The organism is Proteus sp. TJ1640 (assembly GCF_003144445.1).
Lineage (GTDB): Bacteria > Pseudomonadota > Gammaproteobacteria > Enterobacterales > Enterobacteriaceae > Proteus > Proteus penneri.
The window spans coordinates 1-115343 of sequence record NZ_PENY01000021.1; the positions used below are offsets into that span (position 1 = coordinate 1).

The window sequence follows — 115343 nt, forward strand, 5'->3', positions numbered from 1 at the left end:
ACCGCCTTTGCCATAATAGCCATTAACCTTAAACCAATTTACCGAGGTGCCTTTGACATGGTTAAACCCGTGTAAATTTCCAGCAAGGTAGTCATCTTTTGGTTTTTTCTTGGGGAACAGCAGTGAGCTTACTGCGATAATGGCAAGAATAACGATAACCACCATGACTTTTTTACGGGTTAATTTTATAGGCATACTTAGATTTCTCTATTCCTTAATAATATGCATTGATCAATGCGGCAACTCATCACTAAAACTCAACGTAATACCTTCTTCTTCATTAAAGCCCAAAATGACATATTGCGATTTTTCAGTACTGGCTTGGCGCAAAAGAAGCTGTTGGCTAAGAATAGGCAGGATCTGTTGATTAAGTAGACTATCGATATTTCGTGCACCTGTGTCTGGTAATAGACAGGCATCAACAATGGTATCGTAGAGCGTTTCTTCGACAATACCTGTTAATCGATAATGGGTATAAAGTCGCTTGATCACATTTTTTAATTTCATCTCAACAATAATGCGTAGTGCTGTTGCATCGAGAGGGCGATAAATTAATGTTTGGAAGCGAGCCAGTAGTGCAGGTTGGAAATGTTCACGCAAAATGGGGCGAAGCGTTTCTTGTAAATCGCTATCGGTGCTTAATGGCGACTCTTCAAGTTGTTGCATTAAATAATCACTACCTAAATTTGCAGTCATTAAAATAACTGTATTACGAAAATCAATTTCACGACCTTCACCATCACGCATAAAGCCTCTATCAAATACTTGATAGAACAGATTTAAAACATCACGATGTGCTTTTTCAACTTCATCCAGTAACACAATACTGTAAGGGCGTTTTCTGACTGCTTCCGTTAATACGCCACCTTGACCGTATCCGACATAACCCGGAGGAGAACCTTTTAATTGACTGACGGTGTGAGCTTCTTGGTATTCAGACATGTTAATTGTGATTAACGATTTTTGGCCGCCAAATAGACATTCTGCCAATGCAAGTGCGGTTTCTGTTTTACCTATACCACTAGGACCCACTAATAAAAAGACACCTTGAGGCCCATTTTCAGAAACTAATCCGGTTCTTGATGCACGTAGACGCTGTGCCAACGCGAGTAGCGCGTTGTCTTGCCCTATAACGTATTTTGATAAGTTACTTTCTAACTCTAATAAGCCAATTTGTTCATCTTTAAGTAGGCTTGAAAGCGGAACACCTGTCCAATCAGCAATAACAGTTGCTACAGTACGAACATCAACATCGGGATTTAATAGCGGAGCGTCTTGTTGTAACTGAATAAGTTGTTGCTGAAGTTGTGCTGAAAGCTTTGCATTTTTAGGATCTTGTCTGCTTTCAATTAACTGACAGATAATCTCTTTTTCTTGTTCAAAGCGCTGTTCTAGTGTTTCGAGTTGAAGTGCTAATTGGGCATCTTGAGAAGATAAATCAGATAATTTTGTTTGATTGGTTAAATCACCGATAGTGATGTCATCTAGTATCGCTTTTTGTTCTAGTTCTAGCGCATAGCGTTTAGCTTTAATTAGGGTAAGCTCTTCAGGTAATGTATCTAAACTCATGCGAATTCTTGCACTTGCTGTATCAAGTAAATCCACTGCTTTATCAGGGAGTTGTCTACCTGTTAAATAACGACGTGATAACGTTACTGCGGCTTTTACGGCATCATCGGTAATATGTACACCATGATATTTGGCATAACGCGATTTAAGTCCCCGTAGCATTAAAAAGGCTTTTTCATCATCGGGTTCATCAACTTTTACGATTTGAAAACGGCGTTCTAATGCGGCATCACGTTCAAAAAATTGTTTGTATTCCGACCAAGTGGTTGCTGCGATTGTGCGTAATTCACCTCGTGCTAATGCAGGTTTTAATAAGTTAGCGGCATCTGCGCCACCGGCTTGGTTACCTGCACCAATAATGGTATGTGCTTCATCAATAAATAATAAAATAGGTGTAGGTGATTGCTGAACAGCATCAATTACATTTTTGAGTCGTTGTTCAAATTCGCCTTTTACTCCTGCTCCCGCTTGTAATAGGCCTAAATCCAGAGTGCGTAATGAAGTGGTTTGTAAACTGATAGGGACATTTTTCTCAGCAATTCGCAGTGCAAGCCCTTCGACTAATGCTGTTTTACCAACCCCTGGCTCACCAACAAGAATAGGGTTGTTTTTACGACGACGAGAGAGTATATCGACCATTTGACGGATTTCATCGTCACGACCAAATACAGGGTCAATCTCACCAAGACGCGCTTTTTCAGTGACATCAATCGTGAACTTATTTAATACAGCTAGTAGTGCTTCACTTAATGTATGACCAATAATGGTGTTGTCAGGGGAAGTTGAAGGGTGATCGCTATTTTCGTGGTCTAGGTTATTTTCAGCAGTATGATTATGCACCGCAATTTGTTGAACTTCAGGTCTTTCATCTGATTGGGCATCAAGTAAAGGTCTTAATCGTTGTAGCTGTGTTTCACCCAATGTCATTAAAGGCCAGAGTGCATCGAGTTGAACTAATGCGGGCTGTTTTGTCATGGTGTGTAAGAGGTGTACGCTGCGAATTTGTTCGATATCTTCATCAAGAGAAGCAATTACCCATGCATTTTTAATCAGTTCTAATAAGGGTTTGGATAATTGAGGTCGGCTACGTACTGAGCGAGGTAATTTATCAATTGCGTCAAGTAAGTCTTGCCAAAGTGCTGATAAATCCCATTCATAGCGACGAGCTAAAACAGTGATATCGCTTTCACCTAGCTCTAGAATTTTTAATAACCAGTGTTCAATAGTGACTTCTGCATGGGCGCGGGTTTGGCATAATGATGCCGCAGCTTCCAGCGCTTTTGCACAATAAGGATTTAATCGACGCAATAGCATAACAGATTGATTTTCCATGTTTTCTCCCAGTAATGAAGTCCCTATTGAGGGAATTTAGGTACGCTACCGCCCCTAGCCATAGACCGAGGCTCATAAGGTTATATTCTTCATATTTCAAGCTGTAGCGTTGTTGACTACATTCACTCGCATTAGTCACATTTATGTATGTTCCTAGCGACTCACTCATTTGTCGCCTAGCTACACCTTGAACTATTTAGAGTATTTACTCGTTGTGCTTTAAGTTATTTAAGATATAAATAAGTAATAGTGTTTGATTTCAATAGGTTTAAAAACAGGCGGTTAACCGCCTGTTTGTTTTGGTTTTACGCAGTGGCACGTTCATTCCATGAATCTGAATGAATGATATTTCCGTCTTTGTAAGTCCAAGTGATTTTTTCGTAACGCAATTCAATTTCTTCGAGGTGATTGTGTTTCTCTTTGGTTGGATCTTTGATGTTGTGCATCTTAGGCGCTACTTTGACTACTTTGACGTTTTCAAGTGTGGTATTGAAATATTCAACTTCTTGGCCTGCGTCATCGATGCGATACCACTTAAACTCTGCCTTTTTCAATGTTTGTCCAGTTGTCACTGCCTTGTATAGATACGGGCTGGAAGCATCAATTTCTTTGACAAAAATAAAGGGGGTATGGATACGTGTACCGGTTAATTTGCCAGTATTGTTATCTGTTGGAATATACAAGTTGTGATCTTGAGCAACGACTTCAATACTGCCTTCACGATCTTGAACATTCACAGAGCCTTTGATATCCGCATTACCGTCATCTTTTAACCAGAGGTATACAGGAATAGCCATTTTTACATCTCCTTTTTAAGGGTTAGTTGCCACCATCCTTCAGTGGCGTAAGGTCATCAGCTAATACCTGACAAGCGTCAGCTTGAGGTATCAGGCGAATTTCAACTCGACGATTACGAGCTCGTCCATCCAGTGTTGAGTTATCTGCAACGGGCTGATGTTGGCCATATCCTTGTACTGCAAAGCAAGAGGGGGCGATATCACTGGTTTTGATCATCCAGTCACGTACGGCTTCAGCTCGTTTAAGAGAAAGTTTTTGGTTTAAATTGGGATTACCGGTGTTGTCGGTGTATCCAGAAATAACAATTAACCAGCCAGGTTTGGCTTTTATATTGATAAGCGCATCAACAAGCACTTTGGTGGCTTCATTTTTTAATTTGTATTGACCTGAAGCGAAGAGAGCCAGACTATCTAGCGTCACCATTTCAGGAACTTCTTGTACGATGATAGGTGCTGGTGGTTGTGGGGGAGCCCATGAACTGAGCAAGGCATGCAAATAAGGTAAGATGTTATTTCCTTGATATAACGCTAAAGAATAGCGAGCAGGAATACCTTCTCGTTGCCAATGAGAGAGAAATGTCGCATCTGAAAGTAACTGTTGATAAGCCACTTTTTTAGGTTCTAAATTCTCATCGCTAATACTTTTAAAGTGATTGATATCATTACTATTATCGTAGATTAATTGCTTGTTATGGTGATAGCTACCAGAGAGCGCACCAATAAGAAATAATCCACAAATCATGCCAATAACACCAAAGGTAGTTTCTATTTTTAATAAATTGACATCGTAAGTGAGTTTATCAATCACAATGTCTGGTAAGGGTAATTCGTCATTATTATTTGATGTTTTGATGATCGTCGGAAATAACGTGGTTTTATGGTGAATAAATTGAGCCCAACTATTATTTGAAATGGTAGGAACAGTTGTAAATTGCATTGCCCAAGCAACAGGTATGAGACTCGGAGTACCTGACTGAGCAACTGTAAGCAGAGGAATAAATTCACTTTTTAACCAAGCGAGTAATTGATCAAGCCAGAGAGACATGGTGAGTTGGTTTTCAGTTTGCTCTCTATTTTGTGATAACCATGTTGAAATTGATTGAGTTGCCAGATTATCAGAGATAACAAGTAACTCTGGTTGGTCATTTAAATAGATAATCCACGGTGCTATGTCATCAAAATGTGAATTGAGATAATTAACTGGAGAGTTAAGATAAAGTGTCACCCAAAAAGGTAATGTTTTACCTGCTTTTTTATTGCTTTCATGAATAGCACGACGCCAATTAAGAGTTTCTTGAGTCACTTCTTCTTGCTGTAATTGTTGTTCAGGTAATAAAGCGTATAACAGTGATAATTGACGTAATTGTAAGGGGGCAATATCAACAATATGTTGAGTGATGTTGATCAAATCAATAGGAGAGGCAGCGCGAATATACCAACCTTTCGCTGTTTCCCGATAGGTTTGGTTATCATGAAAAAGCATTTGTGATTGACCACAAACAATAATAACAGCGCCTTGATAGTTATCAGGAGGGAGCAGATTTGTAAGCGTATTTTTAAGGTAGGGAGTACTTTTCTGCTGACGGAAAAACCAGACGCATAAAGTGAGTGTGACAATACAAATAAAGGCCGTCAGAAAAAGGGAGATCTCTTTACCAAAAGACCAAAATCCCCAAAGCAACCACAATAATAAGCTTGCTGAAAACAATGTAATACACTGTTTTATCCTATTTTTTTGCATCACTTTCCTTGAATTACCCATTGTTGAAGTAAATTTTCTAATGACACAGAAAAACCCCACCACAGCATGGCAAGCACCACAATTCCCCCAAACCAACCTAGCCAATAAATATGACGACGATTTATACGAGGCTTGGGTTTCATCACTAAAGGTAAATCATTTGATAGTGCATAGGCGGGAAGTTGAGTATTGAGTTGCTCAATAATTTTTTCACGTTCAGGGGCATTGGTTTGGCGATATTTACCAACAAAGCCCAGTGTAATCACACGGTGAAAACAGATAAGTACATCATGGTTAGGCGCTGGCTCATTTAATAAATTACGCAACCTATCCCATAGTTTGTCACCTGCTTCTAATGTATTGAAATACTTGGCTTGTAATGGGGATTGTATCCACTGAATGTAACCGTCATCACGCTCGGTACGATTCATCACGCTTTCATCAATTAATGCACATTGTGCATAAAGCATATTTTCGATGGCAGATTGGGAATAGCCTTTTTCTGTGAGTTGTCGGCGTGTTTTATCAATATGTTCACAGACGCGTTGATAGAAGGCTTTGCCATCAGTAATTTCAGCACCTTGACGTAGCTGACATACCATTAACCAAGTATCAGCAAAAAGCATATCAATCATGTTATTTTTAGCTGTTCTTGTATTCGTTATCATGAGCGAAGTACCGCAAAAAGTTCTAGCTGAATTTCACCTAATGTTCCTGGCACATAAAAAGCACAGTGACCTGAAGAGAGCATGGCTTGACCAGCTGAATTATTGAGTTCAAGTGCAAAATAGTGATTTTCTAAACGCAGTGGGATAGCGGCAGGAACATGTGTTAACGGCTGTAATGGAATACCATTAAGTGCGACGTTAACCACACTAGCAACATCGTCATTACTACCCGCTTTACAAAGCAATGGAAACTGAGTGATCAACAAATGAGCTGGCAATGCAGAACGTACTGAAAGATAGAAATCAGCATCTTCGCGTAGGCGAGGATCATGCAATTCGCCACGCCAGAATGGCCCTTCTTTATCAAGAGCAATACTAATCACACGTGAAGGTAAACTCGCTTCTAACAGAGTATTCAGTAAGCTAAATAACGGTGGAAAAACCTGTTCAGGAAATGAGTGTTGATAAAGCGGAATATCACCATTTTCATGGTCGAGTGAAAATGTCAGTAGTGCACCCGCTAGACGTACTAATTCACGATAAAGAAGCTCTGGATGACGCCCCATTGATGAGAGTAATTCACTTAATACAGGCTCAGCACTGTTTATCGCATTTAGTAGCCAAAAGAGCGAGACATCAGCGACAGCAAAATCAGCCATCTGCTCATTATTTTCACGGCGCATAGTCATTAGGCGGCGACGCTTGGCGACTAAACGATGCATGAATTCTGAGAATAATGTGGTTAATTCATCGCTTGCACTACAACTCAATAATGGGGGAATAAAGTGTTTATCTATTTCCCATGCACCTTGGGCATTACGGATTAATCGAGCGATGGGACAAGTCATGTATGCGCTATTTTCTTCATGAGCATAACGCAAAGTAATATTGTGCCTTAACACGGCGATATCCGTCTGTTCTTGACCAATTAAATCTTGTACTTTCATCCACTCTTGATAGAACGGTTGTGGCCTATCAGAGCGTCCTTCTTGCATAAGATTGCCACCATTAGCCAGTAATAGAGGTAATGCGAGAACGATATCAAGTGTTTGATGTTGTGAGTAATGGCTAAGCTCATTAACGGGCGGTAAGTTGTCAGCTAGCGTCGTATCAACTAGCGTGCCGTCAGGAAAACGCACAATTAATTTTTGTGCGCTAAGGCGTGAAATAGTTAAAGCACTTTCATCAAACTCAGCACAAATTACGCCCCATGTTGATGCAATCGTCATATTGGCAATAGTGCTAGTGAGATAGCTATCCCATCTTGCTTGTTGTTGAAATTGCTGAGGAGCCAAAAAGGCCCCATCACTCCAGAGGGGGCGGTATATTTTCATCCGTGTTTCACCTTATGCTTTCGCTTTTGGCATTTGAGATACTAACGAGAGATCGACATCCATTCCTTCCACTTGGAAGTGAGGAACGGCATACAGCTTCACTCTGAAAAAGCCAGGATTATCTTCAATATCTTCGACTACCACTTTAGCATCACGAAGCGGGTGAGATGCTTGCAAATCATCACTTGGATCAGTCATTTCGGTCACTAAACTACGAACCCAATTATTCAACTCAAGTTCTAATAAACGACGATCTTTTGTCGTACCAATATTTTCACGTTGAATTAATTTCAGATAATGGGCAATTCGGGAAAGGAGGAAAATATAAGGTAAACGCGCATTGATACGGCTATTCGCTGTTGCATCAGATGTTTCATAAATAGCAGGTTTTTGCGCAGAGTTTGCAGAGAAGAAACAAGAATAATCACGGTTTTTATAGTAAGACAATGGAATAAAACCGAGATTGGCAAATTCAAATTCTCGTGTTTCAGGGATCATCACTTCAGATGGAATTTTGACCTGACTCCCTGTTCCTAAATCAAAAAGATGAATAGGTAAATCTTTTACCGCACCACCTGCTTGAGGGCCACGAATTTGTACACACCAACCATTGTTAATAAAGCTTTTAACCATATTGGCAGCAAAAGCAAAGGTTGCATTTGTCCACAAATATTTTTCATGGTCTGGACCTTTTACTTCTTCAATATAATTAAAGCTACGTACAGGAATGGTGTCTGGTCCATAAGGAAGACGACCTAAAACGCGCGGCATCGTCAAGCCAATATAGCGGGCATCATCAGAGTCACGGAAAGATTTCCATTTGATGTATTCAGCACGGTCAAAGTAGTTACTGATGTCTTTAATGGCAGCAACTTCTTCCATGGATTCTTTACCAAAAAAGGCTGGACCAACAGAACCTATGAATGGCATATGTGCAGAAGCTGAAACTTTCGCAATATTACGTAGTAAAGCGATATCTTGAGGACCACGATCAAACTCATAGTTAGAGATAATAGCCGCAATAGGTTCGCCACCTGGAGTATCGTATTCTTCGATATAAGTATGGTGATATAGACCGCTTTGAATTGTTTCTGGGCAATCCTCAAAATCTTGGCGTAAATCATCTTTAGCTATATCGAGTAGCTCAATTCTAACGTTTTGACGAAAATCAGTGCGATCAACTAAGAATTTTAACCCACGCCATGCGGATTCAATTTTTTGAAATTCAGCGTGATGCATGACTTCATCAAGTTGTTGGCTAATTTGTCTATCTAGATCAGCAATATGGTGATCAAGTAAGTTTCGGTCTAAACGTTCGACTTTTTGACCTGAGGATTTTAGACGATCGAGAAAAACTTGAACGGCAATAGTAACGCGCTCATTTGCTGTTGTATCTGCCAAAGCACTGTTGTCTTGGAAGATATTAATATCACTTACCTGAGAAACAGGTGTGAGATTAATTTTTTCAAAGAGTGAGGCGTAAACACCGCTATTCGCGGACTCATCAAGTACTGTTGTTGTACTTTTTGAAATACTTTCGCTATTAACTGACATAAGCATAATCCTGTAATGATAAAACCTAATTAGTCTTTTTTCGGTGCGAGTTGAGATAATTCCTCGCGTAGTTCATCACTTAATGCAGGATCTTTAAGGATATTTTCGAGTTCACGGCGAAAAGTGATGTTATCAAGGAGGTTAGACTTTAAGTCACGTAAGAGATTACGCATTGCTAACATGGCGCGTAGTTGAGGTATCTGGCGAGCAACTTGTTCCGGTTCAAAGTCTGCCATCTCTTTAAATGACAGATTAATGTTTTCCTCGCTACCATCATTAGCTAATGTATTTTTTACAGTAAGATTGACGGAAGGGGAAAATTCAGTAAGTACATTGTTGAAGTTATTTTTATTAATGTTGACCTTTTCTCTTTCTGAAAGAACGCGTTTATCCTTTCCGTTGCTGTAGTCGCCGATAGACAATAGTTTTAAAGGCAACTCAACTTTTTTCTGTGCACCACCTGTATGTAAGTCAAGTTTTATATTTACCCGAGCTTTAGGCACTTCATTTTGAAAACTATCTGACATAATAAAATCCTTGTATTAAACGAATAAAGGATCTCTTGAGAGTGGGGGATATTAAGTAATTTCACTACCAAGAAATTTATTTTAAGGCATACCTTCTTATATTAAATAAAATTAAATAAATCAATTTATCTTAATATTTTTAAGAGGTATCTCTAAAATTAAAATGAAATAGAAAGAAAATACCTCATAAATAATTAGAGGCACATTCCAAATAAACATCATATATTGATGTTTATTCTATATATTATTTTATTTTTCAATTAAATATTTCTTGATTAAGTTGTTTATGTTGGCTTGACTAGTATATACACATAGTAGGCGTTCTTATTGGTAATCCGTTGTTATTATTACTATCGTTATTAAGTAATATACTGGATGATAAGAGAATAGAAATAAAGCAATGACACTCTTTAAATCTTAAACTTTAATACTTTTATTTCTAAATATTGATTATTAAGTAAAAAAGAGCTATTTAATTTCCTTTCTTTCATTCTTTTTTTGATTAATTAATGTGTGATTTTATAAATACTTTGATTAAATTAGAAGGAAATCAGATAAAACTATTTTCGAGATAAATCCCAATAATAGAGCTAGCAATTATTGAGGGTATTTGGGAGAAAAGGAATTATCGTTTTATGATGATAATTAAAATGAAAATATAAAGGGGCATAACCCCCTTTATATCGTTAATAATAATTAATTTAGCTACTTTAGGTAATCTAATGGCCAATGTTTGAAATAAATATGATTAGCTTGCCAGTCTACTTTTTCTGTATTGTCGTTTAATAAATGGCGAGCCACGGTAAAGGCAAATTCAAAACTTACACCTAATCCTTTTGCACTGATAAATTTTCCATCGACAACAACATCTTGATCAAGATAATTGCCATCATCATATTTATCTGCCAATTTATCACCTGTACTGTAATGACGACCTTCAAGAAGATGATGTGCCGCTAATACTTTTGCTCCTGAAGAGCATAGTGCACAAATATATTTATCTTCAGCAATATGGCGTTTAATAAATTGAATAACTTGCTCGTTAGCGCATAAACGATCGGTGCCTTTAGGACCTCCCGGCATCATTATTGCGTCATAGCTATGTGTCAGTTTTTCAGTTAATAAAAAATCAGCACTGATTTTAGTTTCAAAATAAGTATTTAATACCAAACTATCCATGCAAGAAAGTACATCAACATGAATATCAAGACGGCGCATGATATCAATAAAAACAACAGCTTCACCTTCTTCAAATCCATCAGCTAATAAAACGGCAACCTGTTTCATTTTATTTATCCCTTATCTGTTTTTAGTAATGAGTGGATATTTTGAATATGATTAACAATGGTTTGTTTATCTTGTTTATCAATCGTGTCTGCTGTGGCAATCCAGCTTCCTCCGCAAGCAACAACTTGTGGAATAGCAAGATAATCACTCACGTTATTTAAACTAATGCCACCCGTTGGCATAAATTGTACTTGTGCGTAAGGTGCCGCAAGTGCTTTTAGCATTTTTACACCGCCAGAGGCTTCTGCTGGGAAGAATTTAACTAAGGTTAGGCCTCTTTCAAGGGCAACTTCTATCTGGCTTGGGTTGTTAATTCCCGGCACAATGTTGATGCCATTATTCAGACAATAATCAACGGTACTTGGGTTATAGCCTGGAGAAATAACAAAGCTAGCCCCAGCTTCTTTTGCCATATCTGCTTGTTGTGCTGTCAGCACGGTTCCTGCGCATAAAATAAGCTCAGGAAAATGCTCATGCATTAGCTTAATAGCTTTAGCTGCCGCAGGTGTACGAAAGGTGATTTCAGCAACAGGTAATTGATTTTGGGTTAGAATTTCACCCAGCCAGATTGCATCTTCAGCGCGATTAATTTGGATCACGGGGATCACTTTCAGTGATGAAAGAGTATCAACAATTGACTGTGTCATGGTTGTCCTTGATTAGTGTGTAGAATGAATCCGTTATTTCATGAGGAATGATAGCGCCATGGTGTTGAATAACGAGTCCGGCTAAGGTGTTTCCCCATAAACAGCAAGTTGGTAAGCGATTATTTTGTAGCCAAGCAGCAATAAAGCCAGCATTAAACGAGTCACCTGCGGCAGTGGTATCAACAACAGAATCTATCGGTTTGGGAGAAATATAGCCCGAATTTTTACCATCAGACCAGAAAGCGCCATGAGCACCGAGTTTGACAATCACGTTTTGATTGCCCCATTGATGAAGGCGTTGTGCAATATCTTGTTCTGTCAAAATGGGTTGTTGCCAAAGCATTTGCTCATCATCCCCCGTAACTAAAGCGATATCGCTAAGTCTGTACAGTTTTTCAAACCACTCTTGTGCATGAGGTATTGAATCCCATAAACGAGGTCGATAATTTGAATCCACAATTAAAGTGAACCCTCGTTGTTTAAGGTGGGTTAATTGCGTGAGTAGAGCCTCTTTACCCTCCTGCGTTAAAATAGCAAGAGAAATTCCGCTGAGATAAATCACACTATTATCAGGTAGTGCATTGAGATTTGTTGTAAAACGGCTATCTGTTGCAATATAACGTGCTGCTGCATCATTACGCCAATAGTGGAAACTGCGCTCACCACAAGCATCAATTTCAATGGCATACAGACCGGGTAGTTTTTCGGGAATAGTAATAACAGATTGGCAGTTGATCCCCTCGTTTTCCCATGCTTTTTGCATTAAGGCACTGTAAGTATCAGTGCCTAAACCTGTCATATAGTACGGATGTAATGAAGGGATGAGTCGTGATAGATAGAGTGCTGTATTTAACGTATCACCACCAAAACGTTGTTGTTGCGGTAAAAAAGGCTGACCACTAAGCTCTATCATACATTCGCCAATAATGGCGACAGTTCTATTTGTTTTCACAGTTTCCCATCACTTTTACAGACACGAATTTTATCTGCAACCACTGCTTTCATTGCAGCTTTGCCCGGCACAAGATAATGACGAGGATCACTTGCATCAGGGTTATCCAAGAAGTACTGCTTGATTGCGTTAGAGAAGGCAATTTTCAGTTCGGTTGCGACGTTAACTTTGCAAATACCTAAATCAATACAACGGCGTACATCAGCATCAGGAATACCCGATGCACCATGAAGAACTAAAGGAATATCTGTTTTTTGGCGAATAATCTCTAAGCGTTCAAAATCGAGATGAGGTTCATGTTTGTACATACCATGTGCTGTACCGATTGCAACGGCTAATGAATCAATGCCAGTTGCTTTAATAAATTGTACTGCTGAATCAGGATCGGTGAATAGGGCATCTTTTGTATCAACGATAAGATCATCTTCCTGTCCACCAAGACGACCTAATTCAGCCTCTACAGTGCAATCCCAATGATGGCAGAAATTAACCACTTCTTTGACAATGCGAATGTTTTCTTCAAAATGAAAATGAGAGGCATCGATCATAGCGGATCGCACACCTGAAGTGACTTTATGACAAATATCAGGAATATCTTCATGGTGATCTAAATGTAGAGCAACTGGGATACGATATTGCTCTGCGGCCTGCTGGCAAATAGAGATCAAATAATCACTACCAGCATAAGCAAACGTGCTTGGTGTACCTGCTAAGATAACAGGTGATGCCATTTCAGCGGCTGTTTCCATCACGACTTGAATCGTTTCCAAGTTATGAATATTAAAAGCAGGCACAGCATAATTTTCACGCTGTGCTTTATTGAGCATATTACGAGTAGAAACCAGATACATGTTTGCCTCTCATCTTTCGTTTAATTACGAATTATAATAAACGAAAGAAATGGAAAGGTAAAAGATCTAAATCACATTTTATTGCCATTACACTGAAAGCAAATGAAAGATGATTAGAAAAAATGTGCCATTTTAGAGCTGTAACTGGTGATCCCTTTGCGTAATAAATTATTTTTCGGTCGTCTTGACTGTCCTATCACGGTTTCAGCGACTTTTTGTGCTAAGGTCTGTTTTTCTAAACGGCGGGTTAATGGCGTTTGCTGAGTGGTATAATCTTCGCAAAAAATGACGTTTACCTCTTGTGTCGCTTTCACTCCAGTCACTAAAGCTTGAATAGCAGGGATTTCGAAATGAAAGTTATCTCTTTCGATAGGTAAAGGAAGTGAAGGTGTTTGCCATAAATTGATACGATCAGCACAATAAAGCGCGATAATCACGGCGCGTAATGACCAAAAACTACTAGCAGGTCCACTGTAGTTATCAACCAAACGAGGATCGTGAGCAAATAAGCCTTGCGTTGGCGCACCATTTTTTAATGCACCTTGAGAAATAAAATAACGTAGACTACTTTCAAAAGCGCGTTTTGCCTCGCCTACTTTGACTGAAGGACAATGTAAATCGACACCCGCTAATAATGGAGCAGAAACGGCAAGGCGATAGCAGGCGCTACGACCAAAAAAAGGAATACCTTTTGGGGTCATAAAATAAAGGTAATGTTGATTAAAGGTGTTAAGTGATTGAGTAATAAATGTCGCATCGAATTGAGGGTCAATTTGTGCTAACCAATACAGTGAATAGTGAAAACCCCACGCATTGTAGTAATCATAATTACCTTTTGCACCATCACGAAACCACCCATCACCAACATAAAACTCTTTTAATCGTTCATAGCGCCAATGGGCAATCGTATCTTTTCCTGTGAGTGCTTTAATGACAAATTGAACGGTAAGAGGGAAGAAATGCCAATTATTATCAACAATTTCACAGTGATTAACTTGTTCGAACCAAGTAATAATTTGTTGTTGTGTTGCAGGTGCTAATGTATCCCACACCCATTCACGACTTATCCAAAGAGTGAGTGCTAAATCAGATGCTTCACAGATCCGTTGATCGTAATCTTCAAGTTTCCCCCAATAGCCTTTATGAAGTGGGTCAGTACCATGAATAAAGCTCTGTGTGATGATTAAAGGTAAGTTGAAAACTTGATGATTTAGTCCTAACAATGTACTTTTCTGGTTGCTAACTATCCATGCAGCAAGTAGAGGAAGTACTCTGCTTACACCTTCAAGAGCATCAGTTCTTGCCGTTTGTTGCCCTGGACTTCCGGGATAATAAGCATGAGAGTAACCCCAGACTTGGTAATGATGAAAAGCCTGTGTGACATACTGTGTCAACATTTCGCATAAAGAGAAAAGTGACTTGTTTTCATCATTAAAAAAGTCAGTGATCGTTTTATCATAGCGACGATAAGCTGATTTCCTGACTAAGCGTCGAATGATATTTTCCTTAAATAAGCGTTGGTAGATTTCTACGTTTGGGTGCTCATAAGGAAGCTTGGGACGTGCTGAAGATGCAATTTTAATAGCCATTTTCGTATCTCAGAAAAAAGACGCATCCTTGCGAAACAAAACGGAAGCTCCGTATTAAGGTTTTGCGGAATCCACTAATATTTGATAGTGGTCTTGTCCCCAAATAACCGGTTTCGGTTTATCTTTGATCCACTGGTAATACGCATTTTTTAGTTCAGCAACTTTTTGTGGATTTTGTTTAGATAAATCAATTGATTCAGCCGGATCTTTTTTATCGTTAAAAAGCTGAGGCTGATTTTTCCCATCATCATAAAAATAGAGCGCCCATTCACCGTCACGTACAGCCCAAGCACCTTTAGAGAGTTTTTCTAAATTAGGATTTGTAGGTGGTGTTTTACGTTGATAGGTTATCCATTGGTGATATCCATGCCAAAACTCTTGGTTTTCTTCACTATAATGTTTAGTGCCTGGGCCTGCCCAATAAAGATAGTTGTGAGGGGATTTTGTTGTTTCGCCTTTAAGTAAAGGCATGATGTTTTTCCCTTCAACGTTTAGATCGTCAGGAATAGTAATACCTGCTGTTTGTAGTGCAGTCGGTAAAATATCAAGTGCGGAAATCATCTCATCACTTTTTGTACCTGCTGGAATGGTACCAGGTTGATAAGCAATAAAAGGAACTCTAACCCCACCATTAAACATTTGTCCTTTAAAGCCTCTATCCATTGCATTCATTGGCATTGGTGATTCATTAACGGCACCATTGTCGGATAAGAAAAAGATAAGTGTATTTTCTAATTCACCATTTGCTTTTAATTTTGCAATTATTTGGCCAATACCTTCATCGGCTGCGTTTAAGGCAGCAAAGTATTTATCTGCTTCAACATTACCCGTATCAAATTTTTCCATATATTTAGCAGGTGACGCTTGTTCCAACGGAATATGAGGAACGCTATAGGAGAGATTAATAAAGAATGGTTTATCTTTATGTTGATCAATAAATTTTAAGGTCTCATCCGTTAATAAATGCGTGGTATAGCCCGGAGCTGGAACATTGACACCATTACGCCAAAATGCAGGCGAATTCCATAAAGCCACACCCGATGCGTAATAGCTAAAGTCATAATCAAAACCTCGTTCATGAGGTGCGTAACCCGCTTCTGGTGTTGAGATCATGTTGTCGTGATAATCGCGGGTTTGTTTACTTTCATTAATTTTCGGTTTGCGGATCACTTTTGCATTGTGCCATTTTCCAATACTGGCTGTGGCATAACCATTTTCTTGGAAAAGTGAAGGCAATAGTTTGATATCTTGGGGAATACCTAAAATGGCATCATCATTACTGTAAGTACCAAAGCTTGCAGGAGAACGCCCAGTAAAAATACCTGCTCGAGAAGGGCCACAAACAGGATGAGCAACAAATGCATTGGTCATTTTGGCACCATTTGTGGCCATTTCACTGACATTTGGCATTGCAATGCGTGCAGCTTCAACCATCTTATTGATATCGCCTTCATAACGTGGCGGTGTTGGTCTTTGTGCTAATTCATCAACATTTAAGGTATCCAGTACAAAATCAAGCTGCCCTGTTCCTAAATCATCCATCACTATCAGTAAAATATTCGGCTTTTCAGGTGTACCGCCTGCATTGGCAGAGATTGGAATGCTTAAACATGACGTAGCAATCAGCCCAGCGAGTAAGCTTTTTTTAACAGAAGGTAAGATCACGAATTGTCTCCAGAATAAACAAAATAAAAAGAGTTACTTTAAGTAATTTTTTTTCATCGCAGGGAGTGCATCACTAGCAAGCCCCCCACGTGAAATAGCTTGTTGCATTAATTGCATGCCTATCGCGGTATGGTGAAATATTTTTTTATAAGAGCGACATAGGTAGTTATGGCGATGTTTTTCGCCTTCAATAGCAATAATGCGATGTTTAGGGCAACCGCCGTAACATAAGCTTTGCACTTCACACTGTTTGCAAAGGCGAGTTTGTTTATCATATTTATTTTGGCCAAAGCGCTGTTGCTGTTTTGATGTGGCTAAATGAGCAAGACTATTTTGATGAATATTGCCCAAATTATTAGCGGGATAGACATAGTGATCGCAAGAGTAAACATCACCATTGGCTTCAATGATCAATGCCTGACCACAGGTTTTAGATTGAATACAAGTTGATGCGGGATATCCCATCCATGTGCCTAATAAACTATCAAATAAGCGGATATATATTTTCCCGATATCGCCTTGCCGTACCCATTCATCAAATACTTCAGCCATAAATTGCCCATAACCTTCAGCCGGAACAGAAAACGGCGCTAATTGTGCATTAGGACCCGGTGCATAATGTCCTCCGTGAGTATGAGGAAAGCGTCTATCGACTTCGACAATGGGAATAAATTGAAAGAAAGTGGAACCTAATTCTTTTAAGGCTTGATAAGTTTCTTTTCCTTTATTCCAGTTTTGGTCATTAACGACAGTGAGTGTGTTAAATTCAACACCATATTCATTGAGTAACTTAATTGCACGTTTTACTCGTTCAAAAGTAGGGCTTCCATTGACTGAAATACGATATTTATCGTGAACAGCTTCAATGCCATCAATTGAAACGCCTAATAGAAAGTGATTATCAGCAAAGAATTGTGCCCATTGGCGATTAATAGCAATTGCATTGGTTTGTACACTATTTGTAATTGTCTTGCCGTTAGCAAATTGCTTTTGATATTTGACGACTTGTTCAAAGAAAGCTAATCCTGCAAGCGTTGGCTCGCCACCTTGCCAAGAAAAATCAACCTGATCTCCACCGTGTGATTGAATATAGTCTTTAATATAACGACGAAGTACACCATCTGGCATCACGGTATGGCCTGTCTCTTTTGTTTTATCTTGAAAAATATTTTCTTTTTCCAGATAAAAGCAGTATTCACACTTAATATTACAGTGGTAGCTTGTCGGTTTTGCCATCATATGAAAATAAGCAGGTTGATTTAATGCCATTAGTTATTTCCTGAGTTTCTTTTTTATCCTGTTACATTACGTAAAATTTATCAAAACAAAAGAGATTAAAATCACAAATACGAGATATCGAAAGCAAATGAAAGATTTTTGCGAAAGATAAATACGATTATTTTCGATAAAAATACTTTCGATTCGATACTATTTCATATTCTATTGACTATTTGAGTTATTTATTATGATTTTTTTTCGAAAATAAATGAATGTAATGAAGTTTTAATCTTTATTTTGTGAGATAAGACGAGATAAAATCTATATTATTGTATTTTATCTAGCTATAGATGGTGTAATAACAAGTGTAGTGTTGCGTTATATCATTTTAATTATTGGAAACTGATGGCCTCAAGGCTATCATTGAAGCTACACGAAAATAATCGTAAGTAATCGATGATGATTCGAAACTTTGTGAAAGAGATCAAAAGTTTTGTTTTTTTGCATTGTCGGTAAAAATTGGCGTAGTAAACTATATTCGAAACCAATCGAAAGAAAGTCTTTTGGTTTCGTAAGGAGACGAAAGTGAAAGCGGCAGTTGAGAGGCGTATGGAAATCCTCGATATGGTAAACCAGCAAGGTAAAGCCAGAGTCGAAGATCTCGCTGAATTATTTAAAGTCTCAAGTGTCACTATCCGCAGCGATCTAAGCTTTCTTGAAAAAAATGGTTATATCGTTCGCTCTCATGGCGCAGCAATTCCTAACACAGGATTTATTGCCGAATTGAGTATCCACGAAAAACGTGGACAAAACGCGGGCATAAAAACATTAATCGGGAAAGCAGCCGCAACGCTGATAAAGGATGGAGACACCGTCATTCTTGACTCGGGGACAACTACTCGCGAAATCGCGACACATTTAAAGTCGCGCGAAAATGTAGTGGTCATGACTAACGGTCTGGATGTCGCAATGGAGTTAGCAAATACCTCAGGTGTGGAAGTATTAATGACCGGTGGTGTATTGCGAAAAAGTGCGTTGTCTTTTTCTGGCTCACAAGCTGAAAATAGCCTTAGAAATTACCGTTTTGATAAGGTTTTTCTAGGTGTTGACGGATTCGATTTACGTGTTGGTATTACTACACACAATGAACAGGAAGCCAGTCTTAACCGTTTAATGTGTGATATCTCAGAAACGATTATTGCGGTTGCCGATTCTACGAAATTCAGTAAACGCAGCTGTCATATGATCAGAGAATTTGGTGATATTGATATATTAGTGACCGATTCAGGTATTCCTGAAGAATATATTCAGGAACTGAAAGATCATAAAATCGAAGTGATTATCGTCGACGATAAGGCATCGTAATTTGCTAACTCCATTAGCAACACCGCCGGTGTTGATTATGGAGTTAGTATTAATGCATCCTTTAGAAAAGATTGTTCAGCAACATAAATCAGGCAAACAGAATGGTATTTATTCTGTTTGTTCTGCCCATCCTTTAGTAATAGAAGCAGCTCTATTACAAGCGCTGGATAATGATTCCTTTCTGCTAATTGAAGCCACCTCTAATCAGGTTGATCAGTTTGGTGGCTATACAGGAATGACCCCCGCTGACTTCTACCAATATGTTATTGAACAGGCGAAAAATGTTGGTTTTCCTATCGAGAAGCTTATTCTTGGTGGCGATCATTTAGGGCCTAATCGTTGGCAACACCTTAATGCTGAAGATGCGATGGCAAATGCAGATGTGTTGATTGCACATTATGTTGCTGCGGGTTTTAAGAAAATCCATCTTGATTGCAGTATGTCTTGTGCTGATGATCCTATTCCTTTGACGGATGAAATTGTGGCATCTCGTGCCGCTCGCCTCGCTGTAATTGCAGAAAATACGGCAAAAGAGACATTTGGTACAAGTGATATTGTTTATGTTGTTGGTACAGAAGTACCCGTTCCAGGCGGTGCTGCTGAAGAGCTTGATACTGTTGAAGTTACTTCACCTGATGCTGCGCGTAAAACCTTAGAATGCCATCGCCAAGCTTTTCATGATGTGGGTGTTGGTGATTGTTGGCAACGCGTTATTGGTTTAGTAGTTCAACCCGGCGTTGAATTTGATCATACGGGTATCATTGATTATCAACAAGAAGAAGCACAAGCATTAAGCCAAGTGGTAAATGATTATTCTCACCTTGTTTTTGAAGCCCACTCTACGGATTATCAAACTAAAGAAGCTTATAAACAGCTAGTTCATGATCACTTTGCCATTTTAAAAGTTGGACCCGCATTAACCTTTGCAATGCGTGAAGGTTTATACGCACTTTGCTCCATTGAAGAAACATTATTCCCTCAAGAACAGTGCTCTAAATTGCGCGAAAAAATGGAACAACTGATGTGCCGAGAGCCTGGATTTTGGCAAAAATATTATCACGGTGATGAGCGTCAACAAGCCTTTGCTCGAGTATATAGTTTTAGTGATCGTATTCGCTATTACTGGCCTGATGCTGAAATTAATGCCGCCATCGATACGCTAATGGATAACTTATCCGTTAAACCAATTCCACTGCCATTACTGAGTCAATATCTGCCTTATCAATTTACCCAATTTAGAGAAGGCATGATTGACGGATCGCCTGAATCTTTTGTTATTGCGAAAATTCGTGATGTGTTATCGGTGTATGCCGATGCGTGCTATGTCCATTAATTGAGGGAAACCATGGAATATTTAAGTTATCAGACCGCTAAATTAGAGCAACTGAATGCATTTTGGACTGCGAAAGAGATTGAGCAACAACCAGAATGTTGGAAGAAAACATGGCAATCAGTAAAAGAGAAACGTACTGATATTGAAGCTTTTTTAGATAAAGCCCTCGCAGTGCCTCATGCACGAATTATTTTAACAGGTGCTGGTACGTCCGCATTTGCTGGAAAAGCATTGGCGCCTATTTTAAGTGGCCATACAAAACGTCGAGTAGATGCGATTGCTACAACCGATTTAGTGGCTGATCCACAAGAATATTTAGCAGAAGATATCCCAACATTATTAATCTCTTTTGCTCGCTCGGGTAATAGCCCTGAAAGTGTGGCAGCGTTAGATGTTGCGACTGAATGTCTATCTCAGTGTCATCACTTAGTGCTGACATGTAATGCAAATGGCAAGCTTTATGAATATTGCCAAAATAACAGTAGTGCATTGGCATTGTTGATGCCTGAAGAATCCAATGACCGTTCTTTAGCAATGACCTCTAGCTTTTCATCCATGATGATGGCGGCAGTGACCATTTTTTTAGGGGATAACGTCTTTAGGGATTCTATCGCACCTTTTTTTAGTCACTATAAAGCACAGTTTAATAAAGCCAATCAAATTATTCGGGATAAATACGCGGGTAAGTTTAAACGAGTTATTTATCTAGGAAGCGGTGGATTGCAAGGTTTAGCGCAAGAAGCTGCGTTGAAAATGTTAGAGCTTACAGCGGGTAAAGTGGTTGCAAGCTTTGATACTCCATTAGGTTTTCGACATGGGCCTAAGTCTATCGTAAATAAAGAAACTTTAGTGGTGATGTTTTTCTCTAATGATCATTATACACGTCAATATGAGACAGACTTATTACGAGAGGTTATTCACGATAATGCATCAGGCAAGGTGATCGCGATCACCGCACGAAATGATAACGCTTTCTCACCAGAGAGTTTTGTTTATATTCCTGCGTTAGAGAACTGTTCTGATGTGGCGCTATTGTTCCCTTACTTGATGTTGGCGCAATCATTCGCATTTCACAGTTCCATTGCACTAGGGAATACGCCTGATAACCCGTCTCCGACAGGAGAAATCAACCGCGTTGTACAAGGCGTCACAATTTATCCGTTCTCACACAAAAAAGACGACACACAGTCTGCTTTAAATTAATAAAATATAATAAGAGAGCTAATTATGAACACACCTAATATTGTCTGGACTCGCATTGATGAACGTTTACTCCATGGTCAAATCCGCATTACATGGGGTAAACATACTGAAGCAAACCTGATTTTAGTGGCTAATGATGATGCAGCAGAAGGCCCTAATGCCGCATTTATGCAAGCAGGTATGAAAGCGTCAGCGGGTGGTGAGTATGCTGTTCGCTTCTTCTCTATTCAAAAAACTATTGATGTTATTAGTAAAGCATCTCCTCGTCAGAAAATTTTTGTTTTGTGTAATAACCCGAAAGATGTTGCCCGTTTAGTGGAAGGCGGTGTGCCCATTACTCACTGTAATGTTGGCAATATGCATTTTCATGAAGGGAAACGCCAAATTGCGAAAACCGTATCAGTCAATGATGCCGACATTGATGCGTTTAAACGCCTTGTCGCAAACGGCGTGACTTGCACAATCCAAAACACCCCCGATCAGACACCGGTTGACGTGTTAGCGCTAGCATCAGCCTGATAATTTCCTGAACAAAAAACCTGCATTAGCAGGTTTGAGGATTATTTATGATTTTTGAAGCTTCTTTAGTGGCTTTATGGGCCTTCTTTTGCGGTATAGATAAGTATGATGTTGCATTAAATATTCACAGACCATTAATTACAGGGCCTGTTGTTGGTCTGATTATGGGTGATATGCAGGTTGGATTGATTGCAGGTGCAACATTAGAACTTGCTTGGTTAGGACTTGTTCCTAACGCCGGTGCTCAGCCACCAGATGTAACATTAGGCACCATTGCTGCGGTTGCTTTTGCGGTAATGACAAATCAATCACCTGAAGTTGCTATGGGGATTGGTATGCCAATTGCTGTGTTAATGCAAATGTTGGTGATTGGCTTCTTTGCAATGACGGCATTCACTATGGGAAAAGCCGATAGATACGCAGAAAGAGCTGATGCTGGTGGTGTGTCACGGCTACTGATTATCACGATTATAGTACGTTCATTACTCTATGCTTTAGTTGCCTTCGTAACGGTCTATTTTGGTGAACATGCAGCTCAATGGATTGATGAGAATACCCCGAAAGTGTTGCTTGAAGGTTTAGGTATTGGTGCGAAGATGGTTCCTGCTATTGGTTTCGCCATGTTGCTGAAAATCATGTGGTCAAAAGAAGTTGCCGGTGTGTTCTTCATTGGTTTCGTTATGACAACCTATTTAAAACTGCCAATTATGGCGGTCGCTATTTTAGGCGCATCAGCCGCCGCGCTCTACTTCTTCTTTAGTGGTAACAACAAAAATACAAGTCAGCAGAATGAGGATTTCGAAGATGGTATCTGATAACAGCACCGCATTGAAAACGCAGGATAAAACAGAAACAGGTTCTTTGATTGATGGCATTGATGAGTATCAAGATACCACAGTCAGAAAAGTGATCACGAAAGGTGACCTTTGGAAGTGTGCGTTCCGAGGGTTATTTATGGAAGGTAACTTTAACTTTGAACGTATGCAAGGTGGTGGATTTGCCTTCTCAATTATTCCAGCATTAAAGAAGATCCACGGGAATAATAAACGCGATTATGCAACATCACTGAAAAACCATCTGCAATTTTTTAATGCCAGTCCTAAGCTGTTTACCTTTTTATTAGGTACGGCTGTTGCAATGGAAGAAAACAAAGAAAAACCATCAACTGTTAACGTGATGAAAGTAGCAGGAATGGGGCCAACAGGGGGCATTGGTGATGCTATTGACCACATGACCTTAATGCCACTGACATTAGCATTGGGCGCATCTATTGCTATGGAGGGGTCGATTGCGGGGCCTTTTGTTTTCTTCTTTTTATATCAAATTGTGCACTTTTTAGTGTATTTCGGGCTGATGTTTATGGGTTATCGCGCGGGAACCGCTGCGATGGTCAATATGAGTGATGCCACTGAAAAACTGGCTAAAGCCGCCAATATTATGGGGATCTTTGTCATTGGGGCACTCTCCGCGACCTTTATCAAGGTGCAAACCACCGCCTCGTTAGAGCTGGGAGGAAAGGTGGTCGAATTGCAAACCGCGCTCTTTGACAAAATCATGCCGAATTTACTGCCTTTGTGCTTAGTTTTCCTGATGTACAAAATGGTAAAAAGCACCGGTTTTTGGGGTAAACCTCCGGTATTGATTTTCTCAACTCTTGCATTTGGCGTTGTCGGCCATGTATTAGGATTCTTATAACAGAGAGCCTTTACCACAGTCGTTATTGTCAATCGAAATACATTATTAACTTGCTATAAACGGGCAGGAGAGGCTTCTGCTGCCCGCAAGGAGTCACTCATGATAGGTCTTATTGTTTCAGGACATCTTAATTTTGCTTCTGGTATGGCATCAGCCGTAAAAGCGATTGCTGGAGAACAGGAAAATATCGCGTTTATTGATTTTGTTGAGTCTATTTCCCCTGATGAATTAGAAGAAAAAATGCGTGAAGCGATTGACTCAATGTCATGTCAGCAATATTTGTTCTTAACAGATTTACCTGGTGGAACCCCTTGTAATCGAGCAATGGCCATTATGATGCAAAATCCCGATGTTGAGGTGTTAGCTGGGGTGAATTTACCGATGATTGTTAATGCCGCTTTTGAACGAGAAGGGGGTTCAACGTCAGAATTAGTGCAAACGTTACGCGAAATAGGTCAAGAGAGTATTCAGGATATTCGTGAGCAATTGGCACAAATAGACAGCAATGATGCTGATGAAGAAGACGGCTTATGAGTCAGCGATACGCCATTTTGGCAGATAGAACGTTTACACCTGAAGGGATTCGTTATCTCTGTTATGTCTGTGTTAGGGGCGATGTCATTGAATCGATCACCTCACAAGCACCAACTGATTGCCCCATTATTCGCCTAAAAGGGAAATCATTATTACCCGGTTTTGTGGATATCCATATTCATGGTCGTGAAGGTGCGGATGTTATGGATGCGACCGAGCAAGGGTTGCAAACCATCGCGGATGCTTTAGTGAAAACAGGCGTTGTAGCGTGGGTTGGTACAACGGTTACTGCGCCTATAGATGATATTCGTCTCGCATTATCACAAGTACGTGAGTTCTTATCAAAGCCACAAACGTCTGGTGCGTTGTTGCTTGGGAGCTTTTTAGAAGGGCCTTATTTTACCGAGCGCCATCGAGGCTCTCACCCGATGAAATATCTAAAAGCACCGACAATATCAGAGTTAGAAACACTACTTGAAAGTGCGGGTGACTCATTATTGCGTGTCGCTGTTGCGCCAGAAGCACAAGGTTCAATAGAAGCGATTGATTGGTTGGTCAATCGAGGCATTAAACCTAGTGTGGCACATACAGCGGCAACTTATGAACAAACGTCAGATGCATTTTTACATGGCGCTGATTGTGGCGTGCACTTGTATAACGGGATGACGGGACTTCATCACCGAGAGCCAGGATGTTGTGGCGCCGTGTTGTATCACGATGTATTGGCGGAATTGATTGCCGATGGCATTCATGTTCATCCCGTGATGATGCAATTAGCGTATCGCATGAAAGGTTACCAACAACTTGCGCTAATTACAGATTGTATGCGTGCGGGGGGATTACCTGATGGTGATTATACGCTAGGTGCTCAAACAGTTAGCGTCACCCAAGGTCAAGCAAAAACTGCCGATGGTTCTTTGGCTGGGAGTACTTGTAGCTTAGATAGTGCATTGCGAAATATGGTGCAACTTGCGCACATACCTGAGTGGGAAGCGGTACAAATGGCAACTGCGATCCCTGCAGAGTATCTCGGCATCGGCGATAAATTGGGTTATATCAAAGTGGGGCGACAAGCCAGCTTTGCTGTGGTGGATGAGTGCTTTCATCTCACCGATACATTCATCAGAGGAAATCATATTTACTCTGTATCCGGGGAAAATGCATAGCTTTTCTGTTATGCACCCATCAGTAAAAATGAGGTATTTATAATGGAAATTCGTCAGCCAATTCATAGTGAACATGCTAAAAGGCTTGATACAGAAGGACTTCGCAAGGAGTTCCTGATTGAAAACCTATTCTGTGAAGGGGAAATGAATCTCACTTATAGCCATATAGATCGCATTATTGTTGGCGGTATTGTTCCCACAACACAGCCTTTAGCGTTAATGGCAGGTAAAGCATTAGGCGTTGATTTCTTTTTAGAAAGACGTGAGTTAGGTGCCATTAATATTGGTGGTGCTGGTAAAGTAATTGTTGATGGTGAAGTGTTTGATATTGGTGCTCGTGAAGCAATTTATATCGGAATGGGCGCTAAAAGTGTTGAATTTACCAGTGATTGTGTAGAAACACCCGCGCGTTTTTATATGAATTGTGCGCCAGCTCATCATACCTACCCAACGCGCAAAATAACGCAACAGCAAGCATCGCCTGAAAAATTAGGTAATGCAGAAAACTGTAACGTTCGTACTATTTATAAATTCTTACACCCTTCAGTTCTGCCAACGTGCCAATTATCTATGGGGATGACAGTTCTTGAACCAGGTAGTTTATGGAATACCATGCCTTGTCATACCCATGAGCGTCGTATGGAAGTGTATCTCTATTTTGATATGAAAGATGACAATGTGGTTTTCCATTATATGGGGGAACCAACGGAAACTCGTCATTTAGTTGTTCGTAATGAGCAAGCAGTGATAAGCCCTAGCTGGTCAATTCATTCTGGTGTGGGCTCTGCATCTTATACCTTTATTTGGGGAATGGTTGGTGAGAATCAGGTCTTCCACGATATGGATCATGTGGCAATGAAAGATCTGAAGTAACTACGAATAGTTACATTTTCTTCTTACTCTACTTATAAAAAAGGTGTGGCAATGAAGCCACACCTGAGAGGTTACTGCTATGAATTTATTCGATTTAAATGGCAAAGTTGCTATTGTTACAGGTTGTAATACAGGTTTAGGTCAAGGCATGGCTATTGGTTTAGCCAAAGCGGGTGCAGATATTGTGGGAGTGGGTATTCAAGATGCACCAGAAACTCGCCAACAAGTAGAAGCATTGGGTCGTCGCTTTCATTACATTACGCAAAATTTAATGAAACAAGATGGATTACAAGCGCTGGTGGATGAAGCTGTTTCTGTGATGGGGCGTATTGATATTTTGGTGAATAATGCAGGGATTATTCGTCGAGAAGACCTTTTAGAATTTAGTGAAAAAGATTGGGATGATGTGATTGATATTAATCAGAAAACACTATTCTTTTTATCCCAAAAAGTCGCTCGCCAATTTGTAAAACAAGGAGAGGGTGGAAAGATAATTAACATTGCTTCTATGCTCTCTTATCAAGGTGGTATTCGTGTACCTTCTTACACCGCAAGTAAATCCGCAGTAATGGGATTAACTCGCGCATTGGCGACTGAACTCTCTCAATATAATATCAATGTAAATGCAATTGCTCCGGGTTATATGGCAACAGATAACACCGCAGCACTACGCGCAGATGACGTGCGTAATGCAGCTATCCTAGAACGTATTCCTGCAGGACGTTGGGGAACGCCAGAAGATGTTGCTGGTCCTGCGATTTTTTTAGCGTCTAAAGCCAGTGATTATGTTAATGGATACACTATTGCAGTTGATGGTGGTTGGTTAGCTCGTTAATTTCATGGAGAAGTAGGATGGAACACGCTAATACAGAGGCTTTGCAAAAGAATACCGTATTGCAAAATATGAAGCGAGTGTATCGTTATCAATCGGCTAATCAAGTTCGCAGTGTCTGCCGCCGTAGTGGAAAAACCCGTTTTATTAAAGACACAGATTGGGAACGCGGTGTTTTATGGAGTTGTGTCAGTGCAGCATGGCAAGCCACACAAGATGAAGAATATCTTAATGGTGTATTGAATTACACACTACATACTGGGTTTAGAACGGGTCCTAATCCTCGCTTTGCAGATGATCATGTGTGTGCACAAGCTTATCTGGCTATTAGTCCATTGTTTGAACAATCTGAAGTGGTTGAGCCAACAATCAAAGCATTTGATATTATGATTGATGAGCCAAAACCTGGTCGTGAAGACTGGTGGTGGTGTGATGCACTCTTTATGGCGCCTCCTGGTTTTGCTGCGTTAGCTGAAATCACCAATGAGCGACGTTATTTAGATTATATGCACACAGCTTATTGGGATGCGATTGACCATTTACGTGATCCTGAAACAGGGCTTATCTTTCGTGATCATCGCTATATTCCTGATGGTCAAGGCAATGAATTACGTGAAGCTAATGGTGAAAAAGTATTTTGGAGCCGTGGTATCGGTTGGGTTTTAGCTTCGATACCTCGCATCCTAAAATATATGCCTGATGATTATCATGGCCGTGAACGTTATATTGCATTGTTTAAAGAATTAGCGACATCCATCCTAGGTTATCAACATGAAGATGGTTTTTGGCGAACCAGTTTACTTGATCCTGATAATTTTCCTGCACCAGAAAGTTCAGCTACAGCACTATTTTGTTATGGACTAGCATGGGGAATTAATCAGGGAGTATTAGAGAAAGAAATATATTTTCCTGCTTTAAATAAAGCATGGTCGGCATTACAAACCTGTATTCATGACAACGGCATGATAGGTTGGGTTCAACTTCCAGCATTTAACCCTCGTGAAGTGAAGTTTGAACATAATATGGATTATGGTGCTGGTGCTTATTTATTAGCAGGAAGTGAAGTTTTAAATCTTTTGTAATATTGCTAGAGCTTTGATATTGACGCTTTGTTGTTTTTCTTGCGCTTTACATGCCTTCCGCGCAATATTTTCCTATCTAGGATGCCGACCAAAAATAGGGGTCGGCTTTTTTATTTTTAATATAATAAGAGGTAACGGTAATTTGTTACCTTTTATTATAAATTTGGGTGCTTAGATAAATACACAACTATTGAATAAGGAAACTGTGGGGGAGCACTCCCCCACAAGATTAATATAAAGTAAAAGCTATATTAACCTGAATAATTAAATATCCAGTAGTTGGTATGAATAAATAAGATATTTACTCTCTAATAATACGTGGTTCGATATTATCATCGTCACGATAACCAGTCCGATTAAAGAATATTTTTTCATTCCCTCTTGCACTCCGATAAAAATGGAGGCAGAATCAAGTTGTTGGGTAAGATTCGGCCTCGGTTAATGTTAAATAACATAATCGGGGCTTTTCTCTTTCTGGTGTTTGCAAAATGCTTGAACCAGATTGATCCAAGCACCCGCGCAGAGCATAGCAAACTATTAAAATGAGACAACACATTTATTATCAATAATAAATCATACGATTTTTTTTTATTATTTTAAATAAGTAATTAATTCGCTAACTGCGCGAGTAAATAAAATAAGAGGTAACGGTAATTTGTTACCTTTTATTATAAATTTGGGTGCTTAGATTAAACCGTAATAACTTAATTAGAAAACTGTGGGGGATGACTCCCCCACAAGGTTAGTGTTTATTACTGATAAACTTAACCTGAACATTTATATATTCACTATTAATTGTGAAATTTTCAATTGGATTGTTATAAAATAAAAATATCAGCAATACGGTGATATTTATACTAATAACAATCATACTAATAAGAGAATATTTGTTCATTTTCTTGACAGCTCCTCTATAAGGAGGCAGAATCAAGTTCTCAGGTTTGAGTCCGCCTCGGTTAATATAAATATATTTTCCGGGGCTTTTCTCTTTCTGGCATTTAGCAAATGCTTGAACCAGATTGATCCAAGCACCAGAATAAATTGAAAAAATAAATTTATATTTTATTCGAAATAGAATTAAAGTAACCATCCATTATTTTTCTATCTTTATCATTATCATAAATAAATATAACAGTTAAGTTTTTAATTGCACGAGAAAAAGAAACATAAAGTAAGTTTCTAATTTTTTTATACTTATCATCATTTTCCATTGATTCAATAAAATCCGTTATATATTTTTTACTTCTATTAAAATCATTTTGTAGAAAAACGATAACATGGTCGAATTCAAGTCCTTTTGAATTATGGCAAGTAAGATATTCTATTTTTTCCTTATCTGCATTTAGGTACTTAAACCATGCTTTGTATTGCTCAAATGATGTGTTAATTAAATTGTCAATACTCTCTTTAATTTTTTTTGATTTTTCCTCAGGAATGTTTTCTAATTTATTATAGTTATTGTAAAAAGAAAATATAGTATTAAAAACAATACCTTCTTTTTTTAAATTGTTTTTTATTGATTCTTTTATTATACGTAAATTATTTTTATCAAAGATGGATTCAAATTTTTTATTGAATATCGATGATGAATCTGAACTATAAATACATAATATTTTCATTAAATAATCACTTAATGTTTTCCCGTTGTAATTATAGATTGTCTGTAATTCTTTTATGTAAGTTATAGTGTTTTCTATATTTATTTCAATATTACCTGAAGGAAGAATGGCTGAAAGAACTTTGTTATCAAGTTCATATAATAAAATAAATTCCACTGTTTTCTTTAATAATAAAATTAATGGGTGTAATTTTAAATCCTCATTTCCTAATATGTTTTGGGATACTTCATTATAATTAATGCCAAAATTATATAATAGTTTACTTGTGTTTTTATATAAATCACCAAAGCCAGAGATATTAGCTAGTGTTTCATTTTTTAAAACTAAACTTGTTATTTTCTCTTCTTCTCTAAGTTTGTTTTCTTCTCTAAATTCTTTCTTTACAGTATCAATTATTTTAAAAATACCTTCTTCTGTTTTTTCTATTGATTTATAATAAAAGTTTCCATCTGGATTATTCATGTAAATAGATTTTTGAATTATAGAATCATCTCTAAGACAATTTGAAACTTTAATAACTTTATTATATGAACGCCGATTGTAATTTTTATTTACACTTTTAAAATCACCCAAGAAGTTTATATTTTCTACTTTTTTTTCTTCATCACTATATATTTCTTGCATTAGATCACCAAAGTAACCAATACAATTTTTTTGGTTTTTAATCTTTGATTGTTTATTAATTTTATTAAAAATAGATAAAGTATTAATATTGGTATCTTGGTATTCATCGATTAATATAAATGGATATTTATCGATAATAATATCTAGCATCAAAGGATAATTATCACAAATATATTCTGTATGTTCAATTAAGGTATCATGACTGATACGCATATTATGTAAACTATCACTATTTTTATTTGCATCATATTTTATTATAGTGTTGTTACTTAAATTTTTTAATCCATTTTCTAAATTTGTTTTTTTATATAAATAGCTGAATGCAGCTTCAAATTTACCTTTATTTCCATTTAAATCATAGTTGTATTTATTTAATATACCTCTTAATGATTCTGATCCTAGGGAATAATATTTTGATATATTTTCATTTTTTAATAATTCTTTTTTAAATTCATCGTGGTTGCAACTTGATTGATATAACCAGTCATAAGCTTTTTTGTTGTTTTTGAATTTTCTATCTAATTCTTTAATTTTATTTTCAATTTTTATTCTATGTGCTACTCTTAATGCGTTTTGTTGACTACTAATTAATTTCCAAAAGCATTCATGAATTGTTGATACATCCAATAATTCAGTATTACCAATGCGAGACTTTATTTCATTGGTCGCAGCATTTGTATAAGTAATACATAGAATTTTACGATTATACAGTGTAAGTTCATTACGATAACTATCTAAAATATAGTTTATACTTTCTTTTAATGCATGCGTTTTTCCTGCACCAGCACCTGCGTTAAAAATAAAACATTCATTATTTTTAATATGATTGTTTATTTTATTTTGAATGTTAATTTCTTCTGCTAAATATTCTTTTTTCTCAACTCTATTAGTCATCTTTAATATTCCATAATTATGGTTTTAGATTTTTTTTTATAAACTCTAAAGCATCTTTTATATATTTTGGTAAAGAGGGAGTGGGAGTTTTGGGATCTTTATTAATAATGTTAAAAAGTAATTTATTAGTAAATTCACTTTTATCCTTTTCTAATTTACATTGCCATTTAAATGAGTTTTCGATGTTTTTTGGCATGTTTTTTTTATTATCAGCTCCTATTATTTCTTTATATATCCTAGGTTTTAATTCTTTTAATGTTTTGTTTAAAATTTTATTTTTATAGTTTGTTAATATAAAGGCTTCTTCAAAACTAGATGCGAACTGATTTTCTATTGGATCTTTTTGAAAAATTAATTTAAATTTTTTATTTTCAAAATAATCTAATCCATTTTCTGGTAATTGAGATTTTTCTGATTTTTCTGATTTTTCTAAATTATCATTAATTAATAAGTTATTGTTGCAAATATATTTTCTTATTAGTGGATTAGTAGTTTCTTTTTTATTAAGAGATTGTATTTGAACATATTCTTTTTCTTTCCCTTCCCCTTTTTCTTCGGATTTTCTAAATAAATCTATGTCAGTTATAATGACAAAAGGAATTTCTAATCTTTCAAGTAATGGTTTATAAACATGGGCATAGGCACCGTTAATATTAAATATTGTAATATATTTAGTGTTTAGTTCTTCATCTAAAGATATATAATAATTTAACAGATGTTCTTCTGTTATTCCTTCAACAAAAATGACTGCATCTGAAAAAAACAAATTTGATACTTGGAATTTAAATCTTTTCTTTATGAAATTTAATTCATGAAAATTTTCTTTATTTTTATCTTTGGTATCAGGTTTTATAAACTTACTATCTGAAAGTATGATTGATTTTGTATAACCTTTCTCATCTGTTTTTAAATAATTAATATTATTAAAAGTATTTCCTGTGTGTATTTTACTATTTAAAATATGTGAAGAATGTGTCGTAATTACCATTTGGCTATTAATGGATTTTTTTGAATGATTAAATAATGTATTTATTGCATCATCAATATTTTTAATAAACAATTCTTGCATTTGAGGATGCATATAATTTTCTGGCTCTTCTACATAGATAATATTTACTTTGTTATGTAGATTTGTTTCATCATAATTATCGACATAGTTAATTAGTTCACTTATAATTCTCATTAAATTCTTATAACCTAAGCCAAACTGATTTTCTGGAATAAGAAGATCATTTTCTTTAAATTCATAATGGATGATTTTACTAAAAGCAGAATCAAAATTAACATCAGAAATAAGTTCCACCCCCATTTTATTTTTATCTATTATTTTATTTGTTATTTTATTGATACTTTCATTATTTTCTCTTGCTATTTCTTTTTTTATTGATTTATTTATATTTTCTAATTTTTCTTCTAAATGTTGTTTTTTATTTATATCTTTGTTTAATTTAAATTTGATAATTTTATTAAATGATTTTGAAAGAAGATTTTCATCACTATCTAAATTAGCTGCGATATTTGTTATTGAGAATATATTATTTAAATTTGATATTTTATTGCTTATTTCCAGTCCATTTATATTATATATTTTTTTAATAAAAGATGTCTCATTTATTAATTTTAAAAAATCTCTAAAAAGATCATCGTTGATAGCTGATTCATTTTCTTTATTAGCTTTGTTTTTGATTATTAATGGTTTTATATTTTTTATAAACTCTAATGTTTCTTTAATTTCAAATGCTATTTTAAACTTTATTTCAATTTCATTTTCTACATCTTCTTTTATTATGCTAACATCAATGATATCTACAAAATTTGTTAGTAATATATTCTTGTTTTTTGTTGGTGCTTTTATGATGATATCAAACTCTATTTTAGGTAATTCTATTCTCAGCTCTTCTATTTTTTCTTTTCTTTTCTTTTTATCTTTAGGCATATCATCATCTAGTTCTAATATATTTTTATTTGCTATATAAGATTGTAACAGTTGATGAAGTTTATTATAGTTAAAGGTATTTACATCTATATCATTTCTATTGATTGCATAATCTAATGCATTATATATCGTTGATTTTCCAGAATTGTTTTGGCCTATAATTAATGTGGTTGCACAAGCAATGGATTTATTGCATTCACTAGCCAATTCTACCTTCTTATTTTTTTCATTCAAAACATAGGGTGATGCAAATTCAATAATATTGTTATATTCACTAAATTTTCTAAAATTTTTTATAACTAGTCTTTGTAAATACATAGTGTCACATCCATTAATATTACTTAAGTTAGAATATGTTAATGGTTCTTATAATAAAAACGTAATGAAAATACTCGTTATGTGATCTGGGTTACTTTATTATTTTTATTTGCGAATAGTTAACAGCAGTTACTAATAAAAATGAGTGGGATTATTAAAATAAGAAGGGGGTATGATAAATAATGAGAATAAAGTTCTCCTTTTTTCAAGAAGAACTTCATTTATAAAGTAAAAAATCACTTAACTAAATTAATAACAATTGGTGTTGCTTGTATTGTCGTCGTAGTGATAAGTGTATTATTATCCTGATGCTTAATCATAATACCAGATTGAGGTGTCATTAATTTCCATCTTCCTTTTACAGTAATTGTACTATTTACTGGTTGCGAGTCTGCTGTGAGCCATTTACGAGAATAAACACTAACTTCAATTTGATTACCTTTATGATCAACTTGATCTGCTTCAATGCCCTGATATAAATTTAAATCAGGGTTAACAATACTTAATGTTAATTGCTGGTTTTGTGTTTTAGCCATAATCATAACAGGTGCATTACTGGATAATATTGTTGCCTCAGGTGAACTTACTTGAGAAGGTTCAAAGAAAGCATATCCCTCCTCTTGGGTTAATTTATCTTTTACCGCATGAAGTTGATTATTATGTTGTAATACTGTGTATTCGGGGGCTTTATTATCTTGAGATTCAATCGCTATCGCATACTCATAAGTTGCATCACTAGGTGCGTTACCATGAGAAATAACAGCTGTTGCAAATAATTGTTCTGTAGGTTTTGAATTTCTATCATCAAGTGAATGTTGTTTTTGATAACTAAATTCTACGGTTTGATCTTTAGCGAGCTTATATAAATTACCAGCAGGATCAATTAAGGTATCTGCATTATTTAAAGTTAATCGAGTACCTAATTGATTAACCTCTTTACCATTAATGCTCACTGATTGTAATTTAGGGACGGCAAACTGGAATAATGTTGTTTCTGTCGTATGTTGTTTATCGTTATTTTCAATACCAGAGCCTAAGGCGATAACTCTATTATCAAATAAGAAATAGGATTTATTAGCTCTTAAGCTTTGTTGTTGATATTTACTATGGCCATGTAATTTCATGGCAAACATACTGTTATTATTAAGTGTATTGGCACCAGAATAGCTTTCTGTTGAAAGCAACATTTCTTCAATACCGGCGGCTGGTAATTGATTAAGTTTTGCTTCAAGTTCGTGATAGGGAAGATGGATTGTGGTTGTTCCTGGATATCTATTCCAATCCCATCCTGCATGGCTAAATCCTGATTGAGTTAAATCAGCTGGAATAATTTCTAATTGTCCATATTGTAAATAACGACCATAACGATTGTTATTTTCATAACTTTCATTGCCAACAAGATAACGACTAAAACCACGAGCAATTGCAAGCCAGCTTTGCTGTGGTACTTGAATAGAAGCCCTACGCTGTATTGTCATTGAAGCATAGTTCATCGCCCATGCACCAGTAGGTTCATTTTCAGCTTTAATACCGTCAAAATTGTCTTTGTTATCTAATTTTGCATAGGCAGCAGCCAATGTGTTATCTAATTTTTGTTTGCCATCAGGTGTTCCTGCTAATGCCATCCATTTAAATGGAGCAATTCCTATTTTATGTAATCCTGTAGGATGACGGCCACTTAATACCACAGGGATTTGTGTCTCTTTGGTGTAGATTCGCATTTTTAATAACACATCTTTTAAACGCTCATGTGCTGAAGTCGATAAGCGAAAAGGCGAATCGCTCAATGCATAAACACTCGGTGCTAAACCACCAAATGCATCTTTAGCGTAAGCAGGGTAATGCTGTGAATGATGAAAAATAGAGCCATCAGGTTTAAAACCACCTGCAACACCTTTTGAACTTAGTATGGTTTTATTTAGCCAGTTTTGCAGTTGTACTAAGGCTTGTTGACGTTGTTGATAATCTGGCAACATCAGTAGGCTTTTTATCATCCACTGTAGTTGTGTGTTAAGAATATCAACGTTTGCATCAATGATTTCATCGTCTTTTTCAAAAATTCGTCCTGTGGCGTTGTACCACATCATCGCTTGTTGAGTCGGTGCTAAAAGGTTATTTTTTGCCAGAATGTGACGACCAATAAACCATGCATCAAAAAGCTCTCTAGTTTGATATCCAACATGAGTAATAATTTGATAACCACTACCACGTGTAAAACCTTGTTCAAGGACGTAACGAGTTCCTAATAAATAGCGTTCTTCTAATTTTTTTCTATCAGTTGCTGATAAGGAATTACTACGCAAGTAAATGGCAGTTTGAAGAAGCGTTTTGCCCACATCTCTTAACATATTGGTATCAAGTAATGTTTTTTTCGTTTCTTCACTAAATACGCCTTCAACCTTCATAAAGTTTTGTCGGTTAGGATGATCGAGTGCTTTTCCTGTTATTGAACCATCAGCGTGTTGCGTTAATCCTAATTTTTCCCAGAGTGCTAAATTTTTATTAAGCATGTCTGAGGTGATTTTTTTATCAGCATTAATTCCCTGATAATATTCAAAACGCTGATAAATTGATGCCATTTCAGTTTGATCATCATGAAACTCAGTATTGAAATTTAGAGTTGGATAATGAGCTTTAAACATCTGATCATACATCAGTAAAGCACTCCAGTTTTTACTGACCATCGTGTTTACTGCGTTATTGACGTAAGGAGTTTGATAATCAGGAACGGCCCACCGATTGTCTAAAGGTACACTCATCATAATTTGATCAAAAAAGAGAGTTCCTGCCTGATCTGGGGCAGTTATCACTAATTGTTCAAATTGACCTGTTGCAGAGCCTTGCATATCACGAAAAGGAACAGCAATACCTCGCCATCCCGTAAAATTAAGTTCAGCATTAAAACTTAGTGCAATTTTATTATTTTGTTTAAATGCGAACGTTAATGGGGAAGATTGAGGTTTTTCATTATAAATCCACATCATAAAAGTGAGTGGAGTTGCTGTATTTTTATTATCTTGGTAATTAACAATATTATTTAGCGTTAATGTTGCTTGTGGTTGATATTGCCATTTTAGTGATTGTTCACCATCTTTAGCATGCTGTTTACTCAGTGATAATTGATTATTATTTGAAGTAATAAGGGTATTAGGCAGTTCATTTTCAAAAAGATAAATATCGCCGAAAGTTTCATGAGATAGAGAGGAGAATGCTTGTGCGGGTAATGATAAACAGAGGCTTAATGTAACCGCGTGGGCTAAAGAGTTTTTTATTAGCATAATCAGATTTCCTGCAAATAAAAAAGGAACGCAAGAGCGTTCCTTTTAATTAAATCATGGGAGTGGTGAGAGTTTGATTTCTTGTGGAATACCAAAGTAGCTGGTAAAAGTTAGTTCAGTGTTATCACCTGAAAGGTTATATTTCACTTCACTATTTTTATCAGTAGGCTGCCATTTTCCGTTGACGACGACATTGATAGTAACAGCCGTTGCTGCTTTTTGGCGTGTCATATTTAAATCAGGTGTCACAGCACTGACAATAAGAGTGTCTTTTTGTCGATAAGTCATCACAATCGCGGGTTTATCAACTTTTTTGATCCACTTATCTTCAATTGAAGCAGGCTGATAAAAGGCATATCCCGTCACATTGCTGAGTTTATCGTAAATAATATGAACATCTTTATCTTTACGAATAACTTGATATAATCCATTGTTTTCACGGAATTTATTTGCCATCTCTCCCATTTTTTCAGGAGTCGCATCTAAAAAGACCATATACTCATAATTGGAATCTTTAGGTTGAACGCTGTGATCAATCCACGCTGAACTGAAGTTTCCTTCTGTTGGTTGGCGATTTTTATTTTCAGCCGAAGTCTGGTGTTGACGACTGACATTCACTTTTTCAGCTTGAGTAATTAAATAACCATTACCGTTGCTATCAATTAACCAATCACCTTGTTTAAGTGTTGTTTGGTAAGGAATGGCTTCGATTTTTTGTCCATTAATCCAAATGGTATTTAATGTTGGAGTAATGGCATGTTGGAATAAGGTGGTCTCCACATTTTTATTTTTATCACTACTATTTATATTACTACCAATAAAAATTAAGTGATTATCAGCGGCTAATACACTTTTTTTGGCAGTGAAGTTAGGATCAAAACGCTCAAGATTGGCGGGATAAATAAGATCGAATGCCATCATCCCATATTTACTTTCAAGGGCTGATGTTCCGCTAAATCCACGCTCTCCACGTTGCATTAACGTATGAGGTTTAGGGCTGTCTAATTCTTTAAGAGGAAGGTGGATCGTCGTCGCTCCTGGCATTCGATTCCAATCCCAACCTTCTTGCTGATAGCCCTGTGAAAGCTGCGAACCATTACTCACTATTTGAGCGACACCATGACTTTGATAACGACCATAACGGTTATCTTTGTTATAAATTTCAGATGACCAAACATTGGTGTTATAAGCTTTCAGTGTCACCATTTTATCTTGCCAACGATGAATACCAAAAGCCCCGCCATTAAAGGCATAGAAGCCTTGAGGTAAAGCCGCTGGCGCAATAGTTTCTCCAAAAATAGCACTCGATTCATTTTGTGTTTTATCACTTATTGCAAGATAAATAGACGCGAGTGTTTTATCTGGAGACGGTTTTGCAGACATGGCAAGCCAGTAGTAACCTTGAGCGATTGATTTTAACGAAGGTGAGTTAAAAGGATGCCTTCCAGCAAGAGGTAATCCAACTTCTGGGTTACTGTAAATCCACGCCGATACCATCGCTTTTTTCAAGTTATCCCAACCGCTTTCACCAACGGCAAATGGAGTACTACGTAGTAAATAAATAAGCTGAGAGGCATTTTTAAAGGCAGGGAAAGAGTAGCCCGGATAGTTGCCTTCATGTCGCCACGCCGTACCATCAGGGCGTAAACCATCTTTACTACCCGGCGGTACTTGAGTTAATGCGCCAGTAATGTAATGACTGAAGGTATTAACTAAGTTGATACGTTTTTGATCATCAGGTTCTAGCAGTAATAAGGCTAAGTGCTGACGAGATAAGGTGTTGAAATAGTCTAAATCTGAGCTGTTTGCTCCTACTTTCATATCAAAACTACTTTTAAACTCTCGTGAATACCACAATAATGAATCATAAACTTGAGTTTGTAGATTTGCTTCTTTTAAGGCATCAGACATTAATAGTGTAGAAATATACCACCAACGAGAACTGTATCCCCAATGATGGGTTGTGACTAATGCACTCCCCTTAACAAAGCCTTGGTCTAATAAGTGCTTTGTCATTAATAAGTACATCTGTTTTAATTGGGCTTTTTGTGTCGGATCTTTTTCAAGAACATAAGCACGGCTGATATTAAACATTAATGTTGTGTAGTTACCAAGAATGACATAATTATCAAAAAGTGGCTTATCTTGAGAATTAAGGTTTTCTGGCTGATAAATAATAGTTTGTTTATCCGTGATCAGATGCCGCCCTTGTGTTCCACCATCTGCTAGGGCGTGAATATTGAGTGCATCAAAATCACTTTTTAATTTACTAATATTTTCTTCTAGCGCGAGATTTGTCTCTTTTTCACCGCCAACAAATTCGTTAATCAGACGCTGGCGAATAAGATCAACCGCAGCTAAGTTTTCGGGCGTTGCTGGCAACTGAGGTTGTACGTTATGAAACTGAATTTCTGGTTCTGATAAGCGAGTTTTTACTTGATAATCAGACCATTGGTAGCGAGCATCATCGATAGAAAACATGATCCGATCGATATAGATTTCACCTTGTCCCACATTAGAAGGGGCTTTAAATCGTAGGCTATCAACATTAGCACCTAAAGATCGACCAATACTATATTGAGAGCCATCAGAGGAGGTATTGATTGCATTTAAAGTCATCTCTCGATTTTCAAGATCGTTATTTAAAGAGACACCCACAGCACGCCAGCCCGTGAAATTTAGTTTTACTTTAAATCCAGCCTGAGCTTCACTGATTGAATTAAGTTTTTCTCCTAGGTCGATAGTGAGATAGCCATCAATGGGTTTTTCGTTATAAAGCCAAAATGATAAAACAGGTGTAGATGCGCGTCCCCATGCTTTAGACGCTTCTTTATCTGTTGGTACAATAAGCTTTTTATGTAAAGTAAAGCTACTTCCACCTTTCCATTTCCACAAAAGGGATTGGCTTCCCATAATGCTACGCTTATCAGATAACGTCAGTGTTGAGTTTTTATCTGTTGTGAAATCAGCTAACGGGTTATTTTGGGCAAAATGATAGATTTCTGACTGCATCAGATTTTTAGGAGCAAATGCAGGATTACTGGTGGCTGCCATCGCGTTATAAGGAGCTGATAATAGCCCCAATGTTATAGCAAGTGCAGTAAAGCGAAATATCGGCATTATTTTTCTCCTTAGAAACGCTGGCTAACAGTGAAACCAATGCGTCCTTCATTAAATTTGTCATAACGCTGATAGCCCATTGTTGTACCTAAATTCAACGACTGGGTAATATCGAGATTGGCACCTAATTCAGCACTCATGATGTCACCACCAACACGATTGCCTTTAATATCAAAGGTACTTCCTCCAGTATTAAAATAGGTGAGGCTATGACGTTGATCGATATGATTATCACCTGCTATATCTTTGATATAACGCAGATTAAGAGAAGGGGTTAATTTGCCATAAGAGGTTTGATAGGTATTCCAAAATGCTACTGAACCACCGAGTTGATTGACAGCATAGCGTTGGCCATAAGTACGCATTGATAACGCCGAACCTGTTTCTTCCCAAGAATCAATATTGAGCCATTGATACTGGTAAGTCAGCATCGGTTTAATATGGATGAAATCAAAATCAAAATAGGTTCCAGCATTAATCTGATAACCCAATTGCACACCAGAATAATCACCTTTTGCTTTGGTATTTCCTTCCCATCCAGTGTTGCCACCGATATCTCGCTCACTATCGACAGTGTAATAACCAATATTTAAATTACCGTTTAGGAATAATGTGTCACTATACCAACCGGTGTAAGGCATAAATTCAAAATGGCTAATTTCTTTGCTTGCGTTACGTTGTTTTGCGTCAGCCTTTGCATAGTTATAAGCAAAAGAAACACCGATAAGAGCATCTTGATTAATTTCATAATCAGCACCGATTTGAATACCAGTACGATAAGTGTTGTAACCGTTAATGCCACCTTGATTACTTTGTGTGCCGTAACCGTACAACATATTAGCCCAACTATTCCAGCCAGCTTCTTTTTCTTCAATAGGTAATTGGTTATCATAGCGTAAATAACGATGTGCAATATTATTGCGCATATCTTCAACCATGATCAGTCCCGCTTGAATATCACTACCATCAGCGATAGGAGCTAAATCATTCGATAATGCAGCAATATTATTATCGTCATTTCCAGCCGCGACTAATAAACTCAAAGCCTCATCTGAAACTTGGCTACGTGTATTATTAAACTCATTTAAAACCGTTGGAATAACAAAATTAGCTGCTGCTAATCCATTTTCATTGACACCACCGCGTTCAGCTGCACTAATAAAATTATTGCCACCTTCATAGCTAATTCCATAACGTGCAACTAATTGATTACCACTAACACCACCACTAATATTAGGCGGTGTAGTTTCTAACCATGAATCTGTTTTTTCTAATAAAGGAGATACATCGGGTGCAATGGCATTGGCGTCAGTAACCGTAATTCCAGCTTCATCTTTAATCGCTGAATTGGATGAAACCAAAACAATATCTTTATTTATAATGTTATCGACACTGGTACCTTTAAAATCCAATTTGGCTTGGCTGCCTTTTTTAAAAGTGACATCACCGTCAACATGAAGAATAGTTTCATCAGTATTGGTATTATCATCAATACGGAAAATGAGCTGGCTATTTTCCTTATTCATGAAATTACCTTCCCAGTTAATCGTTCTGTCTTTTCCTTGGATAGTCAAGTTGCCGTGGTTTTCAATTAACGGAACACCGGTAATTTTATATCCATCAAATAGCGCATTTTGAGAACCACCTTGATAAGCAAAATTTATTTTAGTATCAGCATGCCCATTTCCTAAAATATCACCGTGGATCTCACCATTTACATCACTTCTAAAACCTGTTTTCAGTGTACTAAAATCAATAGCTGCAGTTTTTCCTCGAATAATGGCACCGTCTCTTACATAAACGCCAGTACCTCGTTTAGGGAAATCACCTTCAACCAATATGGCTGTACCATTTTCACTGGTCACATTAGCACCATTTAAGTTGATGTTACTGCTAAAAGAAGCTCCCTGATTTATCTTGATGGCACTTGCGCCATCACCAGTAACAGTAATGTTTTTTGTAATTGCTTGAGCTTTATATTCTGTTGATGAGCCATTAAAGACAACGCCATCACCTTGAGAAACCGTGACATCTTTATTTATTTGAACTGTATTACCGTCATTAACATTAACCGTTTCACAGATATTTAAAGTGGGATCACATTCTGTCGCCCATGCTGAACCATAAATAGCTGATAAAATAGCAGTGCTCAAAAATAACAATTTTTTATTTTTCACAATATAACTCCATGAACAATTATATGATTTTAATTATTAGAATGTTGCTCGGAATGAAACTTTGAAATAATCCTGAGTTGATTTACTACTATCATTTTTGTTTTCAACTCGTTCATTATAATATTCCGTCATGATCCGCCATTGAGGTGATATTTGATAAGCCATTTGTAGGGTATAACGTGTCATATCTTTTTCGATATAAACGCCTTTATTTGTTCTATCTTCTATTTTTCCAAAAATAGATTTACGCATTGATGGGGAAACAATTAATCCTATTGGTGTTGTCCAGTTCACATACATACGTAATTGTTGATTATGGTTTGTTTCTTTTGTGTCGTATTCTTCATGTCGTATTGCTTGCTTACCGCCATCAAAATAAGCAACAGTAGTATTAATATTAGGGGTGACAAAATAACGTAGACCAGGTTCAATTTCCCAGCCTAAGTAATCCGTATTTGTGACGCCATTACTACGTTTGTCTTCTTTCTTTTGTAAGCCAAATAAAACGCTACCAGTTAAAACCCAATCTTTATTAATTGGAAATTGGTAATTAGTTTTTGATTCATAAAAATCAATAGTTAATCGGCTACCATTATCATAATTCGTGAGATCTTGACGTATTTTTAAACCCGGTTGGATCCAACCATTATTTAATTTAAAACGATAACTACCCTGTAAATCATAACGCTGATAACGGTTCTTATTGTCATGCTCACGTTGACGAAAACCAACATCGAAATACCAGTTAGACTTATCTGGATTAATATTAAAATCTACACGATAACCAGAATAGTTATTTGGTGTGTCGTAATCGGCCGTTTCCCAAGAAAACATGGCGTTGACATTAGCTGCCTGAGAATGAAAAGAAGTTAAACCTAAGCCAAGAAGAGGTAAAAAAAGAGCAATACGAAGTTTGTTCATGGTATATATCCAATTCTTTATTCGCTTTTATTTGTGTCAATTTTTAGGTGTAGGACATCTTTCCTTTTATTTTATTAAAAGGATTTTTTATATCAGCGAATTGGGTTTATATATAGCGCCATAAAATTATGGCGCAGATATTTTTATTATTTTTCTTTACATGTAGATATTGTTTTATTTAATTTATTGGTTGTTGCCGTAATGAATTCAGTGGCACGCCAAGAATCTCCTGTTTTTTCCAACCAAGGGGTTAGTTCTTCTTTAATTAATTTTTCAATTAAAGGCATATTATCTTTGGCAATATTTTTCATTTGATATGGATCGTTCACATTGTCATATAAAGTATATTTTAATGGTTGTCCATCTTGTCTATCTATAACCAAAGTATGAGTTTTGGTTCTTACTCCTCGTTTACCGAATGAAGGTTCGCCATAAGGAATAAAAAGATAAAGCTGAGAGTTTGCTGTGTCGCCTTTGCCAGTAACTACTCTATCTGCAAGATCAGTACCTTCTACTGAATCAGGGATCCATTCAGATAAACCAAGTAGCCCTAAGATAGTTGGATAAATATCTGGTGCTGACATTAATGCATCATCAGTGCCTGGTTTAATTTTACCCGGTAAACGGAACATCATCGGAACACGCATGGATTCTTCATAAGGATTATTTTTGGTGGCTTGCCCATTAGCCCCCAAGCAACTGCCATGATCAGAGAAGAAAACAACAAGAGTATTATCTGCAAGGCCTTGTTTTTCTAATTCATCGACGATACGACCAAATTGCTCATCAACACCGTTGACCATAGCCATATATTCTTTGAAATATTGAGGTCCATAGCCTTCTTGATATTCAGTCTCCCACTGTACATTAGGGCGTGTATTTAGCTCTTTTGACGTTTTACCTTGATAAGCATCGAGGTATTTTTTCGGTACTTGATCATAAGGTGAATGAGGAGGGTTCATTGAAACCACTAATGCAAATGGTTTTGAATTATCTCTAAATTGATTGTTTTCATTTTTGAGGAACTTGATTGCCATATCCGCTTCATGTTCAGGTCCCCATTGATCAATGTAAATTGGTTTATCACGAGGGGTATCGTTTGCCCAATACATTGGTTTCAAATGTAAATCATAAGTGCCATAAGAATACCAGAAATCAAAACCATGGCGTCTATCTGGTGCAGCCCATTCATTCCAATAACGACCTTCCATTGGATTGTTGTAACTTTCAATAAACGGTTCGTAAGGTGCATCAAGGTGCCATTTACCAATATAGCCAGTGCTGTAATCGAGAGATTTTAAAACATCCGACCAACATTTTGCATAAGGCGATAAATCGATACCCACTTTGCCACCATAGTCATGTGCATTTCCTGTAATACCATTACGAACAGGGTATTGACCAGTCATAAACATGCCACGAAATGGAGAACAAAGAGGGTAGTTTGAAGCCATCTGCGTCATTACTTTGGATTGTTTCGCAAATTTATTCAAATTAGGTGTGATTGAAGGATCTTCCCCCATAAACTGTAATGCATGAGCACGCATTTCATCTGGGAAAACAATTAATAGGTTAGGGGCATTCTCTGGGCGCGAGCGCGGGTTAGAAGTTGAACTCTCTGAATTAGCAATAACAGGGGTAGAAACAGTCATTGCTGCACCGCTGGCTGCGAGTCCTTTGATAAAAGTTCTGCGGGAAACAGTCATTGCTTCCTCCTATTTTACGTTTACTTTCGAATTGGTGTATTTATCTTATTTATACTTTTGCATAATATCAAAAAGTAAGTTAACGAAAGATCAAGAATTGAAAGGGAGATCACAGAATGATGTCAAATTGTAAGCAAATTGACAGCTAAAATAGGAGTTGTAATATTGTTAAGAATAGATTAACTTTTCATTGTTTTATGTATCATGTTGATTTATATGTTTATTATTTATTTTGTGATGGTGATAACAAAAATACTTAAAAGCCTTCATTTTCAGCCTGAAAATTGTATATCAGAAAGTGTAAGTATTTTTCTTTCGTTTGTTTTCATTGTCCTTTAATGATCCACCAAGATGTGCTTTTAAATTCAAAGTTTTTAACGACCTTCATGCCTAATTTTTGATGTGCTTTTAGTGACCGAATATTTTCACTATTAACAAATGCGATAGGGTTTCCGCCATGTAAAGAACAGATTTGTTGGTAGAGATTTTTTAATAGTGATTTTCCTCGGTGCGATTTATCAATACAAACAGGGCCATAAAACCAATTGTTTTGTGTTATTTCTGGAAATTGTTGATTAATAGCTTGAGCAATTGGAGGGATCGAAAAAGAGGTGACAGGAAAGCTAAAAACAACAGCAACAATATTTTTTTGGTAAAGTGCAACAATGGCGTTAGTGCTACTTTGATACATTGTCTCAACTTTATTTAGAGGGTATTCACCATATAATCCACCTTGTTGAGATTCTGAATTTGCCTGTAATAGTCGTGCTACTGCACTTATATCTTTAGCAGTCATTTTTTGAAATATATAATTCATTTTTTATTCCTTTTGGCTCTAGCTTATAATCCTAGTATATAAAAAATGATATATATTACAAAAATATATTAAAAATACTAAAGTTAAACTTATCAATTCTTCTTTAGGTGATTTATTTATTACTAATTAAAATTCTTTTTATAAATAAGCAGTAATGTTGCTTAAATTATTACTGCTTTAATTATAAGGTTATTTTTTTATAATCTGATTATAGAGAATCAAAATTGTTTACCAGCCATAAGCTAATCCACCTCCAATAATAATTTCTTTTTCGCTATTAATGGAAGAGTTTAATCGAAATGCAATATCGTTATTGGGTTTATATTGCACACCTCCAGCAAATGCTGTACCTGTTCGATAATTACTAATACCAATTCCGCCACTTAGGGTATGATGAGCAAGATAAGGAATGCTAGTCATTGCAACTGATGATGCAATGCCCGCAAATACTTTTTTTTCTAACGCGATAATTTCTTTGTCTAAATTTGCAACTGAATCAGTAATTTCGGCCTGTCTTTTCCTGTAATAATGATCAAAATCATTAACATGGGTTTTGATATTACCGATATCTGTACTAACAGTTCTCTTTAGCTGATTGATAGTATTATTTGTTGCTATTCTATTTTTATCTACCATTTTTTTAGTCTGAATAAGATTAACGGCATCTGTATTATTTTTACCGTCACTAATATTAACTAATCGAGAAGTGTGTTGATTTTCAATGTTTCCAAATGATACTGTATTTTCTTCTGTTGCTAATGAATTAGTACCAATAGCAACTGAGTGTGCACTTTTAGCTTGGCTATTTGTTCCTATTGCAATTGAACCGTTACCAGATGCATTACTCTGATCACCAAATGAAACACTAGGAATATTAACAGTTATTGGCGGTTCTTTATTTTCTTTTATTGAATGTGTGTTTGAATAGGAGAAGTTTGGAAATAAAAAAACAATTAAAAATAATTTTTTAAATAACATTTAATTTAATCCTTTAATGATCTTAGGTGGTATAAATTAATGCTAAATGATTAATTTTTTCATCACAAACAAAAAAATCTGTATTCATTCTTAAAAATAGTTCTAAATAAAATACTAAGCTATTTAATATGTGTTTAATAGTTGTTGTTCATTAATAGTACTTAATAAATATTTATTTTATAAAAAAACTGTATCTTAATTAAGATACAGTTTAGGATAAAAAAGTTATTAATGTTTTTTTCTAAAGGCAAAAGCGACAGAGATTGCTTGTAGTAAACACATGGTTGACGTTTGAGAACGAAAGGTTTTTATTTGAGCTTCTTTAACAGTTAAACAAACATCGCTTAAACTCGCTAATGGGCTAATTGGACTATCAGTAACAATAATCTGTTTTGCTTCTTTGTAAGTTGCCATTTCACACATTTTTTGCATTTCATCTGAATACGGGTGGAAGTGAATACCAAAGAGTACATCACGATGCGTAATGTTTCTTAATTGCTCTTTGTACATTCCACCTAGACTGTTGACAAAAACAGTCTCACAAGAGATATGCGAGAGAGCATGAAAAAAATAACTTGCAGCACTGAATGAGTGATGAAAGCCACAAATATAAATTGTGTCAGCGTGTTCGAGCAATTGTAATGTTTTATTTAACATTTCTCTGTGAGTCTGATTTGCCAATTGTTGCAATGAATGGCTATTTGCTTGAGCAAATTCTTGCAAAATATAGGCAGGCTCATTCAGATTAGGAGGCTCCTCTTTATATTTTTGTTTATAAGTTAAATTTTCATTTTCATTTACCATTTCATTCATCAAGTGATTTTGAAATAACTGTTTCATTTCATTAAAGCCATTGAAATGAAATGCGTTGGCAAAACGAATTAATGTCGATGGAGGAACATTTGCTTTATCTGCAAGGATTGCAATTGTATCAAATGCCACACTGTTTTTATTATCAAGTAGATAATGTGCAACCTGCTGTAGCCTTTTACTTAATCCATTATAGCGGGAGCGAACTTGTTCCTGTAGTTCATTCAGATTTGTTGCAGTAGACATAGTGCCCTCAATAAAAATACTATTGTAATTGTAGTGTTTTTTGCATGGTATTTGAATGTTTTTAGCTAATAATATTTAAAATGAAATATAGAGTTAATTCCAAATAAATGAATAACCTAAAGGTAATTATTTGATGTTTAAAACTCTATTTTATTTATTGTTTACTGATTTCATAATAACTTTATGAAATTAATGTTCTTTATTTGGAGTTAAATGAAATTATTATTTCATTTAACTAAGGTGATATTAATAATGATATTGCTTTCATTGTGGCGTTTTGTTTTATTTCACCTTATTTGTTTTATCTTTTTGTAAGTTTGGCTTAAATTGTTATTTTTATTTATCAGTGTTTTCTTTATTTGAAATATGAAGTGTTTTAATATCTTTGTGCGCGATGATTGATATTTATAATATAACGCTTGTTTTATTTATTAATGATAGTAATTTATCTCTATCTTAATTAAAATTTATTTTTATTGGTTGAAATTCTCATATGCAAAACGATCACCCGTGGATTAATTTATTAATGCACTATTGTCATGATCATTACTCAGAAATGATGCCAGTTATATTTTTTATTTGTATTGTTGGTATTATTTTTGGCGTTATACGTGAAATGCGCTGGTTATCCGTTTTTTTTACGGTTCCTCTAATTATTATTGTATTTTTCTTAATAAGTTCTAATTTAGGATAAATGAAGGGAACAATTGTTTTTATAGTTAGGCAAATGTTGTATTAATCTTATTTCGTTTCTTATTTATACCTCTATATTTATTCTTTTTATTATGTATATAAACACCCACCAATATACCTACCTTATTTTGAAAAAAATTCAACTATGGCACTGATTAAATAATCAGCAGGGTGACTAATAAGAGCTCATTACTTATTGATTATTATTGATAATGATAAGCAAATTATTTGTTGAACTATGGGCTAACAATTTACTCTAGATATACTAGACTATGTAACATTATCTTAATGAATTGGAAACTATTGGGTTTTTATTATGCAATGGCGAAATAATGCGTCTCGCTATGGGCACTTGTCACTCCTTTTACATTGGGGGATGGCGCTTACTGTCTATGGTATGTTTGCTTTAGGGCTTTGGATGGTGACATTAGGGTATTATGATAGTTGGTATCATTCTGCACCTGAAATACATAAGAGCATTGGTATTCTTTTATTTATTGTTTTGATAGTGCGAGTGATATGGCGTTGGATTTCTCCACCTCCAAAAGCTTTATCAAGTTACAGTAAACTGACACGTATTAGTGCTCATATTGTACATATGCTTTTATATTTAATCTTATTTTCTATTCTGATTAGCGGTTATTTAATTTCGACTGCTGATGGACAAGCTATATCTGTATTTGATTGGTTTTCTGTACCTGCCATTTTTACTGGAGAAGCAAAACAAGCAGATTTAGCTGGTGATATTCATCTTTATTTAGCCTGGGCAGTGGTTTTATTATCGCTATTACATGCTGCTGGTGCTTTAAAACATCATTTTATTGATAAAGATGTCACGTTAAAACGCATGCTAGGAATGCGGACTAAATAATTAAACTTATAAAACGAGATTATGGAGATAATAATGTTTAAGAAAGCTTTATTAGGTTTAACTGCAGGTGCGTTGTTATTTAATGCAAGTACTGCTTTAGCAGCAGATTATGCTATTGATAAACAAGGTCAACACGCATTTGTACAGTTTCGTATCCAACATTTAGGCTATAGCTGGTTATATGGCACTTTTAAAGATTTCGATGGTACATTTAGCTATGATAAAGAAGATCCATCAAAAGACAAAGTTGATGTCGTAATTAAAACAGGAAGTTTAGATACTAATCACGCAGAACGCGATAAGCACTTACGTAGTGCTGATTTCTTTAATACAAGTAAATATCCTGAAGCTCGATTCGTTTCAACACAAGTGACTCGTGATGGCGAAAACTATGTCGTTACAGGAGATTTAACATTAAATGGTGTAACGAAACCTGTTTCATTAAATGCAAAATTAATTGGTGAAGGTACTGATCCTTGGAAAGGTTACCGTGCTGGTTTTGAAGCAACGGGTAAAGTGAATCTGAAAGAGTTTAATTTTAAATCAGACTTAGGGCCAAAATCACAAGAAGCAGAGTTAATTATCTCTATTGAAGGTGTAAAAAAAGCGTAATTAAATACTTTTTGTAAGGTAATAAACCCTTTTATTATCTAGATGATTTATAAACCGATACTTTAACGTATCGGTTTTTTTATGCACAATCATGATGAATGATCTTATACTTAAGTAATAATTTTTATTTTTTAATAGGACTAATATTTATTTTAAGGTTTTATCGATTTTTAGTCAGTGTAAAGATAGGTCATGATAAAGAAATCATCTATTTATTTAACGGGAAAGAGTCATAATGAAAAAATTACGTCATACTTTTTTGGGTACTCTACTTATATCTGGTCTTTTCACAGTAGGTATTACTGATGCTGATGCATGTACTCGGCTTGTTTATTTAGGAGACAATAATCAAATTATTACGGCTCGCTCAATGGACTGGAAATATGACATAGGAACAAATTTATGGATATTTCCACAGGGGATGCAACGTTCGGGAGAAGCTGGTGATAATTCGATAAAATGGACATCTAAATATGGAAGCGTAATTGCATCTGGTTATGATATTTCTACAACAGATGGCATGAATGAAAAAGGTTTAGTAGCTAATTTATTGTGGTTGGCTGAGTCTAATTATCCAGCATATACCAAAGAAAAACCAGCTATTTCAATTTCTGCATGGGCACAGTATGTGTTAGATAATTTTGCTTCGGTCGAAGAAGCCGTGAATGCATTAGACAGTGAGCCTTTTATTGTATTGACGGATAAAGTTCCTGGGCAAGATAGAATGGCTACACTACATCTTTCGCTTTCAGATGCAACGGGAGATAGCGCCATTATTGAATATATAAATGGAAGGCAAGTGATTCATCACAGTAAAGAGTATCAAGTGATGACGAACTCTCCTATTTTTTCAGAACAGCTAGCGTTGAATAGTTATTGGCAACAAATTGGTGGAACCGTGATGTTACCAGGGACTAATCGTGCTTCAGATCGTTTTGCCCGAGCTTCTTTTTATGTGAATGCCATTCCTAAAGCTCAATCGAGTAAAAAATCGCTCGCTAGCGTATTTGGTGTGATCAGAAATGTATCTGTACCTTATGGATTAAGTACAGTTGAATCACCAGAAATATCATCTACACGCTGGAGAACAGTGGCTGATCATAAAAACCAATTATATTTTTTCGAATCCGCATTATCGCCGAATATCTTTTGGGTTAATTTAAAAGAAATTGATTTTTCAAAAGAGAGTGGGAAAGTAATGACATTACCATTAGGTGAAGAGCAATCGATAATCTATTCAGCTGATGCTACAAGTCATTTTAAACCTGCAGAGCCTTTTAAATTTCAAGGATTAGATAATATACCTTTAAATAACTAGCTGAGTATTCACAATATCTAATATGAAATTATCCGCAATATTAAATATGATAGAGACATCTAAAGTGACAAGAAAAATGATGTCTTTATTACTTATCTTAAATGGTATTTTCATCATTTATTCCATTTTGCTGTCTCGTGGTGTTTATCTGGATTGGGAAATTCATGGTTTTTCAGCATGGCTAAAATCCTTAGGTGTATTAAAACTGCTCGATATACCTAAGGTAATGTTAGGTTGCGCATTAATTTTGCTTTCAATATTTATGTATCTTGGTGCCAGAATTGCGTGGTGTGTCTCTTTGATTTTATTAGCCACCATTGTTTTTCTCGATGTCGCTGTTTATCAGCAAATGGACTTTCAATCCTGTTTTTCTTTTATTTTAGCGATTGGGTTGTTAATAAGCTGGCGTGCATTTCCACATCATAGTTTAACTAGCGCAGGCTTTGTGGCCTTTATCTGCACTCTTTCTTTGCTGTTATTCTCAATGCTGGGAAGTCTTTATATTGGCGATGAATTTAAACCACATATTACAACATTAATGGATGCATTCTATTTTTCTATCGTCTGTATGACGACACTAGGATTTGGCGATATTGTGCCAATTAGCACGAATGCACGTATTTTTACTCTCACTGTTGTTATCTTGGGAATAACTGTTTTTACTACTTCCATTGTGTATGTCATGGGATTTCTTGCGCGCGGCACTCGCGATATTGTTAAGAAAAGGATCGCTAAAATGCATAATCATTTTATTATTATTGGTTCATCAGCATTGGCTTCTCAGTTAGAAAAAGGGCTAAGAGAACAAGGGAAACCCGTTATTGCGATTTGTGTTGATAAAAATAGAGCCTCCTATGATGTTCAAGCCAATATTATTGAAGGTGATCCTACTAATCTTAAAACATTGCTATCTGCCAATATCGCGAAAGCAAGTTGGGTTGTGACTTTATCTGAAAGTGATGCAGAAAATACCTTTATTTTGTTGACTATCCAAGAATGTTCTAATGTTGATGCCAAATTGATCACTATTATTAATCAAGATGAAAATAGAGATAAAATCAGTCGGTTACGCCCAGATATGTTATTTTCTTTAGCATCATTAGGTAAAGAAATTATGATGAAAGTTTTGTGTGGTGAATCTATTTCTTCCTCAGATGTGACTAATTTGCTGTTAAACAAATATTTAAAATCATAATCTTGATAAAACCTTCTTTACGAAAGATCGTGATTACAATAAGATGTATTTAAAATGCATCTTAAGTGAGGTTGAATGATGGAACTTGTAAATTATAAAACAATGCCAGAGTGGACTCGCACATCCATTCCTTTAGCGTTGTTAGAACGCCACAATACAAAGGAAGGTACTTATGCTCAAATGCGAGTCCTTCAAGGTAATATGACATTTGTTGTATTTAATGATGATGGTTCACAAATTTCGGTGGATTGTGATATAGAAAACCAACCACCTCTAATTCAGCCTCAACAGTGGCATAAAATTGATAAAGCGAGTGATGATGTACGTTGCCAGCTCTCTTTTTTATGTGCTCCAGAAGATAAGTTATTTAAAGAAAACGACTTATCATTACCCCATTCTGAAGTACGCTATATGGCAACGTTTACTCAGCCTTGTAAGGTGTTAGATTTAGGTGCTGGTCGTGGTCGAAACAGCTTTTATTTAGCGTCTCAAGGTTATGATGTAACAGCGTTAGATATTAATGCTTCACATATTGATGCTATTGAAACAGTTAAAACCAAAACAGGATTAGCGGTAAAAAGTGGCTTATATGATATTAATGAAGCTTCACTTACTGAGAAATACGATATTATTCTTTCAACCGTTGTATTGATGTTCTGCCAACGGGAGCGTATTGAAAGTATTATTAAAAATATGCAGGAATGTACCAACTCTAACGGTATCAATGTAATTGTTTGTCCTGTTGAATCGTCAAATAGTGATCCTGCAGAAATTCCTTTTAAGACCTTTTTACGTCAAGGCGAGTTAGCGGATTATTATAAAGACTGGGAAATCATCAAATATAATGAAAACCCAGGTCATTTACATAAAACAGATGCCAATGGTAATCGTATCGCCTTAAATTTTGCTACTTTAATCGCACGCAAAAAATAGTTAATAACTATTATCTCTTTTAAATACCCCAAATAATTGGGGTGTTTTTTTATCTGTTTAAGTGAATTTTATTGTTGCGGTGATTTATTGCTTTTAATATCTAGGGTTTGGTCTTTTGCTCTTTTGCCTCAGATTTTTGCAATATCCGCTCTAATAAAACCGTATAGATAGGGCGACCACCTAATAGTTGCGCCAACATAGTTGCACCTAAACAGGTAATGATCATAGGCAGGATCAGCTGATAATTATCCGTCATTTCTAATACGAGAACGATCCCTGTTAGAGGTGCTCTTACCGTTGCTGCGAATAACGCGCCCATCCCTGCAATAGCAAACGTACCAATTTGAATTTGATAATCAGGGAAAAGCAAGGTTGCAGTTAATCCGAATGCGCTACCAAATAGAGTACCAAGTGCTAGAGTAGGTGCGAATATACCGCCAGGAGCACCAGAGGCAAAACTGATAATAGATGTGATAGTTCGTAAAATAAAGAAAAGTAACAGTGCAATAAGAGAATATTGTCCGGTACTGAGTGCTGGAATAATGCTAAATCCACCGCCAGTAATTTCAGGAATAATTAGTGCCAATAGACCACAAAGCCCACCAATAATACCGCCGGTTAAAACAAAACGTGAGGTTTTATCTTGATAAAAATGTTGGAATTGTGTTTGGACATAGAAAAGTAATTTACTGAATATAACGCCAATAATGCCAAATAACATCCCCAAAACTAAATATAACCAGAGTGTATTTAGTGGTGCAGATGAAAATTTACCGATATGAATAACACCGCCTTCACCATTAAATAGGCGAAAAACAATGCAAGACATAATAACGCCAATAAAGACCGCTTTAATTGAAATAAGACTGTATTTAAATTGAGGTCGCATCTCCTCAATAATAAATAAAATACCAGCCAGAGGCGCATTAAAAGCAGCGGTTAATCCCGCGGCGGCTCCTGTAGCTAATAAAGTATGGCGTGACTCTTTATCATTTACCCGAGAAATATCGTTTACGAGCTGACCGATATTGGCGCCTAATTGAACTGTTGGGCCTTCTCGACCTAATACCATTCCTGAACCTAATGTTCCAATACTAGCAATAAATTTTACTGGTAATACTCGCCACCAACGAACTGGGCGAATATCTATCATTGCTCCTTCAATTTCAGGGATACCAGATCCCCCTGATTCCGGTGAGAATTTCTTGACTAAATAGTAACCTAGCATCGCTAAAATAGAGGAGAAGAGCAATGTACTAATTGCAAGAACATAAGGATTGGTGAAGGTTTTGACGAGCTCTTCTTGTCTAAAATTTATAACCCAACTCACGCTTTTTTCAAATAAAACACCCACTAATCCTGCAAGCGAACCGACTATAGCAGACAGTAGCAGGACTTTCAGTGGTGCAAGGTTGGTCTCTTGTGCTTTTCTGAATAAATTAAAACGTCGTTCATTTTGGCTATTTTGGATAGATTTACGGTTATGCATAACTTTGATTTATGTATTGTAACAATGAACGTAATGATAGCGTAATTTTGTATTGAAGTGATATTTCTCACATAACGTAATCAATTTTAGATTTAGTCGTTTTTTTTTCTAGCATATTTTCACTTTTTCATCTTTAGTGTAATTGATAACAAAAAAGACATATTTATATAACATTTGGACGAGAAAGGGTAAATTATGGATTTCATCACAAACATATTAAGCGCTATAAATGGCGTGGTATGGGGAGTTCCGATGCTTGTCGGTATTCTCGGTATCGGCCTTTTTATGCAGTTTCGACTTGGTTTTTTACCTATTAGGAAATTAGGTACAGGGTTTAAACTTTTATTTGAGAAAAATGATAAAAGAGGCGAAGGGCAAATATCGCCATTTAATGCGTTGATGACTGCACTATCTGCCACTATCGGAACTGGTAATATTGCCGGTGTTGCAACGGCGGTTGTCTTAGGTGGTCCTGGGGCATTGTTTTGGATGTGGATGACGGCATTAGTGGGAATGGCAACCAAATATTCAGAAGCCGTGCTTGCGGTACGTTTCCGTGAAGTTGATAAATACGGAAACTATGTTGGTGGGCCAATGTATTACATCAAAAATGGATTAGGTAAAAATTGGGTTTGGTTAGGTACTGTTTTTGCTGTCTTTGGTAGTTTTGCGGGGTTTGGTATTGGTAATACAGTACAAGCCAACTCTGTGGCTGATGTATTAGAAAGTAACTTTGGTATTTCGACCACAATCACCGCTATTGTTCTGGTTGTTTTAGTTGGTGCCGTATTAATTGGGGGCATTAAGCGTATTGCTGATGTTGCCGGTAAATTAGTTCCTATTATGACCGTTGGTTATTTTGGTGCAGGTATTGTTGTTTTAGCACTGAATGCCACTGCGATCCCAGATGCTATTGTCCTTATTGTTAAATCTGCATTTACGCCCGTTGCTGCTCAAGGTGGGTTTGCTGGTGCCGCTGTTTGGGCTGCGATCCGTTTTGGTGTAGCGCGTGGTGTTTTCTCAAATGAAGCGGGATTGGGTAGTGCGCCTATTGCTCATGCAACGGCAAAAACACAAAATCCTGTTCGCCAAGGTTTGATTGCGATGTTAGGGACTTTTATTGATACCATCATTGTCTGCTCTGTAACAGGATTAACTATTATTATCACAGGACAATGGCTAACAGGGCAAAGTGGAGCAACATTAACCGCTGCATCATTCTCTACCGCTATTCCGGGTGGTAACTATATTGTGGCAATTGCATTAGCCATTTTTGCATTTACCACGATTTTAGGTTGGAGCTTTTACGGTGAGAAATGTGTGCAATATCTTTTTGGACCTAAAGCGATTACACCATTTAGGGTTGCATGGTTAATTGCGTTACCAGTTGGTGCAACGCAATCATTAGAGTTTGTCTGGTTGTTAGCCGATACACTTAATGCAATGATGGCTATTCCTAACTTAATCGCATTAGCTTTATTAAGCCCAGTTGTTTATCGTTTAACAAGAGATCATATAAAAGATGTTAACGCTGATAATATTGGGTTAGATAAAGAAACTCATCCAGTGAACAAAAAAGAAGCCGAAGCAGAGTAACTCGTTCTTACTTATTGGCTAAAAAACACAACACAAAAACCGTATGCACTTAAAATTTGGCATACGGTTTTTTTATGGTGGTAACTTAAAGTGTGGGAAATTACAGATAATAAAAAGCCTTCTGGGGAGAAGGCGAAGAGATGAGTATAGATATTATATTTATAAGAATTTAGAAAAGAGAGATAATCTTATTCTTTCATACTGATGAAGATATTTTTCACTTGGCTATAAGCATCTAACATCATTTTATGCGTTTCACGTCCTAAACCTGATTTTTTGTAACCCCCAAATGGTGCATGAGCTGGGAGTTCGTGATAAGTGTTAACCCACATACGACCAGTTCTTACTGCTTTTGCAACACGTAAGGCTCGGTTAATATCTTGAGTCCAAACACCACCACCAAGACCATATTCAGAGTCATTCGCCATTTCGATCACTTCATCTTCATTATCGAATGGAATAACACACAATACAGGCCCAAAAATTTCTTCTCGGGCTACACGCATTTGGTTTGTTGCGTTGATGATGATAGTGGGACGAACAAAGAATCCGTCATCATAACCTTCACCCGTAATACGTTCACCACCTGTTAAAACAGTTGCACCTTCTTTTTTCGCGAGTTCAACGTAACCTAAGATGGTATCCATTTGATCTTGACTAACTTGTGTACCCATCTGTGTATTAGGATCAAGGGGATCACCGACACGAATACTCTCAAATTCAGTTTTTAATGCTTTCAAGAATTCATCATGAATATCTTTATGTAAGAACAGACGCGAACCTGATTCACAAGCTTGTCCTTGGTTCATCAATATAGCTAATGCTGAATATTTGACTGCTTTTTTCATATTTGCATCAGGGAACACAATATTGGCTGATTTACCGCCTAATTCTAATGTTGCTGGAACCATTTTTTTCGCTGCTGCTTCTGCTACGGTATAACCCACATTGGTAGAACCTGTAAACGCCAGTTTATCAATATCTTGATGCTCTAAAATAGCTTGTCCTACAACAGATCCACGTCCCGTAACAATATTAATTACACCAGCTGGTAATATTTCATTTAAAATACGACCTAGCTCTAATAATGAAAGGGAAGTCAGTGTTGCTGGGTTTATTACGACAGTATCACCCGCGGCAATTGCTGGCGCCAATTTCCATGCTGCCATCAATAATGGGAAATTCCATGGAATAATTTGTCCAACTACGCCAATGGGTTCACGAATAACAAGGCTAATAGTATTTTCGTCTAGGACGGCACTTTCATCGGTATGAGAGCGTATCACGCCTGCAAAATATCGAAAATGGTCAATAGAGGCAGGTAAATCTATGTTTTTCGACTCATTGAGTGGCTTACCATTATCTAATGATTCAATCCAAGCAAAGCGTTCTTGCTCTTGCTCTAAGCGATCTGCAATTTTTAATAAGAGGGCTTGACGCTCTGCTGGAGATGTTTTACTCCATGTTTTGAATGCATTACGTGCGGCAGTGACTGCGCGATCTACGTCTTCGGCACTTCCTGATTGGTATTCACTTAGTAATTCACCGGTTGCAGGGCTATAGGTTTTAGTTGTTTTTTGCGATGTGCTAGTTACCCATTCTCCTCCAATTAGCATTTTGTAGCTTTCTAGAGGACGAAATTCTGATGGAACATTATTTAATTTAATCATTTTTAATCTCCAATGTAGGGGTGAGCATCATTTAAACTTATAGTTTCATTTCGTAATACTCGTGCTAATAACATATATCAAATGAAATAATTTGATTAGCTATTGATGCAATAGGTGATATTAACTATAAAAAATAGTAATGAATATTACGGATTTAACAAAAATGAATTAACTTAATCGTTTCATCTATCAGTCTTTATATAATTAAATAAAAAATACCCATCCGTTATTCTTCAATATTCTTTCTTATTTACTTATTAAAGGTGTAATGCGATTAAGCAATCTGTTTAAAAAAGCAGGCTTTAGACTTATGTGAGATCAAAAGATAAAAAAAGAGATATTAAAAGATTCACTAGAAATTGCGTTAGATCAAACAACATTTAAATTGTTCAATATTGCACTTTCTCTCTGATAAAAATGGCGTATTCTTATGTTGCATATAGAATGCAACTTATAAAAATAAAGCGTTATCTTATAATTAGAAGGAATACGATATGTATTGTGTGCAATGTGAACAAACAATGAAAACGCCTGTAGGCAATGGTTGTGCCTATGCGCAAGGTATGTGTGGTAAAACAGCAGAAACTTCAGATCTCCAAGATTTACTGGTTGCTGTATTGGAAGGGCTTTCTGCTTGGGCATTAGCGGCACGTAGTGTTGATATTATTGATCATGATGTAGACAGTTTTGCGCCTCGCGCTTTTTTCTCTACATTAACTAACGTCAACTTTGATTCTGATCGTATTGTCGGCTATGCGAAAGAAGCTATCTATTTCCGTGAAAGTCTAAAATCTCGTACCTTAGCAAAAAATGCAGCGATTCAAGTCACTAATCCAAGAGCTGAAATTCAATTAGCTGGAAATGATTTAGATAGTTTACAAAAACAAGCCCAGCTTTTTGCCTTAAATGGTGATAAAGCACAGATTGGTGATGACCTTCATGGTTTACGTATGCTGTGTTTATATGGCTTAAAAGGCGCAGCGGCTTATATGGAACATGCGCATGTTTTAGGTCAATACGATAATGAAATTTATGCAGAGTATCACCGTTATATGGCGTGGTTAGGGACTGATCCTGCTGATATGAATGAATTGTTAGAAAATGCGATGGGCATTGGCCAAATGAATTTCCGCATTATGGCAATTTTGGATAAAGGTGAAACACAAGCTTATGGTAACCCAACGCCAGTTACGGTTAATGTGCGTCCTGTTGCGGGTAAAGCAATATTAATTTCGGGCCATGACCTGAAAGATTTACAAATGCTACTTGAGCAAACAGAAGGTAAAGGCATCAATATTTATACCCATGGTGAAATGTTACCTGCTCACGGTTACCCAGAACTTAAAAAATACAAACACTTAGTGGGTAACTATGGTAGTGGTTGGCAGAATCAGCAAATTGAATTTGCGAAATTCCCAGGCCCTGTGCTAATGACATCAAACTGCATTATTGATCCTAATGTGGGTAATTACGGTGATCGTATTTGGACGCGTAGTATTGTTGGCTGGCCGGGCGTAAAACATATTACTGGTGATGATTTCTCTGAAATGATAGACCAAGCACAATCACTAGAAGGTTTCCCATATAGCGAAATTGAGCATTTAATTACGGTTGGTTTTGGTCGTGAAACACTATTAAATGCGGCTGATACAGTGATTGATTTAGTTTCACAGAAAAAATTACGTCACGTTTTCTTAGTGGGTGGTTGTGATGGTAGCCGTGGTGAGCGTAGTTATTACACTGATTTAGCAAGAGAAATCCCACAAGATTGTTTAATTATGACATTGGCGTGTGGTAAATACCGCTTTAATAAATTAGATTTTGGTACTTTAGAAGGGTTACCACGCTTACTTGATGTGGGTCAGTGTAACGATGCTTACTCTGCGATTATGCTAGCAGTTAATCTAGCTGAAAAATTAGGCTGTGGTGTCAATGATTTACCACTGTCCTTAATTTTGTCTTGGTTTGAGCAAAAAGCGATTGTTATTTTATTAACTCTGCTTTCATTAGGCGTAAAAAACATTTATACCGGCCCTACAGCACCTGCGTTCTTAACAGACAATCTGCTGGCGGTCTTAAATGAGAAGTTCGGTATGCGCTCAATTACTACACCAGAACAAGATCTTAAAGAGATCCTTTCAGCTTAATCGTTTAATTCATCATCATTGCCGAGGCTTACGGGCTTCGGTAAGGAATAAATATCCATGACGATGCCAAGTTCCCTTTGTCCTAATCGTATGCAGGTTCACTCAATTGTTCAGGAAACCCCTGAAGTGTGGACACTAAATTTAATTAATCATGACTTTTATTCATACAAACCAGGCCAATTTGCATTGGTTAGTATCAATAATAGTGATGAAATAATGCGTGCTTATACCATTTCATCTTCTCCAGGATTAAGCCCTTTTGTCACTTTAACTGTTCGCCGTTTAGAAAATGGTATCGGTTCAGGTTGGTTAACATCACAAGTAAAACCGGGTGATTATCTTTGGTTATCTGATGCCCAAGGTGAATTTACTTGTGCAGGTAAAGAAGATGCGCGCTATTTAATGTTAGCCGCAGGGTGTGGTGTTACCCCTGTAATGTCGATGACACGTTGGTTGCTAAATAATCAGCCAAAAGCAGATATCACGGTTATTTTTAATATTCGTGAACAAAGCCAGTTTATCTTTGAGAAAGAGTGGATCGAATTAGCCAATGCGTATCCCTATAATCTCAATTTTATTATGATGTCTAAATTACCTGACAATAAAGGGTTATTTAGTGGACGCATTTCTCAAGAAAAACTAGCAGCGTTAGTACCTGATATTGCGAGTCGTACTGTTATGTGTTGTGGCCCAAATAGTTACATGGAAGATACAGGACGTTTTGCAAGAAATCTTGGTGTACCGGCTGAGAATATCTTTATGGAACGTTTTGGTGATGAACCTGTTTGTGTTGATGAAAATGAACAATTAACCATGACTATTCGTCATCCATTATCGCAAATTAAAGTTCCTGTTGGTGTCACTTTGTTAACGGCAATGGAAGAGAATAAAGTACCTGTTTTCGCTGCTTGTCGTGCAGGTGTTTGTGGTAGTTGTAAAACGCGAATTGTTAGTGGTGATTATGATGTTTCCAGCACTAGTACATTAACGGCTGAAGAGATAGCTCAAGGTTATGTCTTAGCATGTAGTTGTCGTTTAAAAGGAGATGTTGAGCTCGCTTAACCTCTTTTTTCCATTAAATATTTCCTTCTACTTTCCTGTTTTTTACCCTGTTAATTTATTAACAGGGTTTTTTATGTCTATTCTTCGCATTAAAAAAACGAATAATCTGGAAAATACTTCTCTTTATTTTTAATTAAAGAAGGTTTTTATTTATTCAGAATAATAAAAATATTGTCAACGATGACTAATTAAAAATATATTTTAGTTAGTGGGAGTTTCCTTATAAACATTCTGCTATTATTTAAACTATTGACTGGATAAGGGGGGATATATGAAAAAAATGTTAGTTATTTGTTTGTTTAGTGTCATGCTATCTGGTTGTGAAAAACCGCAACAAACCCTTGATGGTTCTAATGTAGAGTCGCTACGTATCTCAATTGTTGAAATGCGCAATTCACTTCCCCTTGATGAACAAGCGCGTTTTGATGAAGCAATAGAATTAGCGATCCTTAATGATATTAATTTTAATGATTTAGTGATCGCTGGTCGTCATAAAAATTCGGATATTATTACTCGTAAAATGTGCCAATCATTAGATGGTAAAACAGTAAAAGAAATATTTTCACAGGCAGAAGAAATAAGAGTACAAAAATTAGCATTTAAATAATCAATTAATAAACAGATTATCTTTTACTATATGATTTTTGATATTGTAGGAGAACTTCATTTCTTTTTTATATATCAGTTTCGAATGTAATTATATTATTTAATTGCATAATGAATATTACGGGCTGTTTTTCAATAGAACTTAAACAAAATCCTTATCGTGCTTTTCATTATAGTGTGAGTGGTTATAATGCGCGCGCATTCGCAAGAAAAGTGCAGTATCTCGTTAGGCGAGGCTCCTATACAAACACAGGTTACTGATCTGACGACGTCGAGAGACGCCCAAGATTAGGACAGGATATATCGACCGAAGGTATATCCCCATGTAACTTCCAGTATTCATCGGATACGTTGTATAGTGCTAAAACCGAGACGTGTAGATAGCTTTTGCATTCTCGCTTCTGGTTTCGCCCCTATGGAGAACTGATTTGCTAAACACAAACAGTAATAGGGAACCACAAAAATGACTTTCAATACTCAAAACAAAATGGATGCTGTCTTAGTTGCAGATGCATCCTTAAACACACCACAAAATCATTCAACACAAGATCAATACAATCGTTTAAAAGATGATTCAACGGTTAGCGCGTATATGAGCCAATCTTATATTGCGGTTTCTGTTGCCGATTCAGTTGAGAATGTAAAAGCTCAACTGGTTAATGATTTAAAAGATGAATTAATTCCAACCTATCTCTATGTTGTTGATAAAGATAATTATCTTAATGGGATTTTACCTGTTAAATCATTATTAACCGCGGCAAATGATCTATTTGTGTCTGATGTTATGCGTCAAACTTTTTTCTCTGTATCACCTGAACAGAATCGACATGATGTGTATCAATTGATTAGCCATAGCGGTTTAGACAGTGTACCTGTGATGCATTTTGGAAAATTAGTGGGTGTGTTACGTCCTCAAGATATTGCAGAATTGATTGAAGATGAAAATACCCTTGACGCCCAGATGCAAGGGGCAACGTCACCATTAGAGCAGCCTTATTTAGAAACCAGCCCAGTAACATTATGGCGTAAACGAGTTGTATGGTTATTGATGCTGTTCGTGGCAGAAGCGTATACCAGTACGGTATTACATGCTTTTGAAGATAGATTAGAAGCCGCTATTTCATTGGCATTCTTTATTCCATTATTGATTGGTACTGGCGGAAATAGCGGAACACAAATCACCTCAACGCTTGTTCGTGCGATGGCGTTAGGTGAAGTTAGCTTACGCAATGTATGGTCCGTTTTAAGAAAAGAGATAACAACATCTATTATGGTTGCGTTAACCATGGGGATTGCGGGCTTTGTTCGAGCTTGGTTCTTAGGCGTTGGTATGGAAGTGATGATTGTTGTTGGTTTAACGCTTATTTCAATCACGGTTTGGAGTGCAATTGTTTCGTCGGTTATTCCAATGGTATTAAAGCGTTTAGGTATTGATCCAGCCGTTGTGTCAGCACCGTTTATTGCAACGCTAATTGATGGTACAGGTCTTATTATTTACTTTGAAATCGCATCTCATGTGATGAGCGAGTTTGCCTAAGACAATCCTATATATTCATTTTCATTCTCAAGATAAAGCTGATGTGATTTAATTAACACATCGGCTTTATTTTTATCTATTTGTTTTAATTTCCTATAAATTTCAATATAGCCTGACAATGGCGGCAACGGTATTGTGTTTCTCCGCGTAATACTTTGTTATGACGACGAATAGTGAGCTGATGTTTCTCTTCACAATGGCAAGCATAACGAAAAGTTTTGGCTTTAACGGTACTAACATCAAAATGATGGGTACGTTTAGCCGAAACGCCTAATACTGTTTCCATCATCCATTTCCACTCTTTTCCATGAGGCGCTACACGACCAAAATGGCGATTAACTAATAAGTGTGCCAGTTCATGGGGAATAACTTCTTCAATAAAATTCTGTTTATTTTCAATCAATAATGTAGGATTAATACGGATTTCCCAATTTGCATAATAGGCACTGCCTGCAATAGTTCCTCTCTGATTATAATGTAGAGTAGGTTCTGGGTAATTTGTATTAAGATAAAGATTAGCCTGCTGCAATTTTTCACGCAGTGTTCGCATAACGCTTTGCACTAAGGCGATGGGGATTCTTACCGTTTTCATGTTACAGAGCATATAGCGCCTTATACAAACACGCAATAAAAAGAAAACTTGCACAATATATAAATTAACATATTATTAAAAAGTATATTGATTATGGAGTTTACCATGACACAACGAGTTCAACCTGATTTATTAGATGCAATGAAATTGGCGGCTAATGAAGCGTCTAGCATGCTTAAGACGCTAGGAAATGGCGATCGCCTCTTATTATTGTGTCAATTAAGTCAGGGCGAAAAAAGTGTGAGTGAATTAGAAGAAAGTTTAGGTATACGTCAACCAACACTTTCTCAACAACTGACTGTTTTACGCAATGAAGGATTAGTGAATACTCGTCGTGATGGGAAACGTATCTTCTATTCTATTGCTGATGAAAAAGTATTAGTGCTTCTTAATACGCTTTATCAGCTTTATTGCCCTATAGCAGGTTAAGTTATGAATATAGATTGGGTTCACTTTACGCCTTTAAGTGCGGCAATAGGTGGACTAATGATAGGTGCGGCTGCCGCTATTTTATTGTTATTTAATGGTCGCATCGCAGGAATAAGTGGAATTTTAGGTGGTATTTTATCAACAAAACAGCAGGGGAATGGCTGGCGTTGGGCATTCTTAATTGGCATGCTAATCGCACCTACACTGTTTTATTTTTTTGATAAACCTTTAGCGCCAGTGATTGAAACATCGCCTTGGATGTTGATCATTGCAGGTGTGCTGGTGGGAGCGGGTACACGTTTAGGTAATGGTTGCACCAGCGGTCACGGTATTTGTGGATTAGCTCGATTATCGCGTCGTTCTATCGTTGCTGTGATAGTGTTTATGGTGACGGCTTTTATCACTGTTTATATTCAGCGTCATGTAATAGGAGGCTAATAAAATGACAAAGTTCGTTGCTTTTCTTTGTGGTCTTCTATTTAGTGCAGGGTTGATCGTGGGGGGAATGAGCAATCCGCAAAAAATTCTAGGTTTTCTGGATATTACTGGAGATTGGGATCCCTCTTTATTGATAATCATGGGAGCTGGATTGGTTGTCAGTGTGATAGGTTACCAACTAACACGCCGTAGACAACAAAGTGTATTAGCATGCCCTTTGAATATTCCAACCAATAAGGTTATTGATAAACCTCTCGTGTTGGGGAGTGTGTTATTTGGTATTGGCTGGGGATTAGCGGGGATTTGCCCAGGCCCAGGTTTGGTATTAGCGGGTGCAGGGTTTTATCAAGGTATTTTATTTGTCCTTGCGATGATTGCGGGTTGGCTGTTAATTGGATTGGTGCGTAAGCCACAATAACAAACTATTTTATACTGATATTCTTAATGAATTAATTAAACGGGAAGCCAGTGCTTCCCGTTTGTGTATTTAATGCATTGAACATTTAGTTAATAGTGTGATGTTAATGGCAGAGGATTATTTTAAACCCGCAGCTTCACGTAAGATTTCTGCTTTATCTGTTGCTTCCCAAGGGAATTCAGAGCGACCAAAATGACCGTAAGCAGCCGTTTTTTGGTAGATTGGGTGCAGTAAATCTAGCATTTGAATTAATCCGTAAGGACGTAAGTCAAAGAATTCACGTACTAACAGAATAAGTTGTGCTGTTGGGACTTTTTCAGTACCAAATGTTTCTACCATAATTGATGTTGGCTCAGCCACACCGATTGCGTAAGAAACTTGAATTTCGCAACGATCAGCTAAACCAGCAGCAACAATATTCTTAGCAACGTAACGTGCTGCATAAGCGGCTGAACGGTCTACTTTCGATGGATCTTTACCAGAGAAAGCACCGCCACCGTGACGCGCCATACCGCCGTAAGTATCGACAATAATTTTACGGCCTGTTAAACCACAGTCGCCCATTGGGCCACCGATAACAAAACGACCTGTTGGATTGATGAAATATTTAGTTTGTTCATTTAACCATTCTACGGGTAGAACTGGTTTAATGATCTCTTCCATCACGGCTTCATGCAGATCTTTTTGTGAAATATCTTCAGAATGTTGAGTTGATAAAACAACTGCATCAATACCGACAACTTTATTATTGTCATATTGGAAGGTAATTTGGCTTTTCGCATCAGGGCGTAGCCAAGGTAAAGTACCACTTTTACGTACTTGTGCTTGACGATGAACTAAGCGGTGAGCATAAGTAATTGGAGCTGGCATTAATACGTCAGTTTCATTGGTTGCATAACCAAACATTAAACCTTGGTCGCCAGCGCCTTGTTCTAAAGGATCAGCTCGGTCAACACCTTGGTTGATATCTGGTGATTGTTTACCAATCGCACTGATAACTGCGCAGGAATTAGCATCAAAGCCCATATCGGAACTGGTATAACCGATTTCACGAACGGTATTACGTGTGATTTCTTCGATATCGACCCAAGCTTTGGTGGTAATTTCTCCGCCTACCATAACCATGCCTGTCTTAACGTAAGTTTCGCAGGCAACGCGTGCTTTTGGATCTTGTTCTAAAATCGCATCCAGAACAGCATCAGAAATCTGATCTGCAATTTTATCTGGATGACCTTCTGAGACTGATTCAGAAGTAAATAGGTGTGTAGTCATTATATCTCGTTACCTTAATACAAACGGTTTAAGGATGGATGTTTTAACATCTAGACGTCTATTTTACGACCCTTCTCTCCTTAATTCCAGCTTTTTTTAATCAAATATAGGGAGAAAGTAGAATCGAACAGTTGATCTTATTTTTTATTACTCGCTATTTTTGTATTGAGAAAATAGGAGATAAAGAAAAAAAAGTTTTTTGTATTTTTTGCTTTGCATTTTTAATTAACTAAAGGTATAACCTCGCGGTTACTGTGAAATCTGAACACAGTGTAAACCGCAGGATTTCTGATCCTGTTTCTCTGTTAGGGAAATGGCTTATAGGTTTAAGTCATGTGTGGAGTGAATGGGTAATGATCCATTGTCTACAGGTTAATCTTTTCAAAAACCAAAACAGTACTCGCCAATACTATACACGTAGTATATCTAGAGTAATCTCCTCTTTGAGCTCTTTCTCTTTGGAGCGAAGTTGTCTGTTGCTTGCCAATAGGTGATTGTGTTAACTCGTTATAGGTTAACTCAAGAACTTTCTACTATTATGTCCTGCGTATAGCTGGATAATCATATAAAAATATATAGTGAGTCATTACTTCTAACTGTTATTTATCAGTCGTTTCAGATTTTTGTCAGATAATTGACTACTATAGTGACAGGCAAGGTATAAACTCATACTCCCTAAGGAGAATGTCATGAATGATAACATCGCTCGCAAGATGCAGCACACCTATAACATCACATATTGGGGTGGTGGGTACTATTTAGCGAATAATCGGGGAAATATCAGTGTTTGCCCAAATCCTGATGTGCCTGAGGCAACGTTGGACTTAACAGAGTTAGTTAAGCAAGTGCAAGAAGAGTATTCACATTTGCGCCTTCCTGCGCTTTTTTGTTTTCCTCAGATTTTACAACATCGCTTGCGTTCTATTAATGCGGCGTTTCATCGTGCGCGTGAAGCTTATGGTTATAAAGGTGACTATTTTTTAGTCTATCCAATTAAAGTTAATCAACAACGCCGTGTTATTGAATCATTGATCAATGCAGGTGAACCTTTAGGTTTAGAAGCTGGATCTAAAGCAGAATTAATGGCTGTGCTTGCTCATGCCAATATGACAAGCTCTGTGATTGTGTGTAACGGTTATAAAGATCGTGAATATATTCGTTTAGCGCTCACGGGCGAAAAACTTGGACATAAAGTTTTCTTAGTGATAGAGAAAATGTCTGAGATAAAAATGGTATTGGAAGAAGCTGAGCGTTTAGAGGTTATTCCACGTTTAGGCGTTCGCGCTCGTCTTGCTTCTCAAGGATCAGGTAAATGGCAGGCAAGTGGTGGTGAAAAATCAAAATTTGGTTTAGCTGCGACACAAGTTCTGCAATTAATTGATATGTTACGCCAAGCTGGTCGCATTGATAGCTTACAGTTATTGCATTTCCATCTGGGATCTCAGATGGCAAATATTCGTGATATTGCAACCGGTGTTCGTGAATCTGCACGCTTCTATGTTGAATTGCATAAATTGGGTGTAAATATTCAGTATTTCGATGTGGGTGGTGGTTTAGGTGTGGATTATGAAGGGACTCGCTCACAATCTGATTGCTCGGTTAACTATGGCCTTAATGAGTATGCGAATAATGTTATTTGGGCGATTGGTGACGCTTGTGATGAAAATGATTTACCTCATCCAACGGTAATTACGGAATCAGGGCGCGCATTAACAGCACACCATACTGTACTGATTTCTAATGTGATTGGTGTTGAACGTAATGAATTTACAGCTATTACACCACCAGAGGAAGATGCTGCAAGACCTATTGCAAGCCTTTGGGAAACATGGGAAGAGATGCAAACTAAAGGGCATAGTCGTTCATTACGTGAATGGCTACATGATAGCCAATTAGACCTTCATGATGTGCATACTCAATATGTTCATGGCATGTTAAGCCTGACAGAGCGTGCTTGGGCAGAAGAGCTGTATTTGAATATTTGTCGTCGTATTCAATACGATCTCGATCCCAGTAATCGAGCTCATCGTCCTATTATTGATGAGTTACAAGAACGTATGTCAGATAAGTTCTATGTTAACTTCTCACTGTTCCAATCTTTACCTGATGCATGGGGAATAGATCAGCTTTTCCCTGTTTTACCAATAGAGGGTTTAGATAAACCATTAGATCGTCGTGCAGTGTTGTTGGATATTACCTGCGACTCTGATGGTATTATTGATCACTATGTTGATGGTGATGGTGTTGAAACAACCATGCCAATGCCTGCTTATGATCCTGAATATCCACCGATGATTGGCTTCTTTATGGTGGGGGCTTATCAAGAAATTTTAGGTAATATGCACAACTTATTTGGTGATACTGCAGCTGTAGACGTTTATCTTGATGAAAAAGGGAATCTGACTTATCAACTCAGTGAAGAGGGTGATACGGTTGCTGATATGCTTCAATACGTTAAGTTAAATCCTGCCGTGCTACTAGAACGTTTCCGCACTCAAGTAAAAAATGCACAGTTAGATGAAGCATTACAAGAGCAATTCCTGACTGAATTTGAAAGTGGTTTATACGGTTATACGTATCTGGAAGAAGAAGAGTAATTCTTCACTTTCCAATGCAAGAGTGATGTGTTTAAACATCACTCTTTATCTATCATATTGATTGTATGTTGCTTATTTTAAATAAGTAACAGAGGTAATAGCATGAAAAATAGTACGTTAGGTAATGAGACTGATAATTCATTGATCTCTAATGCATTTGGTTTTTTACGTTTTCCACTGAATTTTCAGCCTTACAGCAGTGATGCAGATTGGGTTATTACGGGTGTGCCTTTTGATATGGCAACATCGGGTCGAGCAGGAACTCGTCATGGACCAGGCGCGATTCGTCAAATCTCAACCAATTTAGCGTGGGAAGGTAACCGCTGGCCGTGGGATTTCGATATGCGTGAACGTTTAAATGTTGTTGATTGCGGTGACTTAGTTTTTAATTTCGGTGATGCACAAGATATGAGCGATAAATTACAAGCTCATACAGAGAAGTTATTAGCCGCAGGTAAAAAATGTTTGACGTTTGGTGGTGACCATTTTGTCACATTACCTTTATTACGTGCCCATGCAAAACACTTTGGCAAAATGGCATTAGTTCATTTTGATGCGCATACCGATACTTATGGTAATGGCAGTAAATTTGACCACGGTACAATGTTCTTCCATGCACCAAATGAAGGATTAATCGATCCTAACCACTCAGTACAAATTGGTATTCGTACTGATCATGACAGTGACAATGGTTTCACTGTATTGGATGCAGCACAAGTTAACGATCGTGGTGTAACTGATCTTGTTGATCAGATCAAAGGTATTGTTGGTGATTTACCTGTTTACCTGACTTTTGATATTGATTGTCTTGATCCGGCGTTTGCTCCAGGAACAGGAACACCAGTTGTTGGCGGTTTAACAACCGATAAAGCCCTGAAGATCTTACGTGCATTACAACCGTTGAATATTGTTGGTATGGATTTAGTTGAAGTTTCTCCAGCTTACGATCAATCAGATATAACCGCACTTGCAGGAGCGACTATTGCACTTGATATGCTCTATTTGCAGGCGGCTAAAAAATAACGTTGTTTGATGCTAATAAATTAGTTTGGTACGAAGACGCTTTTATGCAAGAACGTTATATCACTAATATATAAAAAATAAATTAGATTCAATTAAATAAAAGTAGCTTCATAATATGAAGCTACTTTTTTAATAAAATCATTATATTAATTCGCTTTATTATAATTATAAATCTTACTTTAATGTGTGTTATTTTTTATATTTGCATTAGTAAAATAATGTAATTATTTTTCAGATAAATAAATTATTTAAATGGAAAATATAAAATGAAAAAAAATAAATCATTAATAAGTAATGATGGATCATATAGCTTTACACTTATAAATAGAGAGAAAGATGCTTTAAAAAAAGTAAATAATGATAAAATAAATGCATATTATTCATTATATAATAAAAAAAAGAGTATTAACGGAAATGAAAATGTCATTATTCTTCTGAGTGAAACGGATGAAATAGAAAAGAACTATATTAGATATGTAGATGAATATCATGCAGCTGGATATGATTTATTTATTGTTGATGTGTCAAAAAATAAAAATGCAGGTTTTGATTTATTAGAACATCTTTGGTTACAGAATAGGGGGCAATTACCTCAAAATATTTTTATTCATGGAAATAACGATCAAAGGGAAAATGCACTTTTATTATCCAAAAATAATATTGCTAAAAATAATGAAATAAAAGGTGTTATATTAAGTAGTTATCTTCCAAAAAATGAATTTATTTTTCCATCAGATTTAGAAATAAATACAGCTATTTATTTCTCTTATGAAAATCCTAACGAGGATTATAATAATAATATCATCTACAATGAATTATTAAATAAAAATAAAAAAGTAAAAAAATTTAGTTTCACTCATAGAGAGGAATATAATAGTTTTTCAGAATTAAATAAAATAGAAAAAAAGAAAACACTAAAATCATTAGGTTATAACAATAATAAAAATGAGATAAATAAAATAAAGATAGGTATGCCAATTAAAGATCAAAAAATATTTTCTCAGATAGCAGAAAAAAAAGGGATTATTATTGGCGTAAGACCTATAGATGCTAATTCAACTTCATTAATTTCATCGGGAGAATATAGTAGTAAGAACTTAGCTATTAAGGCGAAAAGTTCTGATTGGGGGCCTATGGCTGGCTTTATTCCGGTCGATCAATCACTGGCTAAAGCATCGGCACAAAAAAATCTATTGAAATATAATAAAGCAGTAGAAGAAGCAATAAATTCTGGGGCTGCATCTGTGAGTGAGCTTTATATTTCAGCCGAAAGATTAAACGAATTGATAGATAATAAAGTGATCGATTATCTTTATGATAAAAATTCACCTATAAAATTTGAAGTTATATACAATAATAAAACGTATGAGTTTTTTTTAGAACCAAAAATAATAGAAAATAAACAGTATTATTTAGTTCAATACTATAATCATAGTGGAATAGAGCCTGTATTAGTAATGGCTGATCCTATATCAAATAAACCGATGATTGCAGATTACGATTTATTTACGGTGATTTATCCTTATAGTTATTTAGGAACAAATACACGAGTTAATAAGCCTGTATCTTGGGAGGAATGGAAACAAAGTGTGAATTATGCTGAGCTAACTGATAAGCAAAAAATACTGTATAATGATAAGTTATTATACGAAAAAAATGAAGGGCATCAATTAGGATTTATCAGTCAGCAAATAAAAGAACTAAAAAATGAATTAAATACAGCATTGGGAAGATCAACAGGGATGGAAATAGTTCATCATGGTGCCGATGATGCTAACCCCTTTGCGGTAATTCATGACAATTTTCCTGCTACTTTTTTTGTTCCTAAATCACTGTTGGATAAACCACTTAATTCAAAAAATCAAACATTAGATGATTTGTTTTATATTAATAATAATGGCACCGTTGTATTAAAATCACCAGATGAATTCTCAAAGTTTCAGCAATTTATGATTGATCTAGGTTATATTGCTCCTTTAAATGAAAAATGGAACGATGGAAGTAATAATTATTTTACAAAAAAACGAAAGCTTTCTACCACTTTTGTTGATACAAAAAAAGAAATAGGACGAAAATTTAGTATAGATAAAAAAGATAAATATACGTTAGAATATGAATCTTCACTTAATAAGTTTAATGAAGGTTCTTATGTTGAAAACAATTCACTTTTACCAGAAATAGAATTTTATAATAATGAAATAAATTTATTATCATCGGAATATAATCGTAAAAATGATCTTTCTAATAAGATGAATAATGTAAATTATCTTCTACCTAGAAAAGTACAAAGAGAATTTTATTCTAAAAAAAGAGATATACAGTGGTTTAAAAAAACGGGTTATAAATTACTTAAGTCATTGATTAATAAAGATGGGCTTTTTCTGAATAAAACGAATGAAAACAGATTAATTAGCTTTTTTTCTTTGTTATCTAAATATCCTAATATTAATACACCAATATACAAATCATTTAGTGTTGAAAACAGTAATGTTTTAAAAAATAATTATAAAAAAGGAAAATTACTCGCTTTTGATGGTGTTTTTCATGGTTTTAGTAATATTGAAAAAGTAAAAAAAACATCCTCTGATAATGTGTATGTTTCTATTATTGGAAAACATAATGCGAAACCATTAACAAGTCTTAACTCAGGTTCTTCAGAAAGAGCAATTATTGTACCAGGAACACACTTTCGTGTGATAAACAATAAAATTATCAATAATAAAAATTACGTTGTATTAGAAATTGCTAATGAAATACATTATCAAGAGCCTGTGTTTGATTTATATGACGGGGAATTAAAAGGTATTGGTATTGATAAACATAGAACGACATTTAGCGAAAAAATTGAAAGAAATCTAAATGTTTCCCAATTGAATAATATTTTTGAATCTTGTCGTGGTGAATCACTAGAATCGGTAACTATTAAAAATATAATAGATAAAGTTATCGAAGGAAAAATTTCAGTTGAATATGCAACACATAAATATTTTAAAGAAATTTCAAAAGTTTTTTCTAGTGATGATAGCATCTTATTATCTAATAAGTTATATATTGCTGTTAATGATCCATTAATAAGTAAATCGTTTAATCAGTATGTGAATAAAAAAATAACCTTAGATGAGTGGATAAATAGTTATAATGTTAGCTATTTAAACGATACTGTAACTAATAATATAGATAGAGTTAAAACACTAATAAATTGTATTCATGATGTGCCGGAATCGGTTCGTCATTTAAATGATGCATCAACCAATTTACTTTCTCATTATTTTAATAAATTTGATAAAAATAAATTGACAATTGATCTGCTGAAAATAGCCTTAAATAAAAATGAGTATAATGTTGCTATTAATGATATTGATTATTTAATCTCATTAAATAACGATAAAAACATTTTATCATCGGTTAAAATAAAAGAGTTGCGATCATTAATTAAGAAAGCATTACATGAGAAAAAATCAACTGATAATTTATTTGAATTAAGTTTAGGGCTTAATAATAATAAAATTGTAGTGAATAAAATAAAGATCTATGGCATCGAAGTGGAAAAAAGACTACTTATCAGTTTAGGGGCAAAAATTAATAACAAAAAAATAGAGGATATTGATGTTTTTGAAAAAAAACATGATTATTCTAATCTTACATTCGATGCAGATAAGATAAATGATTATTTTTTAAGTGCTTCAGGAACTGACGATGATAAAAAAGTTATTTTTATTATTAAAAAATTATTAAAAAATAAAGAGAGAAATATAAAAAAGTTAATTTCAATTAATGCTGAACGTATCGATTATCTTGCAAGCTATGAGCGATTGGTTAAAATTCTAGAATTAAAAAAAGCTCCATTTAATCAATATTATTGGGATAGCGTCAGAAAACCTTCATTAAAAATACCTAGACATATGAAAATATTGAGTAAGGTAGGCTATGCTAATATTGGGTATTCTATATGGCAATCCGTTAATAATACTTTTTCTTTGGCAGAACAACTCAATAATCCTAATATATCTTTACAGAAACGAAAAGAAATCATCACTAACTTGTCATTAATGTGGTCTGAAATGGCATTTAATGGAGCTTCTGAAATAATTGAAATTATAATAGCAAAAGGATTATTGCGATATCGACACAATCCTTTGGAATATGTAAGTAAGATAAGTACTCGAGTGGGGATTGCGCTTAATATTCTTTCCGTTGGATTTGATATTTATAATACTTATGATAATTTCAGCCATATTTCTGGCAAAACTGATGAAAAACAGAAAATTGATTATATCGTTAATGGTTCATTCGCTATTGTCTCAGGGCTTGTTACTGTAGGAATTTCTATTGCTATGCTTGCTGGTTCAACTATTGCAGGACCTATTGGTATTGTCGCGGGTACTTTAATTGCATTGGCAACTTCAATTTATAATGCTGTAAGATTAATCGAAGAAGCAAAAAATCAAGTCAGTTTTACGTTTATGGATGAATTAGATAATGGTTTTTATGCTTTTCTTATGGGGGATATTAAGCCAGATAAGAGAAATAAGATAATATATTTAGAAACTGAAAATCAACTTAAAGAGATGATTGATAAAAACGCGCTAATATATTTGGAAGAAATAAAAAAACAAAATTCAAGTGGTTTCTATTTTTATACAAATGAAAAACAGATTTATCAAGAACATTATTATTACAAAGTTATTCCTATATTAATAGGAGATACAGTTGATCCTATGTTAATGCCGTCAAGCAATTTTATTATACAGCATATGGCTAAAAATATGAGTCAACAAGAAGCCGAAAAAATTGCAGCACTTAATCCTCACCTATATGCGAAAAAAACAGAATATAAATATTATTTACCTAAAGAAGCGATTGCCACAGATGAAAAACTTATTTTTGATGTGGATTTTTATGCTAATGAGCTAAACCGATATACAATAAAAATTAATTCTGAGGATGAAAACGTTATTTTTGGCGAGATAGTGGATGAGGATTTTTTTAAGAATAGTAAAACAACTAAAGATTATGTGATTAATAAATTAGGAGAAAATAAATTAGAGGATGAATTAATAAAAGTCAATGATATTGAGAAATATTATACTTCAGGTTGGCATGAAAATTCAGTGCTTTATTTTAATACACATAATGGTAACGATATTATTTCAGCACCTTCAACAACTCAAAATACATTTGATATTTATAATGGTACTAAGCGATTAAGTGGCGGTTCAAAAGATGATGTATTTAATGTATTCACATCAGAGTCACCTCATTATGCGAGCCGATTTTATGGTAGAGAAGGAAATGACACACTTTGCCTGATAAAAAGCACGGGTAAATACACAGGTTATAAAGTCAATTTACAACATAATTACGTTAAATTTAAAGATTCAGAAGATAAAACGAATAGCCAAAACTTTCATTCAAAGCTTTATCTTTATCAAAATAAAGGGAATCTTTATTCTAAAAAACTTGTTGATACCATGCCAAATATTGAGTTACAAGATCAAAAAGTCATTGCTTATTTAGACAGTATTGAAAATGTTATTGGCAGTGAAATTGGGGATGATTATATTTTAGGGAATGAAGAAGCTAACTATTTAAATGGTGCTGGTGGTGTTGATCATTTATATGGTAAAGGCGGAAATGATACATTGGTATTAAATGAAGGTTATGCTGAAGGTGGTGAAGGTAATGATAGTTATATTATTTTACGATCTTATTTAGAACAAAGTTATAATAAATTATTTGAAACTATTATTAATGAAAATAATAAATTCGAATCTAGTGTTGTAAGATTTAATTATTATTTTGATGAAATTATTTCAATAAAACGCAATAAAAAAGATATTATTTTTGATTTTAAAATTGATAATGAAAGCCAAGAGGGAAAATATATTTATCATTCTGTAACATTAAAAAATGTTTATGATAATTCTGTAAAAAATACGCCCTCACATCATTATACACTAATTACTCAAGATGGTTTTGCACTCACTTTGGATGAAAACACTAAAGGTAAAGCATTATACAAATTTAGTTATTTAGAAAAATATAATGAATCAAATCTAGCTATTGAATATTTTTATATTAATGAGGATAGTAATTTAGTTATTACTGCTTTTAAAGATCAAAGTAGAAATATAAAATTATTACCAGAATTAAAATACAGTGGTTTATCATCTGGAACAAATTTACGATTTGGTATTCAAGGGAATAACCAAAATAATAGTTATTTTGGTATTGAGACTAATTCACAAATTAAATTAAGCCAGGGAAATGATAGTTATCAAATAAAAACATTTTTAACAAAAAATAAGAATGAAAGGGTGAATATTTCACTTTCTGATTATATTGATAAATTAACTAATGATGATGTGAACTATTTCTTTTTAACCGATATAAGTGGTTTTGACTTAACATTTAAAGATGGCCTTTTATCTCATCGTTATCTTCCAAATGATTATTTAACGCTATCTTTTGATCCAGAACTATTAAATAAAATTGTCGATATAAACGTGACTATTCGATTAATAGATAAAGATAATGTTGTTTTTACATTACCTACTCAAGATAGTCATTCAAACTTACTTATGCCTATGGTTAATTTGAATTTAAATATAAGTCAAGGTGATGATTTGTTGGTGATCCCTGAATCACTTATTTTAAATAAAGAAGCATTATCTACCTATGTGGTTAATTCGTCTTATTCAACACTATTGTCAGCAGCACTTGCAGATAAGCCCAAAGAACTTATTGATTTATTGCCCATTATTGAATTGAATGATGGTAATGACATTATTGCTAATAATAATAATAATGTGAGCTCAGTTATTGATGGTGGGAAAGGGGATGACAATATTCTTGTCAATACAGGGCATCATATTTTAATTGCAGGAGAAGGTAATGATCGCTTGATTGGCGGTGAAGGTAACGATTTGTTAATTTCTCAATTTGGTCATGATTATCTGAGTGGCGGTGAAGGTAACAATGTGTATGTAGTACAAAAACGGCAAAGTAGTGTGACGATTTATGATGGAGGAAAAAACAGCCATATTTTCGTAACAGGATTAGCGGAAAATGAAACTTTGATTTCGTCTCAAGTCGGAAATAATACACAATATCAAACTCAAGATAAGCAATTTACGTTAATTGTAGAAATGGCGGAAAATGAAGTTAATGAACAAGAACAAAAATCTGTTATTTCGATTACTAAAACATCCTCAGAGCTTTCATTACAAGGGGTGGCTAATATTATCCAAGAGATGGCAATATTCAATCAGCAACAACTTACTACTGTGAATAATCACGAAGCGATTTCGTTATCGACATGGTCACCTTTGGCAGTAGTGAAAAAACAATTGTGATTTTTTAATCATTAAGACTACATAACTTAAAAAAACAGCTCCAATTTGGATTTGGAGCTGTTTTACAGATAACAAATATATAAGATAATGTTAAAGCTGGAAATAACGAGCAAGCAGTGGTGCAGTAAAATTCTTTTTTAAATAAAAGCCTCTGGGTAATGTCATAATACGTTGTCCATGTTCACCAATAGCCTCTGTTAATGCTTTGCTATTTGCGGCTTTGGGTCGAATTTGTAACACTTGTCCGTGGCGGGCAGTAATACTTTCTACTTTTCCTAACACAATCATATCCATTAGTTCTTCCCAATCATGACGTAATAGTTCTTCTTCTGTACTGCTAGGGCTCCAAAGTAACGGAGAGGCGACACGGCGTTGCGCTAATGGTATTTCCCTTTCTCCTTCAACAGGCACCCATAACACTTTTGAGAGTTTACGTTTTACATGGCTATTTTCCCATGTAATACCACAGTTTCCGGTTAATGCTGCGACACAGACAAACGTAGTTTCTAAAGGCATACCTAATTTATCAATTGGAATTGTTTTGAGCTCAATACCCAATTCACTGAAGTCTTGCTCAGGTTTGCTACCTGCACTTGCACCTAAATAATATTCCAACAACATACCAACCCATCCTTTATCTCTTTTAAGATCAATTGGGATTGGAAGTTGTGCAAAAGCGGCTAGTTCACCAAAAGTATAACCCGCAAGCGCTTTTGCTCGCTCGAATAGAACTTGCTCATTTTCGGGGGCGACTGGTGGCGTAAACATAGTTATTATCTTCTTGTATAAATAATAGACAAAAAAAACAGGTTGTTGATAATGTATTTCGCTTTATTTTATTTAAATCATAATAGCATGATATATCATCATTTTTTTGAGTTAATTCGCCAATTAATATTTGTAATTCCAAGTTGTGCACGGTTATCCTGAAATCATAAACAGGCTTTTACACTAGGTTATCCACAGCTTTATGGGATAACTCACAGAAAGTGAGATCACTGTTCTGATTTACAGCCTTGACTTTTGCAGATATCTACCAAAATAACTCTGTTTTGTCTAACTAATCGGCATAACCTGTGGATAAAATGCTCTGTGGTTGTTTTTTGTACTATTTAAGCGAGGGGGGTCTTTAATTGTTTTATTTAATCGCTGAAATAGGCATTATAATGTTGCTATTAATTTGAATTATAAGTGATATTTTAAAATTTATATCAACAGCCTTTCTAACAATATAAAAACTATACCCTGATTATCTCTCTCTTTTTCACATGGATATCCACAGAAAAAGTGAATAAATCCCCTACGAGTTTATATAGGTGTTTATAACTTTCAAGGTTTCTGTGAATTAACGTAAACTATGGCTACTCTTAATACAGAAAAGAGGTGATAACTTATTTTATCCTAGGAGTATCAATATCAGGTGTAAACCATGCTGATTTAAAATCAAACCAACCAAAAGTATTCATTTTAACACCACGTATGGTTCTCTGCCCTTGTAGCTCTAGTAAATGGTGAAATAGAGGATAAAGCCAAATATCTTGTGTTAGTTTGCGGCACCACTCTTCAAGTGGCAAAGCTTTTTGGTGCCATAATGTGAGCTCTTGTGAAAATGATGCTCCCAAACACTGGTGAAAGAGTGGTAATTCATAAAGTGTAGCAAAAATTGAGAACTCTAAAGGCTTATAAAAATTTACTGTCGCTAACCAAACATCACTATTAGCTTCACCGTAATACCATTGTTCATAATCAAGTACTTGAATGGTTAGTTCAATATCATATTGAGATAAAATACTTTCTATTAAATCTGCAATAGTGCTGTATTCATGATGCTCTTTATAAAGAGTAACGGTTAGTTTTGTTAATGAAGTTGGTTTAGGATGGTGGCGTATTAATTTACTGTGATGCCAATGAAGTAATAATCCATAAGCAGGAGACCAATGGCGTTGATAGAAAGGATCACAATGCGCCAGCATATTAACAGGGGTTAATACACTGCTTAACCATTCCCTTATTTCAGACTGCTGGCACTGCTTTGAGCGACTGTCATAGAGTAGAAAATAACATCCTTCTTCTTTACGGCTTTCTAGTGAATCTTTGTTGGTATCATCATCTGTTAAATGAATAGTTGAACAAACCATCTTTTTATTCAGTTCAGGAACTACCCAAATATCAATTTCATCTAATAATGCTCGTAAGCCAAAGTAGCGATTAAAGGCTTTGATTTGTAACTTATGTTTATCATTAGCGATAACTTGATAAGCGCCAGTTCCAATAGGGCGTTGTGCAAAAGAAGGGAGTGAGGCCCATTCTTGTGGCAAAATAACAGCTTGTGGACTACCTAATAACGTTGCAAATTGTTTATCAGCCTCGCTTAAGAAAATATCGAGCACATATGGTTGAGGTGAAGAAATTTGTTCTATATGTGCATAAAGAGGATTGCAATGCTTCATTCTCATTAATGAAGTGCTGATATCTTCAAGAGTAAGCTCACGACCATGATGAAAATAGATAGAAGGACGTAAATAAAATCGCCAATGTTGCTCCGTGATCATTTGCCAATGATGAGCTAATTCGGCTTCGATTTCCCCATTTTCCTCTTTTAGGTGTACTAATGAGTTGAATATCTGACTCATTAAATGTAATTCAGAGCGTCTTAACGGTGTTCCAGGTAATAAATTTTTAAAGGGGCGATAGTAAATAATGCGTAGCAATTGTTGACCAGGATGAAAACTTTTTTCAATTTGAGAGAGCACCATTTGTCGTACAGAATCTTTATCACCCATTAGTGCGACAAGCTTTTCAATATCATTCTCTTCTATTAGTTTCTCTGCGCGATTTTGTTGGATTTCAAATGCATTAGAATGAAAAGTAAGCGTGGATTTTTTACCTCGACCGACTTCTGCTTGCCAATTTATCCAACCTATTTCTTGCATCTTATTTAATAAGGAGCGGACATGACGCCGTGTACAATGCAGGGTTTGTGCTAATTCTTGTAACGTTGTTTCGGTTGTTTTTCCCTGAAAGGCTTGCCATAAGCGAATAAATTGTAATTCTAAGCGGGGTGAAGTCATAAAAGAGGAAATCTCTTGATAAAGTGATCAATTTTAATTTCCTTATATTAGACCGATAATCTCTACGTTTAAAGTTAGCTCTCATGTTAGTTATCACAAATTAGGAATACTAACAGACTCCCCCATTTGAGCATTCGGTGATTACCGGCCGGTGATGATTAGTCACTGGCTTTTTTATTGGTGATTTATAGGAATAGTTTTGTTGGGATAAAAAAAGCCGTAAATGAATTTACGGCAAGAATAACAAAGTAAACATCACAGAAAGTAGAAGACGGTAAGAAATTATCTTTATTAGCGCATAAAGACCGGTTGTTTTGCCTCATAAGCGCTAATGTCATCTTGGTGTTGCAGCGTTAATCCAATGCTGTCTAATCCTTCAATCATGCAGTGGCGACGAAATGAGTCGATTTCAAAAGAGAAATGTAATTTACCCGCTCTGACCTCTTGTGCCACTAAATCTACGGTAATTGGTGTACCAGCATGTTCTTTTACCCAATCAAATAATTGTGAGACTTCATCATCACTTAATTTGATTGGTAATAATTGATTGTTAAATGAATTACCGTAAAAAATATCAGCAAAACTGGGCGCGATAACGGCGTGAAAACCATAATCTGTTAATGCCCAAGGTGCGTGTTCACGAGATGATCCACAACCAAAGTTTTCTCGTGCTAATAAAATTGAAGCACCTTGGTAAATTGGCTGATTTAAAATAAACGCAGGGTTAGGCTGAGTGCCTTCATCATCCAAAAAACGCCAATCATGAAACAGATGCTTACCAAAGCCTGTACGTGTTACTTTCTGCAAGAATTGCTTAGGAATAATGGCGTCGGTATCCACATTGGCTGCATCTAAAGGAACCGCAATACCCGTGTGTTGAGTAAATTTATTCATCATGTTCTCCTTTAGGATGCCACTGCAAATGTACGAACATCTGCAAAATGGCCATTAATCGCCGCGGCGGCTGCCATTGCAGGACTGACTAAGTGTGTTCGACCTCCACGACCTTGGCGGCCTTCAAAGTTACGGTTGCTGGTGGATGCACATCGTTCGCCCGGATTTAATCGGTCGTTATTCATGGCTAAACACATCGAACAACCCGGTAAGCGCCATTCAAAACCTGCTTCAATAAAGATTTTATCTAAGCCTTCAGCTTCTGCTTGGGCTTTAACGGGGCCTGATCCCGGAACGACAATGGCTTGAACATGAGACGCAACTTTATGACCTTTGGCAATTTCAGCGGCGGCTCGTAAATCTTCAATACGAGAGTTGGTACAAGAGCCAATAAAGACTTTATCAATAGCGACGTCTGTTAAGTTAACGCCTTCACTTAATCCCATATAAGCCAAAGCTTTTTCAGCAGAAGCGCGTTCAACGGGATCATTAAAACTATTTAATAACGGGACTATTTGATCAATAGCAATAACTTGCCCAGGGTTGGTACCCCATGTAACTTGCGGCGCAATGTCGGCCGCATTTATCGTGACTGTGGCATCGAAAGTTGCATCATCATCAGACTTTAAGGTTCTCCAATAAGCGATAGCCTCATCCCATGATTGGCCTTTAGGGGCAAATTGACGTCCTTTTAAGTAGTTAAAAGTAGTATCATCTGGCGCTACTAAGCCTGCTTTAGCTCCCATTTCAATTGCCATATTGCATAAAGTCATTCGACCTTCCATGCTTAAGGCTTCAATAGCCTCACCTGCAAATTCAACGATATAGCCCGTACCACCAGCGCTACCTAATTTGCCGATAATGGCTAATACGATATCTTTTGCGGTGATCCCAATGGCAGTCTTGCCTTGAACTTCAATTTTTAATGTTTTAGCGCGTGATTGTTTTAACGTCTGAGTTGCTAAAACATGTTCAACTTCAGAAGTACCAATCCCAAAAGCTAATGAACCAAAAGCGCCATGAGTTGCTGTATGTGAATCACCACAAACAATCGTCATTCCGGGCAAGGTTAAGCCTTGTTCAGGCCCCATTACGTGAACAATCCCTTGATATGGATGGTTTAAGTCATACAGCGTAACGCCAAATTCTTGGCAGTTTTTCATCAGCTCTTGCATTTGAATTCTCGCCATATCACCACAAGCATTAATATCTTTAGTCTGTGTTGATACGTTGTGATCCATCGTTGCAAAGGTTTTATTCGGTTGACGAACAGGACGACCTTTTGTTCTTAATCCATCAAAGGCTTGAGGTGATGTCACTTCATGCACTAAATGTCGATCGATATATAAAATGGGTGTTTCATCACTCACTTCCCTGACAACATGTGCATCATAAATTTTTTGATATAATGTTTTACCCATGTTATGCCCCTTCACGAATATACTGAGCGATACGATCACCCATTTCGGCAGTTGTGATTGCGTTACCATCCCCCGCTAAATCTGCGGTGCGATAGCCTTTTGCTAATACTTGTGTGATAGCATTTTCAATGGCTTGAGCTGCATTATCTTCATTAAAGCTATAACGTAATAACAGTGCGGCAGACAAAATTTGTGCAATAGGGTTTGCGATATTTTTACCTGCAATATCTGGTGCTGAACCACCAGCGGGTTCATATAAACCAAAGCGTTTTTCGTTAACACTAGCAGATGGCAACATTCCCATAGAGCCAGTGATCATTGCACATTCATCAGATAAGATATCGCCAAAAATATTGGAGCACAGCAACACATCAAACTGAGAAGGATCTTTAATTAACTGCATTGTTGCGTTATCAATATACATATGTTGAATTTCAACATCTGGGTATTCTTTTGCGATCCCTGTTACAACTTCACGCCATAAAATAGAGCTTTGTAATACGTTCGCTTTATCAATTGAAGTTACTTTATGGCGACGTTTACGCGCTGATTCAAACGCAAAGCGTGCGATACGTTCAATTTCATAACGATGATAAATTTCAGTATCAAAAGCACGCTCTTGAGCGCCTTCACCTTCACGCCCTTTAGGTTGACCGAAATAGATACCACCGGTTAATTCGCGTACACATAAAATATCAAAACCACGCTGTGCAATATCAGCACGTAATGGGCAGTAAGCTTCTAAACCTTCATATAATCGAGCAGGGCGTAAATTGCAGAACAATTTAAAATGTTTACGTAAAGGTAATAACGCACCTCGTTCTGGCTGTTCATTTGCAGGTAAATGTTCCCATTTAGGGCCGCCGACGGAACCAAATAAAATCGCATCAGCTTGTTCACAACCGACTAAGGTATCTGCGGGCAACGGAGTGCCATGATTATCAATGGCAATGCCACCAATATCGTATTCTTTTGTTGTGATATTGAGTGAGAAACGCTCGCTAACAGCCTTCATCACTTTTTGTGCTTGAGTCATGACTTCAGGGCCAATACCATCTCCGGGTAATACTGCAATATGATAATTTTTTGACATAATTAAACCGCTTCTTGTGTTGTATGTTGTTTGCGTTTTTCTATTTCGACTTGCTCTGAGCGCCAAATGCTATTAATAACGTGGATCATGGCATTTGCGGATGAACCTACGATGTCCGTTTCTAAGCCCATTCCATGAAACTTACGTCCCTGGTATTCAACGACGATATCAACTTGCCCTAAAGCGTCTCTACCTTCGCCTTTAGCTGTTAATTGGTAAGTGACTAATTTCAATGGATAACCTGTTGCACGAGAGATGGCTTGATAAACCGCATCGACAGGGCCATTACCCGTTGCCGCTTCAGTAATTTCTTTATTACCATGAGTAATACTGACACTTGCGGTAGCAACGGTTGATGAACCAGATTGAGTATTAAAATAATTCATTACAAACTCATCAGGTTCTTGCTGTTGTTGTCCCATAAATGCTAAAGCTTCCAAATCGTAATCAAAGACCTGGCCTTTTTTATCTGCCAAACGTAAGAAGGCAGAATATAAAGTATCCAAGTTATAATCAGTTTCGCGATAACCCATCTCTTCCATGCGATGTTTAACAGCTGCACGACCTGAGCGAGAAGTTAAATTCAATTGCACTTCTTTTAATCCGATAGATTCCGGAGTCATGATTTCGTAAGTTTCACGGTTCTTCAAAACACCATCTTGGTGAATACCTGATGAATGCGCGAATGCATTGGAGCCAACAACAGATTTATTAGCATGAATTGGCGTATTACATAATTGGCTGACTAATTGACTGGTACGATAAATTTCTTTGTGATTAATCCGTGTCTGAACATTCATCATTTGCTCACGGACTTTTATCGCCATAATGACTTCTTCTAATGCGCAGTTACCTGCACGTTCGCCTAAGCCATTAATCGTCCCTTCTACTTGTCTTGCACCTGCTTGTACCGCAGTAATCGAATTAGCAACAGCCATGCCCAAATCGTCATGACAGTGAACAGAAATAATGGCTTTATCAATATTGGGAACACGTTCAAATAAATTGGTGATAATGCCTCCAAACTGATAAGGCGTTGTATAGCCTACGGTATCTGGAATATTAATGGTGGTTGCGCCAGCATTAATTGCGCTTTCAACAATTCGACATAAATTATCGATATGAGTACGACCCGCATCTTCGCAAGAAAATTCCACATCATCGGTATAGCGACGAGCTCGTTTTATTGCGTTTACGCCCATTTCAATAATATCTTCGAACGATTTCTTCAATTTATGTTCAGCATGCAATGCCGAGGTTGCCAAGAATACGTGGATACGAAAAGCTTCTGCGACTTTTAAGGACTCTGCTGCAACATCAATATCGTTATCAACGCAGCGTGCTAATGCACAAATGCGACTGTTTTTGATTTCGCGCGCAATAGTTTGTACGGATTCAAAATCACCTGGAGAAGAAACAGGAAAGCCCGCTTCAATGATATCCACACCTAAGCGTTCTAAGGCGTAAGCAATTTGTAACTTCTCTTTTACGCTTAAGCTAGCCTGCAATGCTTGTTCGCCATCTCTTAATGTGGTATCAAAAATAATCACGTCATTGCTCATAATCTGTTCCTTTCTTTTTTTATTTGCTGTTTGCGCTCTCCCAGGTATAAAAAAACCCGCGATTAGCGCGGGTTTTCTCTCTAAGGGCAGGTGTGTTTCACTTTTTACCCATAAGCCGACCGCGCATAAAAGTTGCGAGTAGTAGTAGGCTTGATAGTAAAATTGCGTTCAACATGAAACATCCTTAGATAGGTTCTCAATAATCTGTATTTATTGATACATAATACCAATAAAGATGTCAAGCGTTGAAATTTTTAAAATCATTTAGCCGTGTTATTTATAAATTTTCCAAAGTGATTCTGACTAATATCTAAATTTTTACTAATGATTATGACTATCAGCAAATCATTGATTGGGTTAATGTTCCGTACATTGTTTAAAAAAGAGTGAAATGAAAAATTAAACGATTGTTTGCTTTTTTTTTAATCAGCTGGTTGATTGATAAAAAAGAGGGTGTTAGGGAGGGGATGATTGATAAATGTGAGCAACGTTTTGAATGTAAGAATAAAAATCATTGTATTATGATAAAAAATAGATATCGGATATCTATTTTAGGAATGAAGGTGCACTATTTTATTATGATTTTTATCATACTTTGTTTTATTATTTGCAAGGCAGAAAGTAAAACAGGTTGTAATATATATTGATATAATCATTTCCTAGATATGTAATTTCAATATCAATTTTATTTTTATATGAAATGTATTTTTTTATTGATATGAAATTTATGTGTTTAGTTGTATGCATGGATGATGAATAATAAATTTTAATAAATAGTTTAAGTAATAGTTAAAGCCTATCTATTATTAATGATTTCTTGGTTAATAATATTTGTTTGTCTATTATGATAACATAGTGGAGTAAGAAATGACGGATTACACATCAGCAACAGTTACCAGTAGAGAATCAGCAGATATGCATTTACGTAATGTTGATCTTAATTTATTAACGGTATTTGATGCTGTTATGCAAATGCAAAATGTTACCCGTGCTGCACAAGTACTGGGCATGTCACAACCCGCAGTAAGTAATGCTGTATCTCGCCTTAAAGTTATGTTTAATGATGAATTATTTGTTCGCTATGGACGAGGAATTCAACCTACATTAAGAGCTAAACAACTTTTTGGTCCAGTCAGACAAGCTTTACAATTGGTTCATAACGAACTTCCTGGCGCAGGATTTGAACCAGAACAAAGTGAACGTATATTTAATTTATCTATTTGTAGTCCTCTCGATATAAGACTAGCACCCAAAATAGTTGAACAAATTAAAAATGAAACGCCTAATATTAATGTTAATATTAAGTCTTATTTAAATAGTAATATAGAACATCAATTAAAATACCAAGAGATTGAATTCTTTATTAGCTATAAGGAATTTGAAAAGGCAGAGTTTCATTCACAACCACTATTTAATGACGAAGTTGTTTTGGTTGTTTCTAATAAACATCCTCGTATTAAAGAGAGTGTGACCAAAGAAATGTTATTAAATGAGCAACATTCGATTGTTTCTTTAGATGATATTGGTTCATTTAGTGCACCTTATTATAAAGATACTCAATTGGAAGATTTAATCACTTATCAAGGAACAGATTTAAATAGTGTATTAAATATTGTATCTAGAACTTATTTAGTTGCTATTGCACCAAGATGGTTAGTTGAGAATTATTCTGAACAATTAGATATTAAAGCCGTGTCGTTACCTTGGGAAAAAATAGCGAGTCCATGTTATTTGATTTGGCACGAGTCAACTGCGCGCGATAAAGGCCATTTATGGATGAAAAATTTACTAAGCGAAGTTTGTCAAAACTAGAGTTTTTTTGCTCATAATTAGTATTTATTACTAATTATGCAGAAATAGTGGCAGATAACATTAGTTATTCGGCTAATGATCAAAATGGCGTTTATACAGTTAAGTAAACCCAATTGGATTGCTGTCACTATTTTTGCCCTTTCTTTGTAATAATGACTCTTATTCGTATTATAACTAGGTTAGGCTTGTTTTTTTGCAATAATATCCCCCTCTTTATATTGTCATTGATTAAGTTATTATAATTACCTATTGTTATTTATCAGTTTTTCTTTTTAGCTTTCCATAAAAAATAAGAACACAATAATTCATTTTCTCACTATGATGGGATAGCCTTTTTTGACAAAACTTTTCATAACTCACAATTTTACAAATTTATGTAAAATTGAATTCCTTTATTTTGGCGGATCACTTAGACTTTTATTCGAGTCAGCGAACAAGTGTAAGCTGAAATTGTAAAAGAGACATTTTTTCTATTTCGGTTTCAGAACAGGGTCGCTTTTCCATAAATAGCAGGAAAATTATGATAAATAATAATAATCTTCATGATTATCATATAATTAGACGATTGCAAAAACAGTTTTTACACAGCGGGAATAAAATTGCTTATCGTCAGTGGGATGCTAAGCGCAATATCGAAATGTCATGGGCGTTGGTTGAAAAGAAAACACACGCGCTCTCAAATGCATTGTTAGAAATGGGTGTAGATGTTCAAGAAAATATTGGGATCTTTTCTCAAAATACCATTGATTGGTCTTTAGCTGATATTGCTTCTTTGCAACTACGCGCAGTAACCGTTCCTCTTTATGCAACAAGTAGTGTTGAACAAGCCACTTACATTTTAAATGATGCGAATATTCGCATTCTTTTTGTTGGTGACCAGAAGCAATATGATATTGCTTCTGAATTATTAGCGTTATGTCCTCAGCTTGAACATGTTATTGTGTTTAACTCCGATGTTGTGTTAAACGCAAATACACCTTCGTGCTATCTGGAAGATTTAATTAATCAGACGCATTTTCAGCATGATGACGTGTTAAAGCAACGTATTAATGAATGCAGTTTAGATGATCTGTTTACTCTGATTTATACATCAGGCACCACCGGTGAACCTAAAGGCGTGATGCTCGACTACACAAGCCTAGCATCACAGCTTTATCTACATGATGAGCGTCTCTCATTATCTGATAAAGATGTTTCGCTCTGTTTTTTACCTCTTTCTCATGTTTTTGAGCGCGCATGGAGCTTCTATGTCATGCATACAGGCGCGGTTAACGTCTATTTAACGGACACTCATGCTGTTAGAGAAGCAATGAGTGAGGTTAAACCTACTGTGATGTGTGCTGTTCCTCGCTTTTATGAAAAAGTGTATAGCGCTATTCAAGATAAAGTGTCTCAAGCTTCAGTATTTCGTCAACTTATCTTTAAATGGGCGATAAAGCAGGGTGAAAAAAGGCGTGAAGCACAACTGAATCAGCGCCAACAGGGCTTTATTTCCCGCTTATGTTATCGCTTTGCAGATAAAAAAGTGTTAAATCCATTGCGTCAAATCTTAGGTGGGCGAGTTCGCTTTTTACCTGCAGCTGGTGCTCGTTTAGATGATGCTGTTATCCGCTTTTTTTTGGCCACCGGTATTAATATTAAATATGGCTATGGTATGACAGAGACTTGTGCCACAGTTTCATGCTGGGAAGAGAATAAATATAAGTTAGGTTCTATTGGTACCCCATTGCCGGGCATTGAAGTGCGAATTGGTGCAGAAAACGAGATTCAAGTACGTGGCAGCATTGTCATGAAAGGATATTTTAATAAGCCGGAAGATACTGCAGCTGCCTTTACAGAAGATGGATGGTTACGCACTGGAGACGCAGGCGCACTTGATAGTGATGGTATGTTATTTATCACAGAACGTTTAAAAGATTTAATGAAAACGTCAAATGGTAAATACATTGCGCCACAAATGATCGAAGGAACATTAGGGCAAGATCGCTTTATTGAGCATATTGCGGTAATTGCTGATACGCGTAAATTTGTTTCTGCACTAATTGTGCCTTGTTTTGATGCTCTTGAAGAACATGCCCGAGCATTAAATCTGAAGTATCATGATCGCATCGAATTATTACGTCATACTAAAATTAAAGAGCTGTTTGATGAACGTTTACGTGAAATGCAAAAAAACTTTTCAAGTTTTCATCAAGTTAAGCGCTTTACATTGCTTGCTGAAGGTTTTTCGATGGAATCTGGTGAATTAACACCAACATTAAAACTTCGCCGTAAAATTATTTCTGAACGCTATCGAAACGAAATCGAATCAATGTATCAAGATTAGTTTTAATTGATGAGAAAGCACCTGATTGGTGCTTTTTTCTTTTAAAATTACATATTGATAGATAACGATGATTGAAATAATTGATAAAAGACATAAACGGAAACGTTGACGCATACGGTTTTATCAGTAAATTGTGTTAAAATGCAAACTCAGATCAGCATGATGACTGAAATTTATAGCAATATGTAATAAATAACACATTTAATAATTAAAAGAGGCTAATGTGAAACTGGATGAAATCGCCCGCTTGGCTGGTGTTTCACGAACAACAGCAAGTTATGTCATTAATGGTAAAGCGAAACAGTACCGTGTAAGTGACAAGACTGTCGAAAAAGTGATGGCGGTGGTCAGAGAGCATAATTACCACCCGAACGCTGTTGCCGCGGGATTACGTGCTGGTCGTACGCGTTCTATCGGTTTGGTTATTCCTGATTTGGAAAACACCAGTTATACCAGGATTGCAAATTACCTTGAACGGCAAGCGCGTCAACGCGGTTATCAATTATTGATTGCCTGTTCAGAAGACCAACCAGACAACGAAATTCGTTGTGTTGAGCACTTACTGCAACGTCAAGTTGATGCCATTATTGTTTCAACTGCGTTGCCACCAGAGCATCCTTTCTATCAGCGTTGGGCAAATCGTTCATTACCAATTATTGCGTTAGACCGAGCATTAGAAAGTGAACATTTTATCAGTGTTGTTGGCGATGACTTAGAAGATGCCAAAATGTTGGCAACAGAATTAAAAGCATTTCCTTCGCAATCTGTACTCTATTTAGGCGCACTTCCTGAACTCTCTGTGAGTTTTTTACGTGAACAAGGTTTCCGTAATGTATGGAAAGATGATCTTAGAGAAGTCACCTACTTATATGCAAATAGCTATGAACGAGAAGCTGCAGCGGCTGCTTTTTCTGAATGGTTAAATAACAATCCAATGCCTGATGCGCTATTCACTACCTCTTTTGCTTTATTACAAGGGGTTATGGATGTGACATTACAACGTAGTGGTCGTTTACCAACGCAATTGGTTATTGCGACTTTTGGTGATCATGAGTTATTGGATTTCCTTGAGTGTCCTGTTTTATCTGTTGCTCAGCGACATCGTGATATTGCTGAACGTGTATTAGAACTTGTGCTTGCGAGTCTTGAAGAAGAACAAAAACCACAAGCAGGAATTACACGTATTCGTCGTGATTTATGTCGTCGAGGTAGTTTAGGACGTACTCGTTAATTGCTCTCACTTTATTGGTAATTATCTACGTTTATACTCATACCCGTTTTATTAAATTAAAGCGGGGATGAGTTATTGGATTTAAGAATGTCGAATTGCCTAGAGAATATTAAATTTGAGATTAATCTTAAACATCTTTTTACTGTTTTTCGAAATTTGCTAGGTTAGTAGATTAATTTTTGACTTATCTATAAGTGGTATTGCTTAAATTTAATGAGTAATTAATTTTATTTTGAAAAATATAAAAAAAAATAAATAACTATCTTTATGATATTGAATTATTTTTTCTCGTCTTGCTATTATTGCTTATATAAAAGCGCCCCCAAATTATTATGTTGGCCAAAGGTAAATGAACTGCAATAAATTAGTTTTTTATCATAAAAATCATGATTTACTTATTATGATTTCTTTATCTGGTTTTCTTACTTGTAATCGCTATAAATAATTACTTTTCGTGATTGTTTATAGAATTTAAAAAATAACCTCTATTAATCATAGTGTTAATATTCCCCTTTTTCTTTTTGTCGATCATTTGAACATTTCTGTGTGCTTATCAATTTACTGTAAATATAAATAAAGCTTCCTATATCCGGCTTGACAACGTTTTCATACCATCCGTAAACTCTATTTGTGGGGATTTGTGGGATAATGTGGTGTAAATTATAACGCTGGGGTAATGAGGATGTTTCGTGGAGCAACTCTCGTTAATCTTGACAGCAAAGGGCGAATAACAGTTCCTTCCCGTTATCGAACAACGCTGGGTGAGATTTCTGAAGGTCAAATGGTTTGTACCATTGATCTCAACCAGCCATGTTTATTGCTATATACCCTTCCAGAATGGGAAAAGATTGAGTTAAAATTAGCGGCTTTGTCCTCCATGAACCCTGCGGAACGTCGAGTTCAACGTTTGTTATTAGGTCACGCCAGCGAATGCCAAATGGATAGCGCAGGACGTCTTTTGTTAGCTAGTACGCTAAGACAGCATGCGGGGTTAACAAAAGAGGTCATGTTAGTCGGTCAATTCAATAAATTTGAATTGTGGGATGAACAGATCTGGTACAAACAGATCGAAAAAGACATTGTAGCCGAGCAAACCTCACAGGAACCGTTATCGACACGACTATTGGATTTATCACTTTAAATAATGACAACAAATAATTTTAGTCATACCAGTGTATTACTGGATGAGGCAGTGAATGGGCTGAATATTAAGCCTTCAGGTATCTATATCGATGGAACATTTGGTCGTGGAGGTCACTCGCGCCTAATTTTATCGCAATTAGGGGAGCAAGGACGATTGATTGCGATAGACAGAGATCCTCAAGCCATAGCAGTTGCAAATGAAATTGATGATGTACGATTTTCTATTGTTCATGGGCCTTTTTCAAATATTGAACAGTATGTCAATGAGTTAGGTTTAGCTGGGAAGATTGATGGTGTTTTGCTGGATTTAGGCGTTTCTTCACCTCAGCTTGATGATCCTGAACGTGGTTTTTCTTTTATGCGAGATGGGCCACTTGATATGCGTATGGATCCCACTTCAGGGCAATCTGCTGCGCAATGGCTAATGACAGCAGAAGAAGACGACATTACATGGGTATTAAAAACATTTGGTGAAGAGCGTTTTGCTAAGCGTATCGCTCGTGCCATTGTTGCACGTAATAAAACAGAAGAGCCTTTGACTAGAACCAAGCAATTGGCTGATTTAATTAGCGATGCAAGCCCGGTAAAAGAGCGACATAAACACCCAGCAACACGAAGTTTTCAGGCAATTCGCATCTATATTAATAGTGAATTAGATGAAATTGAAAAAGCATTAAAAGGTGCGGTTTCTGTTTTAGCACCTGAAGGACGTTTGTCAGTAATTAGTTTTCATTCGTTAGAAGACAGATTGGTGAAGCGTTTTATTCGAGATGAGAGCAAGGGGCCTGTTGTCCCTGCGGGTATTCCTCTCACAGAAGCGCAGATAAAAGAGTTAGGAAGTGCTCGCTTATCAAGTATTCATAAGATGAAACCGACAGGCGTAGAAGTTGAAGAAAATCCACGGGCACGAAGCTCTGTATTACGTGTAGCACAACGTATTGAGGAATAAATGTCTACCGAACGACATTCACTACCGAGAGTTATAGGGCAGGATTTACTGCGTCATGGCAAATTACCTGTATTTTTACTGATCGCTGTGATTATTTCTGCGGTTTATGTCGTAACAACAGCACATAAAACGCGTTTATTGACAGCAGAGAAAGAGCGTTTAGTGCTGGAGAAAAACGTATTGGAGATCGAATGGCGCAATCTCATTCTTGAAGAAAACGCACTGGCAGATCATAGCCGAGTTGAACGTTTTTCCAGTGATAGCTTGGGGATGATCCATGTTGATCCAACAAAAGAGAACATCGTGGTGACTAAATAATTAAGGCAAGTATGAAATTTTCACGTTCGGCAAAAGCGAAAGCAAAAACAAAGTCAAATGCCAAACTACGCAAGCCTGAAGAAAAAACAGGGTTTGTGAGTTGGCGTTTTGCGTTGCTTTGCGGTGGTATTGGTATCGCTTTAGTCGCGCTATTAATCCGTGTTGCCTATTTACAGATTATTAATCCAGATCCCCTTATTCGTGAAGGGGATATGCGTTCTCTACGTGTGCAAAAAGTCCCAACAGCAAGAGGTATGATCAGCGATAGAATGGGCAGACCTCTTGCCGTTAGCGTGCCGGTTTTCGCCATTTGGGCTGATCCTAAAGTTGTATTAGATGCTAAGCCCGATATGACGGACTCTCGTTGGTTAGCACTTGCTGATGCACTGAAAATGCCGGTGAATCAAATCGAGCAAAAAATTGTTGCAACGCCTTCTGCTCGTTTTATCTATTTGGCTCGCCAAGTTAATCCTGAAATTAGTGATTATATTAGTAAGCTAAAAATCACAGGGATTAATATGCGCCAAGAATCAAAACGCTATTATCCATCAGGTGAAGTAACCGCTCACATCATCGGTGTAACAAATATTGATGGTGATGGTATTGAAGGGGTTGAAAAAAGTTTTAATCAGTGGCTGACAGGTGCCCCAGGTGAGCGTGTTGTTCGTAAAGATGGTTTTAATCGTGTTATTGAAAATATCGCTCAAACAGACAGCCAAGCAGCTCATAATCTGATGTTAAGTATTGATGAACGTTTGCAATCTGTCGTTTATCGCGAATTAACTAATGCGGTTATTAAGAATAAGGCTGAATCAGGAACTGCTGTCTTAGTTGATGTAAATACCGGTGAAGTGCTGGCGATGGCTAACAGTCCGTCGTATAACCCAAATAATTTAACGGGTACACCTAAAGATGCGATGCGTAATCGTGCTATTACCGATATTTTTGAACCTGGTTCCACTGTAAAACCGATGGTTGTGATGAGTGCACTTCATAATCATATCATTCAAGAAAATAGTGTTATTAATACTGTTCCTTATCGTATTAGCGGACATCAAATCAAAGATGTAGGGCGATATAATGAGCTAACGATAACAGGAATATTACAAAAATCGAGTAACGTTGGTGTTTCACGACTAGCGTTAGCGATGCCTGCATCTGAACTTGTGGATGTTTATTCACGGTTTGGATTAGGCAAACCAACTAACTTGGGGCTAGTTGGTGAAAGTAGTGGCATATTTCCAATAAAAAAACAACGGTGGTCCGATCTTGAAAGGGCCACCTTCTCATTCGGATATGGGCTAATGGTAACACCGTTACAATTAGCGCGTGTCTATGCAACGATTGGTAGTTTTGGTATTTACCGTCCACTCTCTATTACTAAAGTTGACCCTCCTGTACCCGGAACGCGCGTATTTCCTGAGCCAGTAATGAAAACTGTCGTGCATATGATGGAAAGTGTTGCATTGCCTGGCGGTGGCGGTGTAAGTGCGGCTATTAAAGGGTATCGCATCGCGATTAAAACAGGTACGGCGAAAAAAGTAGGGCCAGACGGAAAATATATCAATCAATATATCTCTTATGCAGCGGGTGTTGCGCCTGCAAGTCGCCCTCGCTTTGCGTTGGTTGTGATAATCAATGAACCTAAAGCTGGTAAGTATTATGGGGGCGCAGTATCCGCACCGGTGTTTGGCTCAATCATGGGCGCAGTTTTACGCACAATGAACGTAGAACCTGATGCATTGACGCCAGACGATAAAAATGAATTTGTAATTAAAAAAGAAGAGGATACAAGTGGCCGATCCTAACTTAAGTGACCTATTAGGGGCACTCGGGATACAAGCACCATCATTGATGCTCAAAGACATGACACTCGATAGCCGAAAAGCGGCGAGTGGTGATCTTTTTATCGCCATTAAAGGTCATGAAACTGATGGTAGACGCTATATTCCTCAAGCAATTGCTCAAGGTGTTTCAGCAGTATTAGCGGAAGCACAAGATGTTGCAACGCATGGTGAAATCCGTGAAAGCCACGGTATTCCAATTGTTTATATTGATAATCTTAATGCCAAGTTATCAAAGTTAGCGGGACATTTTTATCATCAACCCGCGGAAAAGCTGAAGCTGATAGGTGTTACTGGGACTAACGGAAAAACGACAACAACACAATTGTTAGCACAGTGGGCGCAAGGTTTAGGTGAAATAAGTGCTGTGATGGGAACCGTTGGTAACGGGCTTTTAGATCATGTTGTTCCTGCGATGAACACCACAGGCTCTGCGGTTGATATTCAATTAGAGTTACAGCAATTATTAAATCAAGGCGCGACATTGACAGCGATGGAAGTTTCTTCTCATGGTTTAGTTCAAGGTCGTGTCAGTGCGTTGCCTTTTGTGGCGAGTGTATTTACGAATTTAAGCCGTGATCATCTTGATTATCATGGTGATATGGCTAATTACGAAGAAGCAAAATGGTTACTCTTTTCCACTCATCATAGTGGTGAAAAAATTATTAATGCGGATGATGCCGTTGGTCAAAAATGGTTATCTCGTTTACCTGACGCTGTTGCTGTGACAATGGAGAACACCTTGCCACAAAACTGGCAAGGTCGTTTTGTTAAAACAACTCGTATTAATTATCATGATGCGGGCGCAACGATCCACTTTAGTTCTAGTTGGGGTGAAGGGATAATTGAAAGCCCACTTATGGGCGCTTTTAATGTCAGTAATCTTTTATGTGCTTTAGCGACATTATTGGCATTAGGATACCCATTAAATGCGGTGATAAATGCTTCATCTTCATTGACTCCTGTTTGCGGTCGCATGGAAGTATTTAGCGCGAATAATCGCCCTACAGTTATTGTCGATTATGCCCATACTCCAGATGCTTTAGAGAAAGCACTTCAAGCTGCTCGTTTACACTGTACAGGCAAATTGTGGTGTGTATTTGGTTGTGGTGGAGATAGAGACAAAGGTAAGCGCCCACTAATGGGGGCAGTGGCAGAAGAGCTGGCTGACAAAGTTGTTATCACTGATGACAATCCACGTAGTGAAGAGCCACAAGCCATTATTCAAGATATTCTTTCGGGTTTAATGGACCCTGGTCGTGCGATAGCTATTGAAGGCCGAGCTGAAGCGGTCACTAACGTGATTATGCAAGCGGATACCAATGATATGATTTTAGTCGCAGGTAAAGGACATGAAGATTATCAGTTGGTTGGCTCACGTCGCCTTGATTATTCAGATAGATTAACCGTTGCTCGGTTATTGGGGGTGATAGCGTGATCCCTCTATCTTTAGGAAATATTGTACAAATTACCAAAGGTAAATTGAGCAATATCGCTCAAAACCAAGCAGACCAACTTATTATCAAATCGATTTCAACAGATAGCCGTAAAATTGATGAAGATTGTTTGTTTATTGCATTAGCTGGTGAGCGTTTTGATGCTCATGACTTTATTGCTGATGTAAAAGAAAAGGGATCTGTTGCGGTTTTAGTTAATCGTGAAATTGATGTTGATTGTCCGCAAATCATTGTGAAAGATACACATCTAGCAATGGGGGCGATTGCTGCGCATATTCGTTCGCTCAGCCACGCTAAGATTGTTGCGCTGACAGGATCTTCCGGAAAAACGTCTGTTAAAGAGATGACCGCATCTATTTTGCGTCATTGCGGCGAAACCTTATATACCCATGGCAATTTAAATAATGATATTGGTGTGCCTTTAACACTTTTTCGTTTAACACCTGAACACCGTTTTGCGGTTATTGAATTAGGTGCAAACCATATTGGTGAAATTGCCTATACCGTAAATATGGTGAAACCAGATAGTGCGTTGGTAAATAACCTATTTTCTGCACATATCGAAGGTTTCGGCTCACTGGAAGGAATTGCTCAGGCAAAAGGTGAAATCTTTACGCATTTAAAAGAGCAAGGCACAGCCATTATTAATCTTGATAGTAATGACTTACCTCTGTGGGAACACCATTTAAATGCGCGCCAAACAAAATGGTCGTTCTCTTTATCTGCACAACGCAACGCAGATTTTTATCCTACCGAGATCGCAGTTAAGCAATTCATCACAAACTTCACCTTACACACACCAGAAGGTTGTGTTGAAGTCACGCTTCCGTTACCGGGGCGTCATAATATCGCGAATGCTTTGGCTGCAAGCGCACTTGCGTTATCTGCTGGGGCAACACTTGAAGATATTCGCCTTGGTTTATCGACATTAAAAGCAGTACCAGGAAGATTGTACCCTGTGGAGTTAACCACAGGGAAAATGGTGTTAGATGATACTTATAATGCGAATGATGGCTCGATGATCGCGGGCTTACAAGTTTTATCTCAATTGCCAGGATATAAGATTTTTGTTGCGGGAGATATGGCTGAGTTAGGTAAAGACTCAGAGAAATGTCACCGTGATGTGGGGCGTTTTGCTCACAATGTAGGGATTGATAGCGTCCTTACTGTTGGGGAGCACAGCCATTTCATTAGTGATGAAAATCAAGGTGGTCAGCATTTTGCATTTAAAGCCGACTTACTTGCTCAATTAATTCCATTATTACAGCAGCATGATGTTGTTTCAGTTTTAGTAAAAGGTTCACGAAGCTCCGCGATGGAAGATATCGTGAACGCATTAAAGGAGTGCTTTGAATGTTAGTTTGGCTAGCTGAATATTTGGTTAAATACCATACATTTTTTAATGTGTTTTCTTATCTGACATTCAGGGCAATTGTTGGTTTATTGACGGCATTAATTATTGCGTTGTGGATGGGGCCTCATCTCATCGCATGGTTACAAAAAATGCAAATTGGACAAGTGGTTCGTAGTGAAGGCCCTGAGTCGCATTTTAGTAAACGTGGTACACCAACAATGGGCGGGATTATGATCCTGTTCTCTATTACCATCTCTACACTATTATGGGCAAGGTTAGATAACCCTTATGTTTGGTGTGTATTACTGGTTTTAATTGGCTATGGTGTGATTGGCTTTGTTGATGATTATCGCAAAGTTGTTCGTAAAGATACCAAAGGCTTAATCGCACGTTGGAAATATTTCTGGCAATCCGTATTAGCGCTTGTTGTTGCATTTAGTATGTATGCCATTGGCAAAGATACGCCAGCAACACAGCTGGTCGTGCCATTCTTTAAAGATGTCATGCCTCAATTGGGGATGCTTTATATCTTACTGGCTTATTTCGTCATTGTTGGGACCAGTAATGCAGTTAACTTAACCGATGGTTTAGATGGTTTAGCTATTATGCCAACAGTTTTTGTTGCCGCGGGTTTTGCATTAGTTGCATGGGCGACTGGTAACGTTAATTTTGCAAGCTATTTAAAAATTCCTTACTTGATGCATGCGGGTGAATTGGTGATTGTCTGTACTGCTATCGTCGGTGCGGGTTTAGGTTTCCTTTGGTTTAATACTTACCCAGCTCAAGTTTTTATGGGGGATGTAGGCTCTCTTGCATTAGGTGGCGCATTAGGAACGATTGCGGTGTTATTACGTCAAGAATTCCTATTAGTCATTATGGGTGGGGTGTTTGTTGTTGAAACACTTTCCGTAATTTTACAAGTTGGCTCATTTAAGTTGCGTGGTCAACGCATTTTCCGTATGGCTCCAATTCATCACCATTATGAATTAAAAGGCTGGCCTGAACCTCGTGTTATTGTCCGTTTCTGGATCATCTCACTGATGTTAGTGCTTATTGGTCTGGCGACATTAAAGGTACGTTAAGATGGCAAATTATCAGGGAAAAAAAGTGGTTGTTGTTGGGCTTGGAATAACAGGCCTTTCTTGCGTTGACTTTTTTATCCGCCAAGGTGTTACACCTAAGGTTATTGATACACGCCAAAAACCAGGAGGCTTAGATAAGCTTCCTGCTGACGTTGAATATCATACAGGTAGTTTTCATCAAGCATGGCTTAATGATGCCGATTTAATTATCTCAAGTCCGGGGATTGCACTTTCGACACCTGCGCTTGTTGAAGCTGCAAATCATGGCGTTGAAATTGTTGGTGATATCGAATTGTTTTGCCGTGAAGCCAAAGCACCTATTGTCGCGATTACTGGTTCTAATGGTAAAAGCACAGTGACAACACTGGTAGGAGAAATGGCGAGTGCAGAGGGTATTCGCGTTGGAGTCGGGGGCAATATCGGTGTCCCAGCTCTGACCTTATTAACCGAGCCTCATGATTTATATGTATTAGAGTTATCGAGTTTTCAACTAGAAACGACTTATAGCTTAAAAGCAGCAGCTGCAACGGTATTAAATATTAGCGAAGATCATATGAATCGCTATCCGTTAGGATTAGAGCAATATCGTGAAGCAAAATTGCATATCTACGATAACGCAAAAACCTGTGTTTATAACGAAGATGATGCATTAACGTTACCTTTAGCGGGTAAAGATAATCGTTGCGTTAGTTTTGGTGTCGGGCAAGGTGATTATCAGCTTGATAATATAAATCGCATTTTAAAAGTGAAAGGTGAAAAAGTCCTTTCAACGGCTGAGATGTATCTTTCAGGACAGCATAATTATACCAATGCATTAGCGGCATTAGCACTTGCTGATGCCGTGGGTATTTCTCGTAGAGCGACAACCGAGGTACTGGGAACATATCACGGTCTTGCTCACCGTTTTCAATTAGTTTATTCACACCAAAATGTACGTTGGATAAATGACTCGAAAGCCACCAATGTAGGAAGTACAGAAGCGGCATTACGAGGACTTGAAGTTGAAGGTACATTACATCTTTTATTAGGTGGTGATGGGAAGTCGGCTGATTTCACTTCTTTATTGCCTTATATCAGTGGCGACAATATACGTTTGTACTGTTTTGGACAAGATGGACAAGCATTGGCAAATCTACGACCCGATGTCTCTTTATTAACAGTAACAATGGAAGAAGCCATGCGAGCCTTAGCGCCTACTGTGAAATCAGGAGATATGGTGTTGCTCTCTCCTGCATGTGCAAGCTTAGATCAGTTTAAATGTTTTGAGCAGCGTGGTGATGAATTTGCACGTTTAGCAAGGGAGCTTGGCTGATGAGCATATTCGCAATGCGAAGATTAAAACAGTGGCTAGTGGGCAGTTATCAAACTGAGAATACAGCATTTGTGCCGTATGATCGCACCTTGCTCTGGTTTACTTTCGGATTAGCGGTTGTCGGCTTTGTTATGGTGACATCGGCTTCAATGCCTGTTGGTCAACGTCTCGCAGAAGATCCTTTCTTATTTGCTAAACGTGATGGCATCTATATCGTTGTCGCATTTTTTATTGCGTTAGTTACCATGCGTATCCCAATGGCAATTTGGCAACGTTATAGCAGCTTAATGTTGTTTGGTTCGATACTACTTTTATTGATGGTATTGGGGGTCGGGAGTTCAGTTAATGGTGCTTCACGTTGGATTGCTGTGGGGCCATTAAATTTCCAGCCAGCTGAATTATCAAAACTTGCACTGTTTTGCTATTTATCGAGCTATTTAGTCCGAAAAGTTGAAGAGGTTAGAAATAACTTTTGGGGTTTCTGTAAGCCGATGGGAGTGATGTTAGTACTGGCTGTTTTATTGTTATTACAACCAGATTTAGGAACCGTTGTGGTTTTATTCGTAACAACATTAGCGCTGTTATTTTTAGCCGGTGCTAAAATTTGGCAGTTCTTAGCTATTATCGGCTCAGGTATTGCTGCTGTTGTTATGTTGATTATTGTTGAACCTTACCGTGTTCGACGTATTACTTCTTTCTTAGAACCTTGGGAAGATCCATTTGGTAGTGGTTACCAGCTTACACAATCTTTAATGGCATTTGGTCGTGGTGATTTACTTGGACAAGGTTTAGGAAACTCAGTGCAAAAACTAGAGTATTTGCCTGAGGCGCATACCGACTTTATTTTCTCTATTCTTGCTGAAGAACTTGGTTATATCGGTGTGGTTTTAGTGCTTTTAATGGTATTCTTCATCGCTTTTCGCGCGATGCAAATTGGACGACGTGCGTTGCTCCTTGAACAACGTTTTTCAGGCTTTTTAGCTTGTTCTATTGGGATCTGGTTTACATTCCAATCATTGGTCAATGTAGGCGCAGCAGCAGGCATGTTGCCAACAAAGGGATTAACCCTTCCTCTTATTAGTTACGGTGGTTCGAGTTTAATTATTATGTCAACCGCCATCGTGATGTTATTACGAATTGATTATGAAACACGTCTAGCACGAGCTCAGGCGTTTGTAAGGAGCCCGAAATGAGCGAACGTAGACGCCGTTTAATGGTTATGGCTGGTGGTACTGGGGGGCATGTATTCCCGGGACTGGCTGTTGCTCATTATCTACAATCTCAAGGTTGGGAAATCCGATGGTTAGGAACCGCGGATAGAATGGAAGCCGATTTAGTCCCTAAACACGGTATCGAAATTGAATTTATTCGTATCTCAGGTTTACGTGGTAAAGGTATTAAAGCGTTAATCGTAGCACCTATTCGTATTATTAAAGCTATTTTTCAAGCACGTGCCATCATGAAGCGCTATCAACCCGATGCTGTGCTTGGTATGGGTGGGTACGTTTCAGGCCCCGGTGGTGTTGCGGCTTGGATGTGTGGGATACCTGTTATTTTACATGAACAAAATGGTATCGCTGGATTAACTAATCGCTGGCTATCGAAAATTGCGAAACGCGTATTACAGGCTTTTCCGGGAGCATTTCCTAATGCACCAGTGGTTGGAAACCCTGTTCGTGAAGATGTGTTGGCACTTGAAGCACCTTCAGTACGATTAAATAAGAGAACAGGGCCTGTTCGTGTATTGATTATTGGTGGTAGCCAAGGCGCTAGAATTTTAAATCACACCTTACCCATAGTTGCAGGTTTACTTGGTGAACATGTTACAATCTGGCATCAAGCAGGAAAAGGTGGCGAAAGTGATACAAAAACACGCTATCAGAACGAATTAGCAAAAAATTCAGTTAAATCTGAATATAAAGTTACTGAATTTATTGATGATATAGCGCAAGCTTACCAATGGGCTGATGTTGTTGTATGTCGTTCAGGCGCATTAACGGTTAGCGAAATTGCCGCAGCGGGATTACCCGCTATTTTTGTTCCTTTCCAGCACAAAGATAGACAGCAATATTGGAATGCACTGCCGCTAGAAAAAGCGGGTGCCGCTCGAATTATCGAACAGAATGATTTAACTCCAGAAGTCATTGCACAAACCCTGAAAAATTGGGATAGAGAAACCTTATTAGCGATGGCAGAAAAAGCAAAAAGTGTTGCGATTACGGATGCCACAGAGCGCGTAGCAAATGTAATAATCGAAGTGGCAAAAAAATAAACGTAACTTGTAACCATTAACTTAGAGTGAAGAAGTAAATAGTGAATACACAACAACTGGCAAAATTAAGATCGTTTGTGCCTGAAATGAGAAAAGTTAAGCATATTCACTTTATCGGCATCGGTGGTGCTGGTATGGGGGGAATTGCCGAAGTGTTGGCTAACGAGGGCTATGAAATCAGCGGTTCTGATTTAGCACCAAACGTAGTCACACAACAGCTCGTTGCCTTAGGCGCGACAGTCTATTTCAATCATCGCCCTGAAAATATTCGTGGCGCAAGTGTTGTTGTGGTTTCGACAGCAATCAGTGCTGAAAACCCTGAGATTATTGCAGCAAGAGAAGCACGTATTCCTGTTATTCGTCGTGCTGAAATGTTGGCTGAATTAATGCGTTATCGTCATGGTGTAGCGATTGCCGGAACACATGGCAAAACCACAACAACGGCAATGATTTCAAATATTTATGCGCAAGCAGGTTTAGATCCTACTTTTGTTAATGGTGGGCTTGTTAAATCGGCTGGCACACATGCTCGCTTAGGTTGCAGTCGTTATTTAATTGCTGAAGCTGATGAAAGCGATGCATCATTTTTACATTTACAACCCATGGTTGCGGTCGTTACCAATATCGAAGCAGACCATATGGACACATATCACGGTAATTTTGACAATCTAAAAGAGACGTTTATTACCTTTTTGCACAATCTACCATTCTATGGCCGTGCAGTGATGTGTTTGGATGACGATGTTATTCGTTCAATTATTCCTAAAGTGGGTCGCTATATTACCACTTATGGCTTTAGTGAAGATGCGGATGTTCGTATTACGCATTATGAACAAAAAGGCGCTCAGGGCTTTTTCACGATTTCTCGTGAAGGTATGCCTGATTTACAAGTTGTATTAAATGCACCTGGTCGCCATAACGCTTTGAATGCGACAGCCGCAGTTGCAGTAGCGACAGAAGAAGGTATTGCTGACGAACATATTTTAGCCGCATTACTTAGCTTCCAAGGTACTGGACGTCGTTTCGACTTCTTAGGTAACTACGGGCTTGAGCATGTTAATGGTCAAGAAGGTGAAGTGATGCTGGTGGATGATTATGGTCATCATCCAACAGAAGTTGATGCAACGATTAAAGCAGCGAGAGCAGGATGGCCAGATAAACGTCTAGTGATGATTTTCCAACCTCATCGCTATACACGTACTCGTGATTTATATGAAGACTTTGCCACAGTTCTCAATCAGGTTGATATTTTATTATTAACAGATGTTTATTCTGCTGGAGAAGCGCCAATTGCAGGTGCCGATAGTCGCTCGCTTTGTCGAACCATTCGCCAACGTGGGAAGCTCGATCCTATATGGGTTTCTGATGTGTCTAATATTTCGTCAATATTAGCGGGTGTATTAACAGATAATGATCTTGTTTTAGTTCAAGGTGCTGGAAATATTGGTAAAATAGCGCGTCGCTTAGCCGATACAAAATTACAGCCATCTTTCAGCGAGGATTAAGGCGGATGTTTGAGCAAGTGAACATCATTTATCGTGAAACAGTCAATAAATTCACTGTAATGATGGCGTGTTATGAGAAAAATAACACGATATTAGCGAAAAAAATGATCGAGAATTCGCTTGCTCAAATCGGTGTTGAGAAGAGATTTCAGTTAAAAAGTAAGAAAAACGAAGAAAAATTCGCAATTTCTTCTTTTAAAGTAAATAATTCTCAACAGATTGAACAATTTAGTGATTTAATTATCAAACCTAAAAGTGTTCATAAAGTATATATATGTAGGAAAAACATTAATCGCTGGAATATCGGACAAAAGGATGGGCGATTCTCTTGTTTAAACGTTGCTCAGGAGTTAGTGGGTTAATATGTCACAAGCAGCGCTAAATATAAAAGAACACAAAGAGAAGCAACATTCTGACAGACCGAGTAATGGTACTTATTTATCAGGATTAATCTTTTTCTTATGTGTGATTGCCACCATCGTTTGGGGTGGGATACAAGTGGTTAATTGGATGAAAGACGCAGACCGTCTGCCAATTTCAAAACTTGTATTAACGGGTGAAAGGCATTACACAACGAATGATGATGTGCGCCAGGCCATTTTATCTTTAGGACAGCCGGGCACATTTATGACACAGGATGTGAATATCATTCAGCAACAGATTGAACGTATGCCATGGATTAGGCTAGTCACTGTCCGTAAACAGTGGCCTGATGAACTTAAAATCCATCTGGTAGAATATGTTCCCTTTACCCGTTGGAATGATACTTACTTTCTTGATAAAGAAGGGCGCGTTTTCAGTCTGCCAACTCAGTTGGAAAACAAAGGAAGCTATCCTTTGTTATACGGCCCTCAAGGAAGTGAAAAAATGGTGTTATCAGGTTATATCGCAATGAGAGATCAGCTTCTTGCAAGTAACCTGAATTTAAAAGCGGCGTCAATGTCAGCCCGTCAAGGATGGCAATTAGTTTTAGACAATGATGTTCGATTGGAGCTAGGACGTAAGGATAACGAAAAACGGATCGCTCGCTTTATTGAGTTGTATCCGATACTGCAACAACAAACAGATAAACGTGTTGATTACGTAGATCTGCGTTATGACAGCGGTGGTGCAGTCGGATGGGCTCCTTTATTACTTGAGAATGAATAAACAAGACGTGGCAGATGACACGATGACGGCGAAGGCAGAACAATAATGATCAAAGCGACGGACAGAAAATTAGTAGTTGGTCTTGAGATTGGTACGGCCAAAGTAGCCACCCTTGTCGGTGAGATCCTGCCTGATGGTGTAGTGAATATTATCGGGGTGGGAAGTTGTCCATCTCGGGGCATGGATAAAGGTGGCGTTAATGATCTCGAATCTGTCGTAAAATGTGTGCAACGGGCGGTAGATCAGGCTGAGTTGATGGCTGACTGTCAAATATCTTCAGTATATTTGGCGTTATCAGGCAAGCATATCAGTTGCCAAAATGAGATTGGTATGGTGCCAATTTCAGAAGAAGAAGTGACTCAAGATGATGTTGATAGCGTGGTTCATACCGCGAAATCCGTCAAAGTAAAAGATGAACACCGTGTTTTACACGTTATACCGCAAGAGTATGCCATTGATTATCAAGAAGGGATCAAAAACCCAGTTGGATTATCGGGTGTGCGTATGCAGGCTAAAGTTCATTTAATTACCTGCCATAACGATATGGCAAAGAATATTGTAAAAGCAGTTGAGCGCTGTGGGTTAAAAGTGGATCAACTGATTTTCGCGGGACTCGCTTCAAGTTTCGCTGTATTAACAGAAGATGAACGAGAATTAGGTGTATGTGTTGTTGATATTGGTGGCGGTACAATGGATATCGCTATTTATACCGGTGGCGCATTAAGACATACCCGCGTTATTCCTTATGCAGGAAATGTTGTAACCAGTGATATCGCCTATGCGTTTGGCACTCCGCCAAATGATGCTGAAGCTATCAAAGTTCGCCATGGTTGTGCATTAGGATCTTTAGTTGGTAAAGATGAAAATGTTGAAGTTCCAAGCGTCGGAGGTAGACCACCAAGAAGTCTGCAACGACAAACTCTTGCTGAGGTGATTGAGCCTCGTTATACCGAACTGCTCAATCTTGTTAATGAAGAGATTTTAAAAGTTCAAGAACAGTTACGCCAGCAAGGGATTAAGCATCATTTAGCGGCAGGTATTGTGCTAACAGGTGGTGCTGCACAGATTGATGGACTTGTTGAATGTGCTCAACGTGTTTTTCACACACAAGTACGGATCGGTAAACCGTTAAATATTACCGGGCTAACAGATTATGCGCAGGACCCCTACTACTCAACAGCGGTTGGGCTTTTGCATTACGGTAAAGAGTCTCACTTTGGTGAGGAAACTGAAACCGAGAAACGCTCTGCTGTCAGTGGTTTGTTTAAGAAACTCACTGGCTGGCTAAAAAGAGAGTTTTAATAATCAGACAAATTTTAAAAGAGGTCGTTTGAGCAAGCGGCCCTGAGAAGGCACAAAACGGAGAGAAATTATGTTTGAACCTATGGAATTAACCAACGATGCGGTGATCAAAGTCATCGGCGTTGGTGGCGGCGGCGGTAATGCGGTTGAGCACATGGTTCGTGAACGTATTGAAGGCGTAGATTTCTTTGCAGTCAATACGGATGCTCAAGCGCTACGTAAAACAGCGGTCGGACAGACTATCCAAATTGGTAATGCCATTACGAAAGGCTTAGGTGCAGGTGCAAATCCTGAAGTAGGCCGTAATGCTGCTGAGGAAGATCGCGAAGGATTACGTGCAGCACTTGAAGGTGCCGATATGGTCTTTATCGCAGCGGGTATGGGCGGTGGTACTGGTACTGGTGCTGCGCCTGTTGTTGCAGAAGTGGCGAAAGAATTAGGTATTTTGACTGTTGCTGTGGTGACTAAGCCTTTTAATTTTGAAGGCAAAAAACGCATGGCATTTGCTGAGCAAGGTATTACTGAGTTATCAAAACACGTTGACTCATTAATCACTATTCCAAATGACAAATTATTAAAAGTACTTGGTCGTGGAATTTCATTATTAGATGCGTTCGGCGCAGCTAATGATGTATTAAAAGGCGCCGTTCAAGGTATCGCTGAACTCATTACTCGCCCTGGTTTAATGAACGTTGACTTTGCTGACGTAAGAACTGTGATGTCTGAAATGGGTTATGCCATGATGGGCTCAGGTGCTGCGAAAGGCGAAGATCGTGCTGAAGAAGCCGCAGAGATGGCGATTTCAAGTCCATTATTGGAAGATATCGACTTATCTGGCGCACGTGGTGTGTTAGTCAACATCACCGCAGGTTTTGATTTACGTCTTGATGAATTTGAAACAGTGGGTAATACCATTCGTGCATTTGCATCAGATAATGCGACTGTGGTTATTGGTACATCTCTTGACCCAGAAATGAATGATGAATTGCGTGTAACTGTTGTTGCAACAGGTATTGGCATGGACAAACGTCCAGAAATTACCCTAGTAACTAATAAACAGAATCAGCAAAGCGCAATGGAGAATCGTTACCAGCAAATGCAAAACAGCATGTCTTCTTTCTCTTCCGTAGAAGAAAGTAAGCCTGCTGCAAAAGCCGTTAACGAACAATCTACTCAGTCAAACAAAGAACCGGATTATTTAGATATCCCTGCGTTCTTGAGAAAACAGGCTGATTAATCGCCAAAAAGATTGGCATCTCCGCTTTTTGTGCTAAACTGTCCTGCCAATTATAAGTATAATGATTGGTAGGACGGATAACATTGCGAGATAAAATGATGATCAAACAACGGACATTAAAACGAATTGTACAAGCAACTGGTGTGGGACTTCACACGGGTAAAAAAGTTACGCTTACAATGCGTCCGGCGCCAGCAAACACTGGGGTCATCTACCGTCGTACTGACTTAAATCCACCGGTGGATTTTCCAGCAGACGCAAAATCAGTTCGTGACACTATGTTATGTACTTGCTTAGTTAACGAAGACGATGTGCGTATATCAACCGTTGAGCATTTAAACGCAGCACTGGCTGGTTTAGGCATTGATAATATTGTAATTGAAGTGAATGCACCTGAAATCCCAATTATGGATGGAAGTGCGGCACCTTTTGTTTTCTTGTTACTTGATGCAGGTATCGAAGAACTTCGTACAGCGAAGAAATTCATTCGAATCAAAGAAACCGTACGTGTAGAAGATGGTGATAAATGGGCAGAGATGCGCCCATACAATGGGTTTAAATTAGATTTTACTATCGATTTTAATCACCCAGCCATTGATTCAAGTACACAGCGTTATAAACTAGATTTCTCCGCTGAATCTTTTATGAGCCAAATTAGCCGTGCTCGTACTTTTGGATTTATGCGTGATATCGAATATCTGCAATCTAAAGGATTGTGTTTAGGCGGAAGCTTCGATTGCGCAATCGTAGTTGATGACTATCGTGTTCTCAACGATGATGGCCTGCGTTTTGAAGATGAGTTCGTTCGTCACAAAATGTTGGATGCAATCGGTGATTTATTTATGTGTGGCTATAACATTATTGGTGAATTCACCGCGTTTAAATCAGGTCACGCACTAAACAATAAATTGCTCCAAGCTGTATTAGCAAAAGAATCTGCATGGGAATTTGTCACATTTGAAGACGAAGCACAAATGCCAGTAGCCTTCAAAGCTCCCTCAATGGTCTTTGCTTAATTCCTTGTGAAGGAAAGTACGTTAATTATCTCTAATTAACGTTCATCTTTGGCTGTACTTGTACTCTCTCCGGCAAGTGCAGCCAACCGTTCTAATTTCTCTCTTAATTTCTTCGGGCTTTTTTCTGCCAAATACTTTAATGACTGTGCGCTTTCTAAACTTAAGTGACGTCTCTTTATCGGTGCTTGCTCTTTTAATGATGATATTAAAGATCTTTTTTCCTGTTTTATTCCTAAAGAGGGATTTATTTTGATGTCTATTGAGGATAAGGATGGTAAAATTTCTTGTCTCAATGCAGAAAGTAATGATGGGGTTTCATAACGTAAGCGAGTTAACCAACTTGCGTTTGCAACTTCAATAATTAAAATAGCGTTGCGATAATTTGCGACACGGCACTTATCTCGTAAAGGAACGGGTAAAAGAGCCATGACGGCGCGATTTAATTTTAGTAAAATTGTTGCGCGCTGTTGTATAAGTTGTAATGTACTCTTGTTGGAACCTTCAAGTTCAATGAAGATTTTTTCCAATGATTGTGGGTAACTATCCCGCATAGATTTTGACTCCACAAAATAAAAATTAATGAGCAACGAAGGTTAATGAGCATTATAAGTTTTTGGCGACAGTTTGGCAGGCGATATTTTTGGTCGCATCTGCTTTTAGGGATGGTAGCAGCAGGTATTGGAATACCTTCGCTGTTGTCTGCTCATGCCGAGAATCCACAGCAAACTGATACCCCTTCATCTCAAAACCGTCAAAGTCAGGCACTTATTGCGTTTGATAACTTATTCTTACGTCAAAGTGTACAGAATCCTGCTTCATCCTTCACCTTTAATTACTGGCAACAACACGCAGTAAAAAATGTGATTAAACAGCTCTCTTTTGCATTCACCATTAATTCACCAGAATTGATGGTTAAAGTAAAAGATGAACCGTTACCTGTTTCTAATGTTGCAGCGGTTATGCTTGATACGCTGTATGCCTTATTAACAGAGACTCCATCATCTGCATTAAGCAACCTTCCTCTTTCTGGCTATGTTTTAGTACAGAATACAAATTCTTATCATACCGGATTATGGCTTGCACAAATCCGCGGTATTCGTGCAGGGCCTTACCTAACAGCTTAATTGGGTCACTTAATCTAATAAGATTATGATTATCTCTGTTTATCGATACAGAGGCTTTTTTCGGCGTTTCACGCCATAAATGAGAATAAAGATTTATGTTAGGTAAAATTGTAACCAAAATTTTTGGTAGTCGTAATGATCGTACAATCCGTCGTATGCGAAAAGTTGTTAATGAAATTAATAAACTAGAGCCAGAGTTTGAAAAACTCACCGACGTTGAGCTAAAAGCGAAAACAAATGAATTTCGTGAGCGTTTAAAAAACGGTGAAAAAGAAGAAGATATTTTACCAGAAGCGTTTGCGACTGTTCGTGAAGCAAGTAAACGTGTCTTTGGTATGCGCCACTTCGATGTGCAGTTAATTGGTGGTATGGTTCTAAATGAACGTTGTATTGCTGAAATGCGCACAGGTGAAGGTAAAACATTAACGGCAACATTACCTGCATACTTAAATGCGCTATCAGGTAAAGGGGTTCACGTTGTTACTGTCAATGACTATCTTGCACAACGTGACGCCGAAAATAACCGTCCTCTGTTTGAATTCTTAGGTTTAAGCGTTGGTATCAACTTGCCAAATATGGCGCCACCAGTAAAACGCGAAGCTTATAATGCTGATATCACTTATGGTACGAACAATGAATTCGGTTTCGACTATCTACGTGACAATATGGCATTTAGTCCTCAAGAGCGTGTTCAACGTAAATTACACTACGCATTAGTGGATGAGGTTGACTCAATCTTAATCGATGAAGCACGTACACCTCTGATTATTTCAGGCCCAGCAGAAGATAGCTCTGAGCTTTATATCCAAATGAACAAAGTGATCCCTCATTTGGTTTCTCAAGAAAAAGAAGATTCAGATACTTTCCAAGGCGAAGGTGATTACTCTGTTGATGAAAAAACACGTCAAGTGAATATCACAGAACGCGGTCTGGTTAAAATTGAAGGGTTATTAGCCGATGCTGGCATGATGAAAGAAGGCGAGTCTTTATACTCACCAGCTAATATTATGCTCATGCACCATGTGACAGCGGCACTGCGTGCTCATGCACTGTTTACCAAAGATGTTGACTACATCGTTAAAGATGGCGAAGTGATCATTGTTGACGAACATACTGGTCGTACAATGCAAGGCCGTCGCTGGTCCGATGGTTTACACCAAGCCGTTGAAGCAAAAGAAGGTGTGAAGATCCAAAATGAGAACCAGACATTAGCGTCAATCACATTCCAAAACTATTTCCGTTTATACGAAAAGTTAGCAGGGATGACGGGTACTGCGGATACTGAAGCATTTGAATTTAACTCTATCTATCGCTTAGAAACCATTGTTATCCCAACTAATCGTCCAATGGTGCGTAAAGATCTTCCTGACTTAGTTTATATGAATGAGCAAGGTAAATTTGCAGCCATTATTGAAGATATTCGTGAGCGTACCAAGAATGGCCAACCTGTACTTGTTGGTACTATCTCAATTGAAAAATCAGAAGAGATTTCTAAAGCGCTGACTAAAGCGAATGTTCACCATAACGTGCTGAATGCGAAATTCCACGCAATGGAAGCGGATATTATTGCTAACGCAGGTTTACCTTCAGCGGTAACTATTGCAACTAACATGGCGGGTCGTGGTACTGATATCGTGTTAGGGGGGAGTTGGCAAACTGAAGTGGCTAAACTTGAAGAGCCAACGGAAGAGCAAATCGAAGAAATCAAAGCTAAATGGAAAGAGCGCCATGATGCAGTATTAGCATCAGGTGGTTTACATATTATTGGTACTGAGCGTCATGAATCTCGTCGTATTGATAACCAGTTACGTGGTCGTGCGGGTCGTCAAGGGGATGAAGGTTCTTCTCGTTTCTATTTGTCTATGGAAGACTCTTTAATGCGTATTTTTGCTTCAGACAAAGTGTCTGGCATGATGCGTAAATTAGGCATGAATGAGACCGAAGCGATTGAGCACCCTTGGGTAACTAAAGCAATTGCCAACGCACAGCGTAAAGTAGAAAACCGCAACTTTGATATTCGTAAGCAACTGCTTGAATATGATGATGTAGCGAATGATCAGCGTCGTGCTATCTATACTCAGCGTAATGAATTACTGGATGTGGCAGATGTAAGCGAAACTATCGATAGCATTCGTCAAGACGTCTTCACTTCAATGATTGATAACTATATTCCACCTCAATCACTGGAAGAAATGTGGGATATTGAAGGTTTAACGGCATGTCTACAAAAAGACTTTGATTTAAATCTTCCAATCAAAGAGTGGTTAGATAAAGAGCCTGAATTACACGAAGAAACATTACGTGAGCGTATTTTAGAAAAATCTATCGAAGTTTATAAAGCGAAAGAAGAGATCGTTAGTGCTGAAATGATGCGTAACTTTGAAAAAGGCGTGATGTTACAAACGCTAGATTCACTGTGGAAAGAGCACTTAGCAGCAATGGATTATTTGCGTCAAGGTATCCATTTACGTGGTTATGCACAAAAAGATCCAAAACAAGAGTACAAACGTGAATCGTTCGCGATGTTTGCTAATATGTTAGAATCACTGAAATATGAAGTGATCAGCACACTAAGCAAAGTACAAGTTCGTTTACCTGAAGAAGTTGAAGAGTTAGAACGCCGTCGTCGTGAAGAAGCTGAGCGTTTAGCTAAACAGCAACAATTAAGCCATGAAGTGACAAAAGAGTCTCAAATGTCAGCAGTTGATGGTCAAGTGGCTGCAGGTAAAAAAGTGGGTCGTAATGAACCATGTCCTTGTGGATCAGGTAAGAAATTTAAACATTGTCATGGTCAGTTAGGTTAATTTATTTATCCTGATAACAAGTGTGTAATGCACTGATTAAAAAAGATCCACTCAGTCATCAGTGGGTCTTTTTTGTTATTTACAGATTGTATTCTGTTTTTTATTTTGAATTGATCTATAAAACCCGCTTATTGTAATAACAAGCGGGTTTAGTTTACAAAAGAATAGGCATTACTCTTTTATCATGTGTCTATTACTTTTCAGAAATAGATGATTTTGTATTTACTGTTTCATTAACTTTAACAGGTGATTTTAATGATAAGTCACCACCTGCAAGTTGTTTCACGAGATCAACAGCAGATGATTTCAGATCAATATCTGCTCCGGCTTCATATTGATGGCCTTCAATATTATTTAATTGAACGCTGCTACCGCCCAAATCAACCAGGCCTTGCTCACTTTTAATTTCAGCGCCTGTAAGTTGAGTTGTACCACTTACATTTAATGAAATAGCATTTTTGCTTGTTAAGGTTGTGGTTTGGGTAACTGCATCATTATCAATATGAGAAACTTTAATATCCGCGTTCGCCGTATGGCCTTCAGCGCCTGTTACGATATTTTTGATACCATTACCTATTGTACCAACGCCTTTATCAATTTTGGTTTTTGTTTCGCCACTGATACCCGTTTTATCTGCGATAGCAGAAGAAAGTGAATTGTATTTATCAGAGATAACATCAGTTGCAGATTTAATACCTGAATCAATAGTTTCTTTGATAGTGTCTTCTAATAGTGATCCACCTGCTTCAGCGGTTTTATTAACTGGGCTAGATTTAGGATCATTGTTGTGGTTGTAACCAACATTTACATCAACATTAACGTGGCGATCGCTGTCTTTTTGACTCGTTACCGTAAAGTCACCGCCTACATTACCCGTTATATTATCCGCGGAAACATTTGCACCAGAAAGAGCGAGGTTTTTGTCACTATTTATAGTTAAGGAGCCAGTTTCTACGGAGGCATTTTGGTGAGTAGATTTTTGTTGATCTTCAACGTGTACTAAAACTTTGCCACCAATATTATGGATAGAGGTGGCTGGGTTTTCTTCGGTCACTTCTTTTGGCGTGGTATTGGTTTGTTTGCCATTTAAAGAGATATCTGTTCCCCAATTACTTTTGTAATCCGTGGATTGTGCTGATATCAGTGTGGTGTCACCAGATTGAGAAGTTAATTGCGTATCTTTGCTATTAACTTTAGTTCCTTGAAGATTAACAGAGCTACCGTTAACGGTTAAATTGCCTTGATTAGCAATTGTTCCACCGTCACGAGAAACTGTTTTCTCATCTTGCTTACCAATAGCAAATTCAGCGCCACCTAACCCATTGACAGAAGAGGATTTCTCTCCCGTTTTCTGGCCAAATCCTGCTTGTAATCCGCCTGATAAGTTTTTACCTGTTTCAGTACGTTGAGATTCTGCTGCTTTGAAATTAACTTTATTCGTTGCCGTCAGAGCAACATCATTTTCACTGGTTAAATGAGTTCCTTGCAAAGTCAGATTATGACCTGAATTTAACTCAATACCTTGTGAGCCATTCACTGAACCCACTTTCGCTGTTGTCTGATCTTTTTGATGATTTGTCCCACCTGCGTTAAAGCCACCACCATAATCTTTACTGTCTGGTGTTGTACCTACTTTCAGGTTTGCACTACCATTTACATTATGTTGATTTTCAGAATGAGTATCTGTTGCTTGTGCAAGCGTTAGATCACCGCCTGCATTTATGACAGTTTTGCCATCGCGAGCATCAAATTTAGTGCCTTCATAGTGCGCATCATCACGTACATTAATATTGATATTGCCAGCTGAATTAAACTGGCTACCTTCGGCTTTTGTTGTCGTTAAACTAGTGTCAGTGGTTTTACCTTCACCTTTAATTGCTACGGTAATGTCAGAGCCTGTTTTGGTACTGACACCAACTTGACCACCTCCCGTTGTTTCATGGAAGGACTGTTGGTGTTTATTTTGCGCTGCTTCACTAGTATGAGTGTTAGCAGTTAGCGCAACATCACCTTGAGTTGATTGATAATGAGTTCCTTGGTCATGTAAGGTGTTATTGCTGTCAGTATTAATATTACCGGCAGTAATTGATGTTGAAATTGCTTGGGTATCGTTTTGTGATTTCTGGCTTCCACCACCTTTCACTCCAACTTCAACACCTACATTAGGTGCTTCTAAATTACTTAAGTTAGCAAGATTGTTAATGGCATCTTTAGCGGTGATTTTTTTATCTAAATCCGTATTACTTCCCGGTTTTGTGGTATCAATCCCGTCTTCTACAGCTTTCTTAATTGGTTTAGTAGCACCACTATAATCAAGATTAACACCTACATCGATACCGATATTTAAAGTATCTGTTTTAGATGTTGCACTATCATTGGCAGCAAGGTGATTGATATTTTCACCCGATTCTTTATAAGCGCCATCAACTTTGTGT

The 115343-nt window shown here is 37.1% G+C and carries 84 protein-coding genes, 1 pseudogene and 1 riboswitch (1 of these 86 running past the window's edge); of the genes and pseudogenes, 48 read left to right on the forward strand and 37 right to left on the reverse strand.

Translation table 11 applies throughout. The features are described 5' to 3' along the window. The 15 genes and pseudogenes from DK861_RS07555 to DK861_RS07625 form a co-directional block, all read right to left on the reverse strand. Window positions 1-195, reverse strand: a pseudogene (locus DK861_RS07555) (hypothetical protein); the annotation flags it as partial. 36 nt (window positions 196-231) lie between these two features. Then, entirely contained in the window at window positions 232-2901 is a 2670-nt protein-coding gene (gene tssH / locus DK861_RS07560) for a type VI secretion system ATPase TssH (protein ID WP_109399721.1), read from the reverse strand. 305 nt (window positions 2902-3206) lie between these two features. After that, complete coding sequence (locus DK861_RS07565) at window positions 3207-3698, reverse strand: Hcp family type VI secretion system effector (protein WP_109399722.1); 492 nt, start codon at window positions 3696-3698, stop codon at window positions 3207-3209. A gap of 22 nt (window positions 3699-3720) precedes the next feature. Beyond that, the gene (locus DK861_RS07570; RefSeq protein ID WP_239452148.1) at window positions 3721-5439 is read right to left on the reverse strand and encodes an OmpA family protein; all 1719 of its coding nucleotides are present in this window, start codon (window positions 5437-5439) and stop codon (window positions 3721-3723) included. Then, a complete protein-coding gene (gene tssL / locus DK861_RS07575) occupies window positions 5439-6107 on the reverse strand; it encodes a type VI secretion system protein TssL, short form (RefSeq protein ID WP_109399724.1) in 669 nt (222 codons plus the stop codon). The genes DK861_RS07570 and tssL overlap by 1 nt, the downstream gene beginning before the upstream one ends. Next, window positions 6104-7441, reverse strand: coding sequence for a type VI secretion system baseplate subunit TssK (gene tssK / locus DK861_RS07580; RefSeq protein WP_109399725.1), 1338 nt, complete (start codon window positions 7439-7441; stop codon window positions 6104-6106). The genes tssL and tssK overlap by 4 nt, the downstream gene beginning before the upstream one ends. Before the next feature lie 12 nt (window positions 7442-7453). Next, window positions 7454-9001: a type VI secretion system contractile sheath large subunit gene (tssC, locus tag DK861_RS07585; protein WP_109399726.1), complete on the reverse strand. Its 1548-nt coding sequence runs from the start codon at window positions 8999-9001 to the stop codon at window positions 7454-7456. A 23-nt stretch (window positions 9002-9024) separates the two neighbouring features. Then, the gene (tssB, locus tag DK861_RS07590; protein ID WP_072063430.1) at window positions 9025-9522 is read right to left on the reverse strand and encodes a type VI secretion system contractile sheath small subunit; all 498 of its coding nucleotides are present in this window, start codon (window positions 9520-9522) and stop codon (window positions 9025-9027) included. Between the two features lie 705 nt (window positions 9523-10227). Next, entirely contained in the window at window positions 10228-10809 is a 582-nt protein-coding gene (locus tag DK861_RS07595) for a DJ-1/PfpI family protein (RefSeq protein WP_006533859.1), read from the reverse strand. 5 nt (window positions 10810-10814) lie between these two features. Continuing rightward, window positions 10815-11456, reverse strand: a complete 642-nt coding sequence (locus tag DK861_RS07600) for a bifunctional 4-hydroxy-2-oxoglutarate aldolase/2-dehydro-3-deoxy-phosphogluconate aldolase (protein WP_006533858.1) — start codon at window positions 11454-11456, stop codon at window positions 10815-10817. Next, complete coding sequence (locus DK861_RS07605) at window positions 11437-12408, reverse strand: sugar kinase (RefSeq protein WP_109399727.1); 972 nt, start codon at window positions 12406-12408, stop codon at window positions 11437-11439. Before DK861_RS07605 ends, DK861_RS07600 begins: the two co-directional genes overlap by 20 nt. Then, on the reverse strand, window positions 12405-13259 hold the full coding sequence (locus DK861_RS07610; protein ID WP_109399728.1) for a tagatose bisphosphate family class II aldolase: 855 nt from the start codon (window positions 13257-13259) through the stop codon (window positions 12405-12407). The genes DK861_RS07605 and DK861_RS07610 overlap by 4 nt, the downstream gene beginning before the upstream one ends. A gap of 113 nt (window positions 13260-13372) precedes the next feature. After that, window positions 13373-14848 (reverse strand): DUF2264 domain-containing protein, encoded by a 1476-nt coding sequence (locus DK861_RS07615; RefSeq protein WP_109399729.1) that lies wholly within the window; start codon window positions 14846-14848, stop codon window positions 13373-13375. A gap of 54 nt (window positions 14849-14902) precedes the next feature. Continuing rightward, window positions 14903-16513, reverse strand: a complete 1611-nt coding sequence (locus DK861_RS07620) for a sulfatase-like hydrolase/transferase (protein ID WP_109399730.1) — start codon at window positions 16511-16513, stop codon at window positions 14903-14905. A 33-nt stretch (window positions 16514-16546) separates the two neighbouring features. Continuing rightward, on the reverse strand, window positions 16547-17782 hold the full coding sequence (locus DK861_RS07625) for an anaerobic sulfatase maturase (protein ID WP_109399731.1): 1236 nt from the start codon (window positions 17780-17782) through the stop codon (window positions 16547-16549). Window positions 17783-18316: 534 nt separating this feature from the next. On the opposite strand from DK861_RS07625, the gene agaR reads away from it, so the two are divergent. From agaR to DK861_RS07680, 11 genes are all read left to right on the forward strand, one after another. Further along, the gene (gene agaR / locus DK861_RS07630; RefSeq protein WP_036912386.1) at window positions 18317-19096 is read left to right on the forward strand and encodes a transcriptional repressor AgaR; all 780 of its coding nucleotides are present in this window, start codon (window positions 18317-18319) and stop codon (window positions 19094-19096) included. A gap of 52 nt (window positions 19097-19148) precedes the next feature. Then, window positions 19149-20429: a tagatose-bisphosphate aldolase subunit KbaZ gene (gene kbaZ / locus DK861_RS07635; RefSeq protein WP_109399912.1), complete on the forward strand. Its 1281-nt coding sequence runs from the start codon at window positions 19149-19151 to the stop codon at window positions 20427-20429. 12 nt (window positions 20430-20441) lie between these two features. Continuing rightward, window positions 20442-21632: an SIS domain-containing protein gene (locus DK861_RS07640; protein ID WP_109399732.1), complete on the forward strand. Its 1191-nt coding sequence runs from the start codon at window positions 20442-20444 to the stop codon at window positions 21630-21632. 24 nt (window positions 21633-21656) lie between these two features. Next, window positions 21657-22151 (forward strand): PTS N-acetylgalactosamine transporter subunit IIB, encoded by a 495-nt coding sequence (gene agaV / locus DK861_RS07645; protein WP_072063422.1) that lies wholly within the window; start codon window positions 21657-21659, stop codon window positions 22149-22151. A 47-nt stretch (window positions 22152-22198) separates the two neighbouring features. Beyond that, window positions 22199-22966 (forward strand): PTS N-acetylgalactosamine transporter subunit IIC, encoded by a 768-nt coding sequence (gene agaW, locus DK861_RS07650; protein WP_006533840.1) that lies wholly within the window; start codon window positions 22199-22201, stop codon window positions 22964-22966. Next, the gene (locus tag DK861_RS07655; protein ID WP_072063421.1) at window positions 22956-23846 is read left to right on the forward strand and encodes a PTS system mannose/fructose/sorbose family transporter subunit IID; all 891 of its coding nucleotides are present in this window, start codon (window positions 22956-22958) and stop codon (window positions 23844-23846) included. Before agaW ends, DK861_RS07655 begins: the two co-directional genes overlap by 11 nt. A 99-nt stretch (window positions 23847-23945) precedes the next feature. Next, window positions 23946-24380, forward strand: coding sequence for a PTS galactosamine/N-acetylgalactosamine transporter subunit IIA (gene agaF, locus DK861_RS07660; RefSeq protein WP_109399733.1), 435 nt, complete (start codon window positions 23946-23948; stop codon window positions 24378-24380). Continuing rightward, window positions 24377-25546, forward strand: a complete 1170-nt coding sequence (gene nagA, locus DK861_RS07665) for an N-acetylglucosamine-6-phosphate deacetylase (protein WP_109399734.1) — start codon at window positions 24377-24379, stop codon at window positions 25544-25546. Before agaF ends, nagA begins: the two co-directional genes overlap by 4 nt. A gap of 42 nt (window positions 25547-25588) precedes the next feature. After that, window positions 25589-26419 (forward strand): 5-dehydro-4-deoxy-D-glucuronate isomerase, encoded by an 831-nt coding sequence (gene kduI, locus DK861_RS07670; protein WP_006533834.1) that lies wholly within the window; start codon window positions 25589-25591, stop codon window positions 26417-26419. A 79-nt stretch (window positions 26420-26498) separates the two neighbouring features. After that, window positions 26499-27254, forward strand: coding sequence for a 2-dehydro-3-deoxy-D-gluconate 5-dehydrogenase KduD (kduD, locus tag DK861_RS07675; protein WP_006533833.1), 756 nt, complete (start codon window positions 26499-26501; stop codon window positions 27252-27254). Window positions 27255-27271: 17 nt separating this feature from the next. Then, window positions 27272-28333, forward strand: coding sequence for a glycoside hydrolase family 88 protein (locus DK861_RS07680; RefSeq protein WP_109399735.1), 1062 nt, complete (start codon window positions 27272-27274; stop codon window positions 28331-28333). 1055 nt (window positions 28334-29388) lie between these two features. Here the strand turns inward: DK861_RS07680 and DK861_RS07685 are convergent. From DK861_RS07685 to DK861_RS07730, 10 genes are all read right to left on the reverse strand, one after another. Next, complete coding sequence (locus DK861_RS07685) at window positions 29389-31470, reverse strand: UvrD-helicase domain-containing protein (protein WP_109399736.1); 2082 nt, start codon at window positions 31468-31470, stop codon at window positions 29389-29391. 16 nt (window positions 31471-31486) lie between these two features. Further along, on the reverse strand, window positions 31487-33724 hold the full coding sequence (locus DK861_RS07690; RefSeq protein WP_109399737.1) for an AAA family ATPase: 2238 nt from the start codon (window positions 33722-33724) through the stop codon (window positions 31487-31489). A 236-nt stretch (window positions 33725-33960) separates the two neighbouring features. Further along, a complete protein-coding gene (locus DK861_RS07695; RefSeq protein WP_109399738.1) occupies window positions 33961-37002 on the reverse strand; it encodes a chondroitinase family polysaccharide lyase in 3042 nt (1013 codons plus the stop codon). 54 nt (window positions 37003-37056) lie between these two features. After that, on the reverse strand, window positions 37057-40122 hold the full coding sequence (locus DK861_RS07700; RefSeq protein ID WP_109399739.1) for a chondroitinase family polysaccharide lyase: 3066 nt from the start codon (window positions 40120-40122) through the stop codon (window positions 37057-37059). 11 nt (window positions 40123-40133) lie between these two features. Beyond that, a complete protein-coding gene (locus DK861_RS07705; protein WP_109399740.1) occupies window positions 40134-42299 on the reverse strand; it encodes an autotransporter outer membrane beta-barrel domain-containing protein in 2166 nt (721 codons plus the stop codon). A 36-nt stretch (window positions 42300-42335) separates the two neighbouring features. After that, complete coding sequence (locus DK861_RS07710; RefSeq protein WP_006533824.1) at window positions 42336-43220, reverse strand: OmpG porin family protein; 885 nt, start codon at window positions 43218-43220, stop codon at window positions 42336-42338. A 146-nt stretch (window positions 43221-43366) separates the two neighbouring features. Then, window positions 43367-44926 carry a sulfatase-like hydrolase/transferase gene (locus DK861_RS07715; RefSeq protein WP_109399741.1) on the reverse strand — a complete coding sequence of 520 codons (1560 nt, stop codon included), beginning with the start codon at window positions 44924-44926 and terminating at the stop codon, window positions 43367-43369. 325 nt (window positions 44927-45251) lie between these two features. Beyond that, window positions 45252-45743, reverse strand: a complete 492-nt coding sequence (locus DK861_RS07720; RefSeq protein WP_072063413.1) for an N-acetyltransferase — start codon at window positions 45741-45743, stop codon at window positions 45252-45254. Between the two features lie 228 nt (window positions 45744-45971). Further along, a complete protein-coding gene (locus DK861_RS07725) occupies window positions 45972-46721 on the reverse strand; it encodes a YadA-like family protein (RefSeq protein WP_109399742.1) in 750 nt (249 codons plus the stop codon). A gap of 228 nt (window positions 46722-46949) precedes the next feature. Beyond that, the gene (locus tag DK861_RS07730; RefSeq protein WP_072063411.1) at window positions 46950-47777 is read right to left on the reverse strand and encodes a MurR/RpiR family transcriptional regulator; all 828 of its coding nucleotides are present in this window, start codon (window positions 47775-47777) and stop codon (window positions 46950-46952) included. Window positions 47778-48786: 1009 nt separating this feature from the next. Here DK861_RS07730 and DK861_RS07740 point away from each other — a divergent pair. The 5 genes from DK861_RS07740 (at window position 48787) to tehB (ending at window position 53399) form a co-directional block, all read left to right on the forward strand. After that, on the forward strand, window positions 48787-49341 hold the full coding sequence (locus DK861_RS07740; protein ID WP_072063409.1) for a cytochrome b: 555 nt from the start codon (window positions 48787-48789) through the stop codon (window positions 49339-49341). A 33-nt stretch (window positions 49342-49374) separates the two neighbouring features. Next, window positions 49375-49953, forward strand: a complete 579-nt coding sequence (locus DK861_RS07745) for a YceI family protein (RefSeq protein ID WP_109399744.1) — start codon at window positions 49375-49377, stop codon at window positions 49951-49953. A gap of 232 nt (window positions 49954-50185) precedes the next feature. Next, the gene (locus DK861_RS07750; protein WP_109399745.1) at window positions 50186-51271 is read left to right on the forward strand and encodes a linear amide C-N hydrolase; all 1086 of its coding nucleotides are present in this window, start codon (window positions 50186-50188) and stop codon (window positions 51269-51271) included. Window positions 51272-51350: 79 nt separating this feature from the next. After that, the gene (locus DK861_RS07755) at window positions 51351-52466 is read left to right on the forward strand and encodes an NAD-binding protein (RefSeq protein WP_239452149.1); all 1116 of its coding nucleotides are present in this window, start codon (window positions 51351-51353) and stop codon (window positions 52464-52466) included. A gap of 78 nt (window positions 52467-52544) precedes the next feature. Next, window positions 52545-53399, forward strand: coding sequence for an SAM-dependent methyltransferase TehB (gene tehB, locus DK861_RS07760; protein WP_072063405.1), 855 nt, complete (start codon window positions 52545-52547; stop codon window positions 53397-53399). Window positions 53400-53499: 100 nt separating this feature from the next. Here the strand turns inward: tehB and clcA are convergent, their stop codons facing one another. Then, window positions 53500-54888 (reverse strand): H(+)/Cl(-) exchange transporter ClcA, encoded by a 1389-nt coding sequence (gene clcA, locus DK861_RS07765; RefSeq protein ID WP_109399747.1) that lies wholly within the window; start codon window positions 54886-54888, stop codon window positions 53500-53502. A 195-nt stretch (window positions 54889-55083) separates the two neighbouring features. Between clcA and DK861_RS07770 the strand changes: the two genes are divergently transcribed. Next, window positions 55084-56484 carry a sodium:alanine symporter family protein gene (locus DK861_RS07770; RefSeq protein WP_072063403.1) on the forward strand — a complete coding sequence of 467 codons (1401 nt, stop codon included), beginning with the start codon at window positions 55084-55086 and terminating at the stop codon, window positions 56482-56484. Between the two features lie 188 nt (window positions 56485-56672). Here DK861_RS07770 and DK861_RS07775 read toward each other — a convergent pair whose 3' ends face one another. Beyond that, the gene (locus DK861_RS07775; RefSeq protein WP_109399748.1) at window positions 56673-58154 is read right to left on the reverse strand and encodes an aldehyde dehydrogenase family protein; all 1482 of its coding nucleotides are present in this window, start codon (window positions 58152-58154) and stop codon (window positions 56673-56675) included. Window positions 58155-58648: 494 nt separating this feature from the next. Here DK861_RS07775 and hcp point away from each other — a divergent pair, with 494 nt between their 5' ends. From hcp to mgtE, 4 genes are all read left to right on the forward strand, one after another. Beyond that, window positions 58649-60301 (forward strand): hydroxylamine reductase, encoded by a 1653-nt coding sequence (hcp, locus tag DK861_RS07780; protein ID WP_109399749.1) that lies wholly within the window; start codon window positions 58649-58651, stop codon window positions 60299-60301. A gap of 57 nt (window positions 60302-60358) precedes the next feature. After that, window positions 60359-61363 (forward strand): NADH oxidoreductase, encoded by a 1005-nt coding sequence (gene hcr, locus DK861_RS07785; protein WP_109399750.1) that lies wholly within the window; start codon window positions 60359-60361, stop codon window positions 61361-61363. A 271-nt stretch (window positions 61364-61634) separates the two neighbouring features. Further along, on the forward strand, window positions 61635-61970 hold the full coding sequence (locus DK861_RS07790) for a DUF6694 family lipoprotein (RefSeq protein WP_006533795.1): 336 nt from the start codon (window positions 61635-61637) through the stop codon (window positions 61968-61970). A gap of 214 nt (window positions 61971-62184) precedes the next feature. Beyond that, window positions 62185-62356: riboswitch (M-box (ykoK) riboswitch) on the forward strand. Window positions 62357-62432: 76 nt separating this feature from the next. Continuing rightward, entirely contained in the window at window positions 62433-63506 is a 1074-nt protein-coding gene (gene mgtE, locus DK861_RS07795; RefSeq protein WP_006533794.1) for a magnesium transporter, read from the forward strand. A gap of 85 nt (window positions 63507-63591) precedes the next feature. On the opposite strand, the gene DK861_RS07800 is transcribed toward mgtE, so the two are convergent. Continuing rightward, the gene (locus tag DK861_RS07800) at window positions 63592-64098 is read right to left on the reverse strand and encodes a SprT family zinc-dependent metalloprotease (RefSeq protein WP_147280391.1); all 507 of its coding nucleotides are present in this window, start codon (window positions 64096-64098) and stop codon (window positions 63592-63594) included. 105 nt (window positions 64099-64203) lie between these two features. On the opposite strand from DK861_RS07800, the gene DK861_RS07805 reads away from it, so the two are divergent. From DK861_RS07805 to DK861_RS07815, 3 genes are read left to right on the forward strand one after another with little or no spacing between them, the layout of a single operon-like run. Then, on the forward strand, window positions 64204-64527 hold the full coding sequence (locus tag DK861_RS07805; RefSeq protein ID WP_036912417.1) for a metalloregulator ArsR/SmtB family transcription factor: 324 nt from the start codon (window positions 64204-64206) through the stop codon (window positions 64525-64527). Window positions 64528-64530: 3 nt separating this feature from the next. Further along, window positions 64531-64965: a YeeE/YedE thiosulfate transporter family protein gene (locus DK861_RS07810; RefSeq protein ID WP_006533791.1), complete on the forward strand. Its 435-nt coding sequence runs from the start codon at window positions 64531-64533 to the stop codon at window positions 64963-64965. A gap of 4 nt (window positions 64966-64969) precedes the next feature. Then, window positions 64970-65383: a YeeE/YedE family protein gene (locus tag DK861_RS07815; protein ID WP_006533790.1), complete on the forward strand. Its 414-nt coding sequence runs from the start codon at window positions 64970-64972 to the stop codon at window positions 65381-65383. Between the two features lie 117 nt (window positions 65384-65500). Here the strand turns inward: DK861_RS07815 and metK are convergent, their stop codons facing one another. Further along, window positions 65501-66655: a methionine adenosyltransferase gene (gene metK / locus DK861_RS07820; RefSeq protein WP_006533789.1), complete on the reverse strand. Its 1155-nt coding sequence runs from the start codon at window positions 66653-66655 to the stop codon at window positions 65501-65503. A 689-nt stretch (window positions 66656-67344) separates the two neighbouring features. Here metK and speA point away from each other — a divergent pair. The 3 genes from speA (at window position 67345) to DK861_RS07835 (ending at window position 77630) form a co-directional block, all read left to right on the forward strand. Beyond that, a complete protein-coding gene (gene speA / locus DK861_RS07825) occupies window positions 67345-69252 on the forward strand; it encodes a biosynthetic arginine decarboxylase (RefSeq protein ID WP_109399752.1) in 1908 nt (635 codons plus the stop codon). Window positions 69253-69354: 102 nt separating this feature from the next. Then, window positions 69355-70275 (forward strand): agmatinase, encoded by a 921-nt coding sequence (speB, locus tag DK861_RS07830; protein ID WP_006533786.1) that lies wholly within the window; start codon window positions 69355-69357, stop codon window positions 70273-70275. 266 nt (window positions 70276-70541) lie between these two features. Beyond that, window positions 70542-77630, forward strand: coding sequence for an anthrax toxin-like adenylyl cyclase domain-containing protein (locus tag DK861_RS07835; RefSeq protein WP_109399753.1), 7089 nt, complete (start codon window positions 70542-70544; stop codon window positions 77628-77630). Between the two features lie 90 nt (window positions 77631-77720). On the opposite strand, the gene mutH is transcribed toward DK861_RS07835, so the two are convergent. The 6 genes from mutH to leuA all read right to left on the reverse strand — a co-directional run bounded on the left by mutH (window position 77721) and on the right by leuA (window position 85671). After that, window positions 77721-78398, reverse strand: a complete 678-nt coding sequence (mutH, locus tag DK861_RS07840) for a DNA mismatch repair endonuclease MutH (RefSeq protein ID WP_109399754.1) — start codon at window positions 78396-78398, stop codon at window positions 77721-77723. A 623-nt stretch (window positions 78399-79021) separates the two neighbouring features. Beyond that, complete coding sequence (gene sgrR, locus DK861_RS07845; RefSeq protein WP_109399755.1) at window positions 79022-80701, reverse strand: HTH-type transcriptional regulator SgrR; 1680 nt, start codon at window positions 80699-80701, stop codon at window positions 79022-79024. Window positions 80702-80992: 291 nt separating this feature from the next. Then, entirely contained in the window at window positions 80993-81598 is a 606-nt protein-coding gene (leuD, locus tag DK861_RS07850) for a 3-isopropylmalate dehydratase small subunit (RefSeq protein ID WP_109399756.1), read from the reverse strand. 8 nt (window positions 81599-81606) lie between these two features. Further along, window positions 81607-83016: a 3-isopropylmalate dehydratase large subunit gene (leuC, locus tag DK861_RS07855; RefSeq protein ID WP_006533773.1), complete on the reverse strand. Its 1410-nt coding sequence runs from the start codon at window positions 83014-83016 to the stop codon at window positions 81607-81609. Between the two features lies 1 nt (window position 83017). After that, window positions 83018-84109: a 3-isopropylmalate dehydrogenase gene (leuB, locus tag DK861_RS07860; protein ID WP_109399757.1), complete on the reverse strand. Its 1092-nt coding sequence runs from the start codon at window positions 84107-84109 to the stop codon at window positions 83018-83020. A gap of 2 nt (window positions 84110-84111) precedes the next feature. Beyond that, window positions 84112-85671, reverse strand: a complete 1560-nt coding sequence (gene leuA, locus DK861_RS07865) for a 2-isopropylmalate synthase (protein WP_006533771.1) — start codon at window positions 85669-85671, stop codon at window positions 84112-84114. A gap of 867 nt (window positions 85672-86538) precedes the next feature. Between leuA and leuO the strand changes: the two genes are divergently transcribed. From leuO to lpxC, 19 genes are all read left to right on the forward strand, one after another. Next, window positions 86539-87483, forward strand: coding sequence for a transcriptional regulator LeuO (gene leuO / locus DK861_RS07875; RefSeq protein ID WP_109399758.1), 945 nt, complete (start codon window positions 86539-86541; stop codon window positions 87481-87483). 520 nt (window positions 87484-88003) lie between these two features. Then, the gene (locus DK861_RS07880) at window positions 88004-89809 is read left to right on the forward strand and encodes a long-chain fatty acid--CoA ligase (RefSeq protein ID WP_109399759.1); all 1806 of its coding nucleotides are present in this window, start codon (window positions 88004-88006) and stop codon (window positions 89807-89809) included. 223 nt (window positions 89810-90032) lie between these two features. Continuing rightward, complete coding sequence (gene cra / locus DK861_RS07885; RefSeq protein WP_109399760.1) at window positions 90033-91040, forward strand: catabolite repressor/activator; 1008 nt, start codon at window positions 90033-90035, stop codon at window positions 91038-91040. Between the two features lie 682 nt (window positions 91041-91722). Further along, a complete protein-coding gene (mraZ, locus tag DK861_RS07890; protein WP_072063386.1) occupies window positions 91723-92181 on the forward strand; it encodes a division/cell wall cluster transcriptional repressor MraZ in 459 nt (152 codons plus the stop codon). A gap of 3 nt (window positions 92182-92184) precedes the next feature. Beyond that, window positions 92185-93132: a 16S rRNA (cytosine(1402)-N(4))-methyltransferase RsmH gene (gene rsmH, locus DK861_RS07895; RefSeq protein ID WP_109399761.1), complete on the forward strand. Its 948-nt coding sequence runs from the start codon at window positions 92185-92187 to the stop codon at window positions 93130-93132. After that, entirely contained in the window at window positions 93133-93450 is a 318-nt protein-coding gene (gene ftsL / locus DK861_RS07900) for a cell division protein FtsL (RefSeq protein ID WP_082147328.1), read from the forward strand. It begins immediately after the preceding gene. Window positions 93451-93461: 11 nt separating this feature from the next. Beyond that, complete coding sequence (gene ftsI, locus DK861_RS07905; protein WP_109399762.1) at window positions 93462-95258, forward strand: peptidoglycan glycosyltransferase FtsI; 1797 nt, start codon at window positions 93462-93464, stop codon at window positions 95256-95258. Further along, window positions 95245-96732, forward strand: coding sequence for a UDP-N-acetylmuramoyl-L-alanyl-D-glutamate--2,6-diaminopimelate ligase (murE, locus tag DK861_RS07910; protein ID WP_109399763.1), 1488 nt, complete (start codon window positions 95245-95247; stop codon window positions 96730-96732). The genes ftsI and murE overlap by 14 nt, the downstream gene beginning before the upstream one ends. Next, on the forward strand, window positions 96729-98111 hold the full coding sequence (murF, locus tag DK861_RS07915) for a UDP-N-acetylmuramoyl-tripeptide--D-alanyl-D-alanine ligase (protein ID WP_109399764.1): 1383 nt from the start codon (window positions 96729-96731) through the stop codon (window positions 98109-98111). Before murE ends, murF begins: the two co-directional genes overlap by 4 nt. Continuing rightward, window positions 98105-99187: a phospho-N-acetylmuramoyl-pentapeptide-transferase gene (gene mraY / locus DK861_RS07920; protein WP_109399765.1), complete on the forward strand. Its 1083-nt coding sequence runs from the start codon at window positions 98105-98107 to the stop codon at window positions 99185-99187. Before murF ends, mraY begins: the two co-directional genes overlap by 7 nt. A 1-nt stretch (window position 99188) precedes the next feature. Continuing rightward, window positions 99189-100499: a UDP-N-acetylmuramoyl-L-alanine--D-glutamate ligase gene (gene murD / locus DK861_RS07925; RefSeq protein ID WP_109399766.1), complete on the forward strand. Its 1311-nt coding sequence runs from the start codon at window positions 99189-99191 to the stop codon at window positions 100497-100499. After that, window positions 100499-101692, forward strand: a complete 1194-nt coding sequence (ftsW, locus tag DK861_RS07930) for a cell division protein FtsW (RefSeq protein ID WP_072063381.1) — start codon at window positions 100499-100501, stop codon at window positions 101690-101692. The genes murD and ftsW overlap by 1 nt, the downstream gene beginning before the upstream one ends. Next, window positions 101689-102771: an undecaprenyldiphospho-muramoylpentapeptide beta-N-acetylglucosaminyltransferase gene (gene murG / locus DK861_RS07935; protein WP_109399767.1), complete on the forward strand. Its 1083-nt coding sequence runs from the start codon at window positions 101689-101691 to the stop codon at window positions 102769-102771. The genes ftsW and murG overlap by 4 nt, the downstream gene beginning before the upstream one ends. A 41-nt stretch (window positions 102772-102812) precedes the next feature. Further along, the gene (gene murC, locus DK861_RS07940; RefSeq protein ID WP_006533751.1) at window positions 102813-104276 is read left to right on the forward strand and encodes a UDP-N-acetylmuramate--L-alanine ligase; all 1464 of its coding nucleotides are present in this window, start codon (window positions 102813-102815) and stop codon (window positions 104274-104276) included. Between the two features lie 5 nt (window positions 104277-104281). Continuing rightward, complete coding sequence (locus tag DK861_RS07945; protein ID WP_109399768.1) at window positions 104282-104638, forward strand: hypothetical protein; 357 nt, start codon at window positions 104282-104284, stop codon at window positions 104636-104638. A gap of 1 nt (window position 104639) precedes the next feature. Further along, complete coding sequence (gene ftsQ / locus DK861_RS07950; protein ID WP_109399769.1) at window positions 104640-105425, forward strand: cell division protein FtsQ; 786 nt, start codon at window positions 104640-104642, stop codon at window positions 105423-105425. A 45-nt stretch (window positions 105426-105470) separates the two neighbouring features. Next, a complete protein-coding gene (gene ftsA / locus DK861_RS07955) occupies window positions 105471-106727 on the forward strand; it encodes a cell division protein FtsA (RefSeq protein WP_006533748.1) in 1257 nt (418 codons plus the stop codon). A gap of 70 nt (window positions 106728-106797) precedes the next feature. After that, complete coding sequence (gene ftsZ, locus DK861_RS07960; RefSeq protein ID WP_072063378.1) at window positions 106798-107964, forward strand: cell division protein FtsZ; 1167 nt, start codon at window positions 106798-106800, stop codon at window positions 107962-107964. A 98-nt stretch (window positions 107965-108062) separates the two neighbouring features. After that, complete coding sequence (gene lpxC / locus DK861_RS07965; protein ID WP_072063495.1) at window positions 108063-108980, forward strand: UDP-3-O-acyl-N-acetylglucosamine deacetylase; 918 nt, start codon at window positions 108063-108065, stop codon at window positions 108978-108980. A gap of 35 nt (window positions 108981-109015) precedes the next feature. Here the strand turns inward: lpxC and DK861_RS07970 are convergent, their stop codons facing one another. Beyond that, the gene (locus DK861_RS07970) at window positions 109016-109531 is read right to left on the reverse strand and encodes a DciA family protein (protein WP_006533744.1); all 516 of its coding nucleotides are present in this window, start codon (window positions 109529-109531) and stop codon (window positions 109016-109018) included. Window positions 109532-109576: 45 nt separating this feature from the next. Between DK861_RS07970 and secM the strand changes: the two genes are divergently transcribed. Both secM and secA read left to right on the forward strand, forming a co-directional pair. Beyond that, on the forward strand, window positions 109577-110104 hold the full coding sequence (gene secM, locus DK861_RS07975; RefSeq protein ID WP_006533743.1) for a secA translation cis-regulator SecM: 528 nt from the start codon (window positions 109577-109579) through the stop codon (window positions 110102-110104). A gap of 95 nt (window positions 110105-110199) precedes the next feature. Further along, window positions 110200-112908, forward strand: coding sequence for a preprotein translocase subunit SecA (secA, locus tag DK861_RS07980; protein ID WP_072063376.1), 2709 nt, complete (start codon window positions 110200-110202; stop codon window positions 112906-112908). A 193-nt stretch (window positions 112909-113101) separates the two neighbouring features. On the opposite strand, the gene hpmA is transcribed toward secA, so the two are convergent. Further along, window positions 113102-115343 carry the final stretch of a calcium-independent hemolysin HpmA gene (hpmA, locus tag DK861_RS07985; RefSeq protein ID WP_109399770.1) on the reverse strand. Its footprint extends 2492 nt past the window's final position, so the window shows 2242 of its 4734 coding nt (coding positions 2493-4734); its start codon lies off the right edge, out of view; it ends in the stop codon at window positions 113102-113104.

Bases quoted from the DNA above. Each gene is read 5' to 3' on its own strand.
- tssH (WP_109399721.1), bottom strand. From the start codon at position 2,901: ATGGAAAATCAATCTGTTATGCTATTGCGTCGATTAAATCCTTATTGT.
- DK861_RS07565 (WP_109399722.1), bottom strand. From the start codon at position 3,698: ATGGCTATTCCTGTATACCTCTGGTTAAAAGATGACGGTAATGCGGAT.
- DK861_RS07570 (WP_239452148.1), bottom strand. From the start codon at position 5,439: ATGCAAAAAAATAGGATAAAACAGTGTATTACATTGTTTTCAGCAAGC.
- tssL (WP_109399724.1), bottom strand. From the start codon at position 6,107: ATGATAACGAATACAAGAACAGCTAAAAATAACATGATTGATATGCTT.
- tssK (WP_109399725.1), bottom strand. From the start codon at position 7,441: ATGAAAATATACCGCCCCCTCTGGAGTGATGGGGCCTTTTTGGCTCCT.
- tssC (WP_109399726.1), bottom strand. From the start codon at position 9,001: ATGCTTATGTCAGTTAATAGCGAAAGTATTTCAAAAAGTACAACAACA.
- tssB (WP_072063430.1), bottom strand. From the start codon at position 9,522: ATGTCAGATAGTTTTCAAAATGAAGTGCCTAAAGCTCGGGTAAATATA.
- DK861_RS07595 (WP_006533859.1), bottom strand. From the start codon at position 10,809: ATGAAACAGGTTGCCGTTTTATTAGCTGATGGATTTGAAGAAGGTGAA.
- DK861_RS07600 (WP_006533858.1), bottom strand. From the start codon at position 11,456: ATGACACAGTCAATTGTTGATACTCTTTCATCACTGAAAGTGATCCCC.
- DK861_RS07610 (WP_109399728.1), bottom strand. From the start codon at position 13,259: ATGTATCTGGTTTCTACTCGTAATATGCTCAATAAAGCACAGCGTGAA.
- DK861_RS07615 (WP_109399729.1), bottom strand. From the start codon at position 14,848: ATGGCTATTAAAATTGCATCTTCAGCACGTCCCAAGCTTCCTTATGAG.
- DK861_RS07625 (WP_109399731.1), bottom strand. From the start codon at position 17,782: ATGGCATTAAATCAACCTGCTTATTTTCATATGATGGCAAAACCGACA.
- kbaZ (WP_109399912.1), top strand. From the start codon at position 19,149: ATGCATCCTTTAGAAAAGATTGTTCAGCAACATAAATCAGGCAAACAG.
- DK861_RS07640 (WP_109399732.1), top strand. From the start codon at position 20,442: ATGGAATATTTAAGTTATCAGACCGCTAAATTAGAGCAACTGAATGCA.
- agaV (WP_072063422.1), top strand. From the start codon at position 21,657: ATGAACACACCTAATATTGTCTGGACTCGCATTGATGAACGTTTACTC.
- agaW (WP_006533840.1), top strand. From the start codon at position 22,199: ATGATTTTTGAAGCTTCTTTAGTGGCTTTATGGGCCTTCTTTTGCGGT.
- DK861_RS07655 (WP_072063421.1), top strand. From the start codon at position 22,956: ATGGTATCTGATAACAGCACCGCATTGAAAACGCAGGATAAAACAGAA.
- agaF (WP_109399733.1), top strand. From the start codon at position 23,946: ATGATAGGTCTTATTGTTTCAGGACATCTTAATTTTGCTTCTGGTATG.
- nagA (WP_109399734.1), top strand. From the start codon at position 24,377: ATGAGTCAGCGATACGCCATTTTGGCAGATAGAACGTTTACACCTGAA.
- kduI (WP_006533834.1), top strand. From the start codon at position 25,589: ATGGAAATTCGTCAGCCAATTCATAGTGAACATGCTAAAAGGCTTGAT.
- kduD (WP_006533833.1), top strand. From the start codon at position 26,499: ATGAATTTATTCGATTTAAATGGCAAAGTTGCTATTGTTACAGGTTGT.
- DK861_RS07680 (WP_109399735.1), top strand. From the start codon at position 27,272: ATGGAACACGCTAATACAGAGGCTTTGCAAAAGAATACCGTATTGCAA.
- DK861_RS07685 (WP_109399736.1), bottom strand. From the start codon at position 31,470: ATGACTAATAGAGTTGAGAAAAAAGAATATTTAGCAGAAGAAATTAAC.
- DK861_RS07690 (WP_109399737.1), bottom strand. From the start codon at position 33,724: ATGTATTTACAAAGACTAGTTATAAAAAATTTTAGAAAATTTAGTGAA.
- DK861_RS07695 (WP_109399738.1), bottom strand. From the start codon at position 37,002: ATGCTAATAAAAAACTCTTTAGCCCACGCGGTTACATTAAGCCTCTGT.
- DK861_RS07700 (WP_109399739.1), bottom strand. From the start codon at position 40,122: ATGCCGATATTTCGCTTTACTGCACTTGCTATAACATTGGGGCTATTA.
- DK861_RS07710 (WP_006533824.1), bottom strand. From the start codon at position 43,220: ATGAACAAACTTCGTATTGCTCTTTTTTTACCTCTTCTTGGCTTAGGT.
- DK861_RS07715 (WP_109399741.1), bottom strand. From the start codon at position 44,926: ATGACTGTTTCCCGCAGAACTTTTATCAAAGGACTCGCAGCCAGCGGT.
- DK861_RS07720 (WP_072063413.1), bottom strand. From the start codon at position 45,743: ATGAATTATATATTTCAAAAAATGACTGCTAAAGATATAAGTGCAGTA.
- DK861_RS07725 (WP_109399742.1), bottom strand. From the start codon at position 46,721: ATGTTATTTAAAAAATTATTTTTAATTGTTTTTTTATTTCCAAACTTC.
- DK861_RS07730 (WP_072063411.1), bottom strand. From the start codon at position 47,777: ATGTCTACTGCAACAAATCTGAATGAACTACAGGAACAAGTTCGCTCC.
- DK861_RS07740 (WP_072063409.1), top strand. From the start codon at position 48,787: ATGCAATGGCGAAATAATGCGTCTCGCTATGGGCACTTGTCACTCCTT.
- DK861_RS07745 (WP_109399744.1), top strand. From the start codon at position 49,375: ATGTTTAAGAAAGCTTTATTAGGTTTAACTGCAGGTGCGTTGTTATTT.
- DK861_RS07755 (WP_239452149.1), top strand. From the start codon at position 51,351: ATGTCTTTATTACTTATCTTAAATGGTATTTTCATCATTTATTCCATT.
- tehB (WP_072063405.1), top strand. From the start codon at position 52,545: ATGGAACTTGTAAATTATAAAACAATGCCAGAGTGGACTCGCACATCC.
- clcA (WP_109399747.1), bottom strand. From the start codon at position 54,888: ATGCATAACCGTAAATCTATCCAAAATAGCCAAAATGAACGACGTTTT.
- DK861_RS07770 (WP_072063403.1), top strand. From the start codon at position 55,084: ATGGATTTCATCACAAACATATTAAGCGCTATAAATGGCGTGGTATGG.
- DK861_RS07775 (WP_109399748.1), bottom strand. From the start codon at position 58,154: ATGATTAAATTAAATAATGTTCCATCAGAATTTCGTCCTCTAGAAAGC.
- hcp (WP_109399749.1), top strand. From the start codon at position 58,649: ATGTATTGTGTGCAATGTGAACAAACAATGAAAACGCCTGTAGGCAAT.
- hcr (WP_109399750.1), top strand. From the start codon at position 60,359: ATGACGATGCCAAGTTCCCTTTGTCCTAATCGTATGCAGGTTCACTCA.
- DK861_RS07790 (WP_006533795.1), top strand. From the start codon at position 61,635: ATGAAAAAAATGTTAGTTATTTGTTTGTTTAGTGTCATGCTATCTGGT.
- mgtE (WP_006533794.1), top strand. From the start codon at position 62,433: ATGACTTTCAATACTCAAAACAAAATGGATGCTGTCTTAGTTGCAGAT.
- DK861_RS07800 (WP_147280391.1), bottom strand. From the start codon at position 64,098: ATGAAAACGGTAAGAATCCCCATCGCCTTAGTGCAAAGCGTTATGCGA.
- DK861_RS07805 (WP_036912417.1), top strand. From the start codon at position 64,204: ATGACACAACGAGTTCAACCTGATTTATTAGATGCAATGAAATTGGCG.
- DK861_RS07810 (WP_006533791.1), top strand. From the start codon at position 64,531: ATGAATATAGATTGGGTTCACTTTACGCCTTTAAGTGCGGCAATAGGT.
- DK861_RS07815 (WP_006533790.1), top strand. From the start codon at position 64,970: ATGACAAAGTTCGTTGCTTTTCTTTGTGGTCTTCTATTTAGTGCAGGG.
- metK (WP_006533789.1), bottom strand. From the start codon at position 66,655: ATGACTACACACCTATTTACTTCTGAATCAGTCTCAGAAGGTCATCCA.
- speA (WP_109399752.1), top strand. From the start codon at position 67,345: ATGAATGATAACATCGCTCGCAAGATGCAGCACACCTATAACATCACA.
- speB (WP_006533786.1), top strand. From the start codon at position 69,355: ATGAAAAATAGTACGTTAGGTAATGAGACTGATAATTCATTGATCTCT.
- DK861_RS07835 (WP_109399753.1), top strand. From the start codon at position 70,542: ATGAAAAAAAATAAATCATTAATAAGTAATGATGGATCATATAGCTTT.
- mutH (WP_109399754.1), bottom strand. From the start codon at position 78,398: ATGTTTACGCCACCAGTCGCCCCCGAAAATGAGCAAGTTCTATTCGAG.
- sgrR (WP_109399755.1), bottom strand. From the start codon at position 80,701: ATGACTTCACCCCGCTTAGAATTACAATTTATTCGCTTATGGCAAGCC.
- leuD (WP_109399756.1), bottom strand. From the start codon at position 81,598: ATGATGAATAAATTTACTCAACACACGGGTATTGCGGTTCCTTTAGAT.
- leuC (WP_006533773.1), bottom strand. From the start codon at position 83,016: ATGGGTAAAACATTATATCAAAAAATTTATGATGCACATGTTGTCAGG.
- leuB (WP_109399757.1), bottom strand. From the start codon at position 84,109: ATGTCAAAAAATTATCATATTGCAGTATTACCCGGAGATGGTATTGGC.
- leuA (WP_006533771.1), bottom strand. From the start codon at position 85,671: ATGAGCAATGACGTGATTATTTTTGATACCACATTAAGAGATGGCGAA.
- leuO (WP_109399758.1), top strand. From the start codon at position 86,539: ATGACGGATTACACATCAGCAACAGTTACCAGTAGAGAATCAGCAGAT.
- DK861_RS07880 (WP_109399759.1), top strand. From the start codon at position 88,004: ATGATAAATAATAATAATCTTCATGATTATCATATAATTAGACGATTG.
- mraZ (WP_072063386.1), top strand. From the start codon at position 91,723: ATGTTTCGTGGAGCAACTCTCGTTAATCTTGACAGCAAAGGGCGAATA.
- rsmH (WP_109399761.1), top strand. From the start codon at position 92,185: ATGACAACAAATAATTTTAGTCATACCAGTGTATTACTGGATGAGGCA.
- ftsL (WP_082147328.1), top strand. From the start codon at position 93,133: ATGTCTACCGAACGACATTCACTACCGAGAGTTATAGGGCAGGATTTA.
- ftsI (WP_109399762.1), top strand. From the start codon at position 93,462: ATGAAATTTTCACGTTCGGCAAAAGCGAAAGCAAAAACAAAGTCAAAT.
- mraY (WP_109399765.1), top strand. From the start codon at position 98,105: ATGTTAGTTTGGCTAGCTGAATATTTGGTTAAATACCATACATTTTTT.
- murD (WP_109399766.1), top strand. From the start codon at position 99,189: ATGGCAAATTATCAGGGAAAAAAAGTGGTTGTTGTTGGGCTTGGAATA.
- ftsW (WP_072063381.1), top strand. From the start codon at position 100,499: ATGAGCATATTCGCAATGCGAAGATTAAAACAGTGGCTAGTGGGCAGT.
- murG (WP_109399767.1), top strand. From the start codon at position 101,689: ATGAGCGAACGTAGACGCCGTTTAATGGTTATGGCTGGTGGTACTGGG.
- DK861_RS07945 (WP_109399768.1), top strand. From the start codon at position 104,282: ATGTTTGAGCAAGTGAACATCATTTATCGTGAAACAGTCAATAAATTC.
- ftsQ (WP_109399769.1), top strand. From the start codon at position 104,640: ATGTCACAAGCAGCGCTAAATATAAAAGAACACAAAGAGAAGCAACAT.
- ftsA (WP_006533748.1), top strand. From the start codon at position 105,471: ATGATCAAAGCGACGGACAGAAAATTAGTAGTTGGTCTTGAGATTGGT.
- ftsZ (WP_072063378.1), top strand. From the start codon at position 106,798: ATGTTTGAACCTATGGAATTAACCAACGATGCGGTGATCAAAGTCATC.
- lpxC (WP_072063495.1), top strand. From the start codon at position 108,063: ATGATCAAACAACGGACATTAAAACGAATTGTACAAGCAACTGGTGTG.
- DK861_RS07970 (WP_006533744.1), bottom strand. From the start codon at position 109,531: ATGCGGGATAGTTACCCACAATCATTGGAAAAAATCTTCATTGAACTT.
- secM (WP_006533743.1), top strand. From the start codon at position 109,577: ATGAGCATTATAAGTTTTTGGCGACAGTTTGGCAGGCGATATTTTTGG.
- secA (WP_072063376.1), top strand. From the start codon at position 110,200: ATGTTAGGTAAAATTGTAACCAAAATTTTTGGTAGTCGTAATGATCGT.